General features: G+C 71.2%; 95 protein-coding genes and 1 pseudogene (3 of these 96 only partly in view). 53 read left to right on the top strand and 43 right to left on the bottom strand.

The annotated features are described in order from the left end of the window. Window positions 1-321: the final stretch of a DUF624 domain-containing protein gene (locus FLP10_RS08580; protein ID WP_149160490.1), read on the top strand. It extends 369 nt beyond the left edge of the window; 321 of the gene's 690 nt are visible here — the last part of the coding sequence; its start codon lies beyond the left edge, outside the window; its stop codon occupies window positions 319-321. Between the two features lie 20 nt (window positions 322-341). Here FLP10_RS08580 and FLP10_RS08575 read toward each other — a convergent pair whose 3' ends face one another. Together FLP10_RS08575 and uxaC are read right to left on the bottom strand one after the other, a co-directional pair. After that, entirely contained in the window at window positions 342-2,321 is a 1,980-nt protein-coding gene (locus FLP10_RS08575; RefSeq protein ID WP_149160489.1) for an alpha-glucuronidase, read from the bottom strand. Beyond that, window positions 2,318-3,820 carry a glucuronate isomerase gene (uxaC, locus tag FLP10_RS08570; RefSeq protein WP_149160488.1) on the bottom strand — a complete coding sequence of 501 codons (1,503 nt, stop codon included), beginning with the start codon at window positions 3,818-3,820 and terminating at the stop codon, window positions 2,318-2,320. The genes FLP10_RS08575 and uxaC overlap by 4 nt, the downstream gene beginning before the upstream one ends. Window positions 3,821-3,923: 103 nt before the next feature. Here uxaC and FLP10_RS08565 point away from each other — a divergent pair, with 103 nt between their 5' ends. The 4 genes from FLP10_RS08565 (at window position 3,924) to FLP10_RS08550 (ending at window position 8,409) form a co-directional block, all read left to right on the top strand. After that, a complete protein-coding gene (locus tag FLP10_RS08565) occupies window positions 3,924-4,997 on the top strand; it encodes a LacI family DNA-binding transcriptional regulator (protein ID WP_149160487.1) in 1,074 nt (357 codons plus the stop codon). A 163-nt stretch (window positions 4,998-5,160) separates the two neighbouring features. Then, window positions 5,161-6,753 carry a glycoside hydrolase family 43 protein gene (locus FLP10_RS08560; RefSeq protein ID WP_149160486.1) on the top strand — a complete coding sequence of 531 codons (1,593 nt, stop codon included), beginning with the start codon at window positions 5,161-5,163 and terminating at the stop codon, window positions 6,751-6,753. A 142-nt stretch (window positions 6,754-6,895) separates the two neighbouring features. Beyond that, window positions 6,896-7,564, top strand: coding sequence for a DUF6766 family protein (locus FLP10_RS08555; RefSeq protein ID WP_149160485.1), 669 nt, complete (start codon window positions 6,896-6,898; stop codon window positions 7,562-7,564). After that, window positions 7,561-8,409: a coiled-coil domain-containing protein gene (locus FLP10_RS08550; protein WP_149160484.1), complete on the top strand. Its 849-nt coding sequence runs from the start codon at window positions 7,561-7,563 to the stop codon at window positions 8,407-8,409. The genes FLP10_RS08555 and FLP10_RS08550 overlap by 4 nt, the downstream gene beginning before the upstream one ends. 51 nt (window positions 8,410-8,460) lie before the next feature. Here the strand turns inward: FLP10_RS08550 and FLP10_RS17885 are convergent. Further along, window positions 8,461-8,631 (bottom strand): annotated as a pseudogene (locus FLP10_RS17885) (SDR family oxidoreductase); the annotation flags it as partial. A 154-nt stretch (window positions 8,632-8,785) separates the two neighbouring features. Between FLP10_RS17885 and FLP10_RS08540 the strand changes: the two are divergent. Beyond that, window positions 8,786-9,184, top strand: coding sequence for an MmcQ/YjbR family DNA-binding protein (locus tag FLP10_RS08540; protein ID WP_149160483.1), 399 nt, complete (start codon window positions 8,786-8,788; stop codon window positions 9,182-9,184). A gap of 17 nt (window positions 9,185-9,201) precedes the next feature. Here the strand turns inward: FLP10_RS08540 and FLP10_RS08535 are convergent, their stop codons facing one another. Next, window positions 9,202-9,582, bottom strand: coding sequence for a DUF2255 family protein (locus tag FLP10_RS08535; RefSeq protein ID WP_149160482.1), 381 nt, complete (start codon window positions 9,580-9,582; stop codon window positions 9,202-9,204). Between the two features lie 131 nt (window positions 9,583-9,713). Between FLP10_RS08535 and FLP10_RS08530 the strand changes: the two genes are divergently transcribed. Then, window positions 9,714-10,010: a DUF1330 domain-containing protein gene (locus FLP10_RS08530; RefSeq protein ID WP_149160481.1), complete on the top strand. Its 297-nt coding sequence runs from the start codon at window positions 9,714-9,716 to the stop codon at window positions 10,008-10,010. 14 nt (window positions 10,011-10,024) lie between these two features. On the opposite strand, the gene FLP10_RS08525 is transcribed toward FLP10_RS08530, so the two are convergent. Next, on the bottom strand, window positions 10,025-10,747 hold the full coding sequence (locus FLP10_RS08525; protein ID WP_168209141.1) for an SOS response-associated peptidase: 723 nt from the start codon (window positions 10,745-10,747) through the stop codon (window positions 10,025-10,027). A 208-nt stretch (window positions 10,748-10,955) separates the two neighbouring features. Between FLP10_RS08525 and FLP10_RS08520 the strand changes: the two genes are divergently transcribed. Further along, window positions 10,956-11,939, top strand: coding sequence for a diacylglycerol/lipid kinase family protein (locus FLP10_RS08520; protein WP_149160479.1), 984 nt, complete (start codon window positions 10,956-10,958; stop codon window positions 11,937-11,939). On the opposite strand, the gene FLP10_RS17395 is transcribed toward FLP10_RS08520, so the two are convergent. Further along, window positions 11,940-12,104 carry a hypothetical protein gene (locus FLP10_RS17395; RefSeq protein ID WP_168209140.1) on the bottom strand — a complete coding sequence of 55 codons (165 nt, stop codon included), beginning with the start codon at window positions 12,102-12,104 and terminating at the stop codon, window positions 11,940-11,942. A gap of 275 nt (window positions 12,105-12,379) precedes the next feature. Between FLP10_RS17395 and FLP10_RS08515 the strand changes: the two genes are divergently transcribed. Then, entirely contained in the window at window positions 12,380-13,309 is a 930-nt protein-coding gene (locus FLP10_RS08515; RefSeq protein ID WP_149160478.1) for an SMR family transporter, read from the top strand. A gap of 8 nt (window positions 13,310-13,317) precedes the next feature. Here FLP10_RS08515 and FLP10_RS08510 read toward each other — a convergent pair whose 3' ends face one another. Next, window positions 13,318-14,067, bottom strand: a complete 750-nt coding sequence (locus FLP10_RS08510; protein WP_246150309.1) for a GntR family transcriptional regulator — start codon at window positions 14,065-14,067, stop codon at window positions 13,318-13,320. 172 nt (window positions 14,068-14,239) lie between these two features. Between FLP10_RS08510 and FLP10_RS08505 the strand changes: the two genes are divergently transcribed. The 6 genes from FLP10_RS08505 to FLP10_RS08480 all read left to right on the top strand — a co-directional run bounded on the left by FLP10_RS08505 (window position 14,240) and on the right by FLP10_RS08480 (window position 20,939). Beyond that, window positions 14,240-15,169, top strand: a complete 930-nt coding sequence (locus tag FLP10_RS08505) for a phosphate/phosphite/phosphonate ABC transporter substrate-binding protein (protein WP_149160477.1) — start codon at window positions 14,240-14,242, stop codon at window positions 15,167-15,169. 71 nt (window positions 15,170-15,240) lie between these two features. Then, on the top strand, window positions 15,241-16,128 hold the full coding sequence (gene phnC / locus FLP10_RS08500) for a phosphonate ABC transporter ATP-binding protein (protein WP_149160476.1): 888 nt from the start codon (window positions 15,241-15,243) through the stop codon (window positions 16,126-16,128). Then, window positions 16,125-17,834, top strand: a complete 1,710-nt coding sequence (locus tag FLP10_RS08495) for a PhnE/PtxC family ABC transporter permease (RefSeq protein WP_149160475.1) — start codon at window positions 16,125-16,127, stop codon at window positions 17,832-17,834. The genes phnC and FLP10_RS08495 overlap by 4 nt, the downstream gene beginning before the upstream one ends. Further along, window positions 17,831-19,057 (top strand): TIGR03364 family FAD-dependent oxidoreductase, encoded by a 1,227-nt coding sequence (locus FLP10_RS08490; RefSeq protein ID WP_149160474.1) that lies wholly within the window; start codon window positions 17,831-17,833, stop codon window positions 19,055-19,057. Before FLP10_RS08495 ends, FLP10_RS08490 begins: the two co-directional genes overlap by 4 nt. Then, window positions 19,054-19,803 (top strand): phosphonatase-like hydrolase, encoded by a 750-nt coding sequence (locus FLP10_RS08485; protein WP_149160473.1) that lies wholly within the window; start codon window positions 19,054-19,056, stop codon window positions 19,801-19,803. The genes FLP10_RS08490 and FLP10_RS08485 overlap by 4 nt, the downstream gene beginning before the upstream one ends. Window positions 19,804-19,811: 8 nt before the next feature. After that, on the top strand, window positions 19,812-20,939 hold the full coding sequence (locus FLP10_RS08480) for a zinc-binding dehydrogenase (protein WP_149160472.1): 1,128 nt from the start codon (window positions 19,812-19,814) through the stop codon (window positions 20,937-20,939). A gap of 171 nt (window positions 20,940-21,110) precedes the next feature. Here FLP10_RS08480 and FLP10_RS08475 read toward each other — a convergent pair whose 3' ends face one another. The 4 genes from FLP10_RS08475 to FLP10_RS08460 form a co-directional block, all read right to left on the bottom strand. Beyond that, a complete protein-coding gene (locus tag FLP10_RS08475; RefSeq protein ID WP_149160471.1) occupies window positions 21,111-23,348 on the bottom strand; it encodes a heavy metal translocating P-type ATPase in 2,238 nt (745 codons plus the stop codon). A 29-nt stretch (window positions 23,349-23,377) separates the two neighbouring features. Next, window positions 23,378-23,719 (bottom strand): heavy-metal-associated domain-containing protein, encoded by a 342-nt coding sequence (locus FLP10_RS08470; RefSeq protein WP_149160470.1) that lies wholly within the window; start codon window positions 23,717-23,719, stop codon window positions 23,378-23,380. Window positions 23,720-23,778: 59 nt separating this feature from the next. Then, window positions 23,779-24,456 carry a collagen-like protein gene (locus tag FLP10_RS17560; protein WP_210418511.1) on the bottom strand — a complete coding sequence of 226 codons (678 nt, stop codon included), beginning with the start codon at window positions 24,454-24,456 and terminating at the stop codon, window positions 23,779-23,781. Window positions 24,457-24,564: 108 nt separating this feature from the next. Then, on the bottom strand, window positions 24,565-25,161 hold the full coding sequence (locus FLP10_RS08460; RefSeq protein WP_210418510.1) for a TetR/AcrR family transcriptional regulator: 597 nt from the start codon (window positions 25,159-25,161) through the stop codon (window positions 24,565-24,567). A gap of 144 nt (window positions 25,162-25,305) precedes the next feature. Between FLP10_RS08460 and FLP10_RS08455 the strand changes: the two genes are divergently transcribed. Then, entirely contained in the window at window positions 25,306-26,391 is a 1,086-nt protein-coding gene (locus FLP10_RS08455) for an SDR family NAD(P)-dependent oxidoreductase (protein WP_149160469.1), read from the top strand. A 175-nt stretch (window positions 26,392-26,566) separates the two neighbouring features. Next, a complete protein-coding gene (locus FLP10_RS08450) occupies window positions 26,567-31,570 on the top strand; it encodes a glycoside hydrolase family 3 N-terminal domain-containing protein (protein ID WP_149160468.1) in 5,004 nt (1,667 codons plus the stop codon). A gap of 96 nt (window positions 31,571-31,666) precedes the next feature. Here FLP10_RS08450 and ligD read toward each other — a convergent pair whose 3' ends face one another. The 6 genes from ligD to FLP10_RS08420 form a co-directional block, all read right to left on the bottom strand. Further along, window positions 31,667-32,905, bottom strand: coding sequence for a non-homologous end-joining DNA ligase (gene ligD / locus FLP10_RS08445; protein WP_149160467.1), 1,239 nt, complete (start codon window positions 32,903-32,905; stop codon window positions 31,667-31,669). 45 nt (window positions 32,906-32,950) lie between these two features. Continuing rightward, window positions 32,951-33,895, bottom strand: coding sequence for an aldo/keto reductase (locus tag FLP10_RS08440; RefSeq protein ID WP_149160466.1), 945 nt, complete (start codon window positions 33,893-33,895; stop codon window positions 32,951-32,953). After that, complete coding sequence (locus FLP10_RS08435; protein ID WP_149160465.1) at window positions 33,892-34,785, bottom strand: carbohydrate ABC transporter permease; 894 nt, start codon at window positions 34,783-34,785, stop codon at window positions 33,892-33,894. The genes FLP10_RS08440 and FLP10_RS08435 overlap by 4 nt, the downstream gene beginning before the upstream one ends. Beyond that, entirely contained in the window at window positions 34,782-35,759 is a 978-nt protein-coding gene (locus FLP10_RS08430; protein ID WP_149160464.1) for a carbohydrate ABC transporter permease, read from the bottom strand. The genes FLP10_RS08435 and FLP10_RS08430 overlap by 4 nt, the downstream gene beginning before the upstream one ends. Window positions 35,760-35,821: 62 nt before the next feature. Continuing rightward, window positions 35,822-37,144, bottom strand: a complete 1,323-nt coding sequence (locus FLP10_RS08425) for an ABC transporter substrate-binding protein (protein ID WP_149160463.1) — start codon at window positions 37,142-37,144, stop codon at window positions 35,822-35,824. A 75-nt stretch (window positions 37,145-37,219) separates the two neighbouring features. After that, window positions 37,220-37,879 (bottom strand): ThuA domain-containing protein, encoded by a 660-nt coding sequence (locus FLP10_RS08420; RefSeq protein ID WP_149160462.1) that lies wholly within the window; start codon window positions 37,877-37,879, stop codon window positions 37,220-37,222. 62 nt (window positions 37,880-37,941) lie between these two features. On the opposite strand from FLP10_RS08420, the gene FLP10_RS08415 reads away from it, so the two are divergent. Beyond that, entirely contained in the window at window positions 37,942-39,132 is a 1,191-nt protein-coding gene (locus FLP10_RS08415) for an ROK family transcriptional regulator (protein WP_210418509.1), read from the top strand. Between the two features lie 19 nt (window positions 39,133-39,151). Beyond that, window positions 39,152-40,378, top strand: a complete 1,227-nt coding sequence (locus tag FLP10_RS08410) for a multidrug effflux MFS transporter (RefSeq protein ID WP_149160460.1) — start codon at window positions 39,152-39,154, stop codon at window positions 40,376-40,378. A gap of 45 nt (window positions 40,379-40,423) precedes the next feature. Here FLP10_RS08410 and FLP10_RS08405 read toward each other — a convergent pair whose 3' ends face one another. Continuing rightward, window positions 40,424-41,662, bottom strand: a complete 1,239-nt coding sequence (locus tag FLP10_RS08405; protein ID WP_210418508.1) for an ROK family transcriptional regulator — start codon at window positions 41,660-41,662, stop codon at window positions 40,424-40,426. A gap of 91 nt (window positions 41,663-41,753) precedes the next feature. Here FLP10_RS08405 and FLP10_RS08400 point away from each other — a divergent pair, with 91 nt between their 5' ends. After that, entirely contained in the window at window positions 41,754-42,665 is a 912-nt protein-coding gene (locus tag FLP10_RS08400; RefSeq protein ID WP_210418507.1) for a LacI family DNA-binding transcriptional regulator, read from the top strand. Between the two features lie 48 nt (window positions 42,666-42,713). On the opposite strand, the gene FLP10_RS08395 is transcribed toward FLP10_RS08400, so the two are convergent. The 3 genes from FLP10_RS08395 to FLP10_RS08385 are packed head-to-tail and all read right to left on the bottom strand — an operon-like array spanning window position 42,714 to window position 47,223. Then, window positions 42,714-43,709, bottom strand: a complete 996-nt coding sequence (locus tag FLP10_RS08395; protein ID WP_149160459.1) for a cellulase family glycosylhydrolase — start codon at window positions 43,707-43,709, stop codon at window positions 42,714-42,716. Continuing rightward, on the bottom strand, window positions 43,706-44,620 hold the full coding sequence (locus FLP10_RS08390; RefSeq protein ID WP_149162161.1) for an ROK family protein: 915 nt from the start codon (window positions 44,618-44,620) through the stop codon (window positions 43,706-43,708). The genes FLP10_RS08395 and FLP10_RS08390 overlap by 4 nt, the downstream gene beginning before the upstream one ends. Beyond that, window positions 44,617-47,223 (bottom strand): glycoside hydrolase family 2 protein, encoded by a 2,607-nt coding sequence (locus tag FLP10_RS08385; protein WP_149160458.1) that lies wholly within the window; start codon window positions 47,221-47,223, stop codon window positions 44,617-44,619. Before FLP10_RS08385 ends, FLP10_RS08390 begins: the two co-directional genes overlap by 4 nt. Before the next feature lie 288 nt (window positions 47,224-47,511). On the opposite strand from FLP10_RS08385, the gene FLP10_RS08380 reads away from it, so the two are divergent. From FLP10_RS08380 to FLP10_RS08360, 5 genes are all read left to right on the top strand, one after another. Beyond that, window positions 47,512-48,810, top strand: coding sequence for an ABC transporter substrate-binding protein (locus FLP10_RS08380; RefSeq protein WP_149160457.1), 1,299 nt, complete (start codon window positions 47,512-47,514; stop codon window positions 48,808-48,810). Window positions 48,811-48,919: 109 nt separating this feature from the next. Further along, on the top strand, window positions 48,920-49,906 hold the full coding sequence (locus FLP10_RS08375; protein ID WP_425457637.1) for a carbohydrate ABC transporter permease: 987 nt from the start codon (window positions 48,920-48,922) through the stop codon (window positions 49,904-49,906). Then, entirely contained in the window at window positions 49,903-50,727 is an 825-nt protein-coding gene (locus tag FLP10_RS08370) for a carbohydrate ABC transporter permease (protein WP_149160456.1), read from the top strand. The genes FLP10_RS08375 and FLP10_RS08370 overlap by 4 nt, the downstream gene beginning before the upstream one ends. Window positions 50,728-50,732: 5 nt before the next feature. Next, window positions 50,733-52,133 carry a GH1 family beta-glucosidase gene (locus FLP10_RS08365; protein ID WP_149162159.1) on the top strand — a complete coding sequence of 467 codons (1,401 nt, stop codon included), beginning with the start codon at window positions 50,733-50,735 and terminating at the stop codon, window positions 52,131-52,133. Between the two features lie 3 nt (window positions 52,134-52,136). Then, complete coding sequence (locus FLP10_RS08360; protein ID WP_149160455.1) at window positions 52,137-52,961, top strand: alpha/beta hydrolase; 825 nt, start codon at window positions 52,137-52,139, stop codon at window positions 52,959-52,961. Window positions 52,962-53,091: 130 nt separating this feature from the next. Here FLP10_RS08360 and FLP10_RS08355 read toward each other — a convergent pair whose 3' ends face one another. Together FLP10_RS08355 and FLP10_RS08350 are read right to left on the bottom strand one after the other, a co-directional pair. Next, the gene (locus FLP10_RS08355; RefSeq protein WP_149160454.1) at window positions 53,092-55,716 is read right to left on the bottom strand and encodes a carbohydrate binding domain-containing protein; all 2,625 of its coding nucleotides are present in this window, start codon (window positions 55,714-55,716) and stop codon (window positions 53,092-53,094) included. Window positions 55,717-55,743: 27 nt separating this feature from the next. Continuing rightward, window positions 55,744-57,216: a glycosyl hydrolase gene (locus FLP10_RS08350; protein ID WP_149160453.1), complete on the bottom strand. Its 1,473-nt coding sequence runs from the start codon at window positions 57,214-57,216 to the stop codon at window positions 55,744-55,746. A 153-nt stretch (window positions 57,217-57,369) separates the two neighbouring features. Here FLP10_RS08350 and FLP10_RS17690 point away from each other — a divergent pair, with 153 nt between their 5' ends. Together FLP10_RS17690 and FLP10_RS08340 are read left to right on the top strand one after the other, a co-directional pair. Next, a complete protein-coding gene (locus FLP10_RS17690) occupies window positions 57,370-59,871 on the top strand; it encodes a glycosyl hydrolase (protein ID WP_149160452.1) in 2,502 nt (833 codons plus the stop codon). Window positions 59,872-59,923: 52 nt separating this feature from the next. Then, a complete protein-coding gene (locus FLP10_RS08340) occupies window positions 59,924-61,717 on the top strand; it encodes an ABC transporter ATP-binding protein (protein WP_246150307.1) in 1,794 nt (597 codons plus the stop codon). A gap of 121 nt (window positions 61,718-61,838) precedes the next feature. On the opposite strand, the gene FLP10_RS08335 is transcribed toward FLP10_RS08340, so the two are convergent. The 3 genes from FLP10_RS08335 to FLP10_RS08325 are packed head-to-tail and all read right to left on the bottom strand — an operon-like array spanning window position 61,839 to window position 65,054. Beyond that, window positions 61,839-62,828, bottom strand: coding sequence for an NAD(P)H-dependent flavin oxidoreductase (locus FLP10_RS08335; RefSeq protein ID WP_246150305.1), 990 nt, complete (start codon window positions 62,826-62,828; stop codon window positions 61,839-61,841). Then, complete coding sequence (locus FLP10_RS08330; RefSeq protein WP_149160450.1) at window positions 62,825-63,610, bottom strand: flavin reductase family protein; 786 nt, start codon at window positions 63,608-63,610, stop codon at window positions 62,825-62,827. Before FLP10_RS08330 ends, FLP10_RS08335 begins: the two co-directional genes overlap by 4 nt. Window positions 63,611-63,668: 58 nt before the next feature. Continuing rightward, the gene (locus FLP10_RS08325) at window positions 63,669-65,054 is read right to left on the bottom strand and encodes a pyridoxal phosphate-dependent decarboxylase family protein (RefSeq protein ID WP_149160449.1); all 1,386 of its coding nucleotides are present in this window, start codon (window positions 65,052-65,054) and stop codon (window positions 63,669-63,671) included. Between the two features lie 357 nt (window positions 65,055-65,411). On the opposite strand from FLP10_RS08325, the gene FLP10_RS08320 reads away from it, so the two are divergent. The 3 genes from FLP10_RS08320 to FLP10_RS08310 are packed head-to-tail and all read left to right on the top strand — an operon-like array spanning window position 65,412 to window position 67,799. Continuing rightward, window positions 65,412-65,810 (top strand): group I truncated hemoglobin, encoded by a 399-nt coding sequence (locus FLP10_RS08320; RefSeq protein WP_149160448.1) that lies wholly within the window; start codon window positions 65,412-65,414, stop codon window positions 65,808-65,810. Between the two features lie 4 nt (window positions 65,811-65,814). Continuing rightward, entirely contained in the window at window positions 65,815-67,017 is a 1,203-nt protein-coding gene (locus tag FLP10_RS08315) for a globin domain-containing protein (RefSeq protein ID WP_149160447.1), read from the top strand. Window positions 67,018-67,019: 2 nt separating this feature from the next. After that, complete coding sequence (locus FLP10_RS08310; protein ID WP_149160446.1) at window positions 67,020-67,799, top strand: DivIVA domain-containing protein; 780 nt, start codon at window positions 67,020-67,022, stop codon at window positions 67,797-67,799. A 7-nt stretch (window positions 67,800-67,806) separates the two neighbouring features. Here the strand turns inward: FLP10_RS08310 and FLP10_RS08305 are convergent, their stop codons facing one another. Next, window positions 67,807-68,358, bottom strand: a complete 552-nt coding sequence (locus tag FLP10_RS08305; RefSeq protein WP_149160445.1) for a TetR/AcrR family transcriptional regulator — start codon at window positions 68,356-68,358, stop codon at window positions 67,807-67,809. A gap of 117 nt (window positions 68,359-68,475) precedes the next feature. Between FLP10_RS08305 and FLP10_RS08300 the strand changes: the two genes are divergently transcribed. Beyond that, on the top strand, window positions 68,476-71,043 hold the full coding sequence (locus tag FLP10_RS08300) for an MMPL family transporter (protein ID WP_149160444.1): 2,568 nt from the start codon (window positions 68,476-68,478) through the stop codon (window positions 71,041-71,043). A 103-nt stretch (window positions 71,044-71,146) separates the two neighbouring features. Then, entirely contained in the window at window positions 71,147-72,295 is a 1,149-nt protein-coding gene (locus tag FLP10_RS08295; RefSeq protein WP_149160443.1) for a phospholipase D-like domain-containing protein, read from the top strand. A 49-nt stretch (window positions 72,296-72,344) separates the two neighbouring features. On the opposite strand, the gene FLP10_RS08290 is transcribed toward FLP10_RS08295, so the two are convergent. Further along, a complete protein-coding gene (locus FLP10_RS08290; protein ID WP_149160442.1) occupies window positions 72,345-73,202 on the bottom strand; it encodes a carbohydrate kinase family protein in 858 nt (285 codons plus the stop codon). 233 nt (window positions 73,203-73,435) lie between these two features. Here FLP10_RS08290 and FLP10_RS08285 point away from each other — a divergent pair, with 233 nt between their 5' ends. Further along, entirely contained in the window at window positions 73,436-74,353 is a 918-nt protein-coding gene (locus FLP10_RS08285; RefSeq protein WP_210418506.1) for a DNA-3-methyladenine glycosylase family protein, read from the top strand. A 90-nt stretch (window positions 74,354-74,443) separates the two neighbouring features. Here FLP10_RS08285 and FLP10_RS08280 read toward each other — a convergent pair whose 3' ends face one another. The 3 genes from FLP10_RS08280 to FLP10_RS08270 form a co-directional block, all read right to left on the bottom strand. Beyond that, window positions 74,444-74,911 (bottom strand): DUF805 domain-containing protein, encoded by a 468-nt coding sequence (locus FLP10_RS08280; RefSeq protein ID WP_149160441.1) that lies wholly within the window; start codon window positions 74,909-74,911, stop codon window positions 74,444-74,446. Between the two features lie 162 nt (window positions 74,912-75,073). Continuing rightward, complete coding sequence (locus tag FLP10_RS08275; protein WP_149160440.1) at window positions 75,074-76,189, bottom strand: Gfo/Idh/MocA family protein; 1,116 nt, start codon at window positions 76,187-76,189, stop codon at window positions 75,074-75,076. Continuing rightward, entirely contained in the window at window positions 76,189-77,013 is an 825-nt protein-coding gene (locus tag FLP10_RS08270) for a sugar phosphate isomerase/epimerase family protein (RefSeq protein ID WP_149160439.1), read from the bottom strand. The genes FLP10_RS08275 and FLP10_RS08270 overlap by 1 nt, the downstream gene beginning before the upstream one ends. Before the next feature lie 64 nt (window positions 77,014-77,077). Here FLP10_RS08270 and FLP10_RS08265 point away from each other — a divergent pair, with 64 nt between their 5' ends. Both FLP10_RS08265 and FLP10_RS08260 read left to right on the top strand, forming a co-directional pair. Next, window positions 77,078-77,731, top strand: a complete 654-nt coding sequence (locus tag FLP10_RS08265) for a TetR/AcrR family transcriptional regulator (protein ID WP_149160438.1) — start codon at window positions 77,078-77,080, stop codon at window positions 77,729-77,731. Window positions 77,732-77,782: 51 nt separating this feature from the next. Beyond that, window positions 77,783-78,766, top strand: coding sequence for an acetylxylan esterase (locus FLP10_RS08260; protein WP_149160437.1), 984 nt, complete (start codon window positions 77,783-77,785; stop codon window positions 78,764-78,766). 31 nt (window positions 78,767-78,797) lie between these two features. On the opposite strand, the gene FLP10_RS08255 is transcribed toward FLP10_RS08260, so the two are convergent. Continuing rightward, on the bottom strand, window positions 78,798-79,148 hold the full coding sequence (locus FLP10_RS08255) for a winged helix-turn-helix transcriptional regulator (RefSeq protein ID WP_149160436.1): 351 nt from the start codon (window positions 79,146-79,148) through the stop codon (window positions 78,798-78,800). A gap of 95 nt (window positions 79,149-79,243) precedes the next feature. On the opposite strand from FLP10_RS08255, the gene FLP10_RS08250 reads away from it, so the two are divergent. Continuing rightward, window positions 79,244-81,544, top strand: coding sequence for an LLM class flavin-dependent oxidoreductase (locus FLP10_RS08250; RefSeq protein ID WP_149160435.1), 2,301 nt, complete (start codon window positions 79,244-79,246; stop codon window positions 81,542-81,544). 148 nt (window positions 81,545-81,692) lie between these two features. On the opposite strand, the gene FLP10_RS08245 is transcribed toward FLP10_RS08250, so the two are convergent. After that, window positions 81,693-82,721, bottom strand: a complete 1,029-nt coding sequence (locus FLP10_RS08245; RefSeq protein WP_149160434.1) for an SDR family oxidoreductase — start codon at window positions 82,719-82,721, stop codon at window positions 81,693-81,695. A gap of 28 nt (window positions 82,722-82,749) precedes the next feature. Further along, on the bottom strand, window positions 82,750-82,944 hold the full coding sequence (locus tag FLP10_RS08240; protein WP_149160433.1) for a hypothetical protein: 195 nt from the start codon (window positions 82,942-82,944) through the stop codon (window positions 82,750-82,752). A gap of 195 nt (window positions 82,945-83,139) precedes the next feature. Between FLP10_RS08240 and FLP10_RS08235 the strand changes: the two genes are divergently transcribed. After that, on the top strand, window positions 83,140-87,147 hold the full coding sequence (locus FLP10_RS08235; protein WP_149160432.1) for an SCO7613 C-terminal domain-containing membrane protein: 4,008 nt from the start codon (window positions 83,140-83,142) through the stop codon (window positions 87,145-87,147). A gap of 461 nt (window positions 87,148-87,608) precedes the next feature. After that, complete coding sequence (locus tag FLP10_RS08230; protein WP_149160431.1) at window positions 87,609-88,424, top strand: DNA/RNA non-specific endonuclease; 816 nt, start codon at window positions 87,609-87,611, stop codon at window positions 88,422-88,424. A gap of 160 nt (window positions 88,425-88,584) precedes the next feature. Here FLP10_RS08230 and FLP10_RS08225 read toward each other — a convergent pair whose 3' ends face one another. After that, window positions 88,585-89,544: a cation diffusion facilitator family transporter gene (locus FLP10_RS08225; protein ID WP_149160430.1), complete on the bottom strand. Its 960-nt coding sequence runs from the start codon at window positions 89,542-89,544 to the stop codon at window positions 88,585-88,587. A gap of 99 nt (window positions 89,545-89,643) precedes the next feature. On the opposite strand from FLP10_RS08225, the gene FLP10_RS08220 reads away from it, so the two are divergent. Next, window positions 89,644-90,561, top strand: coding sequence for an NAD(P)-dependent oxidoreductase (locus tag FLP10_RS08220; RefSeq protein ID WP_149160429.1), 918 nt, complete (start codon window positions 89,644-89,646; stop codon window positions 90,559-90,561). 210 nt (window positions 90,562-90,771) lie between these two features. Here FLP10_RS08220 and FLP10_RS08215 read toward each other — a convergent pair whose 3' ends face one another. Next, window positions 90,772-91,260, bottom strand: coding sequence for a MarR family winged helix-turn-helix transcriptional regulator (locus tag FLP10_RS08215; RefSeq protein ID WP_149160428.1), 489 nt, complete (start codon window positions 91,258-91,260; stop codon window positions 90,772-90,774). Window positions 91,261-91,304: 44 nt separating this feature from the next. On the opposite strand from FLP10_RS08215, the gene FLP10_RS08210 reads away from it, so the two are divergent. The 11 genes from FLP10_RS08210 (at window position 91,305) to FLP10_RS08160 (ending at window position 104,131) form a co-directional block, all read left to right on the top strand. Then, window positions 91,305-91,553, top strand: coding sequence for a hypothetical protein (locus FLP10_RS08210; RefSeq protein WP_149160427.1), 249 nt, complete (start codon window positions 91,305-91,307; stop codon window positions 91,551-91,553). A gap of 184 nt (window positions 91,554-91,737) precedes the next feature. Beyond that, the gene (locus tag FLP10_RS08205) at window positions 91,738-92,388 is read left to right on the top strand and encodes a hypothetical protein (protein WP_149160426.1); all 651 of its coding nucleotides are present in this window, start codon (window positions 91,738-91,740) and stop codon (window positions 92,386-92,388) included. A gap of 274 nt (window positions 92,389-92,662) precedes the next feature. After that, window positions 92,663-93,574 carry a TIM barrel protein gene (locus FLP10_RS08200; protein WP_149160425.1) on the top strand — a complete coding sequence of 304 codons (912 nt, stop codon included), beginning with the start codon at window positions 92,663-92,665 and terminating at the stop codon, window positions 93,572-93,574. Further along, window positions 93,571-94,788 (top strand): Gfo/Idh/MocA family protein, encoded by a 1,218-nt coding sequence (locus tag FLP10_RS08195; protein ID WP_168209138.1) that lies wholly within the window; start codon window positions 93,571-93,573, stop codon window positions 94,786-94,788. Before FLP10_RS08200 ends, FLP10_RS08195 begins: the two co-directional genes overlap by 4 nt. Window positions 94,789-94,862: 74 nt before the next feature. Further along, window positions 94,863-96,263: an extracellular solute-binding protein gene (locus tag FLP10_RS08190; RefSeq protein WP_149160423.1), complete on the top strand. Its 1,401-nt coding sequence runs from the start codon at window positions 94,863-94,865 to the stop codon at window positions 96,261-96,263. Beyond that, entirely contained in the window at window positions 96,263-97,210 is a 948-nt protein-coding gene (locus FLP10_RS08185) for a carbohydrate ABC transporter permease (RefSeq protein ID WP_246150303.1), read from the top strand. Before FLP10_RS08190 ends, FLP10_RS08185 begins: the two co-directional genes overlap by 1 nt. After that, on the top strand, window positions 97,207-98,064 hold the full coding sequence (locus FLP10_RS08180; protein WP_149160422.1) for a carbohydrate ABC transporter permease: 858 nt from the start codon (window positions 97,207-97,209) through the stop codon (window positions 98,062-98,064). The genes FLP10_RS08185 and FLP10_RS08180 overlap by 4 nt, the downstream gene beginning before the upstream one ends. Next, the gene (locus FLP10_RS08175; protein WP_149160421.1) at window positions 98,064-99,140 is read left to right on the top strand and encodes an ABC transporter ATP-binding protein; all 1,077 of its coding nucleotides are present in this window, start codon (window positions 98,064-98,066) and stop codon (window positions 99,138-99,140) included. Before FLP10_RS08180 ends, FLP10_RS08175 begins: the two co-directional genes overlap by 1 nt. Beyond that, the gene (locus tag FLP10_RS08170; protein WP_149160420.1) at window positions 99,137-100,393 is read left to right on the top strand and encodes a CehA/McbA family metallohydrolase; all 1,257 of its coding nucleotides are present in this window, start codon (window positions 99,137-99,139) and stop codon (window positions 100,391-100,393) included. Before FLP10_RS08175 ends, FLP10_RS08170 begins: the two co-directional genes overlap by 4 nt. A gap of 12 nt (window positions 100,394-100,405) precedes the next feature. Further along, window positions 100,406-103,294, top strand: coding sequence for a glycoside hydrolase family 38 N-terminal domain-containing protein (locus tag FLP10_RS08165; protein ID WP_149160419.1), 2,889 nt, complete (start codon window positions 100,406-100,408; stop codon window positions 103,292-103,294). A 72-nt stretch (window positions 103,295-103,366) separates the two neighbouring features. Further along, the gene (locus FLP10_RS08160; protein ID WP_149160418.1) at window positions 103,367-104,131 is read left to right on the top strand and encodes a GntR family transcriptional regulator; all 765 of its coding nucleotides are present in this window, start codon (window positions 103,367-103,369) and stop codon (window positions 104,129-104,131) included. Window positions 104,132-104,213: 82 nt separating this feature from the next. Here the strand turns inward: FLP10_RS08160 and FLP10_RS08155 are convergent, their stop codons facing one another. The 3 genes from FLP10_RS08155 to FLP10_RS08145 form a co-directional block, all read right to left on the bottom strand. Then, entirely contained in the window at window positions 104,214-105,587 is a 1,374-nt protein-coding gene (locus FLP10_RS08155) for an aminotransferase class I/II-fold pyridoxal phosphate-dependent enzyme (protein WP_149160417.1), read from the bottom strand. Between the two features lie 121 nt (window positions 105,588-105,708). Further along, window positions 105,709-106,128, bottom strand: a complete 420-nt coding sequence (locus FLP10_RS08150) for a rhodanese-like domain-containing protein (RefSeq protein ID WP_149160416.1) — start codon at window positions 106,126-106,128, stop codon at window positions 105,709-105,711. A gap of 11 nt (window positions 106,129-106,139) precedes the next feature. Then, window positions 106,140-107,726 (bottom strand): NtaA/DmoA family FMN-dependent monooxygenase, encoded by a 1,587-nt coding sequence (locus tag FLP10_RS08145; RefSeq protein WP_168209137.1) that lies wholly within the window; start codon window positions 107,724-107,726, stop codon window positions 106,140-106,142. Between FLP10_RS08145 and FLP10_RS08140 the strand changes: the two genes are divergently transcribed. From FLP10_RS08140 to FLP10_RS08130, 3 genes are all read left to right on the top strand, one after another. After that, window positions 107,705-108,970: a FecCD family ABC transporter permease gene (locus tag FLP10_RS08140; RefSeq protein WP_149160414.1), complete on the top strand. Its 1,266-nt coding sequence runs from the start codon at window positions 107,705-107,707 to the stop codon at window positions 108,968-108,970. The genes FLP10_RS08145 and FLP10_RS08140 overlap by 22 nt on opposite strands. Next, the gene (locus tag FLP10_RS08135) at window positions 108,967-109,758 is read left to right on the top strand and encodes an ABC transporter ATP-binding protein (RefSeq protein WP_149160413.1); all 792 of its coding nucleotides are present in this window, start codon (window positions 108,967-108,969) and stop codon (window positions 109,756-109,758) included. The genes FLP10_RS08140 and FLP10_RS08135 overlap by 4 nt, the downstream gene beginning before the upstream one ends. 63 nt (window positions 109,759-109,821) lie before the next feature. Next, window positions 109,822-110,913 (top strand): ABC transporter substrate-binding protein, encoded by a 1,092-nt coding sequence (locus tag FLP10_RS08130; RefSeq protein ID WP_149160412.1) that lies wholly within the window; start codon window positions 109,822-109,824, stop codon window positions 110,911-110,913. Between the two features lie 83 nt (window positions 110,914-110,996). Here the strand turns inward: FLP10_RS08130 and iolD are convergent, their stop codons facing one another. Then, window positions 110,997-112,910: a 3D-(3,5/4)-trihydroxycyclohexane-1,2-dione acylhydrolase (decyclizing) gene (iolD, locus tag FLP10_RS08125; RefSeq protein ID WP_149160411.1), complete on the bottom strand. Its 1,914-nt coding sequence runs from the start codon at window positions 112,908-112,910 to the stop codon at window positions 110,997-110,999. Beyond that, the gene (iolB, locus tag FLP10_RS08120) at window positions 112,907-113,866 is read right to left on the bottom strand and encodes a 5-deoxy-glucuronate isomerase (RefSeq protein ID WP_149160410.1); all 960 of its coding nucleotides are present in this window, start codon (window positions 113,864-113,866) and stop codon (window positions 112,907-112,909) included. Before iolB ends, iolD begins: the two co-directional genes overlap by 4 nt. Then, window positions 113,863-114,781, bottom strand: the 3' portion of a protein-coding gene (locus FLP10_RS08115; RefSeq protein ID WP_149160409.1) for a Cgl0159 family (beta/alpha)8-fold protein. Its footprint extends 5 nt past the window's final position; 919 of the gene's 924 nt are visible here — the last part of the coding sequence; its start codon lies beyond the right edge, outside the window; it ends in the stop codon at window positions 113,863-113,865. Before FLP10_RS08115 ends, iolB begins: the two co-directional genes overlap by 4 nt. After that, window positions 114,773-114,781, bottom strand: partial view of a 5-dehydro-2-deoxygluconokinase gene (gene iolC / locus FLP10_RS08110; protein ID WP_149160408.1) — the final stretch only. Its footprint extends 999 nt past the window's final position; the window shows 9 of its 1,008 coding nt (coding positions 1,000-1,008); its start codon lies off the right edge, out of view — the gene reads right to left on this strand; its stop codon occupies window positions 114,773-114,775. Before iolC ends, FLP10_RS08115 begins: the two co-directional genes overlap by 14 nt.

The following is a 114,781-nucleotide window of genomic DNA, read 5'->3' as shown; positions in this document are numbered from 1 at the left end:
TTCGCGGTCATCGCGATCGTGCTCGCCGCGGTGGTCGGGGTGCTGACCCTGCACGCGCTCGTGATCGCCGCGGTGTTCTCGTTCCGCACGCGCGACGTCGCCCGGCTCGCGCTGATGTACCTCGTGGCGAAGCCGCTCGCCAGCGTCGGCGCGCTCGCGGTGCTGATCGTGGTCGCGACCGCGGCGGCGACGGGGTTCGCGTGGCTCATCGCGCTCGCGGGCTCGCTGCTCGGGGTGTTCCTGCTGGCGAACTCGCGCGCGATGGTCGCCGACATCACCGCCCGCTTCACCGACGAGCCCAACCCTCGGCTGGCCGAGTAGCGAGCGCAGCCCGAGGCCGCTCACGGGTGGATGGCGCGACCCCGCTCATCCGCGATACCCGACTTGCGCAGGAAGTACGTGTTCACGTGATCGCGCCACTCGCGCGCCGATCGCTGCTGCTCGGTGAGCCGGTCGCGTACCCGCGCGAACAGGTCGCCGTCGATGCGCCCGTCGAGTCGCTGCCACATGTCGACCATCGCATCGACCCGCTCGACCCCGGCGAACCGGGTGTCGTAGATGTGCTGGATGACGGTCGAGCCGCTGTGCAGGCGGTGCGAGTACGGCACATGGTGGAAGAACAACAGCAGTTCGTCGGGCACGGTGTCGAGGGATTCGTACGTCGACGCCCACGGCTCGGGGTACTGCCCGGCGTAGCCGGTGCCGGTCGCGACCGTGCGGTCGACGCCGATGCCGTCGCGATCGGCGAAGTGGTAGGTGCCCCACGGCGAGTACTCGTACCCGTCGACCGACGGCCCGTAGTGGGTTCCGGGCGTCACCATGAACCCGACGCCGAGCGGCGCGGTGTACGACTCGTACGTCGACCACGAGTCATCCAGCAGTTCATGCACGACCGCGGCGATTTCGCCGTCGGAGCCCGACGCACCCGACCCGAACGTCAACGCGATCCACTCGTCGAGGATCGCCGCAGGGTCGAGCGTCGCATCCCAGGCGAGGCGGCCGAACGCGTACAGGTTGGCCTGGGCGAGCGGATGCCCCGTCCAGAACCCGTCGTCGCCGACGTTCGACACCGCCGCGATGCCGCCGCCCGCGGCGGCGAGGTCGGCGATGGTCGGGCCGGCCGCTCCGAACGGCGCGAAGTCGAGCACCTCGCGCCACATCGGCGCCAGGTACACCGCGTGCCGCTGCTGCCCGGTGTACTCCTGGGTGACCTGCAGTTCGAGCGCCACTCGCGTGTGCGGCATCGCGGCGAGCACGGGCGAGACGGGTTCGCGCACCTGGAAGTCCATCGGACCGTGCTTGACCTGCACGATGACGTTGTCGGCGAAGCGCCCGTCGAGCGGCGTGAAGTGGTCGAAGGCGGCGCGGGCGCGGTCGGTCGTGCGGTCGCGCCAGTCCTGGGTGTGGTTGTAGACGAATGCGCGCCAGTGCACGAGTCCGCCGTGCGGGGCGACGGCCTCGGCGAGCAGGTTCGCGCCGTCGGCGTGGTCGCGGCCGTCGGCGAACGGCCCGGGCTGGCCCTCTGAGTCGGCCTTCACGACGAACCCCCCGAAGTCGGGGATCGCGGCCCAGACCCGGTCGGCAGCCTCGCGCCACCAGGCGCGCACGGCCGGCTCGAGCGGGTCGGATGTCTCGAGTCCGCCGAGCACGATCGGCGACGCGAAGCTCACCGAGAGGTGCAGTCGGATGCCCCACGGCCTGAACTCGGCCGCGATGCGCGCCACGTCGGCGAGGTCGTCGGTGAGCAGCCGCGCCTCGCGCGCGTGCACGTTGACGTTGTTGATCGCGACCCGGTCGATGCCGATCGAGGCGAGCAATCTCGCGTACGCCGCGACGCGTGAGAGGTCGTCCCGCACGCGCCCGGCGTCGAAGAAGATCGAACCGCCCGCGTAGCCGCGCTCGACCTGGCCCATCACGGGGTGCACGTCGATGTTGTCCCAGTGGTCGAGGATCCGCACCGCCTGCGCCGGTTCGTGGCGCGTGGTGCCGGGCTCGTGCAGGCGGCCGGTCGCGGCCCGGCGAACGATCTCGAACCATCCGCACAGCGCACCGGATGCTCCGCCCGCGACGACGACCGTGCGCTCGCCGTCGCCCGTCAGCACGAACCCGGTCTCCGTTCCCGGTGCTCCGCCCGATGCGCGATCGATGGAGATGCGCACGAGCGCGGCGGGTTGGTCGGGGCCGACGAGGTGCATGCCGGCCGCGCGCGCCTCGGCGCGCACGGTGTCGAGCAGGGGGTCGTCGCCGGTGATCAGCACGGCGCCGCCCGCAAGGCCGGGGATCGGCCCGGGGCGCAGCCACATCGGGTGCGCGTCGCTCATCGGGCAACCGCCGGAGTCAGCGAGTCGCGCGTCAGCGGCGCGCCCACAGGCACCGGGTAGCTCTCGCGCGCGAGCCGCACGGCGAGGTCGATGGCGGTGTCGATCGCCTCGTCGAGCCCGAGCCGGTGCTCGGCGACGAGCCGGGCGAGGTACGAGGCATCCGCCCGCCGCGCCAGGTCGTGGCGCGCCGGAATCGAGCAGAACGCGCGAGTGTCGTCGACGAACCCGCTCGTGTTGCGCAACCCCGCCGTCTCAACGGTCGCCTCGCGGAACCGGCGGATCGCGTCGGGCGCGTCGAGGAACCACCACGGCGCGCCGAGCCGCATCGCCGGGTAGGCACCGGCCAGCGGCGCGAGCTCGCGCGAGTACGTCGTCTCGTCGACGGTGAACACGATGAGCCGGAACCCGTCACGGTGCCCGAACGCCTCGAGCAGCGGCCGCAGTGCACGTGTGAACTCGGTGCGCACGGGGATGTCGAAGCCGAGGTCGCTGCCGAACCGGGCCGCGAGGCCGCGGTCGTGGCTGCGCAGCACGCCCGGGTGCAACTGCATGGTGAGCCCGTCGTCGGCCGACATCGCGGCCTGCTCGAACAGCAGGTGCGCGGTCAGCGCCTCGCCGTCGCCCGGGCCGAGGTCGCCGCGCAACGCGAGATCGAAGAGGCGACGCGCGTCGGCGTCGGCGAGTCGGGTGGTGTCGGCACTGAGGTGCCCGTGATCGGTCGCTCGCGCGCCGGCGCGCACGAATGCGTCGCGGCGCGCCCGCATCGCCGCCAGGAACCCGTCGTACCCGAACGCGTCGACACCGCTCGCGTCGCTCAGCTCGGCGAGCCGGTCGCGCCAGCCGCCGCGGCCCGCCTCGAGCAGGTCGTCGGGACGGAAGGTCGGGATGACACGGTCGCCCCAGCCGTCGTCGGCCAGGCGTGCGTGCGCGGTCAGCGGGTCGGACGCGGCATCCGTCGTAGCCAGCCGCTCGATGCCGAACCGCTCGAACAGCGCGCGCGGCCGGTATTCGGCGCTCGTGAGCCGCTCGCTCACGTGGTCGTAGAGCAGATCGGATGTCTCGAGCGACGGCGGCACGGGCGCCTCGAACACCTCGGCGAGCACGTGCTCGAGCCAGAACCGCGTCGGCGTGCCGCGGAACGCCGGCCACCCGGCGCAGAACCGCCGCCAGATCTCGCGGGGGTCGCCCTCGGGCAGGTCGTCGCCGCGTGCGTTCGCCCCGCCGACCCCGAGCGACCCGTTGGACCGCACCCCCGCGTCGCGGATTGCGCCCGGCGAGGTCGACTGCGACACGAGCATGCGCACGAGGTAGTGGTCGGGCGTGACCAGCAGCGACGCGGGGTCGGTGAAGGGCAGGTCGTCGGCGAGCAGTCGTGCATCGACGTGACCGTGCATCGAGACGATCGGCAGGTGCTCGGTCGCATCGAGGATCCCGCGTGCGATCGCCCGCAGCCCGGGTTCGGCGGGCAGCGCCCGGTCGGGGTGCAGCGTCCAGGTCATGCGCGGGCTCCTTGCCGTGTAAACGTTCTTACAATAGTGTTCAACGCACTCTCACCCCCGGGCCGGGCTGGCGCCCGATCCGCTTCGAAGCGAGGTCGACGACTTGGTCACCGTTCACGATGTCGCCGCCCGCTCGGGCGTCTCGATCGCGACCGTGTCGCGCACGATCCGCACGCCGCATCGGGTCACCGAGCCGACTCGCGTCCGCGTGCTCGAGGCGATCAGCGAGCTCGGCTACCGCCCCAACCGGGCGGCTGCAGGCCTGCGCCGCGGCCGTACCGGCACGATCGCGCTCGTCGTACCCGACATCGACAACCCGTACTTCTCGTCGTTGACGAAGGGCGCGCAGGCCAGCTCGCGCGCCCGCGGCTACGGACTGGTCGTCGTCGACACCACGGAGCTCGCCGAGGTCGAGCTCGAGGAGATCGAGGCGGTCGCCCCCCAGATCGACGGCCTCATCCTCGTGTCGTCGCGACTCGACGAGGCGGCGCTCGCCGACATCGCCGCGGCGCACCGATGCGTGCTCGTGAACCGCACGCTCGAGGGGCGCGACGACGCGACCCCGACGGTCACGGTCGATGAGGCGGCCGCGGCTCGCGCCGCGGTCGAGCACCTCGCCGGGCTCGGTCACCGGCATATCGCGTACGTCGGCGGCCCGGCTCGTTCCTGGTCGCAGACTCGCCGACTGCGGGGCATCCGCGATGCCGCGGCCGTGCAGGCCGGATTCGAGGTGACCGACCTCGGCGGGTTCGAGCCCACCGCGCAGGGCGGCCGTGCCGCCGCGCAGGATGCGCTCGACTCGGGTGCGACCGCGGTGATCGCCTACAACGACCTGGCCGCGATGGGGCTGCTCGCTCGCTGGGCCGAACTGGGCGTGCGCGTGCCCGACGACGTGAGCCTGGTCGGCTTCGACAACACCTACGTGGCCGAGCTGTCGGCGCCGCACCTCACGAGCGTCGGAGCCGACCTGCGCGAGGTCGGCGAGACCGCGGTCGAGCTGCTCATCGAGCGCATCGACGGCGCGGCTTCGCGCGGCGCCGCGGCGAGGGGTGCCGCTTCGGGCGTCGAGGGCGCCGACGGCGATGCGGAGGCTGCGACCGTCGCCGCGCTCGAACTGCATCGCGAGCTCGGCGCGCAGTTGCAGGTGCGCGGCTCGACGGGGCGGCCCCGGCCGTGAGCCCGAGGCATCCGCTCCCCGGGTCGCCGCCGACGCACTCGCACCCGCTTGCGCACCAGTGCGCTGATGATAACGTTTACCTCGCATGTAAACGTTAACCTGCCACGTCGAGCGCGAGGAAGCAAGGCGAGCGGCGGCGGGCGACGCTTCGAAGGTGAGACGGATGACTCGACCCGCGCCGACCGGCCGCTACCGCAACCCGATCCTGCCGGGGTGCCACCCCGACCCCAGCATCTGCCGGGTCGGCGACGAGTACTTCCTGGTGACCTCGACGTTCGAGTACCTGCCGGGGCTGCCGATCCACCGGTCGACGAACCTCGTCGACTGGCAGCAGATCGGCCACGCCATCCACCGCGAGGGGCAGCTCGACCTCGCCGGGCTGCCGGGCTCGAAGGGGCTGTACGCGCCGACCATCCGGCACCACGACGGCCGATTCTTCGTCGTGTGCACCGTCGTGGTGCCCGCGCCGCACCAGGCCGCGCCGCCCGAGGGCGGGTGGCCGCGCGCCGGGCACTTCCTCGTCACCGCCGACGACCCCGCCGGCCCGTGGAGCGACCCGATCTGGTTCGACGGGCTCGAGGGCATCGACCCGTCGCTCGTATTCGACGACGACCGCGTGTGGCTGTGCGGCAACCGACTCGCATCGCCCGGGCTCTGGCCGGGGCAGACCGACATCTGGCTGCGCGAACTCGACCCGGCGACCTTCGCGGTCATCGGCGACGAGCACCTGATCTGGCATGGCGCGCTCGAGGGCGCCGGGTGGGCCGAGGGGCCGCACCTGTTCCCGCGGCCCGGCGGAGGCTGGATGCTGGTCGCCGCCGAGGGCGGCACCGACCGCGACCACTCGGTGTGCGTGGCCTACGCCGACGAAATCACCGGGCCGTACACCGGCGACCCCGGCAACCCGAGGCTCAGCCATCGCGACCTCGGCGACCGGGCGCCGATCGCGAACGTCGGCCATGCCGACCTCGTCGACGACGGCGCGGGGCGCACCTGGGCGACCGTGCTCGGCACGCAGCTGCTCATCGACGACCAGGGCGGTGGCGTGAACGGGCTGCTCGGCCGGCAGACCCATCTCGTGCCTGTCGACTGGGAAGGAGGCCGGCCGCTGTTCGCTCCCGGTGTCGGGCGGGTGCAGCTCGAGGTCGAGGTCGACGGCGTACCCGACCAGGCGCCGTGGCCGACCGAACTCGTCGACGACTTCGACGCGGCCGACCTCGACCTCGCGTGGACCGGTGTCGGCATGCTGCCGACGGCGTTCGCAGCACTCGGCGAGCGACCGAGCAACGTGCGCCTCCGGGCGACGCCGGCCGGGCCATCCGACCTCGAGCCGTTCGCATTCCTCGGGCGGCGGCTGCCCGACCACCGCGTCGACGTGACCGTCGTGCTCGAACTCGGCGGTGCCGGCCGCACCTCGAGATCTCGCGCCGGCCTCCTCCTGCGCACGTCCGAGCGTGCGCACCTCGAACTCGCGGTCGACCACAACGGCGTGGCGATCGCGACCCTCGTCGACGAGGGCGTGCCGACGATCGTCGGCACGCTGACCGGCGTGCCATCCGGTGCGATCGCGCTCGAGGCGCGCATCGACGGCCTGCACGCCGAACTGCTCGTCGCCGGTCGCCCCCTCGGCGAGGTCGACCTGTCGTCGCTCGCGACCGGCCGCACCAGCCGGTTCGTCGGCACCTGGGTCGGACCCTTCGCCGTGGGCGACGGCTGGGCCGACGTCGACCGGGTCGAGCTGCGCATCCGGCGGTGACGGTGTCGTCGACCCCTTGACGCGGCGCCTTCGGGCGGGCCACGGTACGGAACATGAAGGTCGTGTTCACCGTGTGGTTGGCGGGCATCCTGGTCGGGCTCGCGTACATGTTCGTGATCGTGGCGATCGGGAGATGATCGGCATGCGACTCAAGCAGCACACGCTCAGCATCTTCTTCGGCGCCATCTTCGTGCTGGCGCTCATCGGACAGTCGTTCGCGGGGCTCTCGGTGTTCAACGACGAGCAGGTCGCGCACGGGGCGTCGACGATCGGCTGGCTCGACTTCGTGACGTCGTCGGACTTCGTGGTCGACGTCGCCGAGAACTGGCAGTCGGAGTACCTGCAGTTCTTCCTGTTCATCCTCGCCACGATCTGGCTCGTGCAGCGCGGATCGCCCGAGTCGAAGAAGCCCGGAGAAGAGGGCGTCGGCAGCGACGCGGAGCAGCTCGTCGGGGCGCACGCCCGCCCCGACTCGCCGAAGTGGGCGAAGGTCGGCGGTTTCCGCACGTGGCTGTACAGCAACTCGCTGCTGCTCACGATGGGTGCGATCTTCGTGCTCTCCTGGCTGGTGCAACTGCTCGCCGGCACGACCGTCTACAACGCCGATCAGGCCCTGCACGGGCAGCCGCCGTTCACCGTCGCCGAGTATCTGGTGAACGCCGACTTCTGGAACCGCACGCTGCAGAACTGGCAGTCGGAGTTCCTCGCGGTCGGCAGCATGGTCGCGTTCTCGATCGTGCTGCGCCAGCGTGGCAGTTCGGAATCGAAGCCGGTCGGCGCCCCGCACGACGCGACCGCCGTCGAGGGATGAGCGCTCCCGACGACGCACTGCTCGCCGAGGCCGACGAGCTCGCGGGGCTGCCGCCCGACGAGTTCACCGCGGCGCGCAACGCGCGCGCCAAGCAGGTGCGCACCGACGATCGGGAGTTGGCTCGCCGCATCGGCGAGTTGCGCAAGCCGTCGGCCGCGGCCTGGCTGGTCAACCAGATCGTGCGGCATCGCCCCGATCGCGTCGACGAGCTGCTCGCGCTCGGTGCCGAGCTTCGCGCGGCGCAGGCCGACCTCGACGCGCGCGAGCTGACCCGGCTCGCTCGCGAGCGCCGCGCACTCGTGCAGGCGGTCGCCCGCGAGGCGGGCGCGCTCGCCGACGAACTCGGGCATCCGGTGCGCGAGGGCGTGCTCGGCGAGGTCGCCGAGACCCTGCAGGCGGGCATGACGGATGCCTCGGCCGAGGCCGCGGTGCGCTCGGGCCGGCTCATCCGCGCGCTCGAGGCGATCGGCACCGACGTCGACCTCGACGGTGCGCTGATGGCGGGGGAGGCGGCATCGCTCGCTCGGCCGGTTCCCGAATCGGATGCCGCATCCGATCGCGCCGAGCACCTCGTGGCCGAACGCCGGCGGGCCGAAGCCGAGGCCGAGGTCGCCGAGCGGCAGGCCGACGAGGCATCCGATCGCCTCGAAGCCGCGCGTGCCGAAACCGAACGCGCCCGCCGCGCCCGCGACGACCTGACCGCGCGCCTCGAACAGCTCGAGGCCGAACTCGACCGCGCCGAGCGCGACCTGCACGAGGCCGAGCGCGGCATCCGCCCCCTCGAGCGCGAGGCCGCGAGCGCCCGCCGCCGAGCCGAGGCCGCCCGAGCCGCGCTCGACGACTGACCGAGCGCAGGTCACGGGGTCTCGATACGCGCCCTCCTTCGTCGGGCGCTACTCGACCGGCGGGCCCATACGGCCGAGCGGCGTGTCCTCGCCGAACCGCTCGAGCTTCTCGGGCGGCTGACCGTCGGTGACCTGCAGCACCGTCCAGATCGGGCCCGGCGCCACCGCGTTCACACGAATGCCCTTCGGTGCGAGCTGCTGCGCGAGCGCCTTCGTGAACGCTGGTCGCGAGTGCCCTCGGACATGCGAGACCTCCTCGATCGGTTTCCGCTGGTGCTGCCACGCTACGGCGGGCCTTCCCACGACGGCACCCCCTTGACGGCGGGGGCGAAGCGATCGGATGCCGCGATGCGGAGCATCCACTACCCTCGGCCGCATGGCGACGCTCAGCGAGGTCCGCAGGTCGGCGATGGCGCTGCCCGGCGTCGAGGAGGGCGAGCTGCATCCGCCGTCGGGTGCGATCGCGTGGCGGGTGCGGGGCAAGCTCGTCGTCTGGGAACGCCCATTGCGCAAGGCCGACTTCGAGGCCCTCGGCGATGCCGCGCCCGACGGAGTGATTCTCGGCGCACGGGTGCCCGATGAGTCGGTGAAGTTCGCGCTGGCGAAAACCGAACCCGATGTCTTCTTCACGACGCCGCACTTCGACGGCTATGCGACGGTGCTGGTGAAGCTCGACGCGATCGATGCCGATCGGCTCGACGAGGTGGTCGAGCTGTCGTGGCGGCAGGTCGCGCCGAAGAAGCTCGTCGCCGAGCTCGACCGCGGGCTCGAGTAACCGAGCGCGGGTGGCCGTCAGGCCGCGTCGATGCGCAGTGTGGTGCCGCGCACTGCGTCGCCGACGACGGTGCCCACGATGCGCGGGCCGTGCGAGTCGTACTTCGCGTGATACGCGGAATCGATCGCGGCATGCACCGGGTCATCCGAATCGAGGTGCACGAACGCGACGTCCCGCTCGATGCCCCCGGCACGCACCGCACCCGAGCCGCTCGCGAGCGCCCGTCTGAACCAGCCGTTGTCGGGCCCGTACGCTGAGCGCAGGTACAGGTCGTCGCCGACCCGCACCACCCAGATCGTGATGAACGGGCGCAGCGAGTCGTCTCTTCGGCGCGAGGAGACCTGCAGCTCTTCGGCGTCGCCGATGCGGTCGAGTTCGTCGGTCGTCCAGTCGGTCATGCCGCCCCCATTCCCTACCCGCAGCACGCTACACCGGTCACGGGCGGCGCCCGCCTGCCAACCGAGCGCGATGCACCGCCAATCACAGCCGGCGGCGGGTACCTCGATTCCCCGCGGCGTCACGATGAAGCATGGCGAACGCGTACTGGATCAACACGTTCCGGGCCATCTCGGACCCTGAGAAGCTGGCGCGCTATGCGGCACTGGCGGGGCCGATCATGCTCGCGCACGGAGGGCGGTTCCTCGCCCGCGGCGAACCCGTCGCCGCGTTCGAGCAGGGAGTCGAGCTGCGCACCACCGTGATCGAGTTCCCGAGCGCGGCCGCGGCGATCGGGGCCTATACGAGCCCCGAGTACCAGCACGCCCTCGACGTGCTCGACGGCGGCGCCGAGCGAGACATCCGAATCGTTCCCGGGGTCGACGGGTGAGCCGCCGCTGAACTTCAGGAGCTGGAGTCGGCCGCGTCGATCGGCTCGATCAGCGTCGGGTCGCCCGGGTCGACGCGGCGGCTGTTGTTCACCCGCGGATCGACCTCGTACTCGGTGATGGTGGCCGCGACCCGGTCGGACACGTCGAGGAGCCAGCCCACCATCGCCTGCATGGCGCCGGCATCGAGCTTCACCGGGTCGAGGTAGTGGTCGACCTCGTCGAGCGGCAGGTACACCGGCATGCGGTCGTGGATCTCGCCCGAGGCATCCTTCGCCTCTCTCGTGATGATCGAGGTCGAGACCTGCCAGCTGCCGTCGTCGAGTTTGCGCGCCGTGGAGATGCCCGCGGCCGCGAGCAGTTCGGCCGGCCCGTGCAGGTAGTGCGCGCGCTTGCTGCCGGGCTCACCCGTCCACTCGTAGTAGCCGCGCATCGGCACGATGCATCGGCCCTGCGCGAACGCGCCCTTCCACAGCCCGTTGGTCGCGACCGTCTCGATGCGGCTGTTGAACTGCGGGCGCTTGGACTCCTTCATGAACGAGGGCCGGAAGTTCCAGACCGCCGGCTCGACGCGTCGGGTGAACTCGCCCGTCTCGCGGTCGGCTCGCTCGCGCACGATCGGCACCACCTCGGTGGGCGCGATGCTGAAGCTCGGCTGCCAATCGGGGAAGTCGTCTTCGGCGTCGAACACGTCGGTGAGGTCGGTGACCTTCTGCGAGACGACGAATCTTCCGCACATCGCGTGCCCCTCTGCTTGACCTGAGCCCAGCGTGCCACGACCTACCGACGCTGCATCCCCCGGGCAGCTCCCGAGGCGGTTGTCGAACACGGTGCAGGCTTCGGAGGACGTTTTTCCCCAAAGTGTCCGCCCCATCCTCGAAGGTGTTCCCGTGGTGCGGGTGCGGCGCGCCGGGGTCGGATGACGCCGTCGCGCCTAGGCTGCTGCCATGTCCTCGACCGACGCCGCTCAGGCGCACGCGGCGGTCGTCTTCCACCCGGTGAAGACGCCGCTCGAGCGGCTGCGCACCGCGGTCGAGACGCACGAGCACCGACACGGCTGGGGCCCGTCGCAATGGTTCGAGACGAGCGCCGAGGACTCGGGGCGGGCGGCGACCGAGGCGGCGCTCGCCACCGACCCCGCGGTCGTCATCGTGGCCGGCGGCGACGGCACCGTCCGTGCCGCCGCGGAGGCGCTCGCCGACGTGGCGACGCCGCTGGCGCTGGTGCCGGCCGGCACCGGCAACCTGCTCGCGCGCAACCTCGGTCTGCCGTTGAACGACCTCGATCGGGCCGTCGGGGCGGCGTTCGACGGTGCGACACGGTCGATCGACATCGCGGTCGCCGAACTCGAGGACGAGGGCGGAGTGCGCAGCCGCGCGCTCTTCGTCGTGATGGCGGGCATCGGGCTCGATGCCGAGATGGCCGAGCACACGAGCGCCGTCGCCAAGCAGCGGCTCGGATGGCTCGCCTACGTGCAGCCCATCGCCCGGTCGATCATCGCGAACCGGTTGTTCCACCTGCAGTTCCGCATCGACGACGGGCACGTCAGGTCGGCCCGGGCGCACACGGTCATCGTCGGCAACTGCGGAACGCTCACCGGCAACCTGCTGCTCATCCCCGACGCGACGCCCGACGACGGGCTGCTCGACGTGGTCATGCTGCGGCCGAAGGGCCGGTTCGGGTGGGCACGGATCGGCACCCGCCTCACCGCGCAGGGCATCGCTCGCCGGTCGAGGTTCGGTCGGCGCATGCTGGGCTTCGCACCCGACCTCGAGGCGTTGGTCTATGCGCAGGGCCGCCGGTTCGAGGTGCGGTTCGAGACGCCGCACGGGGTCGAACTCGACGGTGACAGCTTCGGGCCGATCGTGCGCGCTCGCATCACCGTGCGCCCCGAGGCGCTGCGGATCCGCGTCGGCGACGACCCGGTCTGATCAGGCCTTCGCGCGTCGCGCGCTCTGCCGGATGAAGCCGAACACGAGCGTGCCGACGAACAACACGATGCCGATGATGGCGAGCCACAGCAGACCCTCGAAGACGAATCCGACGATCGACAGCACCACCCATGCCACCAGCAAGATCACAAGTACTGTCCACATACCCCTGACGCTACGCGCGTCGACGGCCGAACAGGGGAAATCGAGCAATACTCACAGCAATGCACCGTGACGCACAGCAATGCACCGTGCTGAAACCGTGCCGCCGGCCGTGCTACGTTCGATCTCGATAGCGCCTAGGGTTCCGGGGTCGCGCGGAGGTGCGGCCAGCCTGGTCCGAGCGGCGCCACGGCAGTCGTGATCGACAGTCGTCATCTGACAGGACAAAAGCCCGGAGGACCCATCCGTCGCGCCGCGCGTCGGATCGAAGGGTCCCCGTGTCGATCACCGCACTCGCCATCGTCCTCGCCGCCGCCGTCTGCCACGCGGCGTGGAACATCGTCGCGCACGGCGTGAGCCGCATCGGCCTGCCGTTCCTGTGGTGGGGCGCGATCGCGTCCACCGTGCTGTGGCTGCCGGTCGTGCCGTTCACGGGCGGGCTCGGCGCCGCGTCACCGACCGAGTTCGCGATCGGGGTCATCGCATCGGCCGGGCTGCACTGCGCGTACATGCTCGTGCTGCAACGGGGGTATGCGACCGGCCGGCTGTCGACGGTGTATGCGACGGCGCGCGGAACCGGCCCGGCGATCACGGTGCTGGTCGCGGTGCTGTGGTTCGGCGAGCGGCCGACGGTCGCAGAGCTCGCGGGTATCGCGGTCATCATCGCGGGCGTGGTCGCCATCGGCCTGGTCGACCGGGGGAGCGGGCCGACCGCGCCGGGCGGGCGGGGAGCCGAGGCCGGCATGGGAACGGATGTCACGGGCCCCCGCCGGCGTCTTCGCGACCGCGTCGACCCGGGGCTCGCCTGGGGCCTCGCCACCGGGGTGGGTATCGCGGCGTACACGCTCTGGGACGCACAGGCGGTGCGCACCTGGGGTGCGGCGCCCGTCGCCTACATGGTCGGCACCACGCTCGGCGAGATCGTGCTGTTCTCGGCACTGCTCGGCCGCCGGCGGCGTGAGTTGGTCGCGGTCTGGCGGGCGCACTGGCCGCGCGTGCTCGCGTTCGGTGCGCTCTCGCCGCTCGCGTACATCCTCGTTCTGGCGGCGATGACGATGGCTCCGGTGTCGCTCGTGGCGCCGCTGCGGGAGATCAGCGTCGTGCTGGTGAGCGTCTTCGGTGTGCTCGTGCTCCGCGAGGGCCGCGCGACGTGGCGGGTCGCGGCATCCGTCGCCGTCGTCGCCGGCGTCGTGCTGATGGCGACGTAACCGCAGCCTCAGCCGCCGATCGGTCGGATGAAGTGGCCGCCCGCGACGGCTCGGCCCGAGGCCGCGACGGTGAAGCGCACGAGGTCGCTGCGGTAGCGGTCGTCGGATGCCTCGAACACACGCCCGTCGGCGTCGCGCGTGATGCGGCGCAGGCGCAGGATCGGCGAGCCGGGGTCGACCTCGAGCAGGCTCGCGTCGACCTCGTCGGCGGCGACCGCGTCGACCTCGTGGTCGACGTCGGCGTAGCCGAACCCGCGTTCGGCGAGCACGTCGGTGATCGAGACCGCGTCGAGGTCGTGCTCGAACAGGGTGCGCCCCACGTCCTCGGTGAAGGTGAGCCGTTCGAGCATCGTCGGCCGGCTGTCGAGCAGGCGCAGCCGCAGAACGTGCACGACGAGGTCGCCGGGCGCGATGCCGAGCAGAGCGGCGTGCTCGTCGCCCGCCCGTCGGAGCGAGAGCTCTTGGGTGAGTGCGCCCGGGTTCGCGCCGAGGTCGCGAGCCCACTTCGTGAACGGAATCGAGACGTCGACCGCCTGGTGCGCCTTGCGCTCGACGACCCGGGCCGGGCGGCCGCGGGTGGTCTCGATGAGTCCCTCGTTGCGCAGTTCTGCGAGGGCGTTGCGGATCGGCCCGCGCGAGGTGCTCCACCGCGCGGCGAGTTCACCCTCGGTCGGCACGTCGTCGCCTGGCGCGAGCTGGCCGTTCGCGATGCGCTGGCGGAGGTCGTCGGCGATCAGCTTGTACACACTCGAGGCCACATAGGCATATTACTAAGCCGGGATGCTTCGCGGCAATCGGCAACCCAGCGTTCACCTTGGCCGCAATTCCATGAACAGGTGATGAAGGTGCCCGAAGTTGGGCATACACCTCGTCGACGAGGTGGCAGGCTTCCGGTGTCCTGCCCACCACACACCCGCACGGAAGGCAACCATGACCACCCGCTCCTCCCTCACGCTGCTCGCTTTGCTCGGCGCGGGCGCGCTTGCGCTCGGCCTCTCGGCCTGCTCCGGGTCGGCCGACGCCGGCCAGGACGCCGCCGCCGACTCGAACGCCGGATTCGCCGTCGACAGCGACACGCTCGTCTTCGGCGTGGTGCCCGACTCGGTCGACACCGAGACCAACTACCAGCCCCTCATGGACTACATCGCCCAGGAGACCGGCAAGACCGTCGAGTACCACGAATCGACCGACTACGCGGCGCTCATCGAGGCCGCCGTCGCCGGCAAGATCGACGTCGCGTCCTTCTCGGGCTTCACCTACGTCACCGCGACGAACGCCGGCGCGAAGATCACCCCGATCTCGTCGATCGTCACCACCGAGGGCCAGGAGCCCGGGTACTACTCGCAGGCCATCGCGCCCAAGGCGAGCTCGGTCTCGTCGCTCGCCGACTTCGCCGGCAAGAAGGTCTGCTTCGTCGACCCGTCGTCGACCTCGGGCTACCTGTTCCCGTCCTACAACCTGCTGAACGAGGGCATCGACCCCGAGACCGACGTCACTCCGGTGTTCGCGGGCAAGCACGACGTGAGCGTCGCGAAGGTCGGCGAGGGCGTCGAGTGCGAGGTCGGCTTCGCCGAGGACAGCGAGGTCGCCAAGAGCGACCAGGTGAAGGTCATCGCCGAGACGATGGTGCCGGGTGCCCCGATCGTCGTCTCCGACACGCTGCCCGACGACCTGCGGGCGCAGCTCACCGACATCCTCGGCGAGGTCACGATCGACCAGATCATCGAGTCGGGCGTGACGAGCGCCGACAGTGACGGGTTCCGGTCGGTGTTCTTCGAGACCAAGCCGGTCGACGACGCGTACTACGACACCATCCGCGACATCTGCGAGAAGACGAACGCGAAGCAGTGCCAGGGCTGACGGCCACGGCCTGAGATCCGATTCATCAGCACCTCACCCCGCACCATCCGCACCGCCCACCCGGAGGAACCATGGACGCCCCCGTCGTCATCGAGGTCGACGCCCTCGACAAGCGATTCGGTCGCACCGTCGCCCTCCAGGGCGCGAGCCTGACCGTCGCGCGCGGCGAGATCGTCGTGCTGCTCGGCCTCTCGGGCTCGGGAAAGTCGACGCTGCTGCGGCACCTCGACGGCCTCGAACTGCCGACCACCGGATCGGTGCGCGTGCTCGGCGAGGAGGTGCCGTCCCTCAGGGGGCGGCGCCTCCGCGCCCTGCGCGGCCGGGTGGGCTTCGTGTTCCAGCAGTTCGAACTGGTACCGAGCCTCACCGTGCTCGAGAACGTGCTCACCGGCACCCTCTCCACCCTGCGCGGCCCGCGCCTCGGGCTCTGGAGCTACCCGCGTTCGCGCAAGCTCGCCGCGCTCGGCCACCTCGACCGGGTCGGCCTGCTCGACCGCGCGTACCAGCGCGCCGACACCCTGTCGGGCGGTCAGCAGCAGCGGGTGGCGATCGCCCGCGCGCTCATGCAGGAGCCCGAGATCCTGCTCGCCGACGAACCCGTCGCCTCGCTCGACCCCGAGTCGAGCGAGCAGGTCATGTCGCTCATCCGCGAGATCGCGATGGACGCCGGGCTCACCGTCGTCTGCAGCCTGCACCAGGTCGACCTCGCGCTCTCGTGGGGCGACCGCATCATCGGCCTGCGCCACGGCGAGGTCGTGCTCGACACCCCCACCGAGGGGCTCACGAAGACCCAGGTGATGGAGATCTACGGCCGGGTCGCGACCGCGACCGCGGAGTTGCAGGCGATCGAGGCCGAGCTCGAGACGGCGGATGTCGCGGCATCCGCGGTGTCGGGCAGTGACGCCGAGCCGACCGCCGAGGTCGCCGACCGCGCCGTCGCCGAAGAGGCCGCGCGATGACCGCGACGGCCATCGCGACCGACCTGCTCGCGCGAGCCCCGCGCCGCCGCATCTCGCCCGAGCGCGTCGCCGCCGGGCTCACCCTGGTCGTGATCATCGGCATCGCCGTCGTCGCGCTCGATGACCTCGACATCTCGATCCCGAGCATGGTCGAGAGCTGGTCGAACGCCGAGCGGTTCTTCGCCCGTGTCGGCGCCATCACGTTCCCCGAGCCCGCCGAGCTGATCTCGCTCACGGCCCTCACGCTCGGCATCGTCATCTCGGGCACCGTGCTCGCCGCGGTCATCTCGGTGCCCGTCGCCTACCTCGCCGCCGGCAACACCAGCCCCGGCCCGGGCTGGCGCGCCGCCGCCCGCTTCGTCACCGTGTTCACCCGAGCGATCCCGGACGTCGTGCTCGCGATGGTGTTCGTGCTCATGTTCTCGCTCGGATCGCTGCCGGGCATTCTCGCGATCGGGATCCACTCGATCGGCATGATCTCCAAACTCTTCGCCGACGCCATCGAGCAGATCGACGAAGGGCCGCGTCGAGCCATCCGCGCCGCGGGCGGCTCGAAGCTGCAGGAGTTCACGAGCGGCATCCTGCCGCAGGTGCTGCCCAGCTGGGTCGCGACGGTGCTGCACCGCAATGACATCAACCTGCGCGGCTCGGTCGTGCTGGGCTACGTCGGCGTCGCCGGGCTGGGCCTCGAGATGTCGTTCGCGTTCAAGTCGCTCGACTACTCGCTGGGGCTCGGCATCGCGATCGTCATGTTCGCCCTGTGCGTCGTGATGGAGATCGTGTCGAGCGCGGTGCGCACGGCGATGCTGGGCGGCCAGGCGGCCTCTCGCCGTCCCCGGCGGTCGAGGGGCGCCGACGCGCAGCAGCGAGACGTCTCGAGACCCACGCACGGCGCACCGACGACCGTCGGTGGACTCGAGGCGGCGCTGCGTCGGCCGTGGGATGCAGCCCGCGTGCGCAGCGTCGCATGGGGTTGGGGTGCGATCGCCGTCATCATCGCGGCCGTCGCCGTGTGCGACATCCAGTGGGGCGATGTCCTCACCGTTTGGGCGAAGATCCCGGCGATCGCCGCGCAGTTCTGGCCGCCCTCGTTCGGGTCGTACGACTGGACCCGGCTCGCCGGGGCCATGCTCGAGACCGTCGGCATCGCGCTCGCCGCGGCCCTGCTCACCGTCGTCGCGTCGATCGTGATCGGCTCGTTCGCCGCGCGCAACGTCGCACCCAACGGGGGCATCCGCAGCGGCGCCCGGTTGCTGCTCGTCGGCATTCGCGGCGTGCCCGAGGTGATCCTCGCGATCGTGCTCATCGTGATCACCGGGCTCGGACCCCAGGCGGGCACGATCGCCCTCGCGTTCGGGGGCGTCGGCCTGCTCGGCAAGCTGCTCGCCGACTCGTTCGAAGAGGTGCGCCGCGGCCCCGAGCGCGCGCTGACCGCGACCGGGGCGACCCGCCTGCAGGTCTACGGCTCGGCGACGTGGCCGCAGGGCGTGCCGGCCCTCATCGGGCACTCGTTCTACCTGCTCGACACGAACATCCGTGCCGCGACCATCCTGGGCATCGTGGGCGGTGGCGGCATCGGCTACTACCTGCTGAATGCGGGCCAGGGCTCGAACTACGCGCTCGTCACAACGATCGTGCTGATGATCCTCGTGACCGTGCTCATCGTCGAGGGCGTCGCGGTCTGGATGCGGCGGGTGTTCCGATGAGCGCGGTATCGACGAGCAGGGCATCGACGAACGGGGCCGCCCGCGTCGACGTGGCAGTCGTCGGCGCGGGTGTCGTCGGCCTTGGCGTCGCGCTCGCCGCGGTGCGCCGCGGGCTGCGCGTGGTCGTGCTCGAACGCGGCAGCGAGGCATCCGGTGCGTCGATCCGCAACTTCGGCCACCTGTGCGCGACTCCGCAGACCGGCCTCGCGCGGTCGTACGCGCAGGTCGCGCGCGAGGTCTGGCTCGATCTCGCCCGCGATGCGGGGGTCTGGATGCGCGAACAGGGCACGCTCGTCGTCGCCCGCGCCGCCGACGAGCTGGCCCTGCTCGAGGAGTTCGCCGCGTCGCGAGCCCGCGACGGCGCGCCCGACGAGGTCGTGCTGCTCACCGCTCGCGAGCTCGAGCAGCGCGCCCCTGTCGCGCCGGGGCTCGCGGTCGGCGGCGCGCTGCTGCCGCTCGACCTGCAGGCGAACCCGCGCCAGGCGCTCGGGGCGATCACCGCGCATCTCGCGGGGCGCGGCGTCGACCTGCGGTTCCGCACCGCGGTCGGCGCGGTCGAGCCGGGGCTGGTGCGCACCGCGCGCGGTGAGGTGCGGGCCGACCAGGTCGTCGTCGCGGTGAACCACGACATCGACCTGCTCTTCCCCGAGGTGGCCGGGCGGGTGGGGATCGTGCGGTGCGCGCTCGACATGCTGCGCGTCGAGGCGCCGCTTCGGATGCCGCTGCCCGCGCCGCTGCTCACCGGCTGGTCGCTCGTGCGATACGGCGGCTTCGTCGAGACATCCGCCGCCGTCGCCGTGCGCGACCGCCTGCGGGCCGAGCGCCCCGACCTCGCCGCTCTCGACCTGAACCAGATGTACACCCAGCTGCCCGACGGCACCCTCATCGTCGGCGACACGCACGCGCGCGGCGAGACGGTCTCGCCGTTCCAAGTCGAACGGACCGCCGAGCTGATGCTCGCCGAGACGGCCGAGCTCTTCGGGCTCGGCGCCGGCGCCATGCGCGTCGTCGAACGCTGGCAGGGCGTCTACGCCAGCGGCCCCGACGACTACCTCGACGTCGAGGTCGCGCCGGGCGTGCATCTCGCCGCTGCCACCACGGGCATCGGCATGACCACCGGATTCGGTCTGGCCGAGGCCGTCGTCGCGCGATTCGCCGATGGGGCGCAGACCGAACCGACGACCACCACCACCACCGACCAGGAGGCAAGGATCCTCGCATGACCATCCACGAAGACATCACCGCGGTCGACGAACTCGACCTGCTCGGCGACGAGAACGCCGTCGACGTCGAACTCGTCGTCCTCGACCTGGCCGGCACCACCGTGCGCGACGACGGACTCGTCGAGCGGGCGTTCGTGCTCGCCGCCGAGCGGGCCGGCATCGCGCCCGAGGGCGAGGCGCGCGATACCGCGCTGCGGTACGTGCGCGACACGATGGGGCAGTCGAAGATCGAGGTGTTCCGCGCGCTGACCGGCGACGAGGAGGCCGCGCAGCGCGCCAACGCCGAATTCGAGGCGGCGTACGCCGAGCTCGTGGCCGAGGTCGGCGTCGAGGCGATCCCGGGTGCCGTCGAGACGATCCGCGAGCTGCGCGGCGCCGGCGTCGCGGTGGTGCTCACCACGGGGTTCGCGCCCGCGACGCGCGACGCGATCATCGACGCGCTCGGCTGGCACGACCTCGCCGACGCCACCCTCACGCCCGCCGAGGCCGGCCGCGGCCGCCCCCACCCCGACCTGCCGCTCACCGCGGTGCTGCGCACGGGCGCGAGCTCGGTCGACGCGATAGTCGTCGTGGGCGACACGGCGAGCGACATCGGATCGGGCGTGAACGCCGGCGCCGGTCTCGTGGTCGGCGTGCTGACGGGCGCGCATGATCGCGACGCGCTCGAGGCGGCAGGAGCCGACGAGATCATCGACTCGGTGGCCGACCTGCTCGAGCTGCTCGGGCTCGACCGCCACGACGGGTAGGACACGTCATGCATACGGTCGCCCGCGTGGCCGATCACGAGGTCGCGGTCAGCCCCGCGCCGGTGGCGATGGTGTGGAGCGAGCCCGGCACCCCGCACGAGCCGATCGCGGTTCCGGGCGTCTGCCTCGCCGACGGCGAGCTGCTCGTCGAGGTCGAGTTCGCCACCATCTGCGGATCCGACGTGCACACCGCGAGCGGGCATCGCCCGGCGCCCGCGCCGCTGGTGCTGGGGCACGAGCAGGTCGGACGCGTCGTCGCGGCGGGCGGCGGGCACGTGCTCGCCGTCGACGGCGAACCCGTCATCCTCGGCGACCGCATCGTGTGGACGGTGACCACGAACTGCGGGTCGTGCGACCGCTGCCTCGGCGGGGTTCCGCAGAAGTGCCGCACGGTGGCGAAGTACGGGCACGAGCGGCTCGAGCGCGGCTGGGAGCTGTCGGGCGGGTTCGCCACGCATGTGCAGCTGCGCGCCGGCACGGGCATCGTGCGAGTGCCCGCGCGCATCGCCGCGGAGGTCGCCGCACCGGCCGCGTGTGCGACCGCAACGGCGGTCGCCGCTCTCGACGCAGCCTCGCGGATCCCGCTCGACGGGGCCGTCGTGCTGGTCGGCGGCGCAGGCATGATCGGGCTCGCGTCCACCGCGATGGCCACCGCGGCCGGGGCGGATGTCGCCGTCGTCGACCCCGACCCGCGGCGACGTGCGCTCGCGAGGTCGTTCGGCGCCGAGTGGGTGCTCGACCCCGCGGCGGGGCATCCGGGCGATCAGCTGCGTGCGCTCGGCGCGATCCCGCCGCTCGTCGCGATCGAGGCCTCGGGCGCGGCCGCGTCGGTGCGCGCCGCGATCGAATCGGTCGACGTGAGTGGCGTGGCCGTGCTCGTCGGCAGCGTCTCTCCCGGGCCCGCCGTCGAGATCGACCCCGAACGGATCGTGCGCAACCTCATCACGATCACCGGCGTGCACAACTACGCGCCCCGGCACCTGCAGGCTGCCATCGACTACCTCGCCGGCGTGGGTGCGGCGCCGCCGTTCGAGGCGCTCGTCGGCGCGACGTTCCCGCTCGCCGACCTCGATGCGGCCCTCGCCTGCGCCGCGTCGGGCGAGCACGTCCGGGTCGGGGTTGATCCGCGCAGGTGAGGGCTGCGCCCCTCCGACGTCGCGCCCTGCGCCACGGGAACACATTGCAGGATTGGGAGGACGTTTCGTCCAGAAGCTCCTCCCCAGCCTCGAATGTGTTCCCGTGGCGGCAGGGGGAGGGGCAGGGGCAGGGGCAGAGGGGAGGGGCAGGGCAGAAGGGAGGGGCAGGGGCTACCGGAACCGCGCCAGCCGCAGGCTGTTCGCCACCACGAACGCCGACGACAGCGCCATCGCGGCGCCGGCCAGCAGCGGACTCAGCATGCCGAGCATCGCCAGCGGAATCGCGGCCGCGTTGTACGCGAACGCCCAGAACAGGTTCTGCTTGATCGTGCGCAGCGTGCGCCGCGACAGCCGGATCGCGTCGCCGACCGCCGCGAGGTCGTCGCGCATGAGGGTCAGGTCGCTCGCGGCGATCGCCGCGTCGGTGCCCGATCCCATCGCGATGCCGAGGTCGGCGGTCGCGAGCGCGGCCGCGTCGTTCACGCCGTCGCCGACCATCGCGACGACCCGTCCGTCGGCCCGCAGCTCGCGGATCACGGCGGCCTTGCCGGCCGGGCGCACGTCGGCCCGCACGTCGGCGATGCCGATCTCGGCGGCGATGGCCTGGGCGACGCGGTCGTGGTCACCGGTGAGCAGCACGGGCTCGAGGCCGAGCCGGCGCAGCGCGGCCACGGCGGCGGCGCTGGTCGGCTTGGGTTCGTCGGCGAGGGCGAGGATGCCTCGGGCCGCGCCGTCGCAGGCGACCGCGACGACCGTGCGCCCGCGAGTCTCGAGGTCGGCGCGTGCGGCGTCGAGGTCGGTGGGGAGCGGGATGCTCCACGCGTCGGCGAGCCAGCCGGGCCGGCCGACCACGACGAGGCGGCCGTCGATCACGGCCTGCACGCCGCCGCCGGGCTCGGCGGCGAACGCCTCCACCGTGCTGGTCGACGAGGCGGCGGTCGAGGAAGCGGAGGAGGCCGCGATCGCGCGGCCGATCGGATGCTCCGAGCCGGCCTCGGCGGCCGCGGCGAACCGCACCAGCTCGTCACGAGCAACATCGCCGGCCGGCACGGCGTCGGTCAGCGACATCCGACCCGTGGTGACCGTGCCGGTCTTGTCGAGCACGACCGTGTCGATGCGCCTCGTCGACTCGAGTACCTGGGGGCCGCGGATGAGGATGCCGATGCGGGCGCCCCGGCCCGTGCCGACGAGCAATGCCATGGGGGTCGCGAGCCCGAGCGCGCACGGGCACGCGATGACGAGCGTCGCGACCGCCGCGCTGAACGCGACCGCCGCGCCGGCGCCGGCCACGAGCCATCCGATCAGCGCGACCGCCGCGAGCGCGAGCACCACCGGAACGAACACGGCCGACACCCGGTCGGCGAGCCGCTGCACTTCGGCCTTGCCCGATTGCGCCTGCTCGACGAGCCGCGCCATGGTCGCGAGCTCGGTGTCGGCGCCGACGCGCGTAGCCTCGACGACGATACGTCCACCGGCGTTCACGGTCGCGCCGATGACCTCGTCGCCGGGCGCGACCTCGACGGGCGCGGACTCGCCGCTCACGAGACTCGCGTCGATCGCGGACGTGCCCTCGACCACGCGTCCGTCGGTCGCGACCTGCTCACCGGGGCGCACGATGAACCGGTCGCCGACGATCAGCGAACCCACGGGCACGCGCACCTCGACGCCGTCGCGCAGCACGCTCGCTTCGCGCGCACCGAGTTCGAGCAGCGCCGCAATCGCCTCGGTCGACCGCCGCTTCGCGCGCGATTCGAACACCCGCCCCGCGAGCATGAAGACGGTGACCGCCGCGGCGACCTCGAGGTAGAGCTCGTCGCCGACGCTGCCGGGCGCGGCGAGCAGGCGGAACTCCATGGTCATGCCGGGCATGCCCGCGTCACCGAACACGAGCGCGACGACCGACCAGCCGTAGGCGGCGATCACGCCGAGGCTGATGAGCGTGTCCATCGTGGCCGACCCGTGGCGCAGGTTCAGCCAAGCGGCGCGGTGGAACGGCCACGCGCCCCAGACCGCCACGGGCGTCGCGAGCACGAGCGACACCCATTGCCACCACGGGAACTGCAGCGCCGGGATCATCGACAGGGCGGCGACCGGGATCGCCAGCGCGAGCGAGACCCACAGTCGCGGGGCGAGGAATGCCTCGCGGCCGCGCCGCCGGTCACGTCGGGTCGATTCGTCCTCGGGCGGCGCCGGGAGTCCGGCCGTATAGCCGGTCGCCTCGATCACCGCGATGGCGTCGGCGGGCGACGTGCCGCCGGGCAGGCGCACGGTCGCCTTCTCAGTCGCGAAGTTGACGGATGCCTCGACGCCGGGCATGCGGTTGAGCCGCTTCTCGATGCGCGCGGCGCACGAGGCGCAGGTCATGCCGCCGACCGTGAGTTCGACGGGTCGGCTCGCGGTGTCGGTCATCGGATGCTCTCGGCTCGGGATGGCTCGTCTCAGGCGGGCAGCTCGGCCACGTCGTAGCCGGCCTCGTCGACGGCGGCCGCGATCTCGTCGGCGGTGAGCGCGCGCTCGGCGCTGACGCGCACGCGCGACACGCCGCCCGCGACCAGCTCGATCGACACGTCGGTCACTCCCTCGAGCGCGGTGAGCTCACCCGTCACCGCGCCGACGCAGTGCGAGCAGGTCATGCCGGCGACGCCGAACTCGGCGACCGGAGCGTCGGTCGCGGCATCCGTCGCGCTCGCCACCGCAGCGCTCGTGGTGCCCGTTGCGGGTGCGCAGCACGCGCAACCGTCGTCGGAGGTCTGCTTCGCGATGAGGCCGAGGTCGTGCACGATGTCTCCTTCGGTTCAGATACCCCTAGGGGGTACCTGAACTCTAGCAGGCTCCCGGCTCAGCGCAGCTGCCAGACGCCCCCTTCGCACTTCGAGAACGTGTTCGCGACCGTGTTGATGTAGACGCTGCCGTCGGGCTCGCAGGGCTCGCCCTCGTTCTCGTCGGTGCCGAGCAGCACCAGCGTGCCCGGGTCGCCGGCCTCGCCCTGTTCTCCTTGCTCGCCTTGCTTTCCCTGCTCGCCCTGCTTGCCGGTTTCGCCCTGCTTGCCGGTCTCGCCCTGTTTGCCGGTCTCGCCTTGCTTGCCCTGTTCGCCTTGCTTGCCGCGCAGCTGCTCGGCAGCCGACGTGCGCAGGTTGCCGGTCGCCTTCCACGCGCCGTCGCGGAAGACGTACACGTTCGTGGTGTCGAGATCGATGTAGACGTCGCCCTCCGACCCGTAGCGGTCGCCGGGTGTTCCGGATCCGGCGCGCACCTCGGCGCCGGGCGGCAGCACGTCGTCGATCAGGTCGTCGAGGTCGTCGGCGTCGGTGTCGTCGGTCGGCTGGGCCGTCGTCGTCGCGGGTGGGGCCGTCTCGGTCGCCGGCTGTCCGCCCACCGCGCCGGCGGCAAGCGCGCCCAGGAACGCGGCCGCGAACGCGAGCACAACGACGATGACGCCGGCCCAGATGAGCATCGAACGGCTGACGGGTGCCGACCCGGATGTCGGTGCGGGCGTCGGCGGTGGCGTGTCGGTCAACGTGCGGTCCCCTCTCGCGGCGTCTCGAACGGTCTGAGGCTATCGGCCCGATGCGCCTGAACGGGAGAGCGCCGCTTCTGATTCGCGCGATTCGCACGGCGAGCAGCGTCAGGATGCCGCGAAGGCCGCGTGCAGGATGGCACGGGCCTGCGCGGACACGCGTTCACGGTCGGCCTCGGGTGCCTGCGCGACGACGAGGCCGAGCATCGACACGCCGACCACGATGTCATCGGCGGTGACGTGTGCGGCGACGCGCCCGGCGGCGACCTCGCGTTCGCGGAGGTGCTCGACGATGCGGCCCAGTCGGGTGCTCAACACGACGGCGCGCTCGTCGTCCCGGTGCGAGGCGATCGCCTCGATCATCGCGGTGGAGCCGAGCGCCTGGGCGCTGATCACGTCGAAGAATGCGTCGAGCGTGGCGTCCGGGGCGTCCATGCGCTCTTCCGCCTGGGCGAGGTTCTCATCGAAGACCGCGACCGCGAGGGCCATGCGATCGGGGAAGTGCCGATAGAGGCTTCCCTGCCCGACGCCGGCGCGTTTCGCGACCGCGCTGAGCGGTGCGCCGAAACCCTCGTCGTGGAAGACCTCACGGGCGGCGGCGATGAGCGCGCGGCGGTTCGCCGGGCCGGCCTTCGGGCCCAGGTTCGGCTTGCGCGCACCGGGCCGCGGGGTCGTGCCGTTCCCCTCTTCCGCGGTGGATCCCACGGGGGTACACTACTACCGGACAATGATGTCCGGTAGGGGGATGCACCCACAGTCAGGCGCTGAGGTACCCGGCGGGGTCGCCCCGAAAACGGTCGGACACCCGGTGTCCGTCCACGAGACGGCCGAATGAAAGAAGGAACACCCATGAGCACCCAGCTCACCGGCGACTCGTCGATCAAGACCTGGCTCGCCGACCCCGTCGGCGGACCGATCATCCGCGAGCTGCTCGCCCAGTCCGGGCAGGACCCCGATGTGCTGAAGCCCGTCAGCCGTCTCGCGCTGAAGCGCCTCATCAAGCTCAGCAAGGGCCAGTTCAGCCAGGAGATGGTCGACCAGCTCGTCGCGCGCGCCGCCGCCGGCGATGTGCCGGCCGGTGCGCCCGCCGCGCCCGCCGCCGCCGACGCGGGCGACGCCGACGATGACGCCGACGCCGGCACCGAGGCATCCGCCCCCGTCGTCGAAGCCGAGCCGTGGGAAGAGGTCGTGACCCCCGGCCGCTTCGCCGGAAAGACCGTGATCGTCACCGGCGCGGGCAGCGGCATCGGCCGTGCGACCGCGTCGCGCATCGCCCGTGAGGGCGGCCGCGTGATCGCCGTCGACATCTTCCAGGACCGCCTCGACGAGTTCGCCGCCGAGCTGCCCGACGCGCAGGTCGTGCCGATCGCGGGAGACATCACCTCCGACGAGGCGATCGCCGCGATCATCGCCGCCGCCGGCGAGCAGATCGACGGCCTGGCGAACATCGCCGGCATCATGGACGACATGACGCCCGTCGGCGACCTCACCGACGCCGTGTGGGAGCGGGTCATGGCGATCAACGTCACCGGCACCATGAAGCTGATGCGCGCGGTCATCCCCGCCATGCTCGCCCGCGGCACGGGCTCGATCGTGAACACCGCGAGCGAGGCCGCCCTGCGCGGGTCGGCCGCCGGTGCCGCCTACACGGCGTCGAAGCACGCGGTCGTCGGCCTCACCAAGTCGAACGCGTTCATGTACGGCCCGTCGGGCATCCGCACGAACGCGGTCGCGCCGGGCGCCACGATCACCAATATCGAGGCGAAGTTCGCGTCGCCGCTCGGCGCGCAGCGCGTGCGCCAGGCGATGGCGATCCTGCCCGACGCCGCCGAGGCCGAGGCGCTCGCCGCGTCGATCACGTTCCTGCTGAGCGACGACGGCGTGAACATCAACGGCGTCGTGCTCGCGTCCGACGGCGGGTGGTCGGCCGCGTGACGCCTCGCGCTTGCTGAACAGACGGATGCCTCGGGCTGCGGCCCGGGGCATCCGTCTGATCCGCCCGAGGCATCGTTCTGTTCCGGAGGTCTCGCGCAAGTTACTGACATGTCAGTAAAGTGACGCGTGGCAGTGCGGCCGCGCGCCGCACGCACCGGTTACGAAGGAGTAGCACGTGCCTCGAGACATTCGGCCCGCCCGCCCTCACCGCCGACTGGCGGCCGCGCTCGCTGCACTCGGCGTCGTCGCATCCGGCCTGATCGCGAGCGCGCCGGCCGCCGCAGCCGACGCCGACCTCGCCCAGCTCGGCACGATCACCGCATCGGCGGCCCAGGACGACGGCGACGGCTCGTTCCCCGCATCGAACGCGATCGACGGCGATCCGACGACGCGCTGGGCGAGCGGCAACGGGCCCGACGCCGACACCGAGTTCACCGCCTGGCTGCAGTCCGACCTCGGCGCCGTCGCGACCGTGACCCGGATCGACCTCGCATGGGAGGCCGCGTTCGCCGCAGGGTACGAACTGCGTGTCGCGACCGCCGACCCGTCCGACCCCGCGAGCTGGACGACCGTGCACACCGAGACCGCCGGCAGCGGCGGCGACGAGTCGATCGTGCTCGACGAACCCGTGCAGGCCCGCTACGTGCGCCTCGACATGCTGCAGCGCACCTCCTTCACGTGGGATCCCGCACAGCTGCACTGGTATGGGTACTCGCTCTTCTCCTTCGGCGTGTTCGGCTCGCTGCCGTCGCCGGCGGTCGCGTTCGATCGCACGTCGATCGGCGTCGATGCGGGCGACACGGTCGAAGTCGCCGTGAACCTCACCAACGCGGCGACCGGCGCGCAGACCGTGCGGGTCACGAGCGGCGGCGGCACCGCCGTGGCGGGCGACGACTACACCGCCCTCGACGAGACGCTGACCTTCGCCGAGGGCGAGACCACCAAGACGGTGAGCGTCGCGACCGTCGGGCACGGCGCCCTGGCACCGTCGCGCACCTTCGTGCTCACGCTGAGCGATCCGAGCGACGGGCTCGTGCTCGGGTCGCGGTCGCAGGTGACCGTCACGCTGCGCCCGAGCGGCGAGGCGCCCAACGCGGGCGCGGTCGACGTGCTCGCCGACTTCGAGGCGGGCGTGCCCGCCGGCTGGTTCGCGTGGGGCAGCACCGGCCCGGTGACGCCGCAGCTCGGCACCGCGACGGATGACACGGTGCCCGGCTCGGCTCCCGGCAACCACGTGTTCACCGCGACGGTGGCCGGCACCCCGGTCGCCTCCGACTGGTTCGGGTTCACGAACGACACCCCGGCGGCGGACTGGTCGCACGCCGACGGATTCCGGTTCTGGTTCCTCGGCAAGGGCACCGGCAAGGCGCTGAACTTCGAGCTGAAGAGCGAGGGCAAGCTGTTCGACCGCACCGTCGTCGACGACACGGCCGGCTGGCGGCTGGTGTCGGTGCTGTTCGACGACCTGCGCCTGAAAGGCAACCCGGGCGCGCCCGACCGCTTCCTGCCGTCGGCGTCGAACGGGTACGCGGTCACGCTCACGGGCCTCGGCTCGGGCACCTGGTCGTTCGACGACGTCGCGATCTTCGAGCGGGCGATCATGATCGACGACTTCGAGGGCGAGGTTCCGGTGGGGTCGGGGCCGTCGGGCATCTTCAGCTGGGTCGCTCCGGGCGGCGAGGTCACCGTCGGCGTCGGCGAGCAGGAACGCGCGGATGTCACGGACAACCACGTGCTGACGGGCAGCTACCGCGTGCCTGCCGGACAGTGGGGCGGCATCACCGACAACCTCGATTCGCCGCAGGACTGGAGCGGATTCCGAGGCATCCGACTCTGGTGGTACGCGTCGCAGCCGACCAACCCGGCCTCGCCGACCGCCGGCGGCGACGTGCAGGTCGAACTGAAGGACGGCGGGCCCGACGGCGAGCACGCCGAGCTCTGGGCCGCGACCTTCAAAGACAACTGGGGCAGCTCGACCAGCCGCTGGAAGCTCGTCGAACTGCCGTTCTCGGCGTTCACGCTCGGCGGCAACCAGCCCGGCAGCGCCGAGACGAAGAACGGCACGCTCGACCTCACCGCCGCGTGGGGGTTCGCGCTGCACTTCCCGAAGGGCACCGACGACACGCGGTACGCCATCGACGACGTGCAGGTCTACGGCACGCCCGCGTCGGCCGCGAACGCGACCGTCACGGCGCGACCCGACGTCGTGCTCGTCGACGGCGGCGACACCGCCGAGGTGACGCTCGCGGTCACCACCGCGAGCGGCGACCCGCTCGACCTGCCTGTCACCGTGTCGTACGCGAACGGCGACGGCACGGCCGAGGCCGGCACCCACTTCGCCGCCTTCGCGGGGGAGCTGACCTTCCCGGCAGGCGCCGAATCGGGATCGACCCAGTCGTTCACCGTGCAGACCTCCGCGGTCGACGGACCGGACGAAGCCCGGGTCATCCCGGTCGTGCTCGACGGCGACGGCGCTCGCCTGCCCGACTCGGTGAAGATCGTGATCAACGCGCACGACCTGCCGTACCTCGACGCCTCACTGCCCGTCGCCGAGCGGGTCGAGGATCTGCTCGGCCGCATGAGCGTCGCGGAGAAGGCGGGGCAGATGGCGCAGGCCGAACGTCTCGGCCTGCAGAGCCCCGCGCAGATCGCCGACCTCGCGCTCGGATCGGTGCTCTCGGGCGGTGGCTCGACGCCGCCCGGCAACACGCCCGAAGCGTGGGCCGACATGGTCGACGGGTACCAGCGGCAGGCGCGCTCGACCGCGCTGCAGATCCCGCTGCTGTACGGCGTCGACGCCGTGCACGGGCACAGCAACGTGCTCGACGCGACGATCTTCCCGCACAACACGGGCCTCGGCGCCACGCACGACGCCGACCTCGTCGAGGCGATCGGGCGGGCCACCGCGATCGAGACCAAGGCGACCGGCCCCAACTGGACCTTCGCCCCCTGCCTCTGCGTGACGCGCGACGAGCGCTGGGGTCGCAGCTACGAGTCGTTCGGCGAAGACCCGGCGCTCGTGCGGGCCTACGCCGAGGCCGTGACGGTCGGCCTGCAGGGCGCCGACCCGGCCGACAAGTCGGCCGCCGACACGCTGCTCGCCACCGCGAAGCACTGGGTGGGCGACGGCGGCACGGCGTACGACCCGACCAAGGTCGGCAGCGGCTACCCGATCGACCAGGGCATCACGTCGGCCGACTCGCTCGCCGACTTCGTGCGCCTGCACGTCGACCCGTACCTGCCGTCGATCGCGGCGGGCGTCGGCTCGATCATGCCGTCGTACTCGGCGGTCGACCTCGGCGACGGGCCCGTGCGCATGCACGAGCACGAACTGCTGAACACCGAGGTGCTGAAGGGCGAGCTCGGATTCACCGGGTTCCTCATCAGCGACTGGGAGGGCATCGACAAGCTGCCGGGCGGCAGCTACGCCGACAAGGCGGTGCGCTCGGTGAACGCGGGCCTCGACATGGCGATGGCCCCGTACAACTTCGCGGCCTTCATCTCGGCGATCGAGCAGGGGGTCGCGTCGGGCGCGATCGAACCGACGAGGGTGGATGACGCGGTGCGCCGCATCCTGACGCAGAAGTTCGAACTCGGCCTGTTCGAGCAGCCGTTCACCGACCGCAGCCGGCAGGGCGAGTTCGGCGGCGACGCGCACCGCGCGATCGCGCGGCAGGCTGCGGCCGAGTCGCAGGTGCTGCTGAAGAACGACGGCGTGCTGCCGCTGCCGAAGTCGGGCTCCTACTACGTGGCCGGCTCGAACGCCGACGACCTCGGCAACCAGATGGGCGGCTGGACGATCTCGTGGCAGGGCGGCTCGGGCGACACGACGGCCGGCACGTCGATCCTCGAGGGCATCCGGCAGGTCGCGCCGGGTGCGTCGGTCACCGTGTCGACGGATGCCTCGGCCCCCACCGACGGCTTCGATGCGGGCATCGTCGTGGTCGGCGAGACCCCGTACGCCGAGGGTCAGGGCGACGTCGGCAACAACGGCAAGGGCCTCGACCTGAAGGCCGCCGACCGGCAGGCGATCGACCGGGTCTGCAGTGCGATGGACTGCGTCGTGCTCGTGGTCGCCGGTCGCACACAGCTCGTGACCGATCAGCTCGGCGAGATGAACGCGCTCGTCTCGTCGTTCCTGCCCGGCAGCGAGGGCGCCGGCGTGGCCGACGTGCTGTTCGGCGACGTGCCGTTCACCGGTCGCCTGCCGATCACGTGGCCGGCCTCGGCCGCGCAGGTGCCGATCAACGTCGGCGACGACGAGTACGAGCCGCTGTTCGCGTTCGGCTGGGGCGAGCGCACCGACGTGCCGGCCGACCGGGTGGCGTGGGTGGCCGACGCCCTCGACGCGCTCGGCGCCCCTGCCGCGGAGGCGGCCGGCGCCGTCGCCGCCCTGCGCGACGCCGACGTGTGGGCGGTCGACGGCACGGTCTCGCCCGACGCCGACGACGTGCAGCATGCGCTCGACCTGCTCGCCGCCGCCGCGGCCACGCTGCCCGGCACCGAGCGCGGAACGCTCGCCCACGCCGACCTGCTGGTCTCCGTGGCGCGCGACCTCGCGCAGCACGCGATCGCGGGCGGCACCGCGGCCGACCTGCCCGACCTGGCCGCCCGCACCGCGGACGCCGAGGTCGCCCTGCTGAACGGCGACCCGGTCGAAGCGGTGCGGCTGCTGGCCTCGGTGCTCGGGATCGAGATCGACTCGACCGACCCGACCGACCCCGGCAAGGCGCAGGTCGCCGGCACGCTGAGCGCATCGACGGCGCGGGTCGGCGACGAGCTGACGTTCTCAGCGACCGGGTTCGTGGCCGACGAGACCCTCGTCGGCACCCTCTTCAGCGACCCCGTCGACCTGGGCACGGTCGACGCGACCGAGGCCGGCATCGGCTCGATCACGTTCACCGTTCCCGAGGGTCTCGATCCCGGCACGCACACCGTGCAGCTCGAGGGATCCGCGCAGATCGCGTCGGCCACCTTCACCCTGCTGAGCGATGACGCGCCCGGCGGACCGGGCGACGGCGGAACGGGCGGCGGAGCCGGCACCGGCGGTTCGAGCGCAGCCGGCTCGGGTTCGGTCGCGATGACCGGCGTCGAGATCTGGCTGACGGTCCTGCTCGGAATCGCACTCGTCGCGGCCGGCGCGATCCTGATGCCCGCGGTCGCGCGCCGCCGCCGCTGAACAGACGGATGCCCCGGGCTGCGGCCCGGGGCATCCGGCGTCGGTCCGTGCGCGCACCCGTCTGCGGGCCCGTCGCGCAGGCGGTCGACCGGCGGGCTACGGCCGGCCCGGCCACTCCCGGCCGGCCCACGGGTCGTAGTCGGCGATCAGCGGCTCCTGCGCGGGGCGCTCAGCCTCGGGCACATGCTGCAGGTTCACCCGCACGCGGTACCAGAGCGAGCTCGACCCGCGCATCCCGTCGACCAGCACATCGGCGGGATGCAGCAGCTTCGAGGCATCCGGATGCGTCGCCTTCCACTGCTCGAGCGCGGCGATCGCCTCGGGCTTGGTCTCGGTGCGCGCGATCTCGATGAGCGGCATGGTCGACTGCCGTCGACCGTCGCCGCCTCCGCCGCGCGGAGCCTTCTCGGCGGGCCCGAGTTCTTCGGCGAGTCGCAACAGGCCGTCGAGCCGACCGACCGACGCGGGCTCGTCGATGCCGGCGTGCGGGTCGCCGCGCTCGGCGAACCGCTCGAGCACCGTCGCGACCGTGAAGCGCTCGGGCCGCGAGTCGCGCACCTCGCCCCAGTCGAGCGGGGTCGACACGCGCGCGTCGGGCAGCGGCCGCACCGAATAGGCGGATGCCACGGTGCGATCCTTCGCGTTCTGGTTGAAGTCGACGAACACGCTCTCGCCGCGCTCCTCCTTCCACCAGCGGGCGGTCGCGAGTCCCGGCGCCCGGCGTTCGACCTCACGGGCGAGGGTTTCCGCGGCCAGGCGCACCTGCCGGAAGTCCCACTCGGCCGCGATGCGCACGTTCAGGTGCAGGCCGCGCGAGCCGCTCGTCTTCGGCCAGCCGACCAGCCCCACGTCGTCGAGCACCTCCGCCGCGACGAACGCGACATCCACGATCTGCGACCAGTCGACGCCCGGCATCGGGTCGAGGTCGACACGCAACTCGTCGGGGTGGTCGAGATCCTCGGCGCGCACGGGGTGCGGATTCAGGTCGAGGCATCCGAGGTTCACGACCCACGCGAGGCCGGCTGCATCGCGCACGACCGCCTCCTCGGCGGAGGTGCCGCGCGCGTAGTGCAGCGTCGCCGTATCGATGAACTCGGGATGGTTCTCGGGCACTCGCTTCTGGAAGAAGGCCTCGTGGTCGATGCCCTTCACGAACCGCTTCAGCACCATCGGGCGGCCGCCCGCACCGCGAAGCGCGCCGTCGGCGACCGCGACGTAGTAGTCGACGAGGTCCCGCTTCGTGAGGCCCGGCTGCGGGAACACGACCTTGTCGGGGTGGCTGATGCGCACCTCGTGCCCGCCCACCTTGATGATCTCGGCGTCCCGCCCCGCCATGCGCTCCACCCTAGCGGGAGCCGCCCCGCCCCGAACGCTGCGACTTCACATCGCATCCTGCCAGGTGCTCCGGTCGAGTTCGATGCCGTCGAGCGCCTCCCACGCGGCATCCGGGATGTCGATCTCGGTGAGCGCGATGGTGCGCTGCAGGTCCGCGACCCGGTCCATGCCCACGATGGTCGAGTCGATGCGCACGTCGCGGAGTGACCAGTGCAGCGCAAGCGCGGCGAGCGGCACGTCGAACTCGGTGGCCAGGCCGGCGATCTGCTCGACCGACGCCAGTAGCGCGGCCGGGGCTTCGTCGTATGCGTACCGGGTGCGCGGCGGCGGCCAGGCCGTGAGCAGACCCCCGCCGTACGGCGCCGCATTCATCACCCCGAGCCCGTTCTCGCGGGCGACCGAGAGCAGGTGATCGGCCGACCTGTCGACCAGCGTGAAGCGGTTGTGGGTGATGAGCGCCTCGAAGTGGCCCGTTCGGACGAACCGCTCGAGCAGGTCGGCCGGCCCTCCCGAGATGCCCAGATGGCTGATGATGCCGCGCTCGCGAGCCTCGACGAGCGCAGCGACCGGGCCGTCGGCCGCGGTGGCGATCTCCCACGTCGTGTTCTCGGGGTCGTGCAAGTACACCATCGGCAGCACATCGAGGCCCAGCCGTTCGCGGCTCTCGTCGAGCGAGGCGAACATGCGCGCACGTGAGAAGTCGTTGGTGCCGTAGCCGCGATCCGCCTTCGTCTGCACGAGGACGGCACCGAAGCCGTCGACCGTCGCACGGGCGGCGCCGACCCGGCGTTCGCTCTGCCCGAACCCGTAGTTGTTCGAAGTGTCCACCATCGTGATCGGACTCGACACCAGCGCGGAGGCGAGGTCGGCGCTCTCGGCTTCGCTGCTGCCGCTGCCGTCATCACGGCGCTGCCAGCCCGCCGCGCCGCATGTGATGGAGCTGACGATAAGGCCCGTTGCTCCGAACGTGGTCGAGGTGACGGCGATCATCCCTTGAGTCCTCCGCTGATCAGGTCGAGCTTCCAGAAGCGCTGCATGACGAGCACGAGCACGACGAGCGGCAGGAGCGACACGAGGGCGCCGATGATCGCCACCGTGTACAGCAGCTCCTTGCCGTCGCCCTGGCTCATGAACGTGTAGAGCCCGAGCGTCACAGGGTAGAGCTGCTCGTCCGAGAGCATGAGATAGGGGAGCAGGAAGTTGTTCCACGTCGAGATGAAGTGGAGCAGGAACACCGTGACGAGTCCGGGCAGCATGATCGGCAGCGCGATGCCGCGGAAGATCCTCACCTCGCTCGCCCCGTCGATGCGCGCCGCCTCGAGCAGGTCGCTCGACACCACCGCCTGCGCGTAGACGCGGCAGAGGAAGATGCTGAACGGGCTGATCATGAGGGGCAGCAGCACGGCGAGGTACGTGTTCGTGAGCCCCATCGCCGCCGTCACGAAGTACTGCGGGATCGCGAGCGCGATGCCCGGCATCAGGACGCCGCCGAGCAGCACGGCGAACATCGTGTTGCGACCTGGGAACTCGAACTTCGCCAGGGCATACCCGGCCAGGGCCGAGATGAGCACGCAGCACACCGTGCCCACGAGCGAGTAGAGCGTCGTGTTGCCGAGCCACATCCAGAACACGCCGTCGTTGATCGTGAACAGCTTCTCCAGATTCGCGAAGAATCCCGTGCCCGGCGCGAAGGTGAACGTCGAGAACAGCTCGGCGGGGGATTTCGTGGACGCGACGACGACCCACGCGATCGGAATCAGGCAGTAGATCGCACCGGCGATGAGCACGATCATCGGCAGCACGGCGACGCCTCGGCCAGTGGGGCGCGATGCGGTGCCGACGCGGGGGCGCACGGCCGTGTTCGCGGCGGTGGCGGTCATCTCTCCTCCTTCTCGCGGGTGGCCCGCAGCAGCAGCGCGGACGCGACGAGGGTGAACGCGCAGATCACGACTGCGGTCGCCGCCGCGAGGTTGATGTTGTCGTTGGTGAACGCATCGGTGTGCACCTTCATGAGCGGGAAGAAGGTCGAGGTGATGGTGTCGGTGAGCGGGCGCAGCATCGTCGGCTCCGAGTACGCCTGCAACGTGCCGATCAAGGCGAAGAGTCCCGTGAGCACCAGCGACGGCATGATGAGCGGGACCTTGATGCGCAGCGCAATCGCGCGCTCGCCGCAGCCGTCGATGCGAGCCGCCTCGTAGACCTCGCTCGGCACCGAGCGGAGGGCGGTGAACATGATCACCATGTTGAAACCGACCCCGCCCCAGATCGCGATGTTGGCGAGGGCGCCGAAGATCGACGCGCCGTCGAGGGGGTCGAGGGCCGGCAGCCCGAACACCGCGAGGATCGCGTTGACCGGGCTCGTCGACGGGAGGTAGAGGAATCCCCACATCATCGCGGCGATGACCCCGGGCACGGCGTACGGCAGCAGGATGCCCGTGCGCCAGAGTCGCGCGGCGCGCACGCGCGGCAGGTCCAGCAGCAGGGCGAACAGGAGGGCGATGCTGAGCGTGCACGGGATGACGATGATCGCGTACAGCGCCAGGCGGCCGAGGCTGGCGAGGAACTCGGGATCGGTGATAGATGCCACGTAGTTCTCGAATCCGACGAAGACCTGCTCGCGTCGGCCGAATCCGCCGGATGCCCCGGCGACCCGCTGGCCGAAGAAGCTGAGCTGGATCGCGTAGACGATCGGGGCGATGAAGAAGACGAGGAAGAGCGCCGCGGCGGGTGCGATGAAGAGGTACGGCGCGAGCAGGTGGCGGCCGTTGCGTCGTCGGCGCGGGCGCGGTGTCGCCACGGCACTTCGGACGATCGCCGGAGGGGGTGCGCCCTCGGCCAGCAGGGTGTCGGTCATTTCGAAGCCTTCCATGCAGGCGGTGCCGGGCCGGCGACTGTGCCGACCCGGCACCACCCGGATCAATCGACGGTGAACCCGGACTTCTCCAGGTCGTTGGTCACGGTCTCGTCCACCGACGTGAGCGCGTCGACGAACCGGGTCCCCCCGTCCTTCGCCTTGGGCATCTGGTCGGAGTAAGCGCTGAACGCGATGGTGGTGTTCGGCCCCCAGGTCACCTCGGCCTCGTTCGCCGCGACGTCGAGGAGCACGTCGTGGTAGTCCTCCTGCCCCGAGCACGCCTTGTCGTCGGGCAGCGGAACCTTCGCGAACTCCTCGAGACCCGGGTTCGAGGCGGGGAAGTTGCCGCCGGCCTCGATCATGGCGCGCTGCCCCTCCGCGGTCGAGCCGAGCCAGGTCAGGAACTCCGCGGCCTGCTTCGGATGCTTCGACACGGTCGTGACCAGGGTCGCGGACCCGCCTTGGAACCCGACATCCGCATCGCCCTGCTTCCACGCCGGGAGGTTCGCGATCCGCCACTTGCCCAGCGTGTCGGGCGCGCCGGACTTGATGCTCGATCCGGTCGCGCCCCACGAGCCGATCACCTGTGTGAGGATCTTCCCGGTGTTGAGCTGGGTGTTGAACTCGGGGGTGCCGGTCGCGCCGGCCGTGGCGAGCCCGTCGTCGACCAGGCCGTTCCAGTACTCGGCGACCTGCCGAGAGCCCTTGCCGTCGATGTCGACGCTCCACGCATCATTCTTGTACGCCCACCAGCTGGTGCCGTTCTGGGCGACGAGGCCCGCCATCCATCCGGCATCGTTGATCGGCATGTTCACGAGCACCGAGTCGGGCGCCGCCCGCTTGACGGCCTCGGCCGCGTCGCGGAACTCGTCCCAGGTCCGCGGCACCTCGATGCCGTACTGCTCGAACAGATCGACGCGGTACATCATCAGCATCGGCGCCTGGTCGAGCGGCACGGCGTACACGCCGTCGCCGAGCTGCACGAGGCTCCAGACTGCCGGGTTGTAGGCGGCCTCGGCATCGCCGACGTACTCGGCGATGTCGGCGGCCACGCCGTTGGACACGTAGGACGGCAGCCACTGGTACTCGGCGAGGGCGAGGTCGGGGCCCTCGCCGGCGCGGATCGCCGCGTTGAGCTTCGTGAACTGCTCGGTGCCGCCGCCGACGTTATTCACCTTCACGGTGATGTCGGGGTGGTCGGTGTTCCACGCGTCAGCGATCGCGGGGGCGCCGGCCCACCAGGTCCACCATTCGAGGGTGACCGGGCCGGCGGATTCGGCGTCGGGTGCGGCGGCCGTCTCATCGCCGGATGCACCCGCGCATCCGGCGAGGGCGACGGCGACCGTCGCTGCCGCTGCCGCGGCGACCACGCTCCTGAACTTCATCTGTTCTTCCTCACTCCGTTGTTCGTCAGAATCCTGCGCCGAGTGCCCGTTATGTACTCAGCGTGGACAAATATGTCAGGCGTTCACGAGCCAGTCAAGGGTGCGGTCGAGGATTTCGCGCCGGCTCGGGTGCCGGTAGCTCTCGACGGTGTGTCCGAGTGCGTCGTACGCGGCGCGCCGGCGTCCGTCCTCGAGGGTCCAGAGCAGCGGATGCTCCGCTCCCTCGTGTCGGTGGAAGGCGAGCGGGCGAACCGCGTCAGCCACCCTGAGGTGCGTGTACCGCTCGTCCCAGACCGTGAAGTCACCGAGGCCGGCGACGATCGGGTGGTCCGACTCGGGCACCAGTACCCGTGCATCGCCGATCGGCGGATGCATGCTCGCACCGCCCACCCAGCGACCGCCGAGTGCCCTTTCCCACGCCGGCATCCCCGGGAACGACGCGGCCGCGACGTGGAGCGCCCAGACCGGAGCGTCGCGAGCGAGGTACCGCTCGAATCCGGCTTCGGCGGCGGCGAAGGTCGATGAGTCGAGGCCGTGCCTCGTCGGGTTGCCGACGTTGACTACCAACAGCTCGACTCCGTCGAGGTCGGCCATCGCCTCCTCCACGTCCGTGCGGATCTCGACGCCCGCTCCCGACCGTTCGCGCAGGACGGCGGCGACCTCGGCGGTCGTGGCGCCGAAGTCGTGCCAGGGGTCGTCATAGCGGCCGGCGCCGCTCAGAATACGTATGGTCATAGGTTGACTCCTCTGCCCTAGTTTGTGCGAGACTATGACAAATGCGAGAAGCGGGGCAACAGATGAACGATCACCATCCGGGCAGCGGGGGCGACGACGTCCGTCGTCGGAACCTCTCAGCCGTGCTCGCTCAGGTCCACACCAGGCGCGAAGTCGCCCGCTCGCAGATCACCCGTGCCACGGGGCTCTCGCGCTCGTCGGTGGCGACGCAGGTCGGCGAACTCATCGCCGCTGGACTCCTGCGCGAGTCGGCGGCGGGCGAGAGCACCGGCGTGGGGCGACCCTCCCCGGTCGTGTCGCCGACCGGGCGCTTCCTCGCGGTGGCCGTCAACCCCGACGTCGACGGGGTTTCCGTGGCACTGTGCGCCCTCGGTGGGCAGATCGTCGCCCAAACGAAGCGGGCGTCGTCCTCGCTGATGAATCCGGCCGAAGCGGCCCGGCTCGCCGCCGAGGCGCTCGAGGAGCTCACCGCCGATCGCCCCGATGCCGTACTGCTCAGCGTGACCGCCGCCATCCCGGGCCGCATCGACATCGCTCGCGATCGCGTCGCCGTGGCGCCGCACCTGCAGTGGCACGACGTTCCGTTCAGTGCGATGCTCGAGGCGGCCACCGGGCTGCCGACGACGAGCCACCCCGATGCGACGATCGGTCTCGAGGCCGAGCGCCTGTGGGGCGCCGCGGAAGGGCTCGACGACGCGGTGTACTTCTACGGCGGACCGGGCGGCATCGGCGGTGCGGCGATGGTCGGCGGCCAGGTGCTGGCGGGCCGGGTCGGCGCCGCCGCTCGGCTCGGGCACCTCATCGTCGCCCCCGACGGCCCGCTCTGCGTCTGCGGCAGCGTCGGATGCCTCACGACGATGGTCTCGTTCCACCAGCTGGCGGCCGCGTTCGGCGTGACCAGCGGATCGCTCGACGACCTCAAGGCGGCGATCGAGACCGAGACGTCGACGACCCTCCGAGGTTTCCTCGACCGTGAACTCGAGTACGTCGGCCGTGCGCTGCGCACTGCGATCTCGACCTACGATCCCGCCCTCATCCTTCTGGGCGGTTTTTTCGCGGTGCTGTTCGAGGTGGGCGGAGAGCAGCTCCTCGGGTCGATCGCGCCCGACAATCTGTCCTCGCTCCGATCGCCGGCCGTGCTCGGCACCCCCGCGCTGGGAGTCGACCAGCTGCTGATCGGGGCTGGAGCGAAGGGGTTCGAACCGCTCCTCCACGATCCGCTCGGGTACGCGCAGCGCCGGGCGAGCGCCTGAGCCGCCCGGCGAAGCATCCATGAACGTCTCCGTCGCCGACGGTGCGCTTCCGCGACGCCGGCACATCGCGCTGGTCGTCGCCTTGGGCGTCCTGCAGACGCTCAGCACCTTCACCATTGACATCTACCTGCCCGCCTTCCCGCACATCGCGAGCGAGTTCGGGGTCGCGGAGTCGGCGATCCAGTTCACGTTCACGGGTGGGATGATCGGCATGGTCGCCGGTCAGTTCTTCGTCGGTCCGACGAGCGACGCCTACGGCCGCAAGCGGCCGATGCTCATCGCGACAGCGCTGCATGTCGCGGCGTCGATCGCCTGCGCGTTCGCGATGTCGGTGCCGATGCTGGTCGCCGCGCGCATCGTTCAGGGCGCGGCGTCGGGCGCGACCGGAGTGATCGCGCTCGCGATGGTACGCGACCTCTACAGCGGATACCGCATGATGCGCATGCTCGCGTCGATGTCCCTCATCTCGGGCATGGCCATCGCGGTAGGGCCGCTGCTCGGCTCGACCCTGCTCGCCGTGATGCCATGGCGCGGGCTCTTCGGCGCCCTCGCGATCTACGGATTGGTCGTGGGCGCCGTAGTCGTGCTCATCGTCGGCGAGACGCTGCCCGAGACGCGTCGGCACACGGGCGGGGTCCGCGAACTGCTGCGGGGGATGCGAACAGTCGTAGGCGACCGCGCGTTCGTCGGGCTCGTGCTCGTGACGAGTTGCGCGTGGGGCGCGATGTACTGCTACCTGGCGGCATCCTCGTTCCTCTTCCAGGGCGTCTACGGGGCGAACGAGACGCAGTACGGCTGGCTGTTCGCCTCCCATGCGCTGCTTATGCTGGCGGGCACCCAGCTCGGCGCGCGGATCGCGCACCGCATCGAGCCGCGACGCATCGTCATGGTCTCTACAGCCGGGCTCGCGCTCTCGGCCGGCGGCATCCTGCTGGCCGGCGTCGTCGCGCCCAGCTCGCTCGCGAACGTGATGGTGCCGCTCTGGGCGTTCACCTTCTTCCTCGGAGTCAACACGCCGTGCGTGCAGGCCATGGCGTTGTCGCGGCACGGCGACCACGCCGGCTCGGCATCAAGCCTGCTGAACGCAACGCGGCAGGGGTTCGGCGCGATCGGCGCACCTCTTACCGGGCTCATCGGGTTGGACAGCGTCGTTCCGCTTGGGTGGGTGATGGCGAGCCTGCAGGTCGTCGCGCTCGTGGTGCTGTGGGTCGTGGTACGGCCGCAACACCTTGAACCGATCGATTGAGCCGACCTCCGCTCGATTCGCCGCCGTACGAGGAAGCATCCTCGATCAGTGGCGCATGCCGAGATCAGTTCTCCGGGCGGGGCGGGGTCCGTGGCCCGGCGCAAGCGAACTCTGCAGGATCAGCGCAGCCGCTCCGACCGCAGCGCTGTCGCGCGGATTGCTCGACAACTCCACCTGCACCAGGTGGGCGCTGCGCGCGAACGCTCGCGCCCGAAGTGCGTCGCCGATGGCCCGGGCGTAGATCGACCCGGCGATCGCGAACCCCCAGCCGGCAAGGGTGATGCGGTCGATGTCGATGAGGTTCGCGAACGTCAGCGTCGCCTCGGCGAGCAGTTGCGCGGATGCCTCGATCAGTGCCAGTGCGCCAGGATGCCCCTGGACGGCGGCGCGGGCGAGGGTGTCGAACGCGAGTTCGTCGTCGTGCGGGTCGAGGCCGAGCTCGGCGACCAGGGCCTCGTCGTCGCGCGCCGTCGCGACGACCGCGGGCGGAGCGGCGTAGCGCTCGAGGCATCCGCGATTGCCGCAGAAGCACGCTCGCCCGCCGATCTCGACCGAGATGTGCCCGAGCTCGGCGGGGTTCGAGCTCGCACCGCGGTAGAGCGAGCCCTCGCTCACGATGCCTCCGCCAATGCCCGCGCCCATGTAGACGCACGCATAGGTCGACCCGCGCGGAACCTGGCGGCTCCAGAACTCGCCGAGCGCCGCCGCCGCCGAGTCGTTGTCGATGAGCACGGGCACCTCGATCAGGTCGGACAACGCCTCGCGGAGCGGGAAGTCGTGCCACCGCCGCAGGCTCGGAGGACCGAGCAGCGTGCCGCGGACGAGGTCGATCGGGCCGGGTGCCACCACCGACAGCCCGGCGATGCGGCTCTCGTCGAGGCCGAGCCCCGCGACGAGGTCGCGGTAGTCCTGCGCGAGCCGGTGCACGACACGCCCTGGCTCGTCGGTACCCGCACCGGCGAACCGCTGGCGCCCGAACACGCCGCCCGTCGAGTCGGCGGCGATGCCGACCGCGCTCTCGGTGCCGAGCTGGATGCCCACTGCGAACAGCGCTCGTGAGTTCATGACGAGCAGCGTTCGCGGCTTGCCGCCGGTCGAGACGGTGTGATCGGTCTCGCGCACTACGCCGTCGGCGATGAGCCGTCGCACGATGTTCGAGATCGACGGTTGGGTGAGCCCGGTGATCTCGGTGAGCTCGACCCGGCTGATCGGCCCCGAGGAGCGGATCAGGTCGACCACGAGTGCGCGGCTGCCGGGACCGGCAGCTGTCTCGCGTCTCGCCATGCCCAGCGCCCTCCTCGACCTCGCAGCCGCTCGTGCAAGTAGGTTAGTCGAGGAGACGGGTCGGAGCCCGTCGGTCGGCACTGGAGGAACGATGGCGCAGGGCTCGGCGCACGACACCGCGGCCGCGCGGCCGCGGCCGATCGGGCTCGTGCTCGCGCGTTCGGCGGAGATCCTGGGCGACGAACCCTACTTCCACGAGTTCGTCGCGGGTGCCGAGCGCGTGCTGCGCCCGCTCGGCCGATCGATCCTGTTGCACGTGCTCCCCACCCGGCGGGAGGAACTCGACTGCTACCGTCGGTGGGCGCGCGACGGACATGTCGAAGCCGTCGTGCTCGTCGACCTCTCGCCCGCCGACCGGCGGGTCAGCCTGGTGCGCGAGCTCGGTCTGCCCGCCGTCGCGATCGGCGACGCGGCGTCGGGCGGCGGCCTCGACACCGTGTGGACCCAGGACGACCTCGCGATGCGCAGCGCAGTCGAGTATCTCGCAGGGCTCGACCATACCCGGCTCGCCCATGTGTCGGGTCCGGCGTTGTTCTCGCACACCCTCATCCGCACCGAGGCGTTCGACGACGCCGTCGCCGAGCTCGGGCTCACAGGCAGGCGCATCGCGTCGGACTACTCCGAGCGATCGGGATACCAGGCGACGCTCGACCTGCTCGTCGGCGACGCGCCGCCGACGGCGATCGTGTTCGACAACGATCTGATGGCGCTCGGCGGATTGTCGGCGGCGCGCGACCTCGACCTCGAGGTGCCACGCGACCTGTCGTTGCTGGCGTGGGACGATTCGGCGCTCTGCCAGCTCTCCGAGCCGCCGCTGTCGGCGATGAGTCACGACGTGCAGCAGATCGGCGAGCTCGCCGCGCGGGCGGTGCTCGCGATGCTCGCGGGCGACGAGCCCGAGTTGCTGCGCGCCGAACCCGCGGTCGTGGTGCCGCGCGGCACGACCGCGGTGCCGGGGCGGGTCGACGGGACGGCCGACGCACCCGCCGACGCGGCCGGCTGACCGCGCGGCCGGCGCAGCATCCGACGGGCATCCGATCGACCGGGGCGATCAGGCCGCAGCGCCTGCCAGGGCGGTGCCGAAGGCGCGAATTGCGGCGACGTTCGCCCGCATGGCGGAGGTGTCACCGGGCACATGCAGGGTGAAGCCGTCGTCGTGCTCGACGAAGCGTCCGCCGTCGTCGCGCCCGAACAGCGACCAGAAGCACATGCCGGTGACGTTCGGATCGGCCGCGAGCGGGTCGAGCAGCTCGGGCGACGCCGACACCGACCCGTACTCGCCGGCGAGGTACACCTTGCCCGCCTCGACGACCCGGCGGGCGTCGGCGGCGACGCCCTCGGCGGTCGGCGGGTAGTAGTGCACGTCGACGAGGTCGATGCCCGGTGCCGTGAGCGAGGCGTCATCGACGCCGAACCGGCGACCGGCGGCGACGAGCGTGGAAGGTGCCGCGTGGCGCAGCAGCGTCGCGAGTTCGTCGACCCACTCGGGGGTCAGGTGCTCGAGCTCGTTGCCCAGCTCCCAGGCGAGGATCGCCGGGTCGTCGGCGTACCGCGTGCCCGTCTCGCGGTTGGTGTGCGTGACGAACCGCTCGACGTACCGGCGGAACGCGTCGATCGCGCGCCGGTCGGTGAAGAACTCGTCCGGCTCGAGCCCGAACGGCGCCGTGAAGTCGCGGTGACCGCCGTGGTAGTACGCCCACTCGTCGGTGAGCGGCAGGATGAATCGCATGCCTCCGTCACCGCCGTACGCGAGCGCGTGGTCGATCGAGTCGAATGCGGCGTCGTTCCACTCGTCGATCGCCGGCATCACCGCGAGCGGATTCGCGCCGCCCTGGCTCGTCGAGGTCGCGAGGTGCGAGCGGATGACGGTGACGCCGAGGTCGCGCGCCGTGTCGATCGCGTCCTCGATGCGGAACGTCGTCGGGTAGGCGATGCCGCCCACGTTCTCGTCGAGCCCCAGCCAGTAGATGTTCGCACCGCTGAAACGGAACGGCCGGCCGTCGAGCAGCAGACGTGACCCTTCGCGGGTGACGAGTGCGGCGGTCATGCGGCGGATGCCTCGGATGCCTCGGAAGCGGCGGATTCCTCCGCCTGCGTCGCGAGCTCGAGCGCACCCCGGACGCCGGCGAGGTCGCCCAGCGTCGGCGGAACGAGGAACGTCGAAGGATCGGCCGCGGGGTGGCGGTCGCCGAGCGCGCCGGCGAGTTCGCGCGCGAAGGCGGCCCTGGTCGTGTCCAACACCCCGGGCAGCTTCATCACGCCGCCGCCCAGGATCACCCGACGCGGGACCAGGGTGTACGTGATGCTCGCCACCAGCTGGCCGAGGTACCACGCCTCCAACCGCACGGCACGGTCGAGGTCGGGCCCGAGATCGCGGGTGGGTCGGCCCCAGCGCGACGCGATCGCGGGGCCCGACGCGAGTCCCTCGATGCAGTCGCCGTGGAACGGGCAGACTCCGTCGAACGCGTCGTCGGGGTGCCGGCGCACCGGCAGGTGGCCGACCTCAGGGTGGCTGCGCTGCGCGACCCGTCGGCCGTCGACGATGGCGCCGACTCCGATGCCGGTGCCGACGGTGAGGTACGAGACATCCGAGAGCCCGGCGCCGGCGCCGTGCGTCGCCTCGCCGATGACCGCGCCCGTGACATCCGAGACGAGTGAGAACGGTCGCCCGCCGACCAGATCGGCGATGCGCACGCCCGGCCAGCCGGGTTTCACCGTCGCCGTGATCGAGCCATAGCCGGCCGACGCCTGATCGAGGTCGAGCGGCCCGAACGAGGCGACGCCCACTCTCGCCGTCCGAGACGGATCCCACCGGTCGAGGAACGCTCGCAGCGCGGCCCCCGTCTCGGCGGGCGTGGTCGTGGGCAGTTCCACGTGGTCGAGCAGGTCGCCCGGCGACGCGTCGTGCGCGACTGCCGCGACGACCTTGGTGCCGCCGGTCTCGACGCCCGCGATCACACGTCCGCCCGCGGAGCGAGGTCGTTCGCGGCGCGCAGGATCGGGTGGTCGATCGCGAGGCTCGCCGCGTTCGCGGGGAGGCGCAGGTCGCGCGAGCGCGGCGAGACGACGAACGTGTGCCGCTCGCCGGGTACCAGCGTGACGAGCTGCTCGTCGGCGACGAGCGCCGACCCGGGCAGGCCGAGCTCGACTGCAAGCCGGTCGGTGTACAGGGTGAGGTCGACGATCGGCGTCTCCGCGGTCACCGTGACGTACAGATCGCGGGCGTGCAGCGTCGTCTCGACCGACCAGCGGGCGGCGGGCAGCGACCGGTCGCGGTCGGGCACGAAGAACCAGGTCGTGCGCAGCCCGTCGGCCTCGGCGATCAGGAACTCCGCCGCGGGGTCGCCGGGGGTCGCGACCGCGGCGTCGAGGGCCGCGCGCGCGGTGCCGTCGGCCTCGGCGACGAGCTCGATCGCCGCCGACGCCAGCTCCGTGCCATCCGCGCCGAACCGTCGTACCCGGACCTTGGGCGACCAGCTCGCCGCACCGTCGTTGACCGCGACCAGCTCGAGGCCGTCGTCGCCGGCAGGCCGCTGAGTGCCCCCGGGCGTCACCGGCTGGATCGTGAGCAGGTGGGGCGCGAACGCCCGCCGAAGCGCGAACCACGAGGGCTTCTCGATGCCGTCGGCGTCGACCGTCGACCAGCTCAGCACCGGCCAGCAGTCGTTGATCTGCCAGATCACCACCCCCGCACATCGTTCGCGGCTGCGCAACCATTCGGTGCCGGTCTGCACCGCCCGTGCCTGCACGAGTTGAGTGTGGAAGATCCAGTCTTCTTCGGTGCGGGGCACCGGGAAGTACGGCTGCAACCCGCGGTTGAGCTTGTGCATGCCGTCAGAGGCCCGCATGTGGTGCACGACTTGCGGATTGTCGGGCAGCAGCGGACCGTCGACGACGGCACGCAGCGTCGTCGTGGCGGGCGGCGCGCACCATCCCATCTCGGAGATGAAGGCGGGATCGACGTCGCGGTAGTGGACGTAGTCGAGGTTGTTCCACACATCCCAGAGGTGCGTCGGACCCGACGCAGCATCGCTCGTCGGCTTGCCGGGGAGCGTCGACCACGGGCTGTTCGGCACGTACGGTCGGGTCGGGTCGAGCTCGGCGACGATCGACGGCAACAGCTCGTTGTAGAACCCGGCGCCCCAGCTCCTGTGCTCGCCGAGCAGGTCGTCCCAACCCCACTCCTGGCGGCCCCAGATGCACTCGTTGCCGCCGCACCACACCGCGACCGACGGGTGCGAGGCGAGACGGGCGACCGCCTGCTCGGCCTCGGCACGGACCAGCGCCAGTGCAGCGTCGCGCTCGTCGTACCCGGCGCAGGCGAACAGAAAGTCGTGCCACACGAGGATGCCCCGCCGGTCGCACCCGTCGAGGAACGACTCAGTGGCGAAGTAGCCGCCGCCCCAGATCCGCAACAGGTTGGCGTTGCCGTGCACGACCTGGTCGAGCCGCTGGTCGATGCGGTCGTCGGTGACCTCGGCGATGAAGGGGTCCTCGGGGATCCAGTTGTAGCCGCGGATGCGCACCCGGCGACCGTTGACGACCATCGCCCAGCGCTCGCCGAGGGCGTCGGGCTCGGTCGAGATCTCGACGGTGCGCAGGCCGATGTGCCGGCGCCACGTGTCGAGGGTGGTCGCGTCGTCGACAAGGGTCACCTCGAGTCGATAGCGAGGCTGGTCGCCGTGTCCGGCGGGCCACCACAGCTCGGGTGCATCGACCCTCAGGCGCACTGTGGTGTCGGATGCCGCGCCCGACGCGGTGTCGATGTTCGCCTCACCGCTGGCCACGACCTCGCCGGCGGGTGAGCGCAGCACCGCGACCGCGCGCACGGGGTACTCGGTTCGCGACTCGGCGCGCACGACGACGTCGACCGCGGCGCTCGTGCGATCGTCGGCGAGCGAGACGAGCGGGCGGACGTGCTCGATGCGCGCGACCCACGTCTCGAGGGCGATCGGCTGCCAGATGCCGGCGGTCACGTACTGGGGGCCCCAGTCCCACCCGAAGTTGCAGGCGCTCTTGCGCAGCTGCGGGTACGGCGCGTCGTAGGGCGTCGGCAGGGCGCCGACCTCGCGCTCGTGCGCGTAGGCGGCGTCCCATGCTGAGTCGAAGATCACCTCGAGGCGGTTCTCGCCGGGCACGAGCACGTCGCGCACGTTCCACCGGTGGGCGAGGTGCTGGTCTTCGGTCCGCGCGATCTCGACGTCGTTGAGTCGCACCGTCGCGACCGTGTCGAGTCCGTCGGCCACGAGGTCGACGGCGGCGGCCGACGGGTTCGCGCTCGGGTTCCAGTCGAACGAGCGTCGGTACGCCCACCGCGAGCGGCCGATCCACTGCTGGTCGAGTTCGCGGAACCCGACATCCGGGTCGTCGAGCAGGCCCGCCCGCATGAGGTCGGTGTGCACCTGGCCGGGAACCTGCGCGGCGAGGTCGAGCGCGGCGAGCTCGCGGCCGCCGAGTCGCGTCGGGGCGTCGCCCGGCGCTTCCAGCAGGCTGAGGCTCCAGGCGCCGCCGAGGTCGATGCGCTGGCGGACTGGGGCGACGGTGGGCTCGACGAGGCTCATGTGTGCTGCTTTCCGGATGGGATGGTGCGCCACCGCGGCCTGGGCGGGCGACGATGGCGGCGAGGTCTCGGAACAGGATGCCGAGCGGCGGCCCGGCTGTCAACGCTTAGATCAATTATTTATCTAATTTGCCTGCCGGTGCGCCGGTTCTGGACTGGCGCCCGACCTTGCGTTTATATAAATTACTAATCGAAGTCTTGACAATCGTGAAACCCACCCTTCACTCTTGTCACCGGATCGACCGATCCACCTGCACTGTCGATGACGACATCGAGGAGAGACCTGACCATGGCAATGAAGCGCATGCTGGCCGTCGGCGCATTCGGCGCGGCTGCGGCCCTGCTGCTCGCCGGCTGTGCCGCCGGCGACAGCGGTGGCGGCAATGACGGAGAGATCAGCGGTGAAATCACCGTGCTCACCAACCGCACCGACCTCGTCGACACTCTGCTGCCCGAGTACGGGGCGGAGTTCGAGAAGAAGTACCCCGGCACCAAGGTGAAGTTCGAGGGCATCACCAACTACGACCAGGATGTCACGACCCGACTGGCCGGAGGCGCGGCAGGCGACGTGCTCGCCTTGCCGAACGGGCTGACCCGCAGCCAGATCACCGAGTTCTTCGAGCCGCTCGGCGCTACCGACGAACTCAGCGAGAAGTATCGCTTCGCCGGCGAGTACGCGTACGACGGCACCACCTACGCGATCTCCGTCGGCGGCGTGGCATCCGGCATGGTCGTGAACCAGAAGGTCTGGGCCGACGCCGGCATCACCGAGCCGCCGACCACCCCCGAGGACTTCCTCGCCGGGCTGAAGGCGATCAAGGCGAACAGCCCCGACACGATTCCGTATTACACGAACTACAAGGACGGTTGGCCGGTCACGTTCTTCGACAACGAGCGCGCGATCTTCGCCGACCCCGACATCCTCGAGTCCTTCCCCGAGGACCCGGCGCTGTGGGAGCCCGGTAAGTACGCGTATATCACCGACGGCCTGCTCTACGACATCGTGCACGAGGGCCTCTCGGAGGAGGACCCGCTCACCACGAACTGGGAGCAGTCCAAGCCCGACATCGCGCAGGGGAAGATCGCGTCGATGCTGCTCGGCTCGTGGGCGGTTCCGCAGATGAAGGATGCCGCGGAAGAGGTCGGCGCGAACCCCGACGACATCGCGTTCTGGCCGTTCCCCTACCAGACCGACGGGACGTTCCACTCGAAGATCTCGGGCGACCGCGCGAGCGCGGTGTCGGCGACCTCGGAGAACAAGGCGACCGCGAAGGCGTGGCTGACCTGGTTCATCGAAGAGTCGGGCTTCGCCGAGCACGAGGGTGCCATCCCGGTGCCGACGGACAGCGCGCTGCCTCAGGCGATCCAGGACTTCGCCGACACCGGCGTCGAACTGCTCGAACTGAACCCGGCGGTCAAGAACGTCGGCAAGGAGTCCGAGATCTTCAAGGCCGCCGAGATCGACGGCACGATCTACCGCCAGGAGCTCATCGACGTCGCCCGCGGCGCCGCAGACGGCGACTGGGAGTCGGTGACCGCCGACCTCAACGCCCGCTGGGGTGCGGCGCAGGCCGACATCATGGGCTGACCCGAGGCATCCGCCCCTGACCGGCCGGCCGGGACCCATCCCGGTCGGCCGGTGCTCCAGCATCATCCGCCAGCCCCGCACGACGAGGTGCGACACCGAACGGACCGAAGTGACCACGACGAAATCGAACCCGCTACGCGGCGCCCCCGGCACCGCGTTCGCGCGACTGCGCGGCGTGCCCGACCCGAGCGCGATCCCCGACCGCGACCCCAGCCGGCGGCGCCTGCGCCTGCGCAACCGCAGCCGGCTCACCCCGTGGCTCTACTCGGGCGCCGCCCTCCTGCTGCTCATCACGTTCACGTACATCCCCGTGGCGAACATGATCGGGTACAGCTTCACGAACTGGGACGGCCTGAGCCGCGACCGCGAGTTCGTCGGCCTCGACAACTACATCAAGGTCTTCACCGACCCGAGGTACTGGCAGGTGTTCCTCGTCAGCCTCTACTACTTCGTCGCGTCGTTCGTGCAGATCGCGATCGCGCTGTACTTCGCGACGATCCTGTCGTTCAACGTGCGGTTCAAGAACTTCTTCAAGGGCGTGCTGTTCTTCCCGTACCTGCTGAACGGCGTCGCCGTCGGCTTCGTGTTCCTCTACCTCTTCCAGCCGGGCGGCACGCTCGACACGGTGCTCGGCATTCTCGGCGTGCAGGATCCGCCGCACTGGCTCGGCGACCCGAACATCGCGAACTACTCGCTCGCGAGCACCTCGGTGTGGCGGTTCACCGGGCTCACCTTCGTGCTCTTCCTCGGGGCCATCCAGTCGATCCCCGGCGAGCTCTACGAGGCCGCCGAGATCGACGGCGCGAACCGGTGGCAGCAGTTCCGGTTCATCATCGCGCCGGGCATCAAGCGCATCATCTCGCTATCGTTCATCCTCGCGATCTCGGGCAGCCTCTCGGTCTTCGAGATCCCGTTCGTGATGACGAACGGCGCCAACGGCACGTCGACCTTCGTCATCAAGACGATCCAGACCGCCTTCAACTTCCAGCGCGTCGGCCTCGCCTCGGCCATGGCCGTCGTGCTGCTCGCCATCGTGCTGATCGTCACCTGGATCCAGCGCCGGATCGTTCCCGATGAGGATGTGAACCTGTCATGAAGCGCTCGCTCGCCGTCTCCGGCAAGTACGTGACACTGGTGGTCGCGACGTTCGTCGTGCTCGTGCCGCTCGTGGTCGTACTGTTCGCATCGTTCAAGACCACGGGCGAATACGGCGCGACCGGGCCGCTGCAACCGCCGTCGAACTGGCTCAACTTCGAGAACTTCGTCGACGCGTTCACGAGCGGCCGCATGGCGCTCGGGTTCTGGAACACCGGGTTCATCCTGCTGTTCTCGATCATCGGCACCATCCTCATCGGCACCATGACCGCGTACGCGCTCGACCGGTTCGACTTCCGCGGCAAGCGACTCGTCTTCTTCCTGTTCCTCGCGGCCACCCTCGTACCGGGCGTGACGACCCAGGTCGCGACCTTCCAGATCGTCAAGGGGCTCGGGCTGGTGAACACCCCGTGGTCGGCGATCATCCTCTATATGGGGACCGACATCATCTCGATCTACATCTTCGTGCAGTTCATGCAGTCGATCCCGAAATCACTCGACGAAGCGGCGCTCGTCGACGGAGCATCCCGATTCACGATCTACCGCAAGATCATCCTGCCGCTGCTCGCCCCCGCGATCGCGACCGTCGTGATCATCAAGGGCATCGGCATCTACAACGAGTTCTATGTCCCGTTCCTCTACATGCCGAGCCGGGATCTCTCGGTCATCTCGACCGCGCTGTTCAACTTCAAGGGTCCCTACGGCGCGCACTGGGAGACGATCGCGGCGGGCACCATGATCGTCATCATCCCGACGGTGATCGTGTTCCTCGCGCTGCAGCGCTGGATCTACAACGGTGTGACGGCAGGAGCGACCAAGTGAACCGGATGCGACGGGCCGACGCCTTGCCGCCCCGCACATTGCTCGGGGTGAGCACCGCCGCCTACCAGATCGAGGGGGCGGCGACCGAAGACGGTCGCGGCCCATCGGTGTGGGACACCTTCAGTCACACGCCCGGCCGGGTGCTGAACGGCGATACGGGCGACATCGCGTGCGACCACTACCACCGGTGGGAGCAGGACCTCGACCTGATGGCCGAGCTCGGCGTGCAGGCGTACCGGTTCTCGCTGTCATGGTCTCGGCTGTTCCCAACCGGGCAGGGGCCGCTGAATCGGCCGGGTCTCGACTTCTACGACCGGCTCATCGACGGCCTCGTGTCGCGCGGCATCGCGCCGATCCCGACCCTCTTCCACTGGGATCTGCCGCAGGCCCTCGAGGACGCCGGCGGGTGGACCAGTCGCGACACGTCGTACCGGTTCGCCGAGTACGCGGCGGCTGCCGCGAGCGCCTACGGCGACCGGGTCCACACGTGGCTGACGCTCAACGAGCCGTGGTGCGCGGCGTTCCTCGGGTATGCAGCCGACGTCCACGCGCCCGGCCGGAACGACCCGGCCGCCGGCCTCGCCGCGGCGCACCACATGAACCTCGGCCACGGGCTCGCGGTGCCAGAGCTCCGCCGGCACAGCGCGGGCGACCCCGACGTGTCGGTGTCGCTCAACGTGCACCTGGTGAAACCGGCCCCCGGCGCATCCATGGAGGCCGTCGAACGCATCGACCGGGTCGGAAACCAGGTCTGGCTCGGCCCTATGCTGCGCGGCGCCTATCCGCGCGAACTGTTCGACGACACCGCGTCGGTCACCGACTGGAGCTTCGTGCGCGACGGCGACGAGCGGCAGGCGCATCAGCCGCTCGACGTGCTCGGCGTGAACTACTACCTGCCGATGGTCGTGCGGATGCCCGGTGAGGGCCCCGCCGACGCGGGCGAGCACGGCATCGCCGGCAACCCGTGGCCCGGCAGCGGGCACGTCGAATTCATCCAGCCCGAAGGCCCCACGACCGCGATGGGATGGGTCATCCAGCCCGACGGCCTCGAGCAGCTGCTCGTGAAGCTGCACCGCGACCACGGGCTGCCGCTCATGGTGACCGAGAACGGCGCTGCGTTCCGCGACGAGATCGTCGACGGGCGAGTTCACGACGACGAGCGCATCGCCTTCCTCGAGGCGCACTTCGCCGCCGCAGCACGCGCGGTCGAGCAGGGCGTCGACCTGCGCGGATACCTCGTCTGGTCGCTGCTCGACAACTTCGAGTGGGCCTTCGGCTACGACCGCCGCTTCGGCATCGTGCACGTCGACTTCGAAACGCAGACCCGCACCCCGAAAGACAGCGCGTTCTGGCTGCGCGACGTCATCGCGTCGCGCGCGGCGCACCTCGACGAGCGCTCGTCATAGCAGATGGCGCGACTGCAGGTATCCCTGCACTCCGAGGTGCTCGGCATGGCGACTTCGGTCGTCGTGCTGATTCCGGAGACCCGGCTTCCCGAGACCCGGCGGATGCCCCGCCCGACCGTCCGCAACGGCGCGGGTGAGGCTCGGGGCATCCGTCGGCCCGCCCTCTCGCCGGTTCGGCCGCCCACGGTGCTGTACCTGCTGCACGGTCTCGGTGACGACGAGACGGCCTGGACGAGATGGACCTCGATCGAACGATACGTCGACGGCCGCGACCTCGCGGTCGTGATGCCGACCGTGCACCGCGGCTACTACACCGACCAGGCGACCGGATACGACTGGTTCCGCTACGTCAGCGAGGAGTTGCCGGCGCTCGTGACCGGCATGTTCCGGGTTTCGCCCGAGGCATCCGAGACCTTCGTCGCGGGCCTGTCGATGGGGGGCTACGGCGCGATGAAGTGGGCGCTGCGCCGACCGGATTCGATCGCGGGCGCTGCCGCCCTCTCGGGTGGGCTCGACGCGACCGGGCGCGAGCAGACCCCGGAGTGGCGGGCGACCTTCGGTTCGCGCGAGCGCGCCGCGGCCTGCGGAGACGACCTCATCGACCTCATCGCGACGACGGAAGCCTCGGCCTGCCCGCCCCTCTTCCAGTGGTGCGGCACCGAGGACCAGAACCTCGCCGAGAACCTGCGCTTCCGCGATGCCGCGATCGACGCCGGCCTGCCGCTCGAGTATTCGGATGGGCCGGGGGCGCACGACTGGGGCACCTGGGACCGCGAGATCGTGGCCGTACTCGACTGGATCGACGCGCTCCGCGCCGCCCGCCCGTAGCCGCGCCCGCCCGTCATCGCGCCCGACCGCAGCGGCCACCCGTTCATCGTCCAGGAGAATGGGCCCCATCCCCGCTCCACAGCGGGGATAGGGCCCGGTTTCCTGCACGACGCCCTCGGCCGGGGCCGTTTCATCCGGCCGGGTACGCCTCCACGTCGTCGATGAGCACCGAGCCCGTGCCCGAACCGCCGAAGTAGAACGCGATCGTCGAGACCGAGCTCAGGTCGAGCACGCCCTGTCCGGCCCACGGCGGGGGCGCGAACTGCGAGAACGGGATCTCGACGGTCTGCCAGTCCGTTCCGGTCACGGTGTAGTTCGTCTCCCAGTAGGAGCCGTTCGCGAGGAACTGCAGCGTGAGCGAGTGCCCGGCACCGACCGCGGGCTTGATGCGGAACCGCAGCCCGTCGTAGCCCCACCAACTCTGCGGGGTCGCCAACGTGCGGATCACGCCCGCATACCCCTCGGGCCCGAACGTGTACGCCAGGGATGCCGCAGACCCGCCACCGTCCGACGACGGAGCCAGGGTGCGCACGACCGGCCCTCCGCCGGGGTTCGGCACGTACGTCGCTGCGAGGGCGTCGTCGTCGGCGTAGCCCTCGACGTCGTCGATCACGAACGGCTCGGTCGGCAGCGGTGCGATCGCGAAGGTCGCCGGTGTCGGCGTGGAGACCGTGCTGCCGGCGCCGTTCACGGCGGTCACCGTCCAGTAGTACGTCGTACCCGGTTCGGTCTCGACGTTCGGCCGGAACGAGGTCGCCCGCAGCGCGTTCGCGTCGACGATCGGCGACGAGAGATCGGGCGAGGCCGACACCACGAGCCGGTAGTACGCGGCGCCGGACGCCTCCTGCCATTCGAACGTGGGGATGCCGAGGAGGCCCGTCGTGCCGTCGGCCGGTGCGGTCGCCGCGAACGCGGCGGGAGCTTCGGCGGGCAGCGGTTCGGTCGCGTGGGCCAGGGTCGCGCCCTGCACCACGAGCGGCAGCTTCGCGTTCCATTCGAGGCGCACCCAGTCGCCCACGAGCGAGGATGCCACGAGCGCCAGCCCCTCGGAGGCGAGGTCGATCTTCGTCTTCGCGGTCTTCCAGGTCGTGCCGTCGGCCGACGATCGTACGGTGAACCCGAGCGGTACGGGGACGTCGAACTGCGCGCGGGTGAGCCCCTCACGGTGCCAGGTGATCGAGGCGGTGCCCGATCCGTCGCCGATCGCGAAGGCGTCGAGCGGGCCCGGCTGACTGGTCACGTTGTCGTGCGCGGCGGTGCCGAGCCAGCTCTGCAGCGGGTCGACGTCGACGCTGTTCGCCCCGGTCGACTGCACCGCGGGTGACGCGGGTCCGTTGGTGCCGTCGGGTTTGATCGGCACGACGCGGTACTTCGCGTCGACGGGGGAGGCGAGGTCGGTGACCGGGCTCGCCGACGCGGGCACCGGCGCTTCCGTGACATCGGACCAGGCGCCACCCGTGGAGCGCTGCACCCGGTAGGTGCCCGCCCCGGCCGTGCCGCGCCAGGCGATGTGGTTGATCCCGTCGTTCTTCTCGATCGCGACGATGAGCGGCGCGGCGAGCTTCACCGACCCGGTCGTCGCACCCATCGCGGCGTTGAAGGTCGCGATCGCCGAGACCGCGCTCTGCATCTTGGGGTCGTCGCCGGGGTAGTGCAGCGTGAACCCGTCGTCGTGCGGCACGAACCCGCCGGTGTCGTTGTGGCCGAACAGCGACCAGAACATTGCTCCGGTGACGTTCGGGTCGGCCGCGACGGGCTGCAGCAGCGCATCCGAGGCCGAAGGCGAGCCGTACTCGCCGGCGATGTAGACCTTGCCCGCCAGCGTGACGATCGCCGCGTGGGCGGCGATGGCGTCGGCCGTCGGCGGGTAGTAGTGCACGTCGATGATGTCGAGCTTCGGCGCCGCGAGCGTGTCGGGGTCGATGTCGAACCGGCGTCCGGCGGCGACGAGGGTGTTCGGCGCGAGCTGCTTGAGGTGGTCGACCTGGTCGTTGATCCACGGCAGGGTCATGCCCTCGAGCTCATTGCCGAGCTCCCACGCGAGGATCGTGGGGTCGTCCTTCAGCTTCAGACCGGTGTAGCGGTTGCGGTGCTGCAGGATGTGCGTCTGGTACTCCTTGAACGCCGCCATCACGGTCGGATCGGAGTAGAACGCCTCCGACGGCAGCCCCAGCGGCGTCGTGAAGTCGCGGTGCCCGCCGCCGTAGTACTCCCACTGGTCGGTCATCGGCACGATGAACTTCAGGCCGATGCTGCCGGCGTACGCGATGGCGTAGTCGATCGTGGCGAACGCCTCGTCGTTGTACTCGCCGAGGCGGGGCATGATCGCGAGCGGGTTCTTCCCGTCCTGACTGGTCGACGATGCGAGGCCCGATCGCACGACGCGCACACCCATCTCCTTCGCGGTGTCGAGCGCGTTCTTGATCCGGAACCAGGTCGGGTAGGCGACGCCGCCGACGTTCTCGTCGATACCGAGCCAGTAGATGTCAGCACCGCCGAACCGGAACGGCTTGCCGCCGAGGGTGAGGCCGGTTCCGTCGCGCTTCACGAACTGGTCGGGTGTCGGCTTCCTCGACGAGAACAGGTCGGTGAGGTCGGATGACGCGAGCGAGGTCGCGACGGATGCCGCGCTGCCGGCGCCGGTCGCGCGCGGTGTCGCCGACGCCGGCGCCGCCGCGCCCGCCGCGAGGGCGAGTGCGGCGAACGCGGCGACGGCTCCGGCCCACGCGCGGCGTGAGGTGGGTGGTCGGATCATGGGTGCTCCTTCCGAGCGGTTGGTGGATCAGGGGAGGTTCCACTGCTGGTTCGCGCTCGCGAAGCAGTCCCAGATCTGCAGACGGGTGCCGTCGGTCGAGCTGTTGCCCGTGACATCCAGGCAGCGGCCCGAGCCGGAATTGCGCAGGGTGCGGTCCGCGGTGCGGTACTCCCAGCGCTGGGCGCCCGAGCCGTTGCAGTCCCAGAGCTGCACGACGGTGCCGTTCGCCGTCCCCGCACCCGTGACATCCAGGCAGCGGCCCGAATTCGGATTGCGGATGCTCCCGTCCGTGCCGATCGTCCAGGTCTGGGCGACGCCGGTCGCGCAGGTGTACAGCTGCACGGCCGTGCCGTTCGCGGTGCCGGATGCGCGGACGTCCACGCACTTGCCGGCGAGCCCGCTGATCGAGCCGGTGCGGGTCGAGGGCGGCGTCGTGCCGCCCTCGCCGCCTCCCCCGAGGACGACCTCGCCCTGGTTCAGCACCCGGGAGTGGAAGTACGCGGCCTGGACCTCGGCGTTCGTGTTGCTGCCGCGCAGCTGCTCGCTCCACACCATGAAGTAGGCCCAGCGCGGCTGGCTCGTGAGCAGCGACGCGTTCGGCACCTTGCCCATCTCGGCGATCGCGATCGGCTTCGTGCCCGCGATGGACTGGATCTGCTGGTAGTCGGCGCTCGACGGATACGACTTGTACCAGGCGTCCAGCGAAACGACGTCGACGTAGTTCGCACCCGGGTAGTAGTTCGCCCAGCCGCCGGCGGGGTTGTCCTGCACGTTCCAGACCCAGATCAGATTCGTCAGACCGCGACTGTCGAAGTAGTCCTTCATCTGCTGGAAGATCTTCGCGCCGCCGTTCGCGCCCGGTCGACCGCCCCACCAGTTCCACGCCTCGTTCATCTCGTGGAACGGGCGCCAGAGCACCGGCACGCCGGCGTCGCGCAGCTGCAGCAGGTAGGGCACGACCTGTTCCATCCGCTGCTTCCAGGTGGCGTTGAGCGACGTACCGCCCGTGACGATGTCCCGGAACTGCTGGTTCGAGATGGACGACTTCACGCCGCCGTCGAATTCGCAGGTCGCGGGGCCGGTCGGCGGGCAGACGTGCCAGGTGAGCGCGACGAGCGATCCGTTGCGCCACTCGGTGATCGCCTGGTTCACGACCGACTGGCGATTCGCTGCGTCGCTCGCGCGGAACATCAGGTCGCCGCCCCACAGGCCCGGCCACTGCCCGGTGATGTCGTGCACCTGCCGGCTGTAGGCGCCGGGCTGGTTCGCGGGCTCCTTGTTGTGCTGGCCCGAGAGGATCGACGAGCCGGTGATCGAGCGAAGGTAGTCGATGACCGCCTGCTTGCTCGTGGCGGGGAAGGCAGTGGCGGGTGCCGCTGCGGTCAGGCTGCCGGCGACGAGTGCGGCGGCGATGAGGCCGACGGCACCGGCCCGGCGGATGAGAGTGGTGCGCACGGTGTACTCCTCTGCATCGTTGCGGTTGAGGGTCGTGGGCACCATACGGCGCGCCTCGTATGAGGGTCAACCATTTCATGAATAAATAATGAAAGTATTGCGGACCCGGTGAGGACGCTGGTAGAACTGGCCGGACGCCGCCCGTGCTCGCGCGCTCGGAGCGGTCGCGACGATGCCCCATCACGAAGGGAGTGCCGCATGCGGCCAGGTCGAACCATCCCGCTCATCGCCCTGCTCGGCGCGCTCGCGCTGACCGCCGGCCCCGCCGTCGGCGCAGGTACCCCCGCCGCCGCAGGCGCGGCCGACGACTCCGCCGAGGAGATGCGGCTCGTGCTCGACGACTTCTCGGGCTACACCGATGATGCCGCGCTCGACAGCGCCTACACCCGCAACGCCAACGGCGGCCAGAACACAGCGACCCTCGTCGACTCGCCGTTCGGCGACGGGCTCGGCCAGGCGATGCGGTTCGACTACTCGTTCACGAGCGGGTACAGCGGGCGATATCGGGCGGTGAACGGCTACTGGCCGGGCCTGCGTGCTGTCGAGCTGTGGGTCCAGCACTCGGCGCCCGGGCAGGACGTGCTGCTGCAGCTGAGCGACGGGGCATCCTATGAAGCCCATCTCAACGCCGTGCCCGGCTTCGACGCGACCTCGACCGCACCGCAGCACCTGCGCATCCCCATCGAGGCGTTCGCCCGCAAGGAGGGCACCGGAACCGGCACCCTCAACCCCAAGGGCGTGACGACCTTCGCCCTCTATGTCAACCAGGTCGTCGGAGGAAGCGGAGGAACCATCGTGCTCGACGAGATCTCGCTCGTGTTCGACGAGCTGCCCGACCTGCCGAGCGTCGCGTTCGACGACACCCACCTCGTCGCCGACGGCGTCTCGAACCTGGTCACGCTGCTGAACCGGGATGCCACGCTGCCCGCCGGTGCCAAGATCGTTCAGGTCTCGTACGCATCGAGCAACCCGGACGTCGTGCCCGACTTCGATCGGCCGGCGCCGAAGGCCGACTTCGTGGGCGAGGGCACGGCGACCGTACAGCTCCAGCAGGTGCGCCTGTTCCTTGACGGCACGACGTTCGCGGTCGACCTCGACACCGAGCTCGAGGTCGAGGTGCGCAACCTGCCCGCGCCGGTCGACGTGATCGAGTACTTCCGGGATCTCACGGGCCACGGTGTGCTGTCGGCCATGCACCACGACCAGGGCTACGCCAACCCGGCCACCGCCGATGTGCTGCACCAGCGGGTCGCGAACGAGTTCGGCGTGTACCCAGCGCTCTACAGCGCCGACTTCCTAACCGGCAACACCGTGGCGCAGCGGCAGAACATGATCGGCGAGGTCATCCGCCAGTGGCGCAACGGCAACCTCGTGCAGATCATGTTCCACGTCTCGCCGCCGCAGTACACCGTCGCGCAGGAGGCCGAGGGCAACTGGGGCGGCGACCAGGCGCACGAGACGCTGCCGAGCCCCAACCGCATCTACAGCTACCTCTACAACGACCAGTGGGCCGAGTTGATGACCGACGGCACGCCGCTCAATACCAACTGGAAGCTGCGCATGGACGAGTACGCCCGATACCTGCAGCAGCTCGAAGACGCCGGGGTCACCGTCATGCTGCGGCCGTTCCACGAGATGCAGCAGCACGTGTTCTGGTGGGGCGGGCGGCCCGGCCTCGAGGGGTCCGCCGGGCTCTACCGGATGTTCCACGACTACCTCGAGAACGAGAAGGGGCTCACCAACATCGTCTGGGTGTGGAACATCCAGGACCTGCCGACGGACTACGGCTGGGCCGACGGCGACGCGAAGTTCGACCGGTACGAGGGGCTCGACGGCGGGCTCGCCGAGTACGACGCCGACGACTGGAACAGCTTCAACCCCGGTGCCGACTACTACGACATCCTCTCGGTCGATTTCTATGACGAGGCCGGCTATGAGCCACGCCACTACGATCAGGCCGAGCGCATCGCCGCCGCCGACGGCGGCAAACCGATCTGGATCGGCGAGACGTTCACCTTCCCCTCGCAGGAGGTCGTCGCCGCACAGCCCGACTGGGCGCTCGCGATGCCGTGGGGGGTTCGCACCTGGAACTACAACACGCACGATGCGATGGCCACGTGGTACGAGAACAGCATCGGCGCGTCGGGCCTCCCCAGGTTCGCCACGCTCGACACCTCGAAGCCGAAGCCGCCGATCGGTGAGCCGGTCGCCGCGGGCGAGGCGAGCATGACGCCCGACCTCGAGGGGCGCATCGGGGTCAGCGCGACGAGGGTTGCGGCGGGCGACACCGTCGAGATCTCGCTCGGCGCCGAGCGCGCGGGCGAATACGCCGCCGCGGTGCTCTACTCTGAGCCGCGGGTGCTCGGCGGGTGGCAGCAGTCATCGGACGAGGGCACGATCGCGGCGGCGATTCCCGCCGACACCGAGCCCGGCGTGCACCGACTCGCCGCGCAGGACGCATCGGGTGCCGTGATCGGTTGGGTCGCCATCGAAATCCTTGCTGACCCAGCGAACGAGGAGCCTGCGGAACCCCAACCGCCGGCGACCGGTGAGGCTGACGATGCTGCGGGCTCAGTGGCGGGTGCTGACGGTCGGAGTCTGGCGACTACCGGCTGGACGGCCACCTGGGCACTCCTCACCGGCGCCGCGCTCGCGCTGGCCGGAGCGTTCGTGCTCGTCTTGCGCCGCCGCACGACGTGACAGCCCACTCCACTTCGGCGTCCTCTGCGACCAGCTACTGGAGGATACCGGCGTGAGTACAGCCGAATCGTTGCCATCCCGCGAACGCATCGAGCACGCCGTCGACGGCCGGCATCCCGGCAGGTCGGTGGTGCGGTTGCTCGACCTGCATCGTGCCCGGCTGCTCGGCGCGGTCGGCCTGTTCATCGTCAAGGACAGCCCGCTGTGGCTCATGCCCGTCGTCACCGGCGCGATCATCGACATCGTCGTGGCGGGCGGCCCGCTCGCCTCGCTCTGGCTGTGGGCCGGTATCGCGGCGCTCGCGCTCGTGCAGAACTACCCGACGCACGTCGCGTTCACCCGCCTGTTCATGGGTTCGGTGCGCTCGATCGGCGCCGACCTGCGCAACGCGCTCACGGAACGCCTGCAGGCGCTGTCGATCGGCTTCCACACCCGGGCGAACTCGGCGATCGTGCAGACCAAGGTCGTGCGCGACGTCGAGAACGTCGAGGTGATGCTGCAACAGACCGGCAACCCGCTGCTGTCGGCGACCGGCATCCTGATCGGTGCGCTCGTGATGACGGCGATCAACGTGCCCGCGTTCCTGCCGGTGTACGCGCTCGCGATCCCGCTCGCCGTGCTGCTGCGGTGGATGCTGAACCGGCGGTCGCGACAGCGCAACGAACAGTTCCGCCGCGAGGTCGAGGCGTTCTCGGCACGAGTGGGCGAGATGGCCACGCTCATGCCGATCACACGTGCGCACGGGCTCGAGCAGGTCGCGGTGCACCGAGTCGCGCGCGGCGCCGACGGGGTGCGCGAGGCCGGGCTGCGCCTCGACCTGCTGAACGGGCGTTTCGGCTCGGCATCGTGGATCAGCCTGCAACTGCTGAGCGCCGGATGTCTCGTGCTCGCGGCGTGGGTCTCGATCAGCGGGCTCCTGCCGATCACGCCGGGTCAAGTCGTGCTGCTGTCGTCGTACTTCGCCCTCCTGACCGGCAGTACGACGAACCTGCTCATGCTGATCCCGGTGATCGCGCGCGGCACCGAGTCGGTGCGCTCCATCGCCGAAGTGCTGCAGGAGCCCGATCTCGAGCACAACGAGGGCAAGCGCGCTGTCTCCCGTGTCGAAGGTGCGGTGCGGCTCGAGCGAGTCGGGTTCGGGTACGACGACCCGGAAGCCTCGCCCGCTGCGAAGGCGCTCGATGGCGTCGACCTCGAGATCGCCGCTGGAGAGACGATCGCGTTCGTCGGGTCGAGCGGGTCGGGCAAGTCGACGCTGCTGAACCTCGTGCTGGGGTTCCTGCGCCCGAGCGAGGGGCGGGTGCTGCTCGACGGAGTCGACATGGAGCAACTCGACCTGCGCACGGTGCGCCGGTTTGTGTCGGTCGTGCCACAGGAGTCGGTGCTGTTCGAAGGATCGATCCGCGACAACATCGCCTACGGGCTCGGCGACGTCAGCGACGAGCGCGTGCTCGCGGCGCTGCGCGATGCCAATGCGCTCGAGATCGTCGAAGCCCAGCCCGTCGGATGGGACACGGTGGTCGGCGAACGCGGCGCGCGCCTGTCGGGCGGTCAGCGACAGCGGTTGTCGATCGCCCGGGCGCTCGTACGAAACCCGCGGATCCTGCTGCTCGACGAGGCCACGAGTGCGCTCGACCCTGACAGCGAACGCAAGGTGCAGGAGGCGCTCGCCCGGCTCATGCGCGGGCGCACGACGCTCGTCGTCGCCCACCGGCTCTCGACGGTCCGATCGGCCGACCGGATCGCCGTGCTCGAGCACGGTCGGGTCGTCGAGGTCGGCACGCATGAGGCCCTGCTCGCCAGCGGCGGGCGGTACGCCGAGCTGCACCGCGTGCAGACGGGGTGAGCTCACCTATTCCGCTCGTCGGGATCGAGGATCCGAGCGCCACCGGGTTTGTCGAAGGGTGTGAACCGGATACCCGTCGAGGCGTTGCGCGTGCGGGTCGACCGCGTGCGGTACGACCGCCTCACCAGCGGGCCAGCAGCGCGTGCGCGCCCGCGACGAGGTCGGCGACCACGTCGGCGGCGGGCCGCGATTCGCGCAGCACCCCGACCCCCTGACCTGCGTCGAGCGGCACCACGGTGACGTCGGTGCGCGCGAGGGCGTCGACGAACGCGGCGCGCGCCTCGGCGTCGTCGCGCAGCTCGCGTTCGCGGCCGGTCCACGCGTCGGTGAACGGCGTGCGTATCACCCGCTCGGGGAACCGGTCGGGCCACGGGAGCCCCGCCGCGACATCCTGCGTTCGGGTGTTCACCGTGTCGGCACCGTCGGCGGCGAACAGCACCTGCCGTTCGGTGTCGGAGAACAGCGACTCGTCGCACGCCGCGAACGCGGTGCCGATCCATGCCCCGTCGGCACCGGCCGCGAGCACTGCGGCCAGCCCGCGCGCACTCGACACGCCACCCGCGGCGAGTACCGCGACGTCTCCGCCGATCGCGTCGAGCACGCCGTCGAGCAGCGGCAGCGTGCCGACCCGCGGGTCGCCGTGCCCGCCGCCCTCGGCGCCGCGGGCGACCACGACGTCGACACCCGCGTCCCGCGCGGCGACGGCCTCGGCGACGTCGTAGACCTGCGTGGTCGCGAGCGCGCCGGCATCGTGCACGCGCGCGACCCAGTCGAAGCGCCCCGACGCGAAGCCGACCGACACGAGCGCGGGCGACGCGGCGAGCACCCGATCGAGCAACTCGGGCGTGCGGCGCGCGACCCAGTCGACGACGCCGATGCCGAACGGCGCGCCGCCCGTGTCGAGCAGTTCCAGCTCCCGGGCCAGTGCGGTCGGGGATCCGGCGCTGCCCACGCCGATCATGCCGAGCGCTCCCGCGTGCGAGACGGCGCTCGCGAGTCGGCCGCCCGCGACGCCGCCCATCGGTGCGCACACGATCGGCGCGGTGAGGCCGAGCGAACGCGACCACTCCGTGCCGACGGTCGGCCGCGAGGCATCCGATCGCGAACTCACGAGGCCATCACCGCGGCCCACGCGACGAAGTCGGGTTCGCTCGAGGTGATGCGCGAAACCTCCTCGCCGCCGTCGCAGCGGCACAGCCGCACCGTCGCGCTCGAGTCCCCGACGTCGGCGACCTCCCAGGTGCCGCCGAACGATTCCCACCTGGCGATCTCGGGCGGGGTCGGGGCGGTGCGGCTCTTGCGGGTCCAGCCGAGCTCGGAGCCGCGGTCGAAGTAGTGCCGGAAGCTGTAGATCAGCGGATGCCACGCCCGCGGGTCGAGGTGATCGGTGCCGGGCACGACCAGCGCGGGATGCGCGTGCACGCGCACGACTTCGGACTCGACCATCGCGAACCCGGCGTCGACGCCCGGTGTGATGCGCTGCACGACGGCCTCGAACTGCAGCGGGCATTCGCGGACGCGCGGCGGCGCCACCAGGTCGGATGCCACGGGGCTGAGCCCGGCCCGCTCGAACTTCTCGGGTTCGAACCGGTAGTGATCCGCCTTCGCGTCGGGCACGGGGTCGCGCCCGGTCACCGTCGAGAGCCGCTCGACGTTGCGCCACAGCGCTCCTGACGGGAAGCTGACGGTGAGCTCGGGGCGGTCGGCGAGGTTCTGCACCGACTGCCCATCGGTCTCGAGGCCGAGCACGATCGTACGGCCGAGCGCGAAATGGCTCGAGGCGGGGGCGAGGTTCGGCGTGCCGTCGGGGTTCATCGTCGACACCAGGTAGACGGGCGTGCCCACATAGAGCACGCTCGGCTCGATCACGAGGTGGTCGTCAGGCTCGGGCATGTCTCTCACGGTACGCCCGCCTTGCGCGGCCTTCGCGAATGTGACCGGCCCCGCTGACTCAGCGCATGGTGTCGAGGATGCCCGTCAGGTGCTCGAACGTCGTGTTCGGGTTGAGGATCGCGAACCGCGCGTTCGTGCGCCCCGCGTGCGAGCTCGGCGTGACGAAGGCGAGCTGGTCGTCGAGCAGCCGCTGCGACCACACGTCGTAGTCGGCCTTCGTCCAGCCGTCGCGCTCGAAGACGACGACCGCGAGCTGGGGCTCGCGCACGAGGGTGAGGCCGTCGCGCGATTCGATCTCGGCGGCGATGCGGTGGGCGAGCTCGATCGACGTCGTGATCGCCTCGCGGTAGGCCGCGGCCCCGTAGGTCGCGAGTGAGAACCAGGTCGGCAGGCCGCGGGCGCGTCGGGTGAGGTGCGCCGCGTAGTCCGACGGGCTCCACTCGGTCGAGGCGGTGAGCGTGTCGAGGTATTCGGCGTGCTGGGTGTGCGCGCGGCGCCCCGCGGCCGGGTCCCGGTAGATCAGCGCGCACGCGTCGAACGGCGCGAACAGCCATTTGTGCGGGTCGACGATGACCGAGTCGGCGCGTTCGATGCCCGCGAAGTGCGGGCGTGCGAGCGGCGACAGCATGGCTGCGAGCCCATACGCCCCGTCGACGTGCAGCCACACGTCGTCGTGGGATTCGACGACTTCCGCGATGCCGGCCAGGTCGTCCACGATGCCGAAGTTGGTCGATCCGCCGGTCGCGACGACGGCGAAGACGGATGCTCCGTGCTCCTCGAGCGCCGCCGCCACCGCGTCGCCGCGCAGCACGCCGCCCGAGTCGGGGGCGACCTGCACGATCTCGACGTCCATGATGCGGGCGGCCGACGCGACCGACGAGTGCGCCTCGGCCCCGCAGACGAACTTCCAGCGGGCGGGGTGCGGGAGCCCGCGTTCGTCGAGCTTGCGGCGCGCCTCTTCGCGTGCGGCGACGAGTGCCGACAGGTTGCCGAGGGTGCCGCCCTGCACGAACACCCCGCCGGCGCCCTCGGGCAGCCCGAACTCGGCGGCGAGCCAGGTGAGCACCTCGTTCTCGGCGTGCACGGCGCCGGCGCCCTCGAGCCACGAGCCGCCGTAGAGCGCGCTCGCCGACACGACGAGGTCGAACGCGGTCGCTGCCTTGGTCGGCGCGACGGGGATGAACGAGAGGTATTGCGGATGGTCGGTGGTGATGCAGGCGGGCGCGAGCACGTGTTCGAAGATCGACAGTGCGCGGTCGGCGCCGAGGCCCTGCTCGGTCACGGTGCGGCCGGCGAGGCGGCGGAGCTCAGCGGGCGGCGCCGGCTTGTCGAGCGGGGTGTCGTTCGAGAGGATGCGCCGGCGCGAATAGTCGAGCACGAGGTCGACGATGCGCTCGTTCTCGGCGCTGATGCGATGCATCCGGGTGGGGTCGGCGTCGCCCATGTCGGTCTGCTTTCGGTTCGCGGCCGCCTCGGCTCGACGCCGGAGCAGGGCCTGAGACAGTGTGCATCGGAGCGCGTGGCTACGCAAGTCGCCGTCACAGAGACGCCAGACCACGCTCGCTTTTCGCGCCTGGGCGAGGACACACGCATGAATACTGCGCGTTCGGCGCGAAACCCGCCCGGTGTCGATTCCTTCCGCCGGTCTGCGCTCGTCGACGCGTGGAAGAGGAATGACGGCCGGGCCGTCGTCCCGGCCGCCGCGGCCATGGATTCCGCGGCAACTCGGGCCCCACGGGGGCCGGCGTTCTGCTAGGAATTACGAGGCGAGGTTCCGCGAACGATTGGATTTGTGCGAGACATGACTATCAATGGTGACCAGGCGTCCGAGCTCGTCGCAGAGAGCGATTACGACGCCGTCGGCGGCGGCAAGGCCATCGCGGCCGTGGTCGACCGGTTCTACGAGCTGGTGACTGCCGACGAGCAGCTCTCGGGCTACTTCGACGGTGTGTCGATGCCGCGCCTCAAGCGCCATCAGGTCGCGCTCGTGTCGCAGGTCATGGGCGGACCCGTCGAGTACTCGGGCCGCGATCTGGGCGTTGCGCACGCGCCGCTGGGCATCACCGAAGACCACTTCGGCGCGGTCGTCGTGCACCTGGTGACGGCGCTGACCGAGGCGGGCGTGCCGAGCCCGATCATCGACCGGGTCGGGGCCGCCCTCGCGCAGACGGAGCCCGAGATCGTCGCGACGCGCGGCTGACGCATTGGACACCGCCGCGCTGCAGAGGACGTGGGCGCTGGCCGAGACGCTCGGCGATGAAGTTCCGCTGTACTTCTACTCGCACCTGTTCCTGTCGCACCCCGAGGTGCGCAGCATGTTCCCGGTCTCGATGGCGACCCAGCGCGACCGGCTCGTCGGCGCGCTGGGCCGCATCGTGTCATCGGTCGACGAGCTCGACGAGGTGACGGCGTTCATCCAGCAGCTCGGGCGCGACCATCGACGCTTCCAGGCCGTCGCGGCGCACTACGACGCGGTCGGTGCGTCGCTGCTCGCCACGCTCGAGCACTTCCTCGGCGAACTGTGGACGGAAGAGCTCGCTGCCGACTGGGCGGCGGCGTACGGCGTGATCGCCCAGGTCATGCTGCAGGCGGCCGAGGAATCCGAGTCGACCTCGCCGGCCGCGTGGAGCGGCGAGGTCGTCGGCGTCGATCGGCGAAGCCTGGATGTCACGGTGATCCAGGTGCGCCCCGAACCCGAACTGCGCTTCGAGCCCGGCCAGTCGGTGGCCGTGGAGGTGCCCACGCGTGAACGTCTCTGGCGATACCTGAGCCCGGCGAACGCGCCCCGTGCCGACGGCACGCTGGAGTTCCACGTGCAACTGGTGCCCGGCGGCCAGGTGAGCGGCGTCATCGTGCGTTCGCTCGTCGTCGGCGACGCCATCCGGCTCGGCTCGGCGGTCGGTCGCGAGCTGACCATCGCCGACCACGAGCGCGAACGCGACCTCGTGATGATCGCCGGCGGTACCGGCCTCGCACCACTGCGAGCGCATCTCGAGCGCATCGACCAGGAGTGGAAGGCGAGCGGTCGCGCACCGCGCGTGCATCTGTTCCACGGCGTGCGGATGCCCGCGAACCTCTACGAGCACCGCCTGCTGCGCAACCTGGCCGGCAGGCCTTGGTTCGAGTACACGCCCGTCGTGTCCGACGACCCGACCTACGCCGGCCGCACCGGTCTGGTCGGCGACGTCGCCGTCGCCGAGGGCCCGTGGGTCGGCTCGATCGCGCTGGTGTGCGGGTCGCCCGAGATGGTGCGGCACACGGCACAGGCGCTTCGGCAGGCCGGGGTCGCACCCGGTGACATCCGCTTCGAGCAGTTCGAGACCCGCGATCAAGACAGCCACGCAGCGCATCACCACACCCAGGACCCGCAGCCCGACCTGGCTGGCCTCTCGAAGATGGGGAGCTGAGCATGACGACCCGCAGCGACGACACCATTCCCGACGCACCCGCCATCGCCGAGCACGAGGGCGCACTGGCGGCCGCGGTGCGGCGCCTCCCCGACGTGCGAACCGTCGCCTTCACCACCCGACACGTGGGGGCGGGATACGACCGAAGCGAGGTCGACGCGTTCATCGCCCAGATCGCCGAGGCCGTCGACGATGTGCGCGCCGCGTCCGACAGCGGCCGGCAGGAGCTCACGAACCTGCGCGCCGAGAACGCGAAGCTCCGAGCCGCTGCCGGTTCCGACCTCGAACAGGAGATCGCCGCCGGCGCGGTCGGGCTGCTCTCGCAGGCGCAGCTGATCGCCGACAAGGCGGTCGCCGACGCTGAACAGTACGCTCGCGACCTCGTCGTCACGGCACGCAACCAATACCGCGAGATCCTCGAGCGAGCCGAGAACAGCGCGAGCCAGGCCAGCGCGACACTGGCGTCGGCGTCGGCGCCGCCTCTCGGACCGGCGATCCCCGAGATCGAGTACGTGCGCACCTACGCGCAGGTCGCGCAGATCCAGTTGCGTTCGGTGCTCGAGGCGCTGACCGAGCAAGTCGATCGCCTCGGCAGCGTTCCGCAGCCCGCGCTCGAACCCGACGGCACGGTCACCCCGGTCTCGGCGCCGGCGTCCGTGTCGGCGCCGACACCCGCATCCGACTCCGACGAGGAGCGCGAGGAGCCCGTCTGGGCGCCGACGCTCGTGGATACCTCGAACCCGATCGAGCCCCAGTACTTCCGCAGCTCGCGGGGTCGCTGAGAGCGGGCTACGGCACCGCCGGCCCCAGCAGCATCCGCCAGACCCAGTCGACCGCGGTCTCGAGCGGCGGCCGCGGGTCGCGTTCGAGCCACGCCTCGAGCACACCGAGCACCGAGCCGGTGACGCCGGCGGCGGCCACGTCGAGCGGCAACCCCTGGTAGGCGTCGGCTCCAGACATCCGGATGCCCTCGAGCGCCATCTGCTCGATGCGGGCGCGCAGCCGCGCGCGCGCGACCCCCGAACCCTGCGCGCCCAGCACCCGGCGGTACAGGTCGGCGTTCTCGTCGTAGTGCCGCAGGTACGACACGAGGGCCTCGGGCGGAGCATCCAGCCGGCCGTCGAGCTCGGGCAGCGACGCGCCCGCCTCCTCGACCGCCGCGTCGAGCGCGTCGGCGAGCAGCGTGTCCTTGTCGGGGTAGTGCTGATAGAAGCTCGAGCGGTTGACGCCCGCGCGCTCGGCGATGTCGGCGATGGCGATCTCGTCGAGGGGGTGCTCCCGGGCGAGCTCGAGCAGTGCGCCCTGCAGGCTGCGTCGAGTGCGCGCGATCCGAGGATCCATAGGGCGATTCTGCCAGCAGTCCCTGCGAATGCTCAGGGTTTTCCGACATCTGTCGGTTAGTCTGGGCGAGGCCCGACGCTGTGCTCTGCCCGATCCCATCTCGAAAGGCTCGCTCGCATGGCCGAACTCCTCTATCGTCTCGGGCGCTTCGCTGCGCGTCGCGCCTGGACGGTCGTCATCGGATGGCTCGTCGTGCTCGGTCTCGCGGGCGGCGCGTTCCTCGCCTTCGGCGGCACGCTGGCGACCAGCTTCAGCATCCCCGGCACCGAGACCGCCCGGGTCACCGACCAGCTCGAGGACGAGATCGGCGGCATCGGCGGGGCGACCGGCACCGTCGTGTTCCAGACCGACGGCGCGGCATTCACACCCGAGCAGCAAGCCGCGATCGCCGACGTGCTCGACGAGATCGACGGCATCGACGGCGTCAGCGGGGTCGTCGACCCGTTCCGGACCGCTGCCGACCGCGACGAGCAGGCCCAGCAGCTCAGCGACGGCGAAGCACAGCTCGCCGACGGCGCCGCGCAACTCGACCAGGCGCAGGCGCAACTCGACGCCGGGCAGCAGCAGCTCGACGCCGCGCGCGCCCAGGCCGACGCCGGGCAGGCGCAGCTCGACCAGGCCGTGCAGCAGGCCACGGATGCCGGCGTCGACCAGCTCGCCGACCAGTTCGCTGCCCAGCAAGCCCAGCTCGACGCCGGGATCGCCGAGCTCGACGCGCAGCAGGCGCAGCTCGACGAGGGGCAGCAGCAGCTCGACGACCACCGCGCCGAGCTCGACACGAATGCCGCGCAGCTCGACGCCGGGCAGCGGCTGCTCGAGGCGAGCACCGAGATCCGCACCGTCTCGGAAGACGGCACGACCGCGCTCGGCGCCGTGCTCTTCGAGGACACCCTCTTCACCCTCGCCCCCGAGACGAAGACCGCGGTCGCCGATGCGCTCACGACCGCCGACATCGACGGCGTCTCGATCGACTACTCGGCCGAGATCGCGTCGTCGACCGAGGGGCTCGTCGGCGTGGGCGAACTCGTCGGCGTGCTGGTCGCCGCCGTCGTGCTCATCGTCATGCTGCGGGCGCTGCTGCCCGCGCTGCTGCCGCTCATCTCGGCGCTCATCGGCGTGGGCGTGGGCGTCGCGGGGTCGCTCGCGTTCTCGGGCCTGGTCGACATGTCGTCGGTGACCCCCGTGCTCGGCGTGATGCTGGGGCTCGCGGTCGGCATCGACTACACGCTGTTCATCATCAACCGCCATCGACGCCAGCTGCTCGCCGGGGTCGAACTGCACGAGTCGATCGGGCTCGCCAACGGCACGTCGGGCAACGCGGTCGTGTTCGCGGGCTCGACCGTGCTCGTCGCGCTGCTTGCGCTGAACGTCACCGGCATCCCGTTCCTCGGGGTGATGGGCACGGTGGGCGCGGCGTGCGTGCTCATCGCGGTGCTGATCGCCGTGACGCTGACGCCCGCCATGCTCGGGTTGCTGAAGCTGCGCGTGCTCGGCCGCAAGGCCCGCGCCCAGATCGGGCACGAAGACCACGCTGCCCCGGTGATCCGGCCGATGCGCACGTCGACGGCGATCCTCTCGCTCGTGGCATCCGTGGTGGGTCTGCTCATCATCGCCGCCCCCGCGCTGTCGATGCGCCTCGGCCTGCCGACCGGCTCGTCGGAGGCGACCGACTCGACGCAGTACCAGGCATACACGGCCGTCGCCGATGGATTCGGCGAGGGCCAGAACGGGCCGATCCTCGTCGTGGGCGAACTGCCCGAGGCGGTCGAGGGCGACGACGTCGTGCTCGCTCAGGCCGACCTCGCCGACTGGCTCATGGCGCAGGACGACGTCGTGGCGGTCGCCCCCGTCGGCGTCAGCGACGACGGCGAGGTCATGGCGTTCCAGGTGATCCCCGCAGAGGGCCCCACCAGCGAGTCGACCGAGGCGCTCGTGCACGCGCTGCGCGACGCGTCGCCGGTCGACGACGCGGTCGCCGGGCTCGACGGCGACGTGAAGCTCGGCGTCGCCGGCCAGGCCAGTGGCAACATCGACATCTCGCAGAAGCTCGCCGACGCGCTGCCGGTGTATCTCGCGGTCGTCATCGGGCTGTCGCTGCTGATCATGATCGTGGTGTTCCGCTCGCTCGTGGTGCCGCTCGTCGCGACCGGCGGGTTCGTGCTCAGCCTGTTCGCCGCGTTCGGCGCGATCGTCGCGGTATACCAGTGGGGATGGCTCGGCGGACTGTTCGGCGTGCACGACCCCGGCCCGGTGCTGAACTTCGCCCCGATCATCATCATGGGCGTGCTGTTCGGGCTCGCGATGGACTACCAGTTGTTCCTGGTGTCGGGCATGCGCGAGGCGTACGTGCACGGGCTGCCCGCGCGCAACGCCGTGATCGCCGGCCTGCGCAACGGTCGCGCGGTCGTCACGGCGGCGGCGCTCATCATGGTGTCGGTGTTCGGCGGATTCGTGTTCTCGCACCTGGGCATGGTGCGCCCGCTCGGATTCGGACTCGCGATCGGCGTGCTCTTCGACGCCTTCGTGGTGCGCATGGTGCTCGTGCCCGCGATCATGCATCTCGTCGGGCGGGGTGCATGGTGGCTGCCGAGGTGGCTCGACCGCATCATCCCGAACGTCGACGTCGAGGGTGCCGCGCTCGAGCGCACGCACCACGTGCACGGCGTGGCGCACGAAGCGAAGTAGCGGAGGCGGTCGCGGACGACGCGCCCCGCGACATCCGTGCCTGCCCTGACGCGACCGCGCACCCGCGGTGGTAGACCTGCGCTCAGGGGACAGGGGGTGCACCATGCCGATCAGCGTGGGCGGGATCGAACTGCACATGGGGCCATCGTCGGTCGGCGGGCCCGACGACCTCGATGCCGCGATCCGCGGGTTCATCGAGCGCGCGAAGCACAGCCTCGCGATCGCCGTGCAAGAGATCGACTCGAAGGACATCGCACGCGCGATCATCGCCGCGAAGGCGCGCGGCGTGAACGTCAGGGTCATCCTCGAGGGCGACTACCTCACCGAGACCAAGGCGGTGGACGACCCGTGGCTGAAGCCCGGCGAGCACGACGTGAACCGCGAGATCGTGTCCGCGCTGCTGAAGGCGCGCGTACGGGTGATCAGCGACCTGAACCCGGCGATCTTCCACCAGAAGTTCATCGTGCGCGACGAGGGCGAGCGCGGCGCGGCCGTGCTCACCGGGTCGACGAACTTCACCCTCACCGACACCGGCACGAACGATGCCGCGCACGGCGGCGGCACGGGCGGGGTCACCGGGCAGAACCTCAACCACGTGGTGATCCTGCGCGGGCAGAAGTCGGCGGCCCAGTACCTGCGCGAGTTCGAGCGCATGTGGACCGGCACATTCGGCGCCCTCGCCGAGCGCGTGCAGCCGCGACCGAGCGAGTACGGGCTGCCCAAGGTGCGCGTGAAGCCGTTGTTCGCGCCGCGGCACGGGCCCGAGATGGAGATGATGAAGCAGATGCTCAAGTCGACCGAGCGCATCGACTTCGCCATGTTCACGTTCGCGCAGTCATCGGGCATCGACGACACGATGATCAGGCTGCGGCCGTCGCTCGACGTGCTGCGCGGGGTGCTCGACCGCGATCAGGGCGCCGCGAAATGGGCGGCCACGACCGGGCTCGGAACCGCGGGCGTCGAACTGCACGCCAATCGACGCGGCACCGGGGTGCGGAAGCTGCACCACAAGCTCATGGTCATCGACCGGCGGCTGCTCATCCTCGGCAGCTTCAACTACACCGACCCGGCGAACACGCTGAACGACGAGAACATCCTCGTGATCGGCGACCTCGAGGAGCAGGATCCCGTCGCCGAGGCGCAGCAGCGCGAGCTCGCCGCGTACGCGCTCGCCGAGATCGACCGCATCATCGCCGATCTCTCGGCGCCGATGCCCGCCCCGGTGCCCGCCCCGGTCGTGCCGGTGCCGTAGCCGGCGGGCGGCTTCCGCGGCGGGGGCTCGCGATGGGGTGCGGGGGCGGTCAGGCGAGGACGACGTCGAGCGACGGGTGCAGATGGCGGGTCACCAGCACGGATGCCGCGTGCGCGGCGCCGGCGCGAAGCGCCGTGTCGACGTCGGCCCCGTCGAGGGTCGCGTGCAGCACACCCGTCATGAACGCATCACCTGCGCCGTTCGTGTCGACGACCTCGACCGGCACCGCGTCGACCCGGTGCTCGACCCCGTCGCGGTCGAGCGCGACCGCACCCGCGGGGCCGAGCGTGCACACCACGAGCGAAGCTCCGCCGCCGATCGCTCGTCGCATGAACGGCAGCGGGTCGCCGAGCGCGTCGGCGTTCAGGAACACCGCGTCGGCGGCCTCGAGGAACGGCCGGTGGAACTCCGCCTCGCCGTCGTAGTCGTGCAGGTCGGTCCAGATGGGGCGGCCGGTCGCGCGTGCCGCGGGGATGAGTCGGCGCGCACGCGGCGCGAGGTCGAGCACGATCACGTCGGCCTCCGCCAGAGCCCGGATCGTGTCGGCCGACGGACCGGCAGGGTCGTCGGTCGGTGTCGATAGGAACAGCGAGACGCGCGCGCCGTCGCGCGTCATCAGGTTGAGGTGGCGCTCGGTGCGGTCGGAGGTCTCGATCAGCAGGTCGGCGCCGGATGCCTCGAGCGCCCGCAGCACGCGGAGCCCGTCGGCGTCCTCGCCGATGAGCGCGTGCAGCGCGACCGAACGGCCGAGCCCGGTGAGACCGAGCGCCTTGCCCGCTGAAGTGCCGCCGACCGTCTCCCACTCGTCGAGGACGAACTGCATGTGCGGCACCGGGTCGGGCAGGTGGTCGAGCACGACGAGGCGGTTCCAGGCCGCCGGCCCCACAATGCAAACGCTTGCAGTCATGCGGGAGAGCGTACCGCCGCACGACCGTCCGCCGCATCGGGCCCGCCGCCAGGCCGTTCGCCGGCAGCGCGTTTGTAGGACAATCGCGTGTTCGGAGGGCACGAATCGCCAATTCGTCCTCCAATCCGGCGAATGTCCTACAAACGCGGTGGCGCGCCGAACTTCGTGGCCGCCGAACGTCGTGCCACCAACGCCGTGGGTCGGCTGTCAGGGGTGTGGGTCAGACTGGACGGGTGATCGCCGACCAACGCCTCGACTGGCAGCCGCGGCATCCGACCGATCTGCACCGCACGATCGGCAGCCTGCGGCGCGGGCCAGGCGACCCGTCGTTCCATCTCGACCGCGACGGCGCGGTGTGGCGCGCGACCCGCACGCCCGAGGGCGTGGCGACCGTGCGACTCGTGCAGGCGAGCGGCGGCACGATCCGCGCCGAGGCGTGGGGCCCTGGCGCCGGGTGGGCGGTCGCGCAGGCCCCCGAGCTCATGGGTGACGCCGACGACACGAGCGACTTCGATCCCATCCTCGACGCGCTGCGCGACGCCCACCGGCGCAACCCGGGCCTGCGCATTCCGCGTACGACACTCGTATTCGAGGCGCTCGTGCCGGCCGTGCTCGAGCAGAAGGTCATCACGCTGCAGGCGCACGAGTCGTGGCGCCGCCTGCTGCTGCGGTTCGGCGAGGTCGCTCCCGGTCCGACGGCGCGCCCGATGCGCGTGCCGCCGCCGCCCGCGACCTGGGCGGTTGTGCCGGTCTGGGAGTGGCATCGGGCGGGCGTCGATCCGCGGCGGGCGCAGACGGTCGCGACGGCGGCCCGGTTCGCCGAGCGCATCGACGAGGCGGCGCGGATGTCGCGGGCCGACGCCGTGGCGCGGCTCACGCACTTCCCGGGGGTCGGGGAATGGACCGCGGCCGAGGTCGCGCAGCGCGCGTTCGGCGACGCCGATGCGCTCTCGATCGGCGACTACCACCTGTCGAATCAGGTCGGTCACGCCCTCGTCGGTCGCGACCTCACCGACGACGAGATGCTCGAGGTCCTCGAGCCGTGGCGCGGACACCGGTATCGCGTGGTGCGGCTGCTCGGAGCATCCGGTCTGCCCCGCCGCCCGCGGCGCGGCGCGCGCATGCCGTTCGTCGACCACACCTGGCACTGACCCGCCGCTGCGCCACTTCGGCGTCGTCCGCGCCCGCTGAAGGGGCGCAGCGGCCGCCGAAGTGGCGCAGCGGCGTGGTCGACCGGGGCGTCAGCGGTCGAAGCGCGCACCCGCGGGGTCGGAGTCGAGCAGCGTGAACACCAGCAGGATGATGCCGCCGACGATCGGGATGAAGCTCAGGAAGTAGAACGCCCCCGAGCGGTTGGTGTCGTGCAGGCGACGCCACGTGATCGCGAGGCTCGGCACGATGATGGCGAGACCCCAGAGGGCCAGCAGCGCGTACGCGACGACGAACAGCGGGCCGGGCGCGGCGAGCCCGGTCGACGGGTCGACGGTCGCCCCCGCGACGCCGGCGACGATCACGAGCACATAGAGCACGGCGACGATGATCGCGTTGGCGAGGGCCCACCACCAGTACTCGCTGCGGCTCGCGCGGCCCGAGAACGTCGCGTACTTCGCGAAGAAGCGCTTGATCGCCTGGCCGAAGGTCGCACCGTAGAGCGGCGCCGACAGCGGCGCGTCGGCGGTGGCGGTCGTCGGAGCGGGGGAGTAGGTCATGATCGGGTTCCTCCATGGAGAGAGAGCGGGTGGTCGGGATCGGCCGCTCGGGGCCGCGCCCATGATGGCGGAGGGTCCGCAGTCGACGGAAGGGGTACGACTCCCCGTTTCGTCAGATGACCCACCGCGGCGCAGCGGGCGTGGCAGAACGACCGGGGAGACTCACACGGTGCGCGCGTACGGGTCGAAGTCGGCAGGCATCGCGCCCACCACCCCGACCGTGCTCGCCACCTCGACGAACCCGCCCCGCTCGACCGATTCCTCGATCGAGAGCAGCGTGTCGAGCACGTGGTAGCCGAGCTCCCCGGTCGCGAGGTGCGGTCGGTCCTCGCGCACCGCGCGGGCGAGGTCGAGCGCGCCGAGCCCGCGGCCGACGACCACACCCTCCTGCTCGACGTCGACCCACACCTGCTCCTCGTCGTCGGACGAGAGCGGCCGCACCAGCGCGATGCGCCCAGAGAACCCGTTGGGATCGGGGATCACGATGGTGCCCTCGGTGCCCGTGATCTCGACGACGCCCTGCCGGCGCAACGCCGAATCGGTGCTGTACAGGCTCTGCGCCTGCCCGCCCTGCTCGAACTCGGTGAGCACGTGCACGGTCGAGGTGATCTCGACGGGGAACTCCTGCCCGGCGAACGGCCCGACGCGGACGGTCCGCGTATCGAAGGCCCGCTGGCCGACGGCGACGACGGATGCCACGGGGCCGAACACGTGCACGAGCGTCGACACGTAGTACGGCCCCATGTCGAGCAGCGGACCCGCCCCGCGCGCGTACAGGAACCCGGGGTTCGGGTGGAACAACTCTGGCCCCTGCCACTGGAACGTGGTCTGCGCGAAGAGCGGCCGGCCGATGTCGCCGCGTGCGATGGCGCGGCGCGCCGACTGCACGCCCGGGCCGAGCACGGTGTCGGGTGCGACGCCGACGCGCACGCCCCGCGCCGCCGCCCGTTCGAGCAGTGCGGCGGCGCCGGCCCGGTCGACGCCGATCGGCTTCTCGCTCCAGACGTGCTTGCCGGCCTCGACCGCGGCGGTCGAGATCTCGGCGTGCACCGCCGGAACGGTGAGGTTCACCACCAGTTCGACATCGGGGTGCGCGAGCACGGCGTCGCCGTCGCCCGCGGCGCGCACCCCGTAGGCGTCGGCCTGCGCGCGAGCGCGGTCGACGTCGAGATCGCCCACGACGTGCACCGTGACATCCGGGAAGCTCGTGAGGTGCTCGAGGTAGGTGTCGCTGATGTTGCCGGCGCCGATCACGCCGACGCCGACGGGCGCGCCCATCAGGCCGCCGCCCGGGCGTCGAGGAACCCTCGGCTCGCGGCAACCGCGGCGTAGAGGTCGCCCCCGTGGTACGCATCGAACTCGACCACGGTGTACTCGAGCGCGGTGGCGGCGGCGATCGCGGCGCGCAGCGGCACGTTGCCCTCGCCGGCGGGCACCTGGTCGGCCGGCGGGTACTCGGCGGTGAGCGCCGGGGCGAGCGAGCCGTCCTTCACGTGCACGGCCGCGACCCGGTCGCCGAGCCGATGAACGAGTGCGGGCACGTCGGTGCCGGCGCGCGCCGCCCAGTACAGGTCGACCTCGAGCAGCACGGCCGGGTCGAGCGCGTCGGCGAGCACCTCGAGCCCGAGCCGGCCGTCGGCGCCGGCGACCTCGCGGTCGAGCTCGTGGGCGTGGTTGTGGTACCCGACGCGCAGGCCGTGGGCGGCGGCCGCGGCCGCCGCGGCGTTCAGTCGCTCGGCGGTCACCTCGATGTCGGCGCGGGTGCTCCAGCGCTCGGGGTCGGTGTAGGGGTCGAACACGATCTGCATGCCGAGCGTGGTCGCCGCCTCGAACACCTCGTCGTTGGTCGGGGTCGCGTCGTCGGTGGGGCTGCCGTCGGGGCCGATGAACGAGGGGGAGGCGAGGAACGCGTGCCCGGTCGGCGCTCGCAGCCCGTGCCGCTCGAACGCGGCCGCGAACTCGGCGGCGCGCCGCACGAAATCGTACGGCTCGACAGCGGTGAAGCCGGCGCCCGCGACGCCCGCGAGAGTGTCGTCGAGCGACCGGTCGAGCTGGTCGCGAAGGGTGAAGAGCTGGATGGACGTCGTCGTCGGTGTGGTCATGACCCGAACGTAGCAGAGAAAACCTCCGTGTGGAGGTTTTTTCGTCCAGGGTAGATTCGACGGCATGGACGACGCCGCGAAACCCGAGCCGACGCCCGGCTCGTCCACTCCGGCGCGCGGCTCGTACCGCAAGGGCGTCGCGCGTCGACAGGAGATCCTCGACCGGGCGATCGAGGTGTTCGCCGAGCGCGGAGCGCGGGGCACCTCGCTGCGCGCGATCGGCGAGGCGATCGGGGTATCGCACGCGGCGCTGCGGCACTACTTCGACTCGCGCGAGGAACTGCTCGTCGCCGTCTACGTGGCCGCAGCCGAGCGCGAGGCCGTCGAAGACCCCGACGACGACGAGACCTCGGTGGTCGGCGTCATGACCCACGCCGCCCGACGCAACCAGCGCGTGCCCGGCCTCGTGCAGCTCTACACGACGCTCGTCGCGAACGGTCTCGAGGCCGGGCATCCCGAGGCTCGCCGGTTCGCCGCCGACCGGTTCGCGAACATCCGGGTCGACCTCATCGAGCGCATCCGTCGCGACCAGGCCGCCGGCCGCGTGCGCGCCGACCTCGAGCCCGTCGCCGTGGCCTCGCTCGTGATCGCCGCCTCCGACGGCCTGCAGACCCAGTGGCTGCTCGACCCCGCCATCGACCCGACACCGTCGCTCGAACTCCTCGAACGGCTGCTCGCGCCGCCCGCGCCGCCCGGGCGCGGGCCCGAGGCATCCTGACCCCGCCCCTTCGACGCCGCCCGACCTGTTCCCCACCCCCGAGAGGACCGCATGCCCCGCTTCGATCTGCCCCTCGACGAGCTGCGTGCGTACCGCCCCGACATCGCCGAGCCCGTCGACTTCGACGCGTTCTGGAGTGCGACGCTCGCCGAATCGCGCGCCGTCGCGCGGCCCCCGCGTCTCGAGCGCGTCGCCTCGCCGCTCAGGCTCGTCGACGTCTTCGACGTCGAGTTCAGCGGCTTCGCGGGCGACCCGGTGCGCGGGTGGTTGGTCGCTCCGGCGGGCGCGACGGATGCCTCGGTGCCGCTGCCGGCCGTGGTCGAGTTCGTCGGCTACGGCGGCGGGCGAGGGCTGCCGCACGAGCGGCTGGGATGGGCGGTGGCCGGCTACGTCCACTTCGTGATGGACACCCGCGGGCAGGGCAGCGGCTGGGGCACGGGCGGCGCCACCCCCGATCCGCACGGCACCGCGCCGTCGGCGCCGGGCTTCATGACCCGGGGCGTTCACGATCCGGCCGAGTACTACTACCGACGCGTGTTCACCGACGCGGTGCTCGCCGTCGACGCGGTGCGCTCGCTCGACCCGGTCGACGCCGACCGGGTGGCGGTGACGGGCGCAAGCCAGGGCGGCGGCATCGCGATCGCGGCCGCCGGTCTGAGCGAGGGCTTGGTCGCGGCGATGCCCGACGTGCCGTTCCTCTGCAACTTCGAGCGGGCGGTCGGGCTCACCGACCGCGACCCCTACCAGGAGATCGTGCGATATCTCTCGGTGCATCGGGATGCCGCGGAGCAGGTGTTCCGCACCCTCTCGTACTTCGACGGCGTGAACTTCGCCAAGCGCGCGAGTGCGCCCGCCCTGTTCTCGGACGCCCTCATGGACGCCACCTGCCCGCCCTCGACGGTGTACGCGGCGCGCAACGCGTGGGCCGGCGGTGACGCCGACATCGTCGACTACGCCTTCAACGATCACGAGGGCGGCCAGGGCGTGCACTGGCAGCGCCAGGCCGCCTGGCTCGCCGCGCATCTCGCGGGCTAGCCCGCCCGCTGGTCGAGGAGCGGCGGTGGCGCTACCGCCCGCGCGCCAAGGTCCACTCGGTGAGCGGCTGCAGCAGCTCCATGAGCCGCAGGCCGTCGGCGCTCGGCGTGTAGCTGATCGTCACGGGTGTGGTCGGGCGCACGTGCCGTTCGATGAGCCCGCCCGACTCGAGTTCGCGCAGGCGCGCGGCGAGCACGCGATCCGAGATGCCGTGGACGGTCTCGCGGTACTCCGAGAACCGCCGGGCGCCGCGCACTCCAGCCAGCAGGATGGCCGCGTTCCACTTGCGGCCGGCGAACTCGACCGCGTGCGTGAAGCTGCGGCACATCTCATCGTCGATGTGGCCGAGCTCGCGCAACTGCGCCGAACGGGAATACGCCATCACGACACCTCGCTAACTTTCGGTTAGCAGCTTACCAGCTGAATGCGGCAGTCGAGGCATCCGCCGCATCATGGAAGCGCACAGAACGGAGCACCATGCACTACGGCCGCCCTCTGCAGTTCGGCACCTTCATCACGCCCTCGAACGACCCGCCCGAGACGCCCGTGCGCCTCGCGCAGTTCGCCGAGCAGGTCGGGTTCGACCTCGTCACCTTCCAGGACCACCCGTACCAGCCGCGCTTCCACGACACGTGGACGCTGCTGACCTGGGTCGCCGCGCAGACCGAGCGCATCCACCTCGCGGGCAACGTGCTGAACCTGCCGCTGCAGCGTCAGCCCGCGGTGCTCGCGCGCGCGTCGGCGAGCCTCGATCTGCTCAGCGGCGGGCGGTTCGAGCTCGCCCTCGGCTCGGGCGGGTTCCAGGACGCGATCGGCGCGATCGGCGGCCCGAAGCGCACGCCCGGCCAGGGCATCGAGGCGCTCGCCGAGGCGATCGAGATCATCCGCGGCACGTGGGACGCGTCCGATCGCTCGTACTTCGGCGTCGAGGGCGAGTACTACTCGGTCGCCGGCGCGAAGCGCGGGCCGGCTCCGGCGCACGATATCCCGATCTGGATCGGGGGCCTGAAGCCCCGGATGCTCCGCCTCATCGGCCGGCTCGGCGACGGGTGGCTGCCGTCGCTCGCGTACCTGCAGCCGGGGGAGTACGCCGAGAGCGCGGCCCGCATCGACGAGGCAGCGGTGAAGGCGGGCCGCAACCCCGCCGAGATCCGCCGGCTGCTGAACATCGGCGGCCGGTTCTCGCCGGCCGGCGGCGGGTTCCTCGACGGACCGGCCGAGCAGTGGGTCGAGCAGCTGCTGCCCTACGTCATCGACGACGGCGCCGACACCTTCATCCTCGCGAGCGATGACCCCGGCACCATGCAGCGCTTCATCGAGGAGGTCGCGCCCGGGCTGCGCGAGGCCGTCGCGCGCGAGCTCGGCTCGACTCCGGATGCCTCCGGCACGGCCGGCGACGTCGGCGGCGGCGGCGCACGCATCCGCTCGACCGCCCAGCTCGCGAAGCGCCGCGACGGCATCGACTACGACGCCGTGCCGGCCTCGCTCGCGGCATCCGCCATCGAACCCGGCGACGCGGCGTACGCGCGCGTGCGCTCGACCTACATGCGCGGCGGCGCTCCCGGGCTCGTGCTGCAGCCGTCGACCGCGGCCGAGGTGGCCGACGCGGTCGGGTTCGCGCGCGAGCACGCCGCCGTCGGCATCCCGCTCGGAGTCCGCAGCGCCGGGCACGGCATCAGCGGACGCTCGACGAACGACGGCGGCATCATCATCGACGTGTCGCGCATGCGCGAGATGACGGTGCTCGACGAAGCATCCCGGCTGGTGCGCATCGAACCCGGTGCGCGCTGGAAGGACGTCGCCGCGTTCCTCGAGCCGCACGGCTGGGCGTTGAGCTCGGGCGATTACGGCGGGGTGGGCGTCGGCGGGCTCGCGACCGCCGGCGGCATCGGCTGGCTCGTGCGCGAGCACGGGCTGACCATCGACCACCTGCGCGCGGTCGAGTTGGTGCTCGCCGACGGTTCGATCGTTCGCACGTCGACGACGGAGCATCCCGACCTGTTCTGGGCCGTGCGCGGCGGCGGCGCCGCGATCGGCGTGGCGACCGCGCTCGAGTTCGAGGTCGACGAGGTGGGCGAGGTCGGGTTCGCGCAGCTCGTGTTCGACGCCTCCGACACGGCCGCGTTCCTGCAGGCCTGGGGCGACTGGATCGTCGACTCCCCGCGGGATGTCACGAGCTTCCTGCTCATCGGCGGCTCGCGCCCGGGCCAGCCGCGCTACGCGCAGGTGATGGCGATGGTCGACTCGCCCGACCCCGACACCGTGATCGAGCGGCTGCAGCCGCTGGCGGCCGCAGCGCCCCTGGTGGGGCAGCAGGTGCAGCTCACGACCTACCGCGCGGTCATCTCGAACGCGAGCGACGAGACGCACTCGGCCGAGGGCGAGCCGCTCGCCCGCACCGCCGTGATCGGACGCATCACGCCCGAGTTCGCGCGCGACGCCGAGGCGTTCCTCGACTCGGGGGCGACGTACTTCTTCCAGCTGCGGGCGATGGGCGGAGCCGTGCACGACGTGCCCGCCGACGCAACCGCGTTCGCGCACCGCGACGCCGAGTTCTCGGTGGCGGCCATGGGCACGACGGCGAGCCGCACCGACGAGCGCTGGGCCGAGCTCATCGAACCGCATTCGTCGGGCGCGTACGTGAGCTTCGACACGCGGCGCGGGTCGGATGCCGCGGCGCGCGCGTACCCGGGGGCAACGCTCGAACGGCTTCGGGCCATCAAGGCCGAGGTCGACCCGGCGGGCTTGTTCCGCGACAACGCGGAGGTCGCGCTGTAGTGCGGAGGTCGCGCTGTAGTGCGGAGGTCTCGCTGTAGTGCGGAGGCATCCGGCGTTGGGCGGCTCGGCCGCGCAGGGAAAACAGGATGAGCTGCGTCATCCTGCTTCCACGGCGGGGATGACCCGCCTCATCCTGTTTTCGACGGGGCTATGCGCGGCGGGCGAACTCGACGAGGCGGTCGAAGGCGGCATCAGCGGCCGGGTCGACGATCTGCTCGGACGGGTGCTGCTCGTACCACTCGACGATCTCGCGCGCACCCTCGTCGAAGGTGACGGTGGTCTCGAAGGCCGGCACCAGCGCCCGCACCTTCGCGGTGTCGAACACCACCGAGTGCGCCTTGTCGCCGACGAGCCCCGGCCCCCACTCGGGCCTGACCGCGGAGATCGTCTCGGATGCCACGTGCACGAGGTCGGCCTCGACGCCGAGCGCGTCGGCGAGCCATCCGTAGATCTGGTTCCACGTCGGCGTGTGGTCGCCCGTGATGGTGAACGCCTCGCCGATCGCGGCCGGGTTGCCCAGTAGCCCTTCGAACGCGACCGCGAAGTCGCGCGCGTGCGTGAGCGTCCAGAGGCTGGTGCCGTCGCCGTGCACGACGACCGGCTTGCCGGCGCGCAGGCGCGCGAGGTCGGTCCACCCGCCGGTCGTGGGGATGAGCGTGCGGTCGTAGGTGTGCGACGGCCGCACGATCGTCGCCGGGAATCCGCGCTCGCGGTAGGCGCCGACCAGCACGTCCTCGCAGGCGATCTTGTCGCGCGAGTACTGCCAGAACGGGTTGCGCAGCGGTGTCGACTCGGTGATCGGCAGGCGGGCCGGCGGCTTCTGGTACGCCGATGCCGACGAGATGAACACGTACTGCCCGACCCGGCCGTCGAACCGGTCGAGGTCGGCCTGCACGTGGTCGGGCGTGAATGCGAAGAACTGGCACACGACGTCGAACTCGCGGCCCGAGGCATCCGAACCCGAGCCCGACCCCGACCGACGCAGCGCCGCGTCGACCGACGCCGCATCCCGCAGATCGGCGGTGAGCTCGCGCACACCCTCGGGCAGCGGACGCTTCGCCGACGAACCGCCGCGATTCAGGACCGTGACGTCGTACCCGGCCTGGACCGCCCGCGCGACGCACGCCGAACTGATGACCCCGGTGCCGCCGAGGAAGAGGATGCGCTTCGTGCTCATGCCTCCATGTTGGCGGATCCCGCGGCGCTCACTCCCCAAGATACGACCGGATCTCGTCGTCGGTCGCGCTCAGGCCGGCCTCGTCGAGTCGCTGGCGCAGCAGGGCGTCGGCGTCGTGGGCATGGCCCATCCGCACATCCTCCTGCACCTGGGCGAGGATCCCCCGAAGCTGCTCCTCGCGGGTGGCCTCGTCGGACCCCTCCTCGATCGGTGCGTCGCCCATGATCGTTCCCTCCGTGCGGTGTGTCGTACGAATCGATCGTCGGTCACGGGGCCGCGGGCGTCGAGGCGTTGACAGCGGGGCATCCGTGGGCGCAGCGCTGGTGCGGCCCCCATTCTGCGCGGCTCATTCTGTGCGGCGACAGCGATCACTCGCCAGGATGACGACGGGGCATCCGATCGCTCCTAGCCTTCGAGGATGGCGACCACCTGGAGTGACCTCGCAACCCGGTACCTGCTTTCGACCACCACCTGCCCCCGCTGCGACGCGGCCCTCACCGCGAAGGCCTGCTCACGATGCGGCGCCGACCTCGGGAGCGATGCGGGCGCGGCGGTCTGGCGTGCGTCGGTCGCTGCGGCCGACGCTCTGCGCGAGCGCGACCTCGCGATCGGCAGGCTGGCGACGATCGAGACGGCGGATGTCGCGGAGCGCACCGACCGGGTCGAACCGGCCGCGGCGGGGTCGGTCGCCGTCGCGGCGCCCGATGTCGCGCCGCGCCTTGCGCCTGCTGTCGCGCCTGCTGTCGCGCCTGCTGTCGCGCACATGGTTGCGCGCCCGGTCGGGGACACGCCGGTGAGCATCTCGTCGGTGCTCGCCGTCGCGGGCGCCGCACTCGTGGCCACCGCGGCGATCGTGTTCGCGTTTCTCACGCCCGACCTCGGGTTCGCGGTGCGCACCACCGTGATCGCCTCCGTCACCGTGCTGTTCGGCCTCGGCGCGTGGTTGCTCGACCGGCGCGGAGCGCGGTTCTCGGCCGAGGCGCTCGGGGCACTCGCGGCAGTATTCCTCGTGCTCGACGTGCAGGCGCTCGTCGAGGCAGCGCCCGACGGTACGAGCGGCTGGTGGTTCGCGGCCGGGGGCACGGCGGTCGGCGCGGCCGCCCTGCTCGGTCTCGGCTGGGCGCTTCGGCTGCGGGTGTGGTGGTGGTCGGGGCTCGTCGGGTTCGCCGTCGTGCCCGCCATGCTGGGGTTCGCCGCGGCCGACGTGCTCGACCGTGCGGCGGGCTGGTCGACCGGGCCGGTGTGGGCGTGGGCGATCGGGTTCGCGGGCACCGCCGCAGCGGCGGTCGCGGCGCGGCGCACGCTGCGGCGAGCCGTGCGGCGATTCGAGAGCCCGCTGCGCGGAGCGCGCATCACGCTCGACGTGATCCAGGCCATGGCCACGGTGCTCGTCGCCCCGCTCATCGCGATCGCGTCGACGAGCGATGCCCAGGCGGCCGCACTCGGCGGTGCGGCGCTCGTCGCAGGCCTCGCCGTGCTCGCCGGAGTGTCTGGAGCGCGCGGGGCGATCCGGTTCTGGAGTTGGTCGGCGGCCGCCCTCCTCTCGGTCGCGGCGGTGCTCGCGGTGCTCGCGTTGCCGGTGGAGCCGGTGTGGTTCCTCGCGATCGTGCCTGCGGCGGCCGCGGTCGTGGTCGCACTGAGCGGGTGGGTGTTCGGCACGGCGGCGGCGGTGGCGTCGTCGGATTCAGGTGCGACCGCACCGACCGGATGGCTCGCCGCCGGCGGCGCGCTTCGGGTGCGGTCGGTGCAGTGGGGAGCGCTGACCGTTGCGCTGATGAGCATCGCGCCTGCGCTGCAAGGACTGGTGACGACGCTGGGCTCTGCCCTGGCCGCGCTCATCACCGGAACCGGCCCGGCGCCGACCCGCAGCGCGCTCGCGACCCGATCCGCATCCGACGGCGTGCTCGGCCTGCCCGCCGACGCCGGCCTCGCGATGCTGCTCGGCGTCACGGCCGTCTCGCTCGGAGTCGCGGCGCTCGGGCTCGCGGTGCAGCGCGCCGGCGAGGCATCCGCCGCCTTCGCCCGCGGTGCGCTCGCGACCGCCGGATGGCTCGCGGTCGCCGCAGCGACGCTGCTGATCGGATGGACCGGGTTCGTGCCGTGGGGTCAGGCGGTCGTCGGCCTCGCCGTGGCGCTCGCCTCGACCGGCACGGTCGTCTGGCTGCGGCGCGGCGCTGCCGAGTCCGCGACGCTCGGCACGATGCGGGTGCCGCTCGCCGTGCTCGCGCACACCGCGCTCGTCGAGGCGGGCATGCTGAGCTGGGCCGACCCGGCGACGGTCGTGCCGGTCGGGGTCGCACTCGCCGCGACGGCGCTCGTCGTCGCGCAAGCGCTGCCGCGGGGCATCCGCCCGCTGCACCTCGCCGCCGCGTACGCATACGGCCTCGTGCTGCTCGCGACCGCCCTCGAACACGCCGGCCTCGGCACCCTGCCGGTGATCAGCCTCACCGCCACCGCGGCGTCGTTCGTCGCGCTCGTCGTCACGCTGCTGCCACGGGTCGGCGTCGGCGCCTGGACCGCGGTGCTCGCGGTCACCGCGGTGCCGTTCCTCATCGGCGTCGCCTCGGTGCTCGTCGAGCGCAGCGGATGGACCGCACTCTCGACCGGCCTCACGTTCCTGCTGGCCCTCGCCCTCGTGCTCACCCGGCGGCCAGGCCTGCACCGCGTGGCGCGCGGAGCGGCAGCGGGTCTGCTGGTGCCCGCGCTCGCGGTGGTCGTCGTCAGTCTCGGCGCCCAACTGCTCGAATCGAGCGGGTCGCCCGTGGTGCTGCCGGTGGTCGCGGCGATCGTCGCGGTCGCACTGTCGACGTCGGCGGCCGGCGAGCGATTCGTCGCGGCGCGCGGCCCCGCACAGACCGAGGCCGCCGACCTGCGCACCTGGTTCGACGTCGCAGCATGCGCGACCGGCGCGATCGCCGTGCTGCTCGCGTACGTGCGCGAAGCGGCCGGACTCGGCACCGCCGTCGCCGTGCTCGTCATCCTCGGGTTCGGCGCCGCGTCGGCACAGGTGTTCGCGGGCCGACGCGCCGGCTGGTGGGTCGCCGCCGCCTGCTGGACCGGCGCGCTCTGGACGGTCTGGGCCATGCTCGGGGTCGACGCGGTCGAGCCGTTCACGCTGCCCCCCGCCGTTGGTGCGGCGACCGTCGCGGCGGTGCTCGTGGCGCGCACCGGGCGCGGCCGGACACTGTTCGCGTGGGCGATCGCGGTCGCGCTGGTGCCGTCGGTCGTGGCGCTCGCGTTCGGAGCGTCGAACGTCGTGCCGGGCGGTGCGGGCGGCTCGGATTTCGCCGGCGGCGGGCCGGCGGTCGCGTGGCGCACGTGGGCGCTGCTCGGGGTCTCGTCCGCGCTCGTCGCGATCGGCGCGCGCCTCACGCCGAGCCGGCGGTTCGGTCTGCTGCGCATCCCGTTGCTCGTCGGCGGCGGCGCGGCCGCGTCGGCCGGTGCGCTGCAGGCGGTGCGCTGGGGGCTCGGCATCGACGCGCCACCCGGATGGTTCGCCGCGGCGTCGGCCGAGGCATCCATCATGGCGCCCGTACTGGTGCTCTCGGTCGCGGCCGCCGCCCTCGCCACGCTCGCCGCGCGGGCACTGCGCGCCGGCGTGCCGGCGGAGCATCCCCTCGCCCTCACCCGCTGGCTGTACGCACCCGCCCTGCTGATGCTCGCCGTGGGGCCGATCACCGCGATCCGTCGCGAGTGGTTCGCGATCTGGACCCTCTGGGCGCTGATGGTCGTGCTGCTCGTGCTCGCTGCGGCGGCCGTCGCGCACGCCCGTACCGTGCGACCGGTGCTGCCGCCGTTCTGGTTCACGTACGCGCTCGCGTGGGTGGTCGGCGTCGCCGGATGGAGCGCGCGCGACCTGCGCGTCGAGGCGTTCTCGCTGCCGCTCGGGTTGGCGGTGGTCGCCGCGGGCGTGATCGGGCTGCGGGCAGCGGGCGGGGCATCCGATCGGCCGGGGTTGCCTGCTGGGCCGGGGTTGTCTGTCGGGCCGGGGGTGTCTGTCGGGCCGGGGTTGTCTGCCGGGCCGGGGTCGTCTGGCGTACGTGCCTCGCTGAACTCGTGGCCGCTCGGGTTCAGCGGATCCTGGCCGCTGCTCGCGCCCGGCATCGTGCTCACACTGCTGCCGTCGGTGCTCGCCACCGGCACCGACCCGCAGCTGTACCGACCGATCATGGTGATCGCGCTCGCGCTGGTCGCGATCCTCGTGGGGTCGTCGCGTCGGCTCGCGGCGCCGTTCGTGCTCGGGCTCGCGGTGCTGCCGCTCGAGAACATCGTGGTGTTCGGCGCACAGCTCGACCGCACCGTCGGCGCGATGCCCTGGTGGATCACGCTGGCGAGCGCTGGCGCCGTGCTGCTCGCGATCGCCGCCGGCGCCGAGCGTCGCACGAGCCGCGGCGGGGTCGCGGCACGGTTGCGCGAGCTGCGCTGAGGGCGGTGCGGTGGGTGGCGCCGGGCCGACGCTGCGACTCGACTCGGTTCGACTCGACCGGCTTGGCTCGGCTCGGCTCGGCTTGGCGCCGCCCGGCTCGCCCGGCTCGCCCGGCTCGCCCGGCTTGGCCGGAGAAAACAGGATGAGCTGCGTGATCCGCTCTCCAGGGCATGGATGGCTCGTCTCATCCTGTTTTCTCGGTGACGCCCTGTCGCGGCCGCCCGGCTCGCCCGGTTTTCTCGTCCGGCTCGCCCGGCTTGGCCGGAGAAAACAGGATGAGCTGCGTGATCCGCTCTCCAGGGCATGGATGGCTCGTCTCATCCTGTTTTCTCGGGCGCGCGAGGGCCGCGCATGGGGCGAGGGCGGCGGTGCAGGGGCGAGGGCGCGGGGCAGGTCGGCTGATCTCCTGAGACCCGGATGGGGAGTGCCGAGATGTCGGGGGCGCATGGTCGAATCGGGGCATGGGATTCGACGCGCGGTTCCTCGGGGTGCAGGCGGCGATGCCGCACATCGAGACGGATGCATCGGGGTCGCCCTCGACCGTCGAGCTCGACTATCTGCACTTCACGGTCGTGCTCGATCCGGTGCGGCGGCTCGCGCGCGTGACGGGCGTCAACGTCGACGGCGCGGCGCTCGTCGACCTCGCGCGCGGTGACGACTGGCGGCTCGACGGCCGCATCCCCGCCGACTGGCAGGCCGGGCCCGAGATCTACGCGCGCAACGACCTCGACCGGGGCCATCTCGTGCGTCGTCGCGACCCGGTCTGGGGTCCGCCGCAGGTCGCGGCGCGGGCGAACGCCGACACGTTCCACTACCCGAACGCGGCACCGCAGGCGTCGGGCTTCAACCAGTCGGCCGAACTGTGGCTCGGGCTCGAAGACCACGTGCTCGCCTTCGCCGACGTCAACAACCTGCGGCTCTCGGTGTTCACGGCGCCGTTCCTCGACCCCGACGACCCGCCGTACCGCGGCATCCGGGTGCCGTTGCGGTTCTGGAAGGTGGTCGCGTGGGTGCGCGACGAGACACTCGCGACCGCCGGGTTCGTGGTCGACCAGACCCCGCTCGTCGACGTCGAGCGCGGTGCCAGGGCCGAGGCATCCGGAGCATCCGACGCACCCGACCTCGGGCCGTTCCGCACGTTCCAGGTGCCGGTCGCCGACATCGCGGCACTCGCAGGGCTCGTGATGCCCGCGCTCATCGAAGCCGACCGGATGCCTCGCACCGTCGCTGCGGCCGGGTGGAAGCGCGTGCGCGAGCCCGGAGACCTGCTGCTGTAGCTGCGCCCTCGTTTCCCTTCCCTTCCCTTCCCTTCCCCTCCCTCCGTTCTTTTTTCAGGTGTTTCTGCGCGCCGATCGACGAAACCCGCCCGAATCTCCTGAGAAGCGTCGCGATCGCGGGGGGTGCTCCTGAAAAGAGCGCGGGGCTTCGGGTGCTCGTCTACGGCTCGGGCACGAGTGCCGGGTCATCGGGCGCCGACAGCGTGAGCACCACCGCGCCGACCCGATCGTGCGCGAGGATACCCACCTCGAGGTCATGCAGCACGGCGGCGACATCATGCTCGGCGTGGTCGCCGGCGAGGTCGATCGCCGCGATCACGAGCACCGACGACGGACCGATGAACTCGATGTGCAGCTTCGTCACTCGGTCGATCCGCGGATCGGCGAGCACCTCGCGCAGCACCGCATCGCGAGCGCGCGGGTCGATCATCACGCCGACGAGGAAGTCGCGGTTGCGCCCGATGAGCAGGATCGCGACGACGCCGAGCAGCACGCCGACGAGGATGGAGCCGATCGCGTCGAACACGGCCGACCCCGTGAGCTGGTGCAGCAGGATGCCGCTGAACGCGAGGGCGAGGCCGATGAGGGCGGCGGCGTCTTCGAAGAACACGGCACGCAGGGTCGGGTTCGAGCTATCCACGATGTGCCGCAGGGTGTCGGTGTGGCGCTCGCGCGCGTCGCGGCGCGCCTGCCGCACCGAGCGCAGGAACGAGATGCCCTCGAGCAATGCCGAGATCCCGAGCACGGCGTACGCGATGCCGAAGTCGCCGGCCGGTTCGGGGTCGGCGAGTTCCGAGAAGCCGTGCCAGACCGACACGACCGCGCCGACGGTGAACAGCCCGAACGCAGCGAACATCGACCAGACGTACGCCTCCTTGCCGTAGCCGAACGGGTGCATGGTGTCGGCGCGCCGCTTCGACCGCCGCTCGGCGACGTAGAGGAACACTTCGTTGCCGGTGTCGGCCCACGAATGCGCGGTCTCGGCGACCATGGACGCCGACCCGGTGAGCACCGCGGCGATGGTCTTGGCGATCGCGATGAGTGCGTTCGCCCCGAACGCGACGAGCACCGTGATCAGGCTTTCGCTCGGAGCATCCGCCTTGGTCGTTTCGATCGTCATGCCGCCCCCCGCCCCGAGTCTGGCACCGTTCGCCGCACGGGGCGTGTCGCCGCACTCGGGTGCGGCGTAGCGTGGAGCCACCGGCGCGAGGAGGCGACGATGGCGACCATCGGATGGATCGGATTGGGGCACATGGGCGGGCCGATGTCGGCCCACCTCGTCGAGGCGGGACACGAGGTGCGCGGGTTCGACCTCGACCCCGTCGCCAACGATCTCGCCGAGGCGAACGGCGTCGTCGTCGTCGACAGCATCGACGACGCGGTCGCCGATGCCGATGCCGTGTTCACCTCGCTGCCGCGCAACGAGCACGTGCGGGAGGTTTACGCCGGCGCGGGCGGCATCTGGGCGTCGGCTCCGGTGACCGCGCTGCTGCTGGACACCTCGACCGTCGACGTCGAGACCTCGCGGTGGTGCCACGACGAGTCGGCCGCGCGCGGCTTCGCGTTCGTGGACGCGCCGATCTCGGGCGGCGTGGGCGGAGCGGCATCCGCCTCGCTGACCTTCATGCTCGGCGGCGACCCCGCCGCGGTCGCCGCCGCCCGCCCGCTCGTCGAACCCATGGCGGGGCACGTGTTCGACCTCGGCGGGCCGACGCTGGGGATCGCGGCGAAGCTCGCGAACAACCTGATGCTGTTCGTGTCGCTGCTCGGCGTCGCCGAGGGTGCGGCGCTCGCCGCCTCGCTCGGGCTCGACGCGCGCCGGTTCTTCGACGTGGCATCGGTGTCGTCGGGGGAGTCGTGGCCGTTGCGCACCTGGTACCCCGCGCCCGGCGTCGTCGACTCGAGCCCCGCGAACCGCAACTACGCCGCGACGTTCTCGACGGCGCTCGCCGAGAAGGACCTCTCGTTCGCGCTGGCGGCGGGCGAGGCATCCGGGCTCGATCTGCCCGCCGCGGCGACCGCGCTCGGCCAGTTCCGCGAGCTCATCGCCGAGGGGTACGGCGGGCTCGACTGCAGCCTGGTGGCGAAGCATCCGTCTCCGGATGGGAGCGTTGCGGGGTTCGACCCGGGGGCATGAGGGGCGCCGCCGGGTCGAGGCGCGCGCTGCGCCGCTTGCGCGTCGTCTGCGCCACCCTGGCGTCGCCTACTCTCTGCTGCGCCGCTTCGCCGAGGCCCGCTCCACTCCCGCTGGCGCAGAGAGCGACAAGGTGGCGCAGAGAGCGACAAGGTGGCGCAGAGCGGTGGGGTTGCCGCACGGGGAGACGCGGGGCCGCGAGAGCGCGGGCGCTCAGCCCGCCCGCTGCACCGCCGCGATCACGTCGGTGAGCCGGTCGCGCAGCGCGCCGAGTTCGTCGAGACTCATGCCGAGCCGGTCGACGACTTGCGGCGGGATCCGCAGCGCCTGCTCGCGCAGGGCGCGACCCGAGTCGGTGAGCGCCACGTCGAGTGCGCGCTCGTCGCGCGGGCTGCGGGTGCGCGTGACGTACCCCTGCGTCTCGAGGCGCTTCAGCAGTGGCGAGAGGGTGGCCGGTTCGAGCTGCAGCGCCTCGCCGAGGTCGCGCACGGTGCGGGGGCTGCGCTGCCAGAGCGCGAGCATCACGAGGTATTGCGGGTGGGTGAGGCCGAGCGGCTCGAGGATCGGGCGGTAGAGGCCGATCACTCCGCGGGATGCGACGGCGAGCGCGAAGCACACCTGGTTCTCGAGGGCGAGCAGGTCGACAGGATCGGATGCTTCGGGCGCGGATGCCTCGGGCTGCGCGGATGCCTCGGATGCCATGCCTTCAGTATCGCGTGTGAACTAATCGTTAGTACACTAATCAAATGCCACGACGGTCTCACCATGCATCCGGTCCCGCCCCGCGCCGCGGCTACGCCGGCTTCATCGACCGGTTGAACGCCAGGCTCCTGCCGTGGATCGGGCCGCCGCCGCTCGGCCCGTACGACGAGGCATCCGAACCGCCCGCGCCGCCCACCTGCCCGATCTGCGGCCAAGCGATGGCCGACCACGTCATCGATCGGTCGGCGCCGCGTACCCAGCTGCACTGCCCGGGCGGCGCATCCGCCGCGTGAGCGCGTGCGACGCTCTCGTGCGTTGCTCGGTCACTGCCCCAGTTCGGCGGGGTCTGCGCCAGCCCGGATGGCGCGGAGGGGGCCGAAGTGGCGCGGCGGAGGCGGGCGCACGACGAGTGCCCGCGACCTCGCGAGCGGGCGGGTCGGGCCGTAGGCTCGGAGCGGGTGGAATTCGGAGGTGCGCATGCCCTGGTGGTTCGCGCGCAGGCGCGGTAAGCGATTCAAGCCGTTCGATCGCAACGCGCTGCCCGAGGTCGTGCCCTCGCCGATCGAGGACATGATCGAGGAGGGTGTGCTGCTCGCCGAAGCATCGGGTCGCATGGCCCTCACGAACCGGTTCATCGTGCAGGCGCTGCGCGGCGACGAACCCTGGAACGACGACCGCGCGGTCGCGGCGGCACGCGAGGTGCTGCGCGAGCTCGTGCACGAGGCCGACGAGACCGCCGAGCATTCCGCGGCCGAACGCGATGCCGCCGCGAGCCGCGACGGAGTGGGCAAGCACCAGCACGACTACCACCGCGGCGACACCATGAACCTGCGCCGCCGCGAGAAGGTGTACGCGGCGGTCGCCAAGGCGCTCTGGACGAAGCGCGAGGATCCCGAGTATCTGCGCGACCTCGCCGTCCGGGCGCGCGACGCGGCGTGGGAGCAGATCGGCGAAGTCATCGAGCAGCGACTCGATCGCGAGTGGCCCGATATCCCGATCGATGCCGAGTACGAACTCGCCCGCCCGCAGCGGATGCGCGAGCTCGCCGACGACCTCGACCTCGCGGTGCGGCGCGCCGAGGAGCGGCGCGAAGAGCTCGAGAACCCGTTCGCCAACTACTGGGGCTGATCGCCGCGGTCGTCCGCGGACGGGTCCGACGCGGGTACTCCGGCGATCCGACGCGATTACTCCGGCGATCGGACGCGATTCGGCTGCCATCGGTCGGATGCCGCGCCGAATCGCGTCCAAACGATGAACAGGCGGCGTCGAGGCGGCGTCGAGGCGGCGGCGGGGCGGCGGCGCCGGGCTCGAAGTTCGCATGTGCGGTTGTAAATATGTCAGAACCTAGTAACGTGACACGCGGGCTCGCAGGGTAGCGGGCCGACCCGTCGAGAGGACCTCCGTGATCCGACTTGCGAATGCGCCCGTCAGCTATGGCGTCTTCGGTCTGTCCCGGCCCGACCTCGTGCCGCTGCCCGATGGCGAGCAGCTCGCCGCATGGGTCGCCGAGGCCGGCTACGAGGGCATCGATCTCGGGCCGATCGGCCTGCTGGGCGACGCCGACTCGATCGCGGCGAACCTCGGGGCGCACCGGCTCGGGCTGGCCGGGGGATGGGTCGACTTGCCGTTCGGTGCCGGTGACGATGCCGCGTTCGAGGCATCCCTCGAGGGGCTCGACGCGGCGCTCGCGATCTTCCGCGCCGCGGCCGAAGCCGATCCCGAGCGCGCGCCGAAGCCCACGATCGCCGACTCGGGTTCGGCCGAGCGCAACGCGCGGCCGGGCGGCGGCGCGGATCTCGAGCTGTCGGATGCCGCGTGGCGGCGTTTCGCCGATCGCGTCGGCGTCGTGGCGGCGCGCGTGCGCGCCGCGGGCCTGGAGCCCACGTTCCACCACCACGCGTGCACCTACGTCGAGACCCCGCACGAGATCGAGCGCTTCCTCGCCGATACCGACGTCGACCTGACCTTCGACACCGGGCACCTGCTCATCGGCGGCGGCGACCCGGTGGCCGACTTCGGCCGGTGGCGGTCGCGCATCAACCACGTGCACCTGAAGGACGCCGACCGGTCGGTGCTCGCACGTGCGGCCGGCTCCGCCGACCCGCTGCACGAGGTGTGGGAGCAGCGCATGTTCGTGCGCCTCGGCGACGGCGATCTCGCGGTCGACCGGATCGTCGACGAGATCGTCGCGTCGGGGTTCGACGGATGGCTCGTGGTCGAGCAGGACGTCATCCTGCAGGATGCGGCCGACGTCGACCGCGCCCGCCAGGACCAGATCGACAACCGCGAGCGCCTGCGTCGGTGGTTCGCATGAGCGGAACGTCGCAGACCGGGGCACCGCGGGTCGCGATCGCCGTCATCGGGCTCGGCGGCATCAGCCAGAGCGTGCACCTGCCGCTCATCCGCCGCAATCGCGACCTGGTCGAGCTCACGGCGGTGGTCGACCTCTCGGCGGCGCGCGCGGCCGAGTTCGCCCGCGAAGCGGGCGTGGGGGTGCAGGGGTTCTCGTCGCTCGACGCGCTCCTCGCGGCCCGGGACGCCGGCGACGTGCGGGTCGACGGCGCGGTGCTGGCGACCTCGGGCTCGCACGCGGGCGATGTGGGCCGGCTGCTCGATGCGGGCATCCGCGTGCTCGCCGAGAAGCCGCTCGCCTTCTCGCTCGGCGAGATCGAGGAGCTCGAGGCATCCGCCGCCCGTCGCGGAGCCGACCTCGCCGCCGAGCTGCGCGTCGGCTACATGAAGGAGTACGACCCGGCGACCCGCGCGGCCGCCGACCTGCTCGCCGGCGTCGAGCTGCGCGCGGTCACCGTGGAGGTGCTGCACCCGGCCGACGGCGCGCAGCTCGCGTTCGCGCGCCTGGCGCCGCCGCCGACGGACATCCCCGGCGACGTGGCATCCGAGCTCGCCGACCGCACCGCCGCCATCGTCGAGCGCGCGATCGGCGCGGCACCCGACCCCCTGCCCAGGCTGTACACGAACGTCGTGCTGGGTTCGGTCATCCACGACATCGCGCTGCTGCGCCGCCTCGTCGGCGGCATCGGCACGGTCGAGCGCGCGCAGCAGTGGGGCGGATTCCCCGGCTCGCTGTCGCTCGGCGGCCGCCTCGCCGCGTACGCCGAGGTGCCGTGGTCGATCGACTGGCACTTCATCCCCGACTATCCCGAGTACCGCGAGACCGTCACCTTCCACCACGCGACCGGCACGGTGTCGCTGCGCTTCGCCGTGCCGTACGTGCTCAACGCGCCCACCGTGCTGACCGTCGCCGAGCGGGTCGAACCGCTCGGCAGCCGCCGGTCCGAGACCGAGTGGATGCAGGAGGAGGCGTTCGAGCACGAGCTGCGGTCGTTCGCGGCGCTCGTCGCGGGGCATCCGGGGGTTCCGGGCAGTGCGTCGTCAGCGGCCGAGGCCGCCGACGATCTGCGGGTCGGCCAGCGGATGCTCCGCCGCCTCGCCGACTCGATGGGCGCGCCGATCGCGGCGGAGAGCGAAGCCGCGACCGACCGCGAGAGCCCGCCGACCCACCCCTGACACCACGATCGCACCACACCACCAGCACCACGTCGGCCCTATCCGGGCCGGTCGCATCGAGAGAGAGGTCGAAGATGATCCACCAGAGGCGAACCACCGCCGCGCTGGCGCTCACGGCGGCAGGAGCACTCCTGCTCGCGGGCTGCTCGAGTGCCGAGCCCGAAACCACCGACGACGGGCCGGTCACGCTCACCATCACCGCCAACGCCATCACCGGGGGCAAGAACGCGGCCGAGGCCGACTGGATCGCCGACTGGGTGATCCCCGAGTTCGAGGCCGCGATGGAGGCGGACGGCAAGGACGTCACCGTCCAGTTCGAGCCGCAGGGCGTCGACGACGAGAACTACAAGACGAAGATCGCCCTCGACCTGCAGTCGGGCGAGGGTGCCGACATCATCGGCATGGACGGCATCTGGGTCGGCGAGTTCGCCGAGGCCGGGTACATCAAGCCCCTCGCCGAGGTCGGCGGCGACGCCGTCGACGGCTGGGACGGCTGGGACCAGATCCCCGACGCCGTGCAGTCGGCGCTGTCGTTCGACGGTGAGCGGTACGGCGTGCCGCAGGGCGCCGACGGCCGGGTGCTCTACTACAACACGGCGCTGTTCGAGCAGGCGGGCCTGCCCGCCGACTGGCAGCCCGAGAGCTGGGCCGACGTGCTCGACGCCGCGCGCGAACTGAAGAAGCTCGACGGGGTCACCCCGATCCAGCTGAACGCGGGCACCGCGATGGGCGAGGCCACCACGATGCAAGGGCTGCTGCCGATGCTCGTGGGCACCGGTGAGCAGGTCTACGAGGACGGCAAGTGGGTCGGCGACACCGACGGCCTGCGCGACGTGCTCGACCTGTACAAGACGATCTACATCGACGAGGGGCTCGGCGACGCCGTGCTCCAGCAGGAGGCCGCGGGTCGCGACACGTCGTTCCAGCTGTTCGCGGCGAACCAGATCGGCATCCTGCTCGAGGGCGACTACTTCTGGCGGAGCGTGATCAACCCCGCCGAGGGTGTCGGCACCGCGCCGATGGCCGACCGCGACACCATCGTCGGTTACACGAAGATCCCCGCGATGGAGCCCGGCTCGGGCATCAAGGACCAGGACTTCGTGTCGATGTCGGGCGGCACGGGCCGTGTGCTCAACCCGAACAGCGCGCACCCCGAGCTGGCCTGGGAGCTGCTCGCGTTCATGAACTCGGCCGACGCCTTCGAGGCCCGCAACGCGGGCACGCTGTCGATCACGCCCCGAACCGATGTCAACGACAAGATGCTCGCCGACGACCCGATGCTCACGTTCGTGAGCGAAGAGGTGCTGCCGATCACCGCGTACCGTCCGCCGCTCGCCGCATACCCGCAGGTCTCGACGGCGCTGCAGCAGGCGTCGCTCGACGTGGTGTCGGGCACCAGCGTGGACGATGCCCTGGCCGACTACGTCGACTCGCTCAGCGACATCGTCGGGGATGACGCGATCTCGGGCAACTGATGACGACGAGCACCACCATGCCGCCGGCGGGGAGCGCGACTGCTCCCCGCCGGCGGCGGGCCGACGACGTCGCCGGTCTCGGCACCCTGCGTGCCGGGCTGTTCGTCGCGCCCGGGTTGATCCTGATCGGCGTGTTCCTGCTCTTCCCGGCCCTGTGGACCATCTGGCTGGGCATGACCGACTACCGGCTGACGGGCCTGCAGGCCGCGTCGCCCGAGTTCGTCGGCCTCGACAACTACCTCGACGCGCTCACCGACGGCGACTTCTGGAACTCGCTCTGGCTCACCCTGATCTTCGTGATCGGGTCGGGCATCATCGGCCAGACGCTCATCGGCTTCGGACTGGCCTGGTCGATCCGCGACCTGCGCGGCTGGGCGAAGGGGCTCATCGAGGGCCTCGTGCTGGCGGCGTGGGTGATCCCCGCGTCGGTGGCGTCGTTCCTGTGGCTCGCGCTGCTCGACCGGCGGTCGGGCACGGTCAACGAGCTGTTCGGCATCCAGGGCACCGCGTGGCTGATCGACCACCCGATGGAGGCGATCATCCTCTTCAACATCTGGGTCGGCACCGCGTTCTCGATGCAGTTGTTCTCGTCGGCGCTGAGCGCCGTGCCGCCCACGCAGATCGAGAGCGCCAAGATGGTCGGCGCGTCGCAGTGGCAGCAGCTGCGCGACGTGATCGTGCCGAACATCAAGGGGCACATCCTCACGAACACGCTGCTCATCACGCTGTGGACGTTCAACACGTTCACGCCGTACCTCGTCACCGCGGGCGGACCGAACGGCAGGACCGAGATCCTGTCGGTGTACATCTACAAGACGGCCATCCCGGGCGGGCAGCTCGGCATGGGCGCGGCGATCTCGCTCATCATGCTGCTGATCAACCTCGTGATCGCGCTCGGCTACGTGCGCGTCGCGCAGGGCCGCCGGCAGGGAAGGAGGAAGCGATGAGCGCGACCCCGGTTCGCACGGTCGCCCGGAACCGCAGCGTGCGGTACTTCGTCTCCAGGGTGCTCTTCACCGTCGTCATCACGTTCGTCGGGCTGGCGTTCGCGCTGCCGATGGTGTGGCTGGTGCTGGCACCCTTCGACGCGACTCCGACGCTCTCGCTCGAATGGCCCGACTGGACGCTCGACAACTTCACCCGGCTCGCCGAGAACCCGTACGCGCTGCGGTCGATCGGCAACTCGCTGCTGCTCGGCGTCGGCACGATGCTGATCGTCATCGTGCTGGGTGCGCTCGCGGCGTACGCGATGAGCCGTATCCGCATCCCGGGCCGCGATGGCATCCTCTACGGGCTGCTGCTGCTCTCGTCGATCGTGACGGGCACCGCGGCGATGGTGCCGACGTTCCAGATCATCACGCAGCTCGGGTTGATCAACAACTACGTCGGGGTGCTGCTGGTGCTGGCCGGCGGCATCCTGCCGACCGTGATCTTCATCCTGAAGGACTTCATGGATTCGATCCCGAAGTCGTACGAGGAGTCGGCGCGGCTCTACGGTGCGGGGCCGTTCCGCATCCTGCGCGATGTCGTCGCTCCCATCGCCCGGCCGGGGCTCGCGTTCATCGCGATCTGGACGATCGTGCAGGTGTGGAGCAACTTCCTGGTGCCGTTCATCCTGCTGCGCAGCCCCGACCTGCAGCCGGCGGCGGTGCTGATGTACACCTTCTACACCGAGAGCGGCCAGGCCGACCTGCGCCTCATCTCGACGTTCGCCCTGCTGTTCTCGCTGCCGGTGCTCGTGATCTACTTCGTCGTCAACCGACGTTTCGGTTTCCGCTTCCATGGAGGTATCAAGTCCTGATGGCCGGCATCACCGCCACCCAACTCGTCAAGGAGTACCCCGGCGGGGTTCGCGGCGTCGACGAGGTCGACGTCGAAATCCGCGACGGCGAGTTCTTCGCCCTGCTCGGCCCGTCGGGCTGCGGCAAGACCACCCTGCTGCGCTCGATCGCGGGCCTCGAGGCGATCACGGGGGGCACCCTCGTGATCGGCGACCGGGATGTCACGAACGCCGAGCCCGGGGTGCGCGGCGTCGCGATGGTCTTCCAGGACTACGCGCTCTTCCCCCACATGGATGTCGCGGACAACATCGCCTACCCGTTGCGGATCAAGCGTGTGAAGCGCGACGAACGCCGCGCGAAGGCCACCGAGGTCGCCGACGGGCTGAGCCTGCAGGGGCTCACCGAGCGCCGGCCCGGTCAGCTCTCGGGCGGGCAGCAGCAGCGCGTCGCGCTCGCGCGCGCGGTCGCCACCCGGCCCGACGTGCTGCTGCTCGACGAGCCGCTGTCGAACCTCGACGCCCGGCTGCGACTCGAGGCGCGCACCTTCCTGAAGGAGCTGCAGCGCGACCTCGGCGTGACGACGGTGTTCGTCACGCACGACCAGGCCGAGGCGCTCGCGCTCGCCGACCGCATCGCGGTCATGAAGCAGGGCAAGCTGCAGCAGATCGGCACGCCGCGCGAGGTGTTCCAGCGGCCGAACAACACGTTCGTGGCCGGGTTCATCGGCTCGAACCCGATGAACCTGGTGCCGGCGCGTGTCATGGGCGGCGCGGTCGACGTGCACGGCGCGCGCGTGCCGCTGCCCCCTGAGGCGGAGGGCGCCGTGACCGAGGGGCAGCAGGTGATCTGGGGCGTGCGCCCCGAGTACCTGCGCTGGTCGGCGACCGAGGAGCCCGGTGCGATCGCCGCCGAGGTGAGCGTGGTCGAGAACCTGGGTGCGAGCCTGCTCGTCGCCGCGCACGCGGGCGAGCATCGCATCCAGGTGGTCGTGCCCGAGGACACCGAGCTCGAGCCCGGGTCGGCCGGATGGCTCGTGCCGCAGACGGCGAAGACACTGCTCTTCGACGCCGAGTCGACGGAGCGCATCGGCCGATGAGCGTGATCCGCGAGCGCATCCGGGTGACGCCCGAGCTGCAGAACGACGACCGCTACCACGAGGTGCCGTTCGAGGTGCCCCCTGGCACGCCCTCGATCGAGGTGTCGATCGACTTCGACGGCTCGGTCGCCGGCATCGATCTCGGCTGCGAGGGCGCGGCCGGATGGCGCGGATGGTCGGGCGGGGCGCGCACCGACTACGTCATCGAGGCGGATGCCGCGACCCCCGGCTACCTGCCAGGCGCCCCCGAGCCGGGGATCTGGAAGGTCGTGCTGGGCTTGCACCGCGTTCCGGCGGCGGGCGTCGACGTGGATGTCACAATCAGCCTGCCGGCGACCAGGCCGGCGCCCCGGCCCGAGGCGGTGCCGACGGTCGCGCGCACCGTGCGCGGCAGCGACCGCGGGCTGCCGGCCGAGCCGGGACTCACCTGGTTCGCGGGCGACTTCCACGGGCACACGGTGCACTCCGACGGGCGGCTGCCCATCGGCGGCCTCGCGGCGCTGGGCGTGGCATCCGGTCTCGACTTCCTCGCCGTGACCGACCACAACACCGTGAGCCACCATGCCCACCTGGCCGCGGAGGGCGCCGCGCACGGCATCACATTGCTGCCGGGCCAGGAGGTCACCACCCATCTCGGGCACGCGAACGCCTTCGGCGACATCGGATGGATCGACTTCCGCCGGCCCGCGCAGGAGTGGGTCGACGAGGTCGAGCGGCGCGGCGGCATCCTGAGCATCAACCATCCGATCTCGGGCGACTGCTCGTGGGTGCACCGGCTCGATCGGCGGCCCGCCGCCGTCGAGCTCTGGCACTCGACCTGGTACCTCGAGCTCATCTCGACGGCGCCGTTCGCGTGGTTCCGCACCTGGCCGCAGGGAGCCACCCTGCTGGGCGGCAGCGACTTCCACCTGCCCGAGGAGCCGCAGCGCCCCGGTACGCCGACGACCTGGGTCGCCGCGGAGGACGACTCGGCCGAGGCGATCCTCGAGGGCGTGCGGCTCGGACGCACGGCGGTGACCGGCGCGGCCGAGCTGGTCGACGGTGTCGGCGTGCCGCAGCTCATGGCCGCGCCCGCGCTGGTGCGCGTCGGCGACGAGCTCGTCGCGGTCGACGCCGACGGGCTGATCCTCGTCGACGGTGCCGGCCGGCGACGGATGGTCCGCGGCGCACGCGCCGGATTCACCCTCGACCGCGCCGACGGCCCCTTCCACCTCGCCGACTCGGATCGGCGCATCCTCGCCCTCAGCGCCTGACGGAGCTTCCGCATGACCCAGCCGACCAACCCGACCGCCGACTCCATGCCGAAGACCGAGGAACCGACGATGCCCGCTCCCGACGAACTCGTGATCGTGCCGCACACCCACTGGGATCGCGAGTGGTACGAGCCGCACGACGTGTTCCGGCTGCGGCTCGTGCACATGCTCGACCGGCTGCTCACGACGCTCGAGCAGAACCCCGACTTCCGGTTCACCCTCGACGGACAGGCCGCCGCCGTCGACGACTACCTCGAGATCCGGCCCGAGCAGCGCGAACGGGTCGCGGCGGCGGTCGAACGCGGGCAGCTCGCGATCGGCCCGTTCCTGATCCTGCTCGACGAGTTCCTCTGCGACGGCGAGACCATCGTGCGCAACCTCGAGCTCGGTCTGAAGTCGAGCCGTCGCATCGGGCCCGAGATGCGGGTCGGGTACCTGCCCGACATGTTCGGGCACGCGGCGCAGATGCCGCAGCTGCTGCGCGGGTTCGGCATCCGGCACGCGGCACTCTGGCGCGGTGTGCCCGCGCGCGTCGACCGGCACGCGTTCGCCTGGCGCTCGCCCGACGGGTCGGTCGTGCGCACCGAGTACCTGCTCGACGGGTACGGCAACGCGCTCGACCTGTTCGCCCTGCCCGGCCAGCTCGAACAGCTCGTCGCCGAGTACGGCCGGTCGATCGCGAGCTGGTACGGCGCCGACCCCATCCTCGGCATGCTCGGCACCGACCACAGCGCGCCGCCCGCCGACCTGATGGACGTCGTCGGCGCCGCGACCGAGGCGGGCATCGCGACCCGGCTGTCGGTCGACACGATCGAGGGGTACGTACGCCGGGTGGCGTCCGAGTGGGACGCCGGCGACGACACCGCGCTCGACGGGTGGCCCGCGGTCGACGGCGAGCTGCGCTCGCACGCACGCGGCAACCTGCTGCCCGGCGTCTTCTCGATCCGCACGAACCTGAAGCGTGCGATGGCCGACGCCGAGCGCCGGCTCTTGGTCGCCGAACGGCTCGACGCCGCATTCGGCGCCGACGACCACCGCGCGTTCTTCGACACCGCGTGGTACCGCCTGGTGGAGTCGACCGCCCACGACTCGGTCACCGGATGCGGGGTCGACGCCACCGCCGACGAGGTCGAGAACCGGCTCGTGACCGCGGCGCACGTCGCGCGCGGCGTCGTGCTGCGCACCATGGAGCGGCTCGCGGCCGCGGTGCCGCCCGAGCGGTTCGTCGTCGCCAATCCCGCCGGGTTCGCGCGTCGCGCCCACGTCGAGGTGCGGCTCGACGACCCCGCGCGACGCGAGCTCGGTTCGGGCGTGCAGCTGCTCGACGGGTTCCCCGAGGTGCTCGGCGACGAGGTCATGCGCACCTCCGATCTGCGCCGGCTCCTGGCCCGCATCCACGGGCGCGAACTGTTCGGCCAGCTCATCAACGACTGGCGGTTCACCGACGAGGGCCTGCGGTTCGACGTCGCCGAGGCGCCGGTGGGCGAGTTCGACCTCGCCGCGTTCGTCGTCGAGTTGGAGCGACGCATCGCGAGTGACCCCGACGACGCACGCACCTGGCGGGTCGAGATCATCGCGGCGCCCCGGCGGCGGGCGATCGTCGGGGTCGACGTCGGCGGCCTCGCCGCGGTCGAGGTCGACCCCGCGACGGCGACCTCGCTCGGGCATACGGGAGGCGACGTCGTGCGGGTCGGCGCCGACGGGCGGACGCTCGCGAACGCGTCGCTCGCGGTCGTCGTCGGCGAGACCGGCTCGGTGCGCATCGAGACGGCGGGCGGCGCGGGCGGCGAGCGCACCGTGCTCGAGGACGCGCTGCGACTCGTCGACGAGGGCGACCGCGGCGACTCGTACAACTACGGCCCGATGGCCGCCGGCACCGTCGTCGACACCCCCGACGCGGTCGAGATCACGGTGCTCGAGTCGGGGCCGATTCGCGGCCGGGTGCTCGTGCGGCGGCGCTACACCCTGCCCGCCTCGATCGATGCGATCGACCCCGACCGCCGCGTTGCGGCGCAGGTGCCGCTCGACGTCGACACCGTGCTCGAGCTGCGCGAGGGCGAGCCGATGCTGCGCGTCACGGTCGAGTTCACGAACCTCGCCGCCGACCACCGCATGCGGCTGCTCGTACCGACCGGCGCGAGCGAGCTTCCGACCTCGGCGGCGGCCGGCCAGTACGCGGTGACCGAGCGCGGGCGATCCGGTGAGGGCGGCTGGGGCGAGTTCCCCCTGCCGACGTTCCCGGCCGCCCGGTTCGCCGCGGCCGGGGCGGCGACCCTCCTCGTCACGAAGCACTCCGAGTACGAGCTCGTCGCCGACGAGGCATCCGGCCAGGACGCCCTGGCCCTCACCCTCGTGCGCTCGGTGGGCCTCATGAGCGTGAACATCCATCCCCTTCGCGACGAGCCCGCCGGGGCGCAGTTCCCGGTGCCCGGCGCGCAGTACCTCGGGGCTCGCGTGCGCACCGAATTCGCGGTGCTGCCGTCGCCCGATGGCTGGGCTGCGGCCGACGCGCCGCGCTGGGCCGAGCTGCTGCGCAGCGAGCCCGAGGTCGCGCGCGGCACGCGCGGCGGGCCGGCGGTGGTCGGCGGCGTCGCGGGCGCGGGCGGTGCGGCCGACGCGGCAGGGCTTCCGGATGTCTCGGTGCTCGAGGTCGGCGGATCGGTCGTGCTCGAGTCGTTCCGACGGGTCGAGGCAGCCGACGGCACGGGTGCGCTGGAGGCGCGGTTCGTGAACTACGGCACCTCGCCCGCGCGGCTCGCCGCCGTGGCATCCGGAACCTGGGATCGCACCGATCTGACCGGGCGCGTCATCGAGCGTGATGTGGATCTCGCCGGGTTCATGATGGGTCCGGCGCGGATCGAGACGTTCCGCAGCCGCGGGAGCGCCCCAGATCGGGGGTGAGTGGGCGGTCGCGGTACTCCGCAGCCCGCCCACCCGTCTACTGTCACCACATTCGGACATTCTGGAGGCCACATGGCACAGCTCCCCGAGCAGCGGCTCCCCGTCGAGCTGTTCCTCGACCTCGACCGCTCGGGCCCGGTGCCGCTGTACTACCAGGTGGCGCAGCGCCTCGAGCAGGCGATCCGCGACGAGACCCTGCCGGCCGGTGCGCGCCTCGAGAACGAGGTCGCGCTCGCGAGCCGGCTGGGGCTGTCGCGGCCGACGATCCGCCGGGCCATCCAAGACCTCGTCGACCAGGGCCTGCTGGTGCGGCGCCGCGGCATCGGCACCCAGGTCGTGCACGGCCGGGTCACCCGCAACGTCGAGCTGACCAGCCTCTACGAAGACCTCGAACGCGCCGGGCAGGAGCCGACGACCACCGTGCTCGACGTCGCGTCCGCGACCGCCGACGAGCGGGTCGCCGAGGCGCTGGGCGTGCCGGTCGGCAGCCCGACGCTGCACATCCGCCGCCTGCGGTTCGCCGACGGCGTGCCGCTCGCGATCCTCGACAACGTACTGCCCGCCGCCTACGCCGACCTCGAGCGCGACGACCTCGAACGGCACGGGCTCTACCAACTGCTGCGCGCCCGAGGCGTCACGATGCGCGTCGCCAAACAGCGCATCGGCGCACGCGCCGCGACCGCGCAGGAGGCCGACCTGCTCGACCTGCGCCGCGGCGCGGCGATCCTCACGATGTCGCGCACCGCGTTCGACAACGCCGGCGTGGCCGTCGAGTACGGCCAGCACTGCTACCGCCCCGACCGCTACGCGTTCGAGGTGACGCTGGTGGAGCGGTAGGGGGTCTTCCCGACCCCGCTGCACCCGACCCGCGCAGCGCGGGGTGCGCGCGGCGCGCGGTGCGCGCGGCGCGCGGTGCGCGTCAGTCGTAGTGATCCGATGGATCCGCTGACGTCGTTGCGTGCACGATGGCTCGGGCGATGCGAGCGACTTCTTCGGGATCGTCACTCAGGTTCAGCGTCACGATGCGGAGGTATCCGCGCGCGGCCGGCGTCGCGAACGCGCGGCTTCCGGCGCCGACGAGGATGCCTTCGGCTGCGAGTCGAAGAAGTGCCCGCTGCTCATCGGCCACAGGAACCCACGCGACGTGACCCTCGGGGCCCCGTGAAGCCTCGAGCCCCTGGGCGCGGAGCGCGGCGATGAGTGACTCGCCTCGAGCGCTGTACGCCTGAGCGGCCGTCGCGAGCTTGCGTTTCGCGTTCGGGTCGTCGATGAGGTGGCTGAGCGCGTCCTGCAGGATACGACTGGTTGCGGCGACTCCGTGACTCCGGGCATCCGCGATGCGAGTGAGAAGCCGCTCCGGCCCTCCGATCACTGAAGTTCGGAGGTCGGGCCCATAGCTTCGACAGTACGTCCTCACGTGCACGACCTGCTCTGGGAGCGTCCGGCCGAAGGTTGCCACGTCGCGGCGGGCCAGCGGCCCGACCGAGTCATCCTCGACGATCACGGTGTCCGCGGAAGCCAGCAGCGACCCGAGTTCGTCAACGCGGGACGAAGAAGGATGCCCCGAGAGGGCGAATGGCGCGTGCACCTGGAACACGTAGACACGCGCCCCGGCGTCCAACGCGATGCGCAACGACCCGGGTACGGGCCCCTGTTCGTCGAGTTCGACTCCGATGAGTCGTCGTCCGAGCGCTGCGAGGCGCTGGAGCAATCCCGGCTGCGTGGGTTCGTCCAACGCGACCAGATCACCGGGTTCGGTGTTGGCGACGATGGAGAGCAGCACGGCTTCGGCGCCGCCACCCGAGGCGAGGAAGGATTCGGCCTCGAAGGGCCACGTGGGTTGGGCGGAGGAGAGCAGCCGGGGCGTGATGGGTTCTCGCGTCGGCGCGTTGAGGGCGGGGTCGGTCAGCGCGGATTCGAGTGCGTCGCGGAGATCGGGAAGCAGGTACCGGTCCGCGTGAAGCAGGGAGAGATCGGTCAGCACCGGCCTGGATTCCACGACCGCTGGAGCCCGACCCGGCGCAGTCGCGGGATCCACCACGAACGAACCGCCGCGACGTCTGGTCTCGATCACGCCGCGATCCCGAAGGACTCGCCATGCGGAGCTCACGGTGCGAAAGCTCAACCCGCTCGAGTCCGTGATGGATCGGATCGTCGGCAATCGCGATCCTGGCGGCAACTGCCCTGAGTCGACGTGGCGCAGGATGAGCTCCACGACATCCTCGGAACTCGTGGCGCCACGCAGCGGCGGGAACCCGCTGGCGGAGGTGTCGAAGTCGATGGTGTGAGACATGTGCAACAAACTCTAATTGTTACCGTGCCTACGAGCGATATGTTTTCGATTGCGGGCGACGAACGGGGGACACGAGAGGCCCGGCTCGCGCTGCTGCAGCGCGTGCCGGGCCACCCTGGTACTACTTGGCTTCAGCCGTTTCGACGGTCGGTCGACCATCGGCGACCCAGGCGCGGAAGCCGCCGTCGATGTGCTTCGCTCGCACGCCCCGTTCGACCAGGGCCCCGACGACGGGATCCGATCCGAAGGGCGAATTGCAGTACACGACGACCTCGCGCGCCGGGTTCTCAGCCAGGAGCTTGCTGAGCTCGCTCGCCGGCTGGAGGAGTTCCTCGAGGTCGCGCCGATCGACGATCACCGAACTCTCGATGGTGCCGGTCGGGTTCGGCGGGTGATCGTGGTTGTGGTGACGCCCTGCGTGCGGGTCGTGGCCCGACGAACTGGGGCGGACGTCGAGGAACAGTGCCCCAGCGTGCAGCAACTCCTCCGCTTCCGCTGTCGAGACGAGTTGTTCCGTGTTGACAAGGACCTTGTCGGCCATCGTGCTTCCTTTCACTGTTGGGTCGGGATCGGGGGAGGGGGGATTCGGTAGCGCTCGCGGAGTGTCGTGCCCGCCCTCAGGCGGTCATGGATGCCACGTCGTTCGAGTTCGGGCAGGAGCAGATCGATGACATCCTCGGCACCGCCCTGCAGGAGTTCGGGAGTCAGGTTGACCCCGTCGACCGCTCCGGCTTCGAACCAGGTCTGCAGGGTGTCTGCGACATCCGCCGCATCTCCGATCAATCGCGTCTCGCTGTCCTCTCGCTCCGACCCGAGGATGCGCGCGAGTTCGCGAATCGTCGGCGGGCGATGTGTTGCGATCACGGCGTGCGTCCGCTCGACGAACGATCGATAGCCCTGAGATTCGGCGGGATCGGGGAGCTCGGGGATGGGCCCATCGGGGTCGTATCCGCGCAGATCGATCCCCTGGATGAGTGCGAGGTTGCCCAACACGCTGCGGTAATCGACGAGCCCGTCGAGCTCTCGGGCGGTTCTCTCCGCTTGCGCGCGATTCGGGCCGACGATGACGCGGAACGAGGCGAACACGGCAACGGAATCCTCGCCGCGGCCTGCGAGGAGTGCGCGGCGTCGGATGTCATCGCGGAAGGCGATCGCGTCGCTCAGCGTCCGCGGCGACGCGTACACGCCGTCCGCATGCCTGGCACCCAGTTCCCGGCCCGCGTCGGACATGCCGGCCTGGAACACGAGTGGCGCGCCCTGCGGGCTGCGGAGTGAGTTCAGGGGCCCCGCGACGCGGAAGTGGGCACCCGAGTGATCGAGCGATCTCACCGATCTGCGATCCCAGAACCGGCCGTTCTCCTGATCGAGGACGAGTGCTTCGGCAGCCCAGCTGCCCCAGAGCCCGCGTACGACATCGATGAACTCCGCCGCCCGCTCGTATCTCTCGTCGTGTGCGGGCAGTTCGTCGAGGCCGAAGTTCGGGGCCGCTCCGGGCGACCCGCTGGTCACGGCGTTCCACGCCGCTCGCCCCGCGCTGATGTGGTCCAGTGACAGGACTTGTCGGGCCAGGACGAAGGGGTCGGAGAATGTCGTCGAGATCGTCCCGATGAGTCCGAGTTCGGTGGTGACCGCGGCGATGGCCCCGAGCAGGGTGAGCGGTTCGAAGACGGCCGGGGGCGTTCCCTCATCGTCGACGGCGACCAGCTTGTCGGCGAAGAAGAACGCGTCGACCCCGCCGCGGTCGGCCCGAACTGCCAGCCGCAGCAGCGCGGCGATGTCGTTGACCTGACGCGGGTCGGTTCGAGGGTGCTTCCACGCTGCAGTGTGCCCGCCTGCAGGCTTGATGTTCAGATTCACCCCGAGTCGTCGCTCGTGTGTCGGCATGACCCCTCGTTCCGTTTCGGCGAGGTGGGAGGTCCCCTCGCGCTTCGATCTCACTCGGAACATACTGCGGATCAAAACCGGCCCAAGGGGCGGAACATAGTCGGACGTAATACGCAGACATAGACGGAAATACGAATGTGATCCGCCCTTGACCGAGCTACCGTCGGGTTCCTCACGAGGTGCGGCATCGCCGTCTTGGCCGATGACACCGCGGAGGGAACCAGGAGGCGAACGTGCTGTGGACTGCCCGCTCAAGCGGCACTGCCCAAATCGAGCCTGCGCTCGTCGGCTCGAGGATCGAGCCGTCGGGTGCCGAGCGGTCAGGTGACCGCGTCGTCGAGCGAGAACCCGACCGCGTCGTCGAGCGAGAACCCGACCGCGTGGGCGAGGACCCAGCACCCTCGGCGAGGAATCCCCCTCGATCGGCACTTTCGCACCGCACTCCGGTCTCGGAGGGAAAGCTGCGATGGGCTCGCCGCCATCCTCGCACCACGATCGTCGCGGGCGGCGTCGTCGCGATCCTGGCGCTCCTCTGGGCGACATCGGTTGGAGCAAGCGACGCCAGCATCGTGGACGTCGCCCGATCCATCTGGTTGGTCCTCACCGGCGCCGAGGCACCCGAGCCGTATATCGGGGCGCACAACGTCATCATGCAGCTCCGAATCCCGAGAACGCTGCTCGCCTTCCTCGCGGGCGCCGTGCTGACGGTGGCGGGGATCGTGCTGCAAGGTCTCCTCCGCAACGATCTGGTCAGCCCGTACACACTCGGTGTATCGCCGGCCGCGGCATTCGGCGCCTCGCTCGTCATCCTCCTCGCGCGAGACTCGGCGGCCGGTACCGACTGGCTGATCACGCTCTCTGCAATCTTCTTCGCCCTGCTGGCATCCGTACTCGTGCTCTCGCTGGGAGCGGTGCGAAAGATGGCCATCGTCACGCTCGTGCTGCTCGGTATCGCGTTCACCCAGCTCTTCGACGCGTTCACCGACACCTTCAAGCTCATCGCCGACGAGAACACCCTGTCGGAGATCGTGCACTGGGCCTACGGATCGGTGAACGGGGCGAGCTGGGGGCAGGTGGCGATCGTCGGCGTCGCGCTTCTGTTCGGATTCCCCTACTTCCAGGGGCACGCGAAGCGGTTGAACGCCATCGCGTTCGTCGGTGACGACACGGCGACGAGCCTGGGCGTCAACGTTCCGGTGCTCCGCGGCCTTCACATCGGCATCGCCGTCGTCCTGACCGCGATCGTCGTCTCGTTCGTGGGAGTCGTGGGCTTCATCGGACTGGTCGGGCCGCACATCGCACGGTTCATCATCGGCTCCGACCACCGATACCTGTACGTATTCGGAGTCATCGTGGGGGGCACGCTCCTGGTCGCCGCGGACGTCGTCGGCAAGGTGATCATGCCGCCGACGATCATCCCGCTGGGCATCGTGATCGCGTTCATCGGGGTCCCGCTCTTCCTGCACCTCGTCATCCGTGGAGGGGGTGCGCGGTCATGACGCTCGCGGTCCACAACGTGTCGTTCGGCTACCGGAAGAACTGGGTTCTCACGGATGTGAGCCTGACCGTCGAACCCGGTCGGCTCCACGCTCTGCTCGGACCGAACGGATCCGGCAAATCCACGCTGTCCAAGGTCATCACGGGTGTGCATCGCCCCGCCCGCGGACACGTCTCGTGGCAGGGCGAGGATCTGCGCCGACTCGACCGCAACACTCGCGCGAAGCTCTTGGCGTACGTCCCCCAGAGTGTGTCCCAATCGTTCGAGCTCACCGTTCGCGAGGCCGTCCTCCTCGGTCGCACACCGCACTTCTCCTACCGCCCCTCGACAGAGGACTGGACGATCGTCGACCGTGCGATCGAAGACCTCGGGCTCGGCGAGCTCGCCTCGCGCGACACCGCAGCGTTGTCGGGCGGGCAGGCGCAACGGGTCGGCATCGCTCGTGCGATTGCGCAGCAGAGCAAGGCACTCCTCCTCGACGAGCCGACCAGCGCGCTCGACCTTCGGTATCAGGTGCAGACCTTGGAGAAGATCCGCGAGCTGACCCGCAACCGGGGTGTCGGTGCACTGGTGGCGATCCACGACCTCACCCTCGCGGCGGCTTTCAGCGACACCGTCACCCTGCTCGACCGCGGACGCGTGTTCTCGACCGGTCGGCCCGCCGAGGTATTGACCGAGGCCGCGATCGAGCGCGTCTACGGACTCGAGGTCGAGGTCTTCGACCGCCGAGGTCGTCTGCACATCGATCCGGTGCTGTCCGAGAGAAGCTCCGCGGCGACGGCTGCCTGACGAAGGCACACCCCGATCTGCAGAGATCACCCACCCGCACAACAACACGTCTGGAGAATCAGCATGGCAATCAAGAAATGGATCCCATGGGCCGGCGGAATCGCCGTTGCCGCAGTGGTCATCGGCGTCGGCACGGCCCTCGTGGTGAATCAGAACGCCCGCGATGGGGCACAAGCCGCCGCCGGCCCGATCGAGACCGACGCGATTACGATCTCGGACATCCAAGGGAGAGAGTTCACCTTCGATGAGCGCCCGGAACGAATCGCCGCGTACCTGAGTTCCAGTGTCGAGCTGCTGCTGGCACTCGGTCTCGCCGACAAGGTCGTGGCAATCGACGAGACCTCCAAAGCACGTCTCAGCTACACCGACGCATTCGACGATGTCGTGACCGCCGGGGTCAGCTCTGCGGAGATCGACTACGAGGCCCTGGTCGCAGCGGATCCCGACGTGGTGTTCGTGCCCGAGGGCACCGCCGTCGACGAGGCCGCGGCGCAGCTCGAGCCGTTCGACATCCCCGTCGTCGTGCTGACCGTCTGGCACACCGCAGAGTGGGAGCACAACCTCGACCTGCTCGGTGAGCTCTTCGGCGTGCAGGAGCGGGCCGCTGACGCCAAGGCGCTGACCGACCGGGTTTCCGAACTGCTCGGTCGCCTCGACGGCGTCGAGCCGGTCAGCATCTACTACGAGAGTGACGTCGACTACAGCACGCGGGCGGGGAACACGCCGCACAATGCGCAGCTCGTGCAGGGCGGCTTCGACAGCATCGCCGCCGACCTCACGACGAACGACATCGATCCCGAGTTCATCCTCTCGGAGAACCCCGAGTTCATCACCCGTCAGCTCGGTGATCAGAACTTCACGCCGTCCTCGCCGGAGGCTGCGGATGCGCTGTTCGAGGGACTCCTGAGCCGCCCCGGTTGGAGCGATCTCGCCGCAGTCAAGCAGGGGAACGTCATCGTCTACGACACGTGGCCACTCGTGACTGCGGGCTGGAACTTCGCCCCGCTCTACTACGCGAAGTGGTCGCACCCTGAACTCTTCGAGGACGTCGAGCCCAGTGCGCTGGTGGAGGAGTGGACGACCGAGTTCCTCGGCGTCGACTATCCGGGCGACGAGGAGTACATCCACACCCTCGACGAGTACCTCACCCGCTAGCGAGCAGAGCCGCGCGCGCGGCGCGCGCGGCGCGCGGCGCGCGGCGCGGGGCCGGACGCCGCGCGGGAGGCGACCACCCGGGGTCACCCCAGCAGCGGCCGCTGCCGACCCCGCTCCTCGTCGTACCGCTCGCGCGCCGCGCGCGCGTTGTCGAGCTCGGATACCTCGGCGGGCGGCACCTCCCACCAGCCCTCGCCGTCGGGTGCGTCGGGCAACGGGTCGACCTCGACGTGGATGACGGTCGAGCGCGTCGAGGCCTTCGCGGCTCGCACGGCCTCGGTCAGCCGGGCGGTGACCTCGGGGCCCGGCCGCACGTCGATGACGTCGACCCCGTAGCTGCGGGCGTTCGCCGCGAGGTCGATGGCGGGCGGCTCGGCCGCGCGCAGATCGGGCGCGGTCGGGTCGACGAGGCCGTACCAGGTGCCGAACCGGTCGGTGCCCACACTCTCCGACAGCCGGCCGATCGACGCGTAGCCGTGGTTCTGCACGATCACGACGATGAGCTTGATTCCCTCGGCGACCGCGGTCACGAGCTCGGAGTGCAGCATGAGATACGAGCCGTCGCCGACGAGCACGATCACGTCGCGGTCGTCGCCGGCGGCGAGCAGCCCGCGCTTGGCTCCGAGCCCGCCGGCGATCTCGTACCCCATCGTGGAGAAGGCGTACTCGACGTGGTAGCCGAGCGGGTCGCGCACCCGCCACAGCTTGTGCAGGTCGCCGGGCAGGGAGCCGGCGGCCTGCACGAGCACATCGCGGGGGTCGGATGCCTCGTGCACGGCGCCGATCACCTCGGCCTGCGTCGGCAGTTCGCGCCCGGTCGCGGCGAGGGCGGTGTCGACCATCGTGTTCCACGTGGAACGCTCGCGGTCGATGCGCTCGGCGTACGCGGCGTCGACCCGGTACCGCGACAGACCCTCGGCGAACGCGTCCAGCGCTTCGCGGGCGTCGGCGAGCACCGGCAGGCGGCTGCCGTGCTTGAACGCGTCGACCGCGGCGACGTTGACGTTCACGAATCGCACCTCGGGATTCCGGAACACCGTGCGGCTCGCGGTGGTGAAGTCGCTCCATCGGGTGCCGATGCCGATCACGACGTCGGCGTCGGCCGCGAGCCGGTTCGCCGCGGTCGACCCGGTGGCGCCGATGCCGCCGAGGTACTGCGGGTGATCCCACGGCAGGGCGCCGCCGCCGGCCTGGGTGGTCGCGACCGGGACGCCGGTCTGTTCGGCGAGGCGGCGCAGCACGTCTTCGGCGCCCGAGTAGAGCACGCCGCCACCGGCGACGATGAGCGGATGCTCCGCACCGGCGATCGCCGCGAGCGCGCGATCGAGCTGCCTACGCTGGGGAAGCGGCCGCGACAGGTGCCAGTCGCGTTCGGCGAGGAACTCGACCGGTACGTCGAGCGCCTCGGCCTGCACGTCCTCGGGCAGCGCGATGGTGACCGCGCCGGTGTCGGCGGGATCGGTGAGCACCCGCATCGCGCCGAGCGCGATCGAGAAGAGCTGCTCGGGCCGGTCGACGCGGTCGAAGAACCGCGAGAGCGGCCGGAACGCGTCCGTCACCTGGATGCCCGGATCGTGCGGATGCTCCAGCCCCTGCAGCACCGGGTCGGCGCTGCGCGAGGCGAACACGTCACTGGGCAGCAGCAGCGCCGGCAGTCGGTTCGACGTCGCGAGGGCGGCCCCGGTCAGCATGTTCGCCGAGCCCGGCCCCACCGACGCCGTGGTCGCGAGCGTCGCCAGCCGCCGATGCATCCGCGCGAACCCGACCGCCTGGTGCACCAGCGCCTGCTCGTTGCGTCCCTGCCGGAACGGCAGCAGGCCCGGCTCCAGCAGGTGCGCCTGCCGCAGCGCCTGACCGAGCCCCGCGACGTTGCCGTGGCCGAAGATGCCGAGCACGCCCGGCACGGTGCGTTCGCGGTGGTCGCCGTCGACCGTGTACTGGTTGGCGAGGAACGCCACCAGCGCCTGGGCGACGGTCATACGGCGGGTGCGGGTCATCCGTTGTTCCCTTCGTCTGCGCGGTGCGGCGCGCCCGACGTGCCCGTCCTGGTCGAGCCGTAGGGCAGCCGCGGGTCGATACCCTGCGCGGGCCAGCCGTCGCGGACCCACGCCTGCGTCGGATCGTCGCTGATCAGCCAGGCGCGCTCGGCGCCCGGGCCGGCCATCACGTTCAGGTAGTACAGGTCGGCACCGGGCGCCGCGGCGGCCGGCCCGTGATAGCCGAACGGCACGAGCGCGACATCGCCGGTGCGCACGAGCGCGCGCGTCTCGATCTCGCCGGCCGGCGACGAGGACGTCGCGAAGAAGCCGACCGGGTCGGCGTCGCTCCGAGGCATCCGATCGCGCTCGACCGCCGTCGCGAACCAGTAGATCTCTTCGAGCCGGGTCTCGCGCCCGGGCAGCTCCTCGTCGTGCTTGTGCGCCGGATGGCTCGACCAGCACCCGGCCGGAGTGATCACCTCGCACGCGATGATGCGGTCGGCGGCCAGCACGCCGGGCGTGCCGAAGTTGTGCACCTGACGGCTGGATGCTCCGCCGCCGCGCAGTTCGACCGGCACGTCGGCCGCCGCGATGCGACGCAGCGGATGCCTCGTGGTCGCGCGCGCCTCGGCGACGGCGACGCTGCCCGTGCCGGTGAGGACGGCCGCAGTGCCGACCGGCAGATAGCAGGTGTCGGTCGGGCCTTCGAAGACGGTCGCGCGGCCCGCGAGGTCGATGGTCCGGCCCGGGCCGGCGTCGGCACCCTCGACCTCGACCGTGCACGATCCCGCGAGCGGGATCACGATCCGCTCCACCGGCCCGGACTCGAGCGCGAGCCGCCGCCCTCCGTCGAGCCGGCCGACACGCAACCCCGTCCACCGCCAGCCGTCGACGCCGTCGCCGACGACCGCGTCCCATCCGTCGCGAGCGAGCGTGCCGCGAGGGTGGAACCACTCGTTGAGCCGAGCCGTCATCGCCGTGCATCCGCGATCGCCGGGCGGACCATCCGGGCGGCCTGGTCGACCGCCGCCGCCACGTCGCCGCCGGGCGGGGCGAGCAGGTTGCGCCCGACCACGAGTCCGCGCACGCCGGGCAGCGAGAGCGCGTGCTCCCAGCTCGAGTACGCCGCATCGGGGTCGTCGGCGCGATCGCCGCCCAGCAGCAGCGTGGGCAGCGTGGTCGCCGCCATCACCCGCTCCATGTCGGGCACGACGGGCAGCTTCATCCAGCTGTACGCCGACGATGTGCCGAGCGCGGCCGCGATACCGACGGCGGTGATGACCGCATCGGCGGTGAGGTCGTTCTCGACGACGCCGCCCCGGGTGCGGCTCATGAACGGCTCGAGCATGATCGGCACCTCCGCCGCGGCCGCGGCGCTGACCGCCGCGGCCGTCGCCTCGAGCGTGACGACGGTCGCCGGGTCGCGCAGGTCGATGCGCAGCAGGCACTTGGCGAAATCGAGGCGATCGCGCACGATGGCCGGCACGTCGTACGCCGTGTACCGGTCGTCGAGCTCGAAGACCGCCCCTCGCAGTCCGCCGCGATTCATCGACCCCGCGGCGACCTTGCCGTCGAGCACGCCGAGCAGCGCGAGGTCGTCGATGACGTCGGGCGTTCCGAGCACGCCGTCGACGCCGGGCCGGCTGAGCGCGAGGGCGAGCCGGTCGAGCATGCGGATGCGGTCGGCCATCGCCATCGGGTCGCCGCCGATGCCGAGCGCGCCGCGGGCCGGATGGTCGGCTGCGATGAGGAACAGCCGTCCATCGTCGCCGAGCAGCGGGCGGCGGGTGCGGGCGGCGTGCGCGGCGGCGACCGCGGCGGGTTCGGAGGCCCGGATGCGGCGGATCTCGGCGTAGCCGTCGGGGTGGAGGAACCAGTCGTCAGTGCTC

It is taken from the genome of Agromyces intestinalis, from assembly GCF_008365295.1.
Lineage (GTDB): Bacteria > Actinomycetota > Actinomycetes > Actinomycetales > Microbacteriaceae > Agromyces > Agromyces intestinalis.
The sequence above is the reverse complement of the archived record's forward strand: the minus strand, read 5'-3'. Positions and strand labels throughout refer to the sequence as shown.

Excerpts from the sequence above, each read along its gene's own strand:
- FLP10_RS08575 (WP_149160489.1), bottom strand. The coding sequence starts at position 2,321 with ATGAGCGACGCGCACCCGATGTGGCTGCGCCCCGGGCCGATCCCCGGC.
- uxaC (WP_149160488.1), bottom strand. The coding sequence starts at position 3,820 with ATGACCTGGACGCTGCACCCCGACCGGGCGCTGCCCGCCGAACCCGGG.
- FLP10_RS08560 (WP_149160486.1), top strand. The coding sequence starts at position 5,161 with ATGACTCGACCCGCGCCGACCGGCCGCTACCGCAACCCGATCCTGCCG.
- FLP10_RS08555 (WP_149160485.1), top strand. The coding sequence starts at position 6,896 with ATGCGACTCAAGCAGCACACGCTCAGCATCTTCTTCGGCGCCATCTTC.
- FLP10_RS08550 (WP_149160484.1), top strand. The coding sequence starts at position 7,561 with ATGAGCGCTCCCGACGACGCACTGCTCGCCGAGGCCGACGAGCTCGCG.
- FLP10_RS08540 (WP_149160483.1), top strand. The coding sequence starts at position 8,786 with ATGGCGACGCTCAGCGAGGTCCGCAGGTCGGCGATGGCGCTGCCCGGC.
- FLP10_RS08535 (WP_149160482.1), bottom strand. The coding sequence starts at position 9,582 with ATGACCGACTGGACGACCGACGAACTCGACCGCATCGGCGACGCCGAA.
- FLP10_RS08530 (WP_149160481.1), top strand. The coding sequence starts at position 9,714 with ATGGCGAACGCGTACTGGATCAACACGTTCCGGGCCATCTCGGACCCT.
- FLP10_RS08525 (WP_168209141.1), bottom strand. The coding sequence starts at position 10,747 with ATGTGCGGAAGATTCGTCGTCTCGCAGAAGGTCACCGACCTCACCGAC.
- FLP10_RS08520 (WP_149160479.1), top strand. The coding sequence starts at position 10,956 with ATGTCCTCGACCGACGCCGCTCAGGCGCACGCGGCGGTCGTCTTCCAC.
- FLP10_RS17395 (WP_168209140.1), bottom strand. The coding sequence starts at position 12,104 with ATGTGGACAGTACTTGTGATCTTGCTGGTGGCATGGGTGGTGCTGTCG.
- FLP10_RS08505 (WP_149160477.1), top strand. The coding sequence starts at position 14,240 with ATGACCACCCGCTCCTCCCTCACGCTGCTCGCTTTGCTCGGCGCGGGC.
- phnC (WP_149160476.1), top strand. The coding sequence starts at position 15,241 with ATGGACGCCCCCGTCGTCATCGAGGTCGACGCCCTCGACAAGCGATTC.
- FLP10_RS08495 (WP_149160475.1), top strand. The coding sequence starts at position 16,125 with ATGACCGCGACGGCCATCGCGACCGACCTGCTCGCGCGAGCCCCGCGC.
- FLP10_RS08490 (WP_149160474.1), top strand. The coding sequence starts at position 17,831 with ATGAGCGCGGTATCGACGAGCAGGGCATCGACGAACGGGGCCGCCCGC.
- FLP10_RS08485 (WP_149160473.1), top strand. The coding sequence starts at position 19,054 with ATGACCATCCACGAAGACATCACCGCGGTCGACGAACTCGACCTGCTC.
- FLP10_RS08480 (WP_149160472.1), top strand. The coding sequence starts at position 19,812 with ATGCATACGGTCGCCCGCGTGGCCGATCACGAGGTCGCGGTCAGCCCC.
- FLP10_RS08475 (WP_149160471.1), bottom strand. The coding sequence starts at position 23,348 with ATGACCGACACCGCGAGCCGACCCGTCGAACTCACGGTCGGCGGCATG.
- FLP10_RS08455 (WP_149160469.1), top strand. The coding sequence starts at position 25,306 with ATGAGCACCCAGCTCACCGGCGACTCGTCGATCAAGACCTGGCTCGCC.
- ligD (WP_149160467.1), bottom strand. The coding sequence starts at position 32,905 with ATGGCGGGGCGGGACGCCGAGATCATCAAGGTGGGCGGGCACGAGGTG.
- FLP10_RS08440 (WP_149160466.1), bottom strand. The coding sequence starts at position 33,895 with ATGATCGCCGTCACCTCGACCACGTTCGGAGCAACGGGCCTTATCGTC.
- FLP10_RS08435 (WP_149160465.1), bottom strand. The coding sequence starts at position 34,785 with ATGACCGCCACCGCCGCGAACACGGCCGTGCGCCCCCGCGTCGGCACC.
- FLP10_RS08430 (WP_149160464.1), bottom strand. The coding sequence starts at position 35,759 with ATGACCGACACCCTGCTGGCCGAGGGCGCACCCCCTCCGGCGATCGTC.
- FLP10_RS08425 (WP_149160463.1), bottom strand. The coding sequence starts at position 37,144 with ATGAAGTTCAGGAGCGTGGTCGCCGCGGCAGCGGCAGCGACGGTCGCC.
- FLP10_RS08420 (WP_149160462.1), bottom strand. The coding sequence starts at position 37,879 with ATGACCATACGTATTCTGAGCGGCGCCGGCCGCTATGACGACCCCTGG.
- FLP10_RS08415 (WP_210418509.1), top strand. The coding sequence starts at position 37,942 with ATGAACGATCACCATCCGGGCAGCGGGGGCGACGACGTCCGTCGTCGG.
- FLP10_RS08410 (WP_149160460.1), top strand. The coding sequence starts at position 39,152 with ATGAACGTCTCCGTCGCCGACGGTGCGCTTCCGCGACGCCGGCACATC.
- FLP10_RS08405 (WP_210418508.1), bottom strand. The coding sequence starts at position 41,662 with ATGGCGAGACGCGAGACAGCTGCCGGTCCCGGCAGCCGCGCACTCGTG.
- FLP10_RS08400 (WP_210418507.1), top strand. The coding sequence starts at position 41,754 with ATGGCGCAGGGCTCGGCGCACGACACCGCGGCCGCGCGGCCGCGGCCG.
- FLP10_RS08395 (WP_149160459.1), bottom strand. The coding sequence starts at position 43,709 with ATGACCGCCGCACTCGTCACCCGCGAAGGGTCACGTCTGCTGCTCGAC.
- FLP10_RS08385 (WP_149160458.1), bottom strand. The coding sequence starts at position 47,223 with ATGAGCCTCGTCGAGCCCACCGTCGCCCCAGTCCGCCAGCGCATCGAC.
- FLP10_RS08380 (WP_149160457.1), top strand. The coding sequence starts at position 47,512 with ATGGCAATGAAGCGCATGCTGGCCGTCGGCGCATTCGGCGCGGCTGCG.
- FLP10_RS08370 (WP_149160456.1), top strand. The coding sequence starts at position 49,903 with ATGAAGCGCTCGCTCGCCGTCTCCGGCAAGTACGTGACACTGGTGGTC.
- FLP10_RS08365 (WP_149162159.1), top strand. The coding sequence starts at position 50,733 with ATGCGACGGGCCGACGCCTTGCCGCCCCGCACATTGCTCGGGGTGAGC.
- FLP10_RS08360 (WP_149160455.1), top strand. The coding sequence starts at position 52,137 with ATGGCGCGACTGCAGGTATCCCTGCACTCCGAGGTGCTCGGCATGGCG.
- FLP10_RS08355 (WP_149160454.1), bottom strand. The coding sequence starts at position 55,716 with ATGATCCGACCACCCACCTCACGCCGCGCGTGGGCCGGAGCCGTCGCC.
- FLP10_RS08350 (WP_149160453.1), bottom strand. The coding sequence starts at position 57,216 with ATGGTGCCCACGACCCTCAACCGCAACGATGCAGAGGAGTACACCGTG.
- FLP10_RS17690 (WP_149160452.1), top strand. The coding sequence starts at position 57,370 with ATGCGGCCAGGTCGAACCATCCCGCTCATCGCCCTGCTCGGCGCGCTC.
- FLP10_RS08330 (WP_149160450.1), bottom strand. The coding sequence starts at position 63,610 with ATGCCCGAGCCTGACGACCACCTCGTGATCGAGCCGAGCGTGCTCTAT.
- FLP10_RS08325 (WP_149160449.1), bottom strand. The coding sequence starts at position 65,054 with ATGGGCGACGCCGACCCCACCCGGATGCATCGCATCAGCGCCGAGAAC.
- FLP10_RS08320 (WP_149160448.1), top strand. The coding sequence starts at position 65,412 with ATGACTATCAATGGTGACCAGGCGTCCGAGCTCGTCGCAGAGAGCGAT.
- FLP10_RS08310 (WP_149160446.1), top strand. The coding sequence starts at position 67,020 with ATGACGACCCGCAGCGACGACACCATTCCCGACGCACCCGCCATCGCC.
- FLP10_RS08305 (WP_149160445.1), bottom strand. The coding sequence starts at position 68,358 with ATGGATCCTCGGATCGCGCGCACTCGACGCAGCCTGCAGGGCGCACTG.
- FLP10_RS08300 (WP_149160444.1), top strand. The coding sequence starts at position 68,476 with ATGGCCGAACTCCTCTATCGTCTCGGGCGCTTCGCTGCGCGTCGCGCC.
- FLP10_RS08295 (WP_149160443.1), top strand. The coding sequence starts at position 71,147 with ATGCCGATCAGCGTGGGCGGGATCGAACTGCACATGGGGCCATCGTCG.
- FLP10_RS08290 (WP_149160442.1), bottom strand. The coding sequence starts at position 73,202 with ATGACTGCAAGCGTTTGCATTGTGGGGCCGGCGGCCTGGAACCGCCTC.
- FLP10_RS08280 (WP_149160441.1), bottom strand. The coding sequence starts at position 74,911 with ATGACCTACTCCCCCGCTCCGACGACCGCCACCGCCGACGCGCCGCTG.
- FLP10_RS08275 (WP_149160440.1), bottom strand. The coding sequence starts at position 76,189 with ATGGGCGCGCCCGTCGGCGTCGGCGTGATCGGCGCCGGCAACATCAGC.
- FLP10_RS08270 (WP_149160439.1), bottom strand. The coding sequence starts at position 77,013 with ATGACCACACCGACGACGACGTCCATCCAGCTCTTCACCCTTCGCGAC.
- FLP10_RS08265 (WP_149160438.1), top strand. The coding sequence starts at position 77,078 with ATGGACGACGCCGCGAAACCCGAGCCGACGCCCGGCTCGTCCACTCCG.
- FLP10_RS08260 (WP_149160437.1), top strand. The coding sequence starts at position 77,783 with ATGCCCCGCTTCGATCTGCCCCTCGACGAGCTGCGTGCGTACCGCCCC.
- FLP10_RS08255 (WP_149160436.1), bottom strand. The coding sequence starts at position 79,148 with ATGGCGTATTCCCGTTCGGCGCAGTTGCGCGAGCTCGGCCACATCGAC.
- FLP10_RS08250 (WP_149160435.1), top strand. The coding sequence starts at position 79,244 with ATGCACTACGGCCGCCCTCTGCAGTTCGGCACCTTCATCACGCCCTCG.
- FLP10_RS08245 (WP_149160434.1), bottom strand. The coding sequence starts at position 82,721 with ATGAGCACGAAGCGCATCCTCTTCCTCGGCGGCACCGGGGTCATCAGT.
- FLP10_RS08240 (WP_149160433.1), bottom strand. The coding sequence starts at position 82,944 with ATGGGCGACGCACCGATCGAGGAGGGGTCCGACGAGGCCACCCGCGAG.
- FLP10_RS08235 (WP_149160432.1), top strand. The coding sequence starts at position 83,140 with ATGGCGACCACCTGGAGTGACCTCGCAACCCGGTACCTGCTTTCGACC.
- FLP10_RS08230 (WP_149160431.1), top strand. The coding sequence starts at position 87,609 with ATGGGATTCGACGCGCGGTTCCTCGGGGTGCAGGCGGCGATGCCGCAC.
- FLP10_RS08225 (WP_149160430.1), bottom strand. The coding sequence starts at position 89,544 with ATGACGATCGAAACGACCAAGGCGGATGCTCCGAGCGAAAGCCTGATC.
- FLP10_RS08220 (WP_149160429.1), top strand. The coding sequence starts at position 89,644 with ATGGCGACCATCGGATGGATCGGATTGGGGCACATGGGCGGGCCGATG.
- FLP10_RS08215 (WP_149160428.1), bottom strand. The coding sequence starts at position 91,260 with ATGGCATCCGAGGCATCCGCGCAGCCCGAGGCATCCGCGCCCGAAGCA.
- FLP10_RS08210 (WP_149160427.1), top strand. The coding sequence starts at position 91,305 with ATGCCACGACGGTCTCACCATGCATCCGGTCCCGCCCCGCGCCGCGGC.
- FLP10_RS08205 (WP_149160426.1), top strand. The coding sequence starts at position 91,738 with ATGCCCTGGTGGTTCGCGCGCAGGCGCGGTAAGCGATTCAAGCCGTTC.
- FLP10_RS08195 (WP_168209138.1), top strand. The coding sequence starts at position 93,571 with ATGAGCGGAACGTCGCAGACCGGGGCACCGCGGGTCGCGATCGCCGTC.
- FLP10_RS08190 (WP_149160423.1), top strand. The coding sequence starts at position 94,863 with ATGATCCACCAGAGGCGAACCACCGCCGCGCTGGCGCTCACGGCGGCA.
- FLP10_RS08185 (WP_246150303.1), top strand. The coding sequence starts at position 96,263 with ATGACGACGAGCACCACCATGCCGCCGGCGGGGAGCGCGACTGCTCCC.
- FLP10_RS08180 (WP_149160422.1), top strand. The coding sequence starts at position 97,207 with ATGAGCGCGACCCCGGTTCGCACGGTCGCCCGGAACCGCAGCGTGCGG.
- FLP10_RS08175 (WP_149160421.1), top strand. The coding sequence starts at position 98,064 with ATGGCCGGCATCACCGCCACCCAACTCGTCAAGGAGTACCCCGGCGGG.
- FLP10_RS08170 (WP_149160420.1), top strand. The coding sequence starts at position 99,137 with ATGAGCGTGATCCGCGAGCGCATCCGGGTGACGCCCGAGCTGCAGAAC.
- FLP10_RS08165 (WP_149160419.1), top strand. The coding sequence starts at position 100,406 with ATGACCCAGCCGACCAACCCGACCGCCGACTCCATGCCGAAGACCGAG.
- FLP10_RS08160 (WP_149160418.1), top strand. The coding sequence starts at position 103,367 with ATGGCACAGCTCCCCGAGCAGCGGCTCCCCGTCGAGCTGTTCCTCGAC.
- FLP10_RS08155 (WP_149160417.1), bottom strand. The coding sequence starts at position 105,587 with ATGTCTCACACCATCGACTTCGACACCTCCGCCAGCGGGTTCCCGCCG.
- FLP10_RS08150 (WP_149160416.1), bottom strand. The coding sequence starts at position 106,128 with ATGGCCGACAAGGTCCTTGTCAACACGGAACAACTCGTCTCGACAGCG.
- FLP10_RS08135 (WP_149160413.1), top strand. The coding sequence starts at position 108,967 with ATGACGCTCGCGGTCCACAACGTGTCGTTCGGCTACCGGAAGAACTGG.
- FLP10_RS08130 (WP_149160412.1), top strand. The coding sequence starts at position 109,822 with ATGGCAATCAAGAAATGGATCCCATGGGCCGGCGGAATCGCCGTTGCC.
- iolD (WP_149160411.1), bottom strand. The coding sequence starts at position 112,910 with ATGACCCGCACCCGCCGTATGACCGTCGCCCAGGCGCTGGTGGCGTTC.
- iolB (WP_149160410.1), bottom strand. The coding sequence starts at position 113,866 with ATGACGGCTCGGCTCAACGAGTGGTTCCACCCTCGCGGCACGCTCGCT.